Consider the following 111,839-nt stretch of genomic DNA (forward strand, 5'->3'; position numbering starts at 1 on the left):
GGCCTTCACCAGCATCGCCTGCACCCTCATCTGCTACCGCAGACTCTCCAAATGAGATGGCCTCTAAGCTCGGGGGCATGCGCTACGACCTGGTTATCTTCGACAACGACGGCGTCCTCGTCGACAGTGAGCCCATCTCCAACCGGCTCCTGGCCGCCTACCTCACCGAGCTGGGGCACCCGACCACCTATGAGGACTCCATACGGGACTACATGGGATCCGCGATGCACAGGGTCCATGAGCTCGTCGAGGAGCGCACCGGGCAGCGGCTGCCCGACGACTTCGACGACGTCTTCCACGCCCGCGTGTTCGCCGCCTTCGAGCGCGAGTTGAAGCCCGTTGCCGGGGCGGCGGAAGTGCTGGAGCAGCTGGCGGCGGACGGGGTGCCGTACTGCGTGGCGTCCTCCGGGAGCCATGAGCGGATCCGGGTCGGGCATCGGACGACCGGGCTGGACCGGTGGTTCGACGAGTCGCGGGTCTTCAGTTCGCAGGACGTCGGGAGGGGGAAGCCGGCGCCGGATCTCTTCCTCTACGCGGCCGACCGGATGGGGGTCGCGCCGGGGCGGTGCGCGGTCGTGGAGGACAGCCCGCTCGGGGTGCGGGCGGCGATCGCGGCCGGGATGGACGTGTACGGGTTCACGGCCATGACGCCGGCCGAGCGGCTGCGGGGTGCCACTCAACTCTTCACCAGCCTGGGGCAGTTGACCGACCTGCTGGAATGACCGGAGGCAGGCGGCGGGGCTGACAGTTGTCATGCCGAGCTCCGGACGTTCGTTTCTACTGGGGGACCCCGCCCGGACGCGAAGCTGAGGGCATGACGAAGACGACGAACACCGGGTCCCAGAGCAAGCACCAGCCCGGCGTGCTGGAGAACCTCCGGCCGCTGATCGTGGACGTGGCCCTGCCTCTCGGGTCGTACTACTTCTTCAAGGGGGCCTTCGGGATGAGCACCTTCGCGGCGCTCGCCTGGAGCAGCGTGGTGCCGGCCGTGCGGACGGTCTGGAGCGTGGCGAGGGAACGCCGGGTCAACGGGCTGGCGGCGCTCATCCTGGTCGTGAACGTGGTCGGGCTGGCGCTCAGCTTCGTCTCCGGTGATCCGCGGCTCATGCTCGCCAAGGACGGCGCGGTCAGCAGCACCGTCGGGGTCGGGATCCTGGTCTCGGTGGCGCTGGGCCGGCCGATGATGACGGCCGGGCTGAAGCCCTTCCTGGTGAAGGGGGACGCGGGCCGGGAGGCCGCCTGGGAGCGGCTGGTGTCCGGGACCGCGGTCCGGTCGGCGGAGTTCCTGCGCAAGGAGCGGCTCTTCTCCGTGATCTGGGGGCTGGTGCTCCTCACGGAGTGCGTCGCCCGGGTCGTCGGCGCGTACACCATCCCCGTGGCCACCATGGTCTGGCTGAGCTCGCTCCTGCTGGTCGTCGCGATCAGCCTCGGGATGGTCGTCTGCGGTGGCGCGGCCGCCGAGCCGATGGCGTGCCTGATCACCGACGAGGTGAAGCGCCAGGAGGCCGCACGGGAGCGGCGGGAGCAGGAGCTTGCGGTCGCCGTCTGAGCGGCCGGAAAGTAAAGCTGAAGGAAATTCATCTTTGGCTGGATCTACCCACGAGTACGCCGGGGCCCTACGCTCGCCGCCATGACAGATGTGCTGCGGCGCGGTAGGGCCTCGCTGGCGTTCAGCTTCTTCACCCAGGGTGCCACCTTCGCGCTGCTGGTGACGCGTATCCCCGCGATCCAGGACCGGTACGGCGTCTCCGACGCACTGCTGCCGGTCTTTCTCGCCGCCGTGCCGATCCTGGCCGGCGTCGGCAGCGTCACCACCGAGCAGTTGGTGAAGCGCATACGGCCGAGCCTGCTGCTGCGCTGGTCCCAGCCCGTGGTGATGCTGGCGCTGCTCGGGGTCGGGGCCGGCGGGAACATGGCGGAACTGGCGGTGTCGCTGGCCGCGTTCGGGCTGGCGGTGGGGGCGCTGGACGCCTCGATGAACATGCTCGGGGTGAGTCTCCAGCGGACGTACGGGCGCAGCATCATGCTGAGCTTCCATGCCGTGTACAGCCTGGGCGGGATCCTCGGGGCCTCGCTGGCGTGGGTGGGGGCGCACTGGCATCTCGCGTTGTGGGTGTCGTATCTGCCGGTCGTCGCGGTGCTGCTGCCGGCCGCGCTGGTGGGCAGCCGGTGGTATGTGGACGGTGATCCCGCGCCGGTGGAGGACGGGGCGCAGGGGAGCGCGGGCGGTGTCGTCTTCAAGGTGCTGCTGCCGCTGTGTCTGGTGATGACCTTCGCCTACATCGGGGACTCGACCGTCTCCAACTGGAGTGCGAAGTACCTGAAGGACGTGCTGGGCAGCAGTGAGCAGCTCGCCACCGTGCCGTACAACGTGTACATGGTGACCACGCTGGTCGGGCGGGCCATCGGGGACTTCGGGGTACGGCGGTTCGGTGCCGTGCCCGTCGTACGGCTGGGGGCGCTGGTGGCGGCCGCCGGGTTCGCGGTGGTGGCGGCGGCGCCGGGGGCCTGGGTCGGCATGGCCGGGTTCACCCTGCTGGGGCTGGGGCTGTGTGTGCTGGTGCCGCAGACCTTCGCGGCGGCGGGGAGGCTGTTTCCGGGGGCTTCGGACGGAGCCATCGCTCGGCTGAACATCTTCAACTACGTCGGTTTTCTGATCGGTTCGCCGCTGGTGGGGGCGCTGGGCGACGCGTGGAGCTATCGCGGGGCGATGCTGGTGCCGATGGTTCTGGTGCTGGTGACGCTGGTGTACGCCCGTTCGTTCGCGACCAGGTCGGACCGATACGGTGGCGGGCATGAGCGGCCGCGCACAGCTGATGTGGGACGAGGCAGTAACGGGCTATGACTTCGGTCCGGGCCATCCGATGGATCCGGTCCGGCTGGCGTTGACCCGGAGTCTGGTCGGGGCCTTCGGGCTCGACCGGGCGGTGGACGTGGTCGCGGCGAAGCCGGCCGGGGAGTCGACGCTGCGGCTGGTGCACCGGGAGGACTACATCGAGGCCGTCAAGGCGGCCTCGGCGGATCCGGCGGCGGCCGACCCGTCGTACGGGCTGGGGACGGAGGACGATCCCGCCTTCGCCGGGATGCACGAGGTGTCCGCGCTGATCGCCGGGCAGTCGGTGGCGGCGGCTGAGGCGGTGTGGCGCGGGGACGTCGAGCACGCCGTGAACTTCGCGGGCGGGTTGCACCACGCGATGCCGGGGGCCGCGTCGGGGTTCTGTATCTACAACGACGCCTCGCTGGCGATCGCGCGATTGTTGGAGCTGGGTGCTGAGCGGGTCGCCTATGTGGATGTGGACGTGCACCACGGGGACGGGGTGCAGGCCGCGTTCTGGGAGGATCCGCGGGTTCTGACGATCTCGCTGCATGAGCATCCCCGTACGTTGTTCCCGCAGACCGGGTGGCCGGAGGAGGTCGGCGCCGGGGCGGGGGAGGGGGCCGCGGTGAACGTGGCGTTGCCGGCGGGGACCGGGGACGCGGGGTGGGTGCGGGCGTTTCACGCCGTCGTGCCGGAGCTGGTCGCCGACTTTCGGCCGCAGGTGCTGGTGACGCAGCACGGCGCCGACACGCATTTCGAGGATCCGCTGGCTCATCTGGCCGTGTCGCTGGACGCGCAGCGGGCGGTGCAGGTGGCGTGCCATGAGCTGGCGCACGGGTACGCCGGGGGGAAGTGGGTCGCGTTGGGGGGCGGGGGGTACGAGGTGGTGGATGTCGTGCCGCGGTCGTGGACGCATCTGGTGGGGGTGGCGGCGGGGCGGGAGGTTGCGCCTGAGGCGTTGGTGCCGGAGGGGTGGCGGCAGGAGGTGTTCGCTCGGACTCGGCAGTTGGGGCCTGGGCGGATGACGGATGGGCGGTGGCCGGTGGGGTGGGCGGGGTGGGAGGCCGGGTACGACCCAGCTGATCGCCTGGACCAGGCGGTGCTGGCTACGCGGCGAGCGGTGTTTCCGCTGCGCGGGTTGCTGGCGTAGGCCTCTCCCTCGCCCCCGCCGCCCCTACCCGTCCCGTCCTTCCAGGGGGTGGGCCCCCTTCGACCGCCCGCTCCGGGGGCTGCCGCCCCCGCACCCCCGCATCGGCCTTCGGCCTCGTCCTCAAACGCCGGACGGGCTGGAGGGGGGCGGGGTGCGGACCGGCTCTCGGCCGTCTGGGCCGGACGGGCTGGTGGGGGTTGGGGTTAGGCCGATTGTGCGGTGTTTGGGTGGTGTGGGGGTGGGGTGGGGGTGGAGGGCGTCAGGATTGTTGGGGTGTTGAGTGGTGGTGGGCTTCGGGGATATCTGGTGGCTGTCGGGCTGGCGGGGGTGGTGGGGACCTCGCGGGAGCGGAGTCTTCGTAGTTATCGGCTGTTCGCTGCTCGGGATCCTCGGGTGTTGATCGGGATCGATCCGCAAGGGGGGTGGGGGGAGGCGGAGTTGGTTCGGTTGATGGCTGCCAAGTGTGGGGTTTCGGACGATCCCCGGTGTGTTTCAGGGCATGATGTGATCGATCCCGGATTGACGGTCGCCGCGCTGGATGCCTTTGCCGAGCGGGTGGCGGCCGTAGCCCGGCGGCGGGCACCCGTGTTGTTCGGGACCGGGCATCCGCACCGGCTGATCGGGTTCTACGCCGGTCTCGCGGACGCCCTGTCGGCGGTGGGATGTGAGGTCCTCACCCCTGCGCAGGGTCGCTGTGTCGACATAACGACCCGGTTCGGCCTACGCACGTGCTCCCTCGAATACGTACGAGGAGTCGGGTTCGTGAGAGAAGTGGGCCGTGAGCGCCCCGGTTGTGCGCCGGGTGCGCATACGCATTCGCCGCTGCCGGTTCGGGTGGCGCTGGATGCGGCCGCGGCGGGCGGCGGGCCCTTGCCGGAGCTGGTGGTCGGAGACCATGGGTGGGTCTGCGGTGCAGGTCAGCTCGGGTTTGAGGCCATTGGTCTGGCGGATACGGATGACCCTGCGCTCTTCGTGGGGGAGGCCGAGGGGACGGTGTCCGTCGCCGTTCCGGTTGATGACGGCGTGCGGTCTGATTACTACACGCCGCTTACCCGCTACGTACTCAATCGAGCGTGTCTGTCACAGTAGGCCGCCGATGGGTGCACCTCTTCCCCACTCGCATCACCCGCCCCTACATTGGGGAGTGAGCACGCAACGACGAAGAGTCACCGGAAGGGGAAGCCGGTGGCCCGTCGAGTGCGGAAGGTTCAGGTGTGTCATGGCAGCTGGCGAGAGGCCTCTGAACGAGGTCGTGTTCCTGACCGTGGCGGAGGTCGCCGCGGTGATGCGAGTGTCGAAGATGACCGTGTACCGGCTGGTGCACAGCGGTCATCTGCCCGCGATCCGGGTGGGGCGGTCCTTCCGCGTCCCCGAGCAAGCGGTGCACGAGTACCTTCGCGAGAGCTATGTGGGGGTGGAGACCGCCTGACGACGGTTTCGGGATAGCCGGAGCACCTCGATTACGAGCTCAGCGCTCGGGCGGGTAGGCTAGCCCCTCGTAGGTCGTATGGGCCCATGATGCCCAGCACCGAGTGATGAGAAGTGAGCGAGGGTAGTCGTGGGCTCTGTTATCAAGAAGCGGCGCAAGCGGATGGCCAAGAAGAAGCACCGCAAGCTGCTCAAGCGCACGCGTGTTCAGCGCCGTAACAAGAAGTAATTACGGCGCCGAGCCGCGAGAGCTCGTGTGTGGCCCCCCACCAGTACGGTGGGGGGCCACTGCGTTTTCCGGCCGTTGCGGCTTGTCGTGGCCCGCCGGGGGTCATGCCTGCGCAACATCGACCCGCTAAGTTGGCCCGCATACGGGAACACGGAAGAAAGGCGCTGATCTTGGGGAAGGTCGTGCTCGTGACCGGGGTGGCCCGTCAACTCGGGGGCCGGTTCGTACGGCGGATCCAGCATGATCCCGAGGTGGACCGGGTGATCGCCGTGGACGCGGTCCTGCCGGAGCATCATCTGGGCGGGGCCGATTTCATCCAGACCGACATCCGGCAGCCGACGATCGCCCGCGTGCTGGCCGAGAGCGGCGCCGACACCGTCGTCCACATGGACGTGACCGGGACACCGCTCGGCAGCGGAAGCCGGGCCACCGTCAAAGAGACCAATGTCATCGGGACGATGCAACTGCTCGGTGCCTGCCAGAAGTCGCCGAACGTGAAGCGGCTGGTGATCAAGTCCAGTACGAACGTGTACGGCTCCGCACCGAAGGATCCTGCCGTCTTCACCGAGACCACCCCGCCGAAATCGCTGCCCAGTGGCGGGTTCGCGAAGGACACGGTGGAGGTGGAGGGATATGTGCGGGGGTTCGCCAGGAGGCGGCCCGACGTGGCGGTGTGCGTGCTGCGGTTCGCCAATATTCTCGGGCCCACCGCCGATACTCCGCTCGCCTCCTATTTCTCGCTGCCGGTGCTGCCCACCGTTCTCGGGTACGACCCGCGACTGCAGTTCGTGCACGAGGACGATGTGATCGAGGTGCTGCGGATCGCCTCGCACGAGCCGGCGCGGGGGACTCTCAACAGCGGCACGTTCAACGTCGCGGGCGACGGGGTGTTGTTGCTCTCGCAGTGCTCGCGGCGGCTGGGGCGGCCCACCGTGCCGTTGCTGCTGCCGGCGGTCACCTGGGCCGGGTCCCTGGTGCGGACGCTCGGCATGACCGACTTCTCGCCCGAGCAGATCCGGCTGCTGACGCACGGCCGGGTGGTGGACACGGTCCAGATGCGCGACACGCTGGGATTCCGGCCGCAGTACACGACCGCGGAGACCTTCGCGGACTTCGTGCGCGCCCAGGACCCGGGGCTGCTGCCGCCCCGGGCGGTGGCCGCGGCGGTCGACCGGATCGCCGCGCTGCCCGCCCTGAGCGGCGGGAGGACCCCGACGAAGACCCCGACCCAGAGCGCCAACTGAGGAGCGCAGCAACGATGGCGGACGCCAAGGTCATTCCGTTCGACGACGACCGGTCCCGCGGGGCTGCCGTGCAGCGGCCGGCCCGGCGCCGGGCCGCGGGGAGCCGGCGCAAGGGCGGTGGCGAGCAGGCGGCGGCGGTCCGGGAGCCCGCGGCGGCGCGGGAGCCCGCGGCGGGACGCGAGTCCGGCGTGGTCCGTGAGGTCCAGCCTCTCGCCGGGCGGATCCCCGCGCAGGAAGATGTGCATGTGACCCGGGAGAACCCTGAGACGGGCGTGACGCAGCCGCCGCACGACGAGGCCGGCCTGGAGCAGCGCGTCGCGCGCGGACTGGCGTTTCTGCGACGGCGGCTGACCGGGGACTACGAGGTCGACGACTTCGGGTACGACGAGGAGCTGACCGACCAGGTCCTGATGTCCCTGCTGCGGCCGGTGTACGAGAAATACTTCCGCGTCGACGTGAAGGGCATCGAGAACATCCCGGCCGAGGGCGGTGCGCTGATCGTCGCCAACCACTCCGGGACGCTGCCGCTGGACGGGCTGATGATGCAGGTCGCCGTGCACGACCGGCATCCGGCGAATCGTCACCTCAGGCTGCTCGCGGCGGATCTGGTCTTCGTGCTGCCGGTGGTGAACGAGCTGGCGCGGAAGCTGGGCCACACGCTCGCGTGCGCGGAGGACGCCGAACGGCTGCTGGGGCAGGGCGAGCTGGTGGGGGTGATGCCGGAGGGGTTCAAGGGCATCGGGAAGCCCTTCGGCGAGCGCTACAAGCTCCAGCGGTTCGGGCGGGGCGGGTTCGTGTCCACCGCGCTGCGGAAGGGGGTGCCGATCATTCCCTGCTCGATCGTGGGGGCGGAGGAGATCTATCCGATGATCGGCAACGCGAAGACGCTGGCTCGGGTGCTGGGGATCCCGTACTTCCCGCTGACGCCGACGTTTCCCTGGCTGGGGCCGCTGGGGGCGGTGCCGTTGCCGACGAAGTGGACGATCCAGTTCGGGGAGCCGATCCCTACGGACGGCTATCCGCCGGAGGCGGCCGAGGATCCGATGCTGATGTTCAACCTGACGGATCAGGTGCGGGAGCAGATCCAGCACACGCTGTACAAGTTGCTGGTGCAGCGGAGGTCGGTTTTTTTCTGAGTGGTGCGGTGGTGTCTTCGCTGCCGGCCGGTGGGGGCTGGTCGCGCAGTTCCCCGCGCCCCCAAGGCGGCGGCTTCGCCGCCTTGGGGGCGCGGGGGCGCTTCAGCTACTTGTGTCCTCGCTGTCGATGCCCAGCCCAGGCAGTAGACCCGGCAGGAGCGGGGGCAGGGTGACGTCCGGGGCGGTGGAGGCGCTCTTCGACGGGGACGGGGTGCTCGAACCGCTCTTCGGAGGGTCGAGGAGGCCGCCCGTGCTGCCGCCGATGAGGCCCTCGCCGGTGTTGCCGGAGGCCGAGCCGCTCGGGCTGCTGGTGCCGGAGTCATGGCCCGAGGCGGAGCTGCCGGAGGTGGACGGGGCCGTCGACCGGTGGCTGCCGGAGGAGCCGGTGGACGCCGTGCCGGAGCCCTGCCTGCCGGTGCCGCCGGTTTTCTGGGGCGGCTGCGGAAGCAGGGAGCGGAGCGGGGCGACCTCTTGGTCTATGGCCTCGAAGACCGACGACACCTGCTGACTGACGTCCCCGAGCTGGACCGGGAGCTTCTCGCGCAGGGCGCCCCAGGCCTCGCGGTGGGACTGGGCGAACGTGGACAGGGCCTGGATGGGGCCCAGTGAGTTCGGGTCGCGCTCGTACGCCTCGTGGAGCAGGCGGTGGCCCTCGGTGACGTCGTGCTGCATGCCGGACAGGGTGCGGCGGATCTCACCGATCGACTCGTGGTCGAGGTGGCCGCCCCGGTCCCGGTCCATCAGCCGGCGGGCCTCCATCAGCCGGGTCGAGGCCTGGTCGAGGTAGGTCTGACCGCGCTGGTCGTCGCCGTTGGACAGGTAGTTGAGCTTGAAGTCCTCGATGCCGCGTTTGAGGCCGTACAGCGAGTCGCCGGGCAGGGCGCCGGAGCTGGCGGCGGCTACCCCGCCGAAGGCTCCGGCGGCCACCCCGACGCTCAGCCCGCCCGCGGCGAGCCCCTTGGTGAGCCGGGAACGTGGTCGCAGCTTGCCCAGCGGGCCGGCCCGATGTGCGCCCTTGGAACGGGACGCACGCTGCTCGGGTACCGAAGCGTCCGCCGCCCTGCCCAGGGTGCCCTCCGCCAGCATGGCCTCCATCGCGGCCACCAGCTGGGCCCGCTGGACGACCTTGACCTCCGGGTCGAGCTCCGGCTTGGGCAGGGCGGCGAGCCCGGTCGCCAGGGCCAGCAGGTCGCCCTGGTCGGTCCGTTCGAGCCGGTCCGGGGCGGCCGGCGGATGGCCCGCCGGTTCCTCGGGCGGCTCGGTCGCCGGGTCCCGGTCGGGCTGTTCCTCCAGGGCCTGGGCGAAGGCGTTCGCCCGCCGGTGGGCCGATACGTTCGCGATCACTGGCGGCACCTCCTCTCGTCATGACGGTCGACTCCCCAGGGGGTCCTGAGGGTTGCACGCCCCCGACCAATCCACACGATCGTGTGATCGTGGGCTGGTCGGACGTGACCACAGGGAGCCTGTATCCCGCACAACGAGTGGCTCGGCACTTGGGTTACGGACGGCCGGGGATCGGCTGAGAATGGCAACACGCCTTCACGCAACGTGAGTTGAATGTCGCCCAGGGTGTCCGGCTCAGCGTGCGTCGTCCGGGAGGAGCCGGGCGAGGGTGCGCACGGCCCGGTACTGCAGGGTCTTGATGGCACCCTCGTTCTTGCCCATCACGCGGGCGGTCTCGGCGACCGAGAGGCCCTGGAGGAAGCGGAGCGTCACGCACTCCTGCTGCTGGGGGTTGAGGCGTCGTACGGCGTCCAGCAGGGCCGCGTTGGAGAGGGACTCCAGGACGGAGTCCTCCGGGGAGCGCTCGACCTCGTTGGCGTCGAGCATCTCGCCGGTGGTGACCTCCAGCCGGAAGCGGCTCGACTTGAAGTGGTCGGCGACCAGGTTGCGGGCGATGGTCACCAGCCAGGCGCCGAAGTCACGGCCCTGCCAGGTGAAGGTGCCGATCCTCCGCAGGGCGCGCAGGAACGTCTCACTGGTGAGGTCCTCGGCGGTCGCCCTGCCGCCGACGCGGTAGTAGATGTAGCGGTACACGGTGTCGCTGTACTGGTCGTAGAGGCGTCCGAAGGCGTCGGCCTCGCCGGCCTGGGCGCGCTCCACGAGGTCCATCATGCGGGCGCTGTCGCTGTCCGCGGCAGGGCGGCGGGCGGTGGTGGCGGCACCGGCGGTGCGGCCACGTCTGCCCACGCCGCGTCCGTCGCCGGACCGGCGGCCCTCGGCGACGGCGCTGCGCGCAGGCACCTGTTCCATGCCGTCGGCCAGTGCGTAGCACGGGCCGACGGGGGCGGTGGTGGCGAAGGCGGGGACGGCGTACGCGGTGGGGACTAGGCCGCGCAGCGTCTCTTTGACCGTCGCGACTGTTGCGCGCAGCGTAGCCAGGCCCGAGGCGTCAACCCCGACGTGTGGGTACACGGGACTCCCAGAGGCAGAGCTTCCATCACGTGCAGTACGGAACCTGTCACCCGTCGTAGCGACGGAGGGGAACCGGTTTGCGTCTGAGGAGAATAACGCTTCGTGCAGGCACTGCTACACCGAGTTGCTCAAATCGTCGATTGCGTCGCTTCTGTAACCGTTTGGCGGCGCCTCAAGGGCCCCAGAGTGATCGGTTGTTGAACGGAAACGTGCGAGTTTCGGCGATGTGCGGGGCGTGTTGGGATGACCGCGCGATAATTCCGGGCGCGTGGAGGCGGGGCCGGGGGTGAGGACGCTCACCGGCGCTTGCCGGGTGGGCGCAGCTGTGACGTGCCCCGTCAGGGGCGCGGGGAACTGCGCGATCAGCCCCCACCGGCCTGCGGCCGGTGGTCGGCCCGCGTCACTGCGGCGAAGCCCGGCCGGCGCCGGACTATCGACGCCGTCGGCTCAACGCGATCGCGGCCGCCGTGCCACCGGCCACCGCACCGACCCCGGCCGCCGCCGGGATGCCGACCTTCGCGGCCTTGCGCCCCGTGCGGTAGTCGCGCAGCCGCCAGTCCAGTTCGCGGGCGTGCTTGCGCAGCTTGGCGTCCGGGTTGATGGCATACGGGTGGCCGACCAGGGAGAGCATCGGGATGTCGTTGTGGGAGTCGCTGTAGGCCGCGCAGCGGGACAGGTCGAGGCCCTCGGCCGCCGCGAGGGCGCGTACCGCCTCGGCCTTCGCCGGGCCGTGCAGGGGCTCGCCGACCAGTTTGCCCGTGTAGACGCCGTCCACCGACTCGGCGACCGTGCCCAGCGCGCCGGTCAGCCCCAGCCGGCGGGCGATCACGCCGGCGATCTCCACCGGGGCCGCTGTGACGAGCCACACCTTCTGGCCCGCGTCCAGGTGGGCCTGGGCGAGGGCGCGGGTGCCGGGCCAGATGCGCTCGGCCATGTACTCGTCGTAGATCTCCTCGCCGATGGTCTGGAGCTCCGCGACCCGGTGGCCCTTGACGATGGACAGGGCGGAGTCCCGCGCCTCCTGCATGTGCTCGGGGTCCTCGACGCCGGCCAGCCGGAACCACGCCTGCTGCCAGGCGAACCTGGCGAGGTCGCGGGTCTCGAAGAACTTCCGTTTGTACAGGCCACGGCCGAAGTGGAAGATGGCGGCGCCCTGCATGACGGTGTTGTCCAGGTCGAAGAACGCGGCGGCCTTGTCGTCGCCGAGCACCGGGAACTCCGGCTCGGCGGCCTCGTCGAGGGGCGCCGACGCCTCCTGGTTCTTGCGCGCGGCCTCCGCCGAGGCCTCGCCTGCCAACACGCTCCGCGCCGTGGCGGAGCGCCTACGGGGAGTGAGCCATCCGAGAGCGGCCATGTCGTGAGCATAGCCAGTTTGTTCGGAGGTTCCGGAGTCACGGGAGTTGGATGGGTGTGAACTCTCCGCGACCAGGTTGTTAAGCAAAGCGAAGAAGCCGTGCAGAAGGCGGCGGACATGCCCTGCCAGGGGCGGGACAATGGACGTCATGAGTCCCCTCTTCGGCCGGAAGGCGCCCGCGCCGGGTGCGCGATCGGTCACCCTCATCCGTAAGCCCGGCTGTCATCTGTGTGATGACGCACAGGTCGTGGTCGAGAAGGTGTGCGGTGATCTCGGAGTCCCCTGGGAGCAGAAGGACATCACCCAGGATGCGCAACTGCACGATCTGTACTGGGAACAGATCCCGGTGGTTCTCGTCGACGGTGAACAGCACACCTTCTGGCGCGTGAACGAGGAACGGCTCCGCAAGGCACTGACCGACTAGTCCAAACCGGCTGCGAAGTCGCTTAGGATCGACGGCGGCTTGGTCTCGGGGGCGGGATTCGTAAGGAGTGTGTGCGATTTTGCCCCCATCGGAGAGGGAGCGCGGGCGCTTGCGCACCGGTTCCGGACGGCTGCGCCGGGGGCGCGTGACCCCGGTCACGTTGGCCGGGCAAATCGGACACCATCTTTGTGCACGCGTTCACAAAGACATAGCCTGCTGTCGACGGGGCGGTCTGGGTACGTGTGACCGTCCGCAGCCCCGCTCAACCCGTTGGAGCACCGTGGCAACTGGCCGAACTCACCGACCGGCGACCCGCAGCCGAGGTATCCCCGAGGCCACCGTCGCCCGGCTTCCGCTGTACCTCCGCGCTCTGACCGCACTGTCGGAGCGCTCGGTCCCCACGGTCTCCTCCGAGGAGCTGGCCGCGGCCGCGGGGGTCAACTCCGCGAAGCTGCGCAAGGACTTCTCGTACCTGGGTTCGTACGGAACGCGCGGTGTCGGCTACGACGTCGAGTACCTCGTCTACCAGATCTCCCGTGAACTGGGCCTGACCCAGGACTGGCCGGTCGTGATCGTCGGTATCGGAAACCTGGGCGCCGCGCTCGCCAACTACGGCGGGTTCGCCTCCCGGGGCTTCCGGGTCGCGGCGCTCATCGACGCCGATCCGGCGATGACCGGGCGCCAGGTCGCCGGGATCGCCGTGCAGCACAGCGACGACCTGGAGAAGATCATCTCCGACAACGGCGTCTCCATCGGCGTGATCACCACCCCGCCGGGCGTCGCCCAGCAGGTCTGCGACCGGCTGGTGGCCGCCGGGGTCACCTCCATCCTGAACTTCGCGCCGACCGTGCTGTCCGTCCCGGACGGCGTCGACGTGCGCAAGGTCGACCTCTCCATCGAGCTCCAGATCCTCGCCTTCCACGAGCAGCGCAAGGCCGGCGAGGAGCACGAGGGCACGGCCCCGCCCGTCGCCGCGCACCAGGACTCCAGCGAGCAGGGGCCCGACGGGGACGTACCCGCCGTGATGCCGGCATGAGTCTCCTCGTCGTCGGGCTGAGCCACCGCAGCGCCCCGGTCAGCGTCCTGGAAAGGGCCGCACTCAGCACGGACGCCCAGGTCAAGCTGGTCCAGGACACGGTCGCCGCCGAGCCGGCCACCGAGGCCGCGGTACTCGCCACCTGCAACCGCATCGAGCTCTACGCCGACGTGGACAAGTTCCACGCCGGGGTCGCCGAGCTGTCCACGCTGCTCGCCCAGCACAGCGGGGTGGGGCTGGACGAGCTCACCCCCTATCTCTACGTGCACTACGAGGACCGGGCCGTCCACCACCTGTTCTCGGTGGCCTGCGGGCTCGACTCGATGGTCGTCGGCGAGGGGCAGATCCTCGCGCAGCTCAAGGACGCCCTCGCCCGCGCGCAGGAGCTGCACAGCGCCGGCCGGCTGATGAACGACCTGTTCCAGCAGGGCCTGCGGGTCGGCAAGCGCGCCCACTCCGAGACCGGGATCGACCGGGCCGGACAGTCCCTGGTCACCTTCGGGCTGGAACAGCTGACCGCCGGTGGCGATGTCCAGGCCTGGGCCGAGGGGAAGAAGGCGCTGGTCATTGGCGCCGGATCGATGTCCTCGCTGGCCGCCGCGACGCTGGCGCGGGCGGGGGTCGCGGAGATCGTCGTCGCCAACCGCACGTACGACCGTGCGGAGCGGCTCGCCCAGATCATCACCGAGAACGACGACACGGACGTGGCGGCCCGCGCGGTACCGATGGATGCGGTGCCGGGCGAGCTGACACGTGCCGACGTCGTGGTGTCCTGCACCGGGGCGACCGGGCTGGTCCTCGGTGCCGACGCGGTCGCGGCCGCGGTCGAGGGGCGCGTCGGCGAACCCGTCGCCGGGATCGAGGACGACCGTCCCGCGCAGCTCGTGCCGAGGCCGGCCACCGGTCCCGGCACCGACGAGAACTGCCCGCTCGACCTCACCGCCGAGCAGAGCGGCTTCTCCGTGATGGGGGAGGCCGCCGTCGCCGGGATGGCCGCCGCCGAGCTGGAACAGCACGCGGCCTGGGTGGACAACGGGACCGTCGACATCCGGGAGACCGGCCGTCGTACCCCCGAGGCGGCGGCCGAGGCCGAGGCCGAGCTGATCGGGGCGCTGGCCGCGGCCGCCGCCCGGGGCGGCCGGATCCCGGAGCGGCGCAGACCGGAGCCGGTCGCCGGATTCGCCCGGCCCGCCCCCGCGCTCTTCCTCCTCGACCTCGCCATGCCCCGTGACATCGACGCGGCCGCGCACCGGCTGGCCGGGGTGCGGCTGGTGGACATCGAGTCGCTGGCGGAGGCGTCCGCGGACGCCCCGATGGCGGCCGACGTGGACCAGGTGCGCCGGATCGTCTCGGACGAGGTGGCCGCCTTCGGCGCGGCCCAGCGGGCGGCGCACATCACGCCCACCGTGGTGGCCCTGCGCACGATGGCCGCCGATGTCGTCGCGGGTGAGATCGCCCGGCTCGACGGACGCCTGCCCGGCCTGGACGAACGCCAGCGCGGGGAGATCCGGCAGGCCGTCCACCGGGTCGTCGACAAGCTGCTGCACGCGCCGACCGTACGGGTCAAGCAGTTGGCGGCCGAGCCCGGCGGCGCCGGGTACGCGGACGCGCTGCGGACCCTGTTCGACCTCGACCCGGAGACGGTTGCCGCCGTCTCCCGGGCCGTGGACAGCACAGACAAGAAGGACCGACCGGCATGAGTGACAATCCACTGAGACTGGGGACCAGGCGATCCAGACTCGCCCTGGCCCAGTCCGGGCAGGTGGCGGAAGCCGTGAGCCGGGTGACCGGGCGGCCCGTCGAGCTGGTGGAGATCACCACCTACGGCGACACCTCCCGCGAGCACCTCGCACAGATAGGCGGCACGGGTGTCTTCGTGACCGCCCTGCGGGACGCGCTGCTGCGCGGCGAGGTCGACTTCGCGGTTCACTCGCTGAAGGACCTCCCGACCACCCAGCCCGCCGACCTGGTGCTGGCCGCCGTACCGGTGCGCGAGGACCCGCGGGACGTGGTCGTCGCCCGGGACGCGCTGAAGTTCACCGACCTGCCGCGCGGGGCGCGCATCGGCACCGGTTCGCCGCGCCGGACCGCGCAGCTGAACGCGTACGCACGCGCGCACGGCCTGGACATCGAGACCGTGCCGATCCGGGGGAACGTCGACACCCGGATCGGATACGTGCACGACGGCGAGCTCGATGCCGTGGTGCTGGCCGCGGCCGGCCTGAGCCGCATCGGCCGCATCGACGAGGTGACCGACTTCCTGTCGGTCGACACGGTTCTGCCCGCCCCCGGCCAGGGGGCACTGGCGATCGAGTGCGCCGCACACCACGCGGAGCTCGTCGCCCTGCTCGGGGAACTCGACGACCCGTTCACGCGGGTCGCCGTGACCGCCGAGCGTTCACTGCTCGCCGCCCTGGAAGCCGGCTGCTCCGCCCCTGTGGGCGCGCTGGCCGACTTGCTGGCCGACGGGCAGATTGTCAAGGAAATGCGCCTGCGGGGAGTTGTCGGCACGACCGACGGCACCCGGATGGTGCAGATGTCCACCACCGGTCCCGTGCCCGAGACATACGACCAGGCGACGGCGCTCGGTCGCGAACTCGCCGCCGAGATGCTTGCCCAGGGCGCGGCCGGTCTGATGGGGGAGCGAGCACAGTGAGCCCCACCAACCTTCCCGCCGGCCTCGATCACGGGCACGTCACCTTCCTGGGTGCCGGACCCGGGGATCCGGGACTGCTGACCTTGCGTGCCGTGGAGGCACTGTCCAGCGCGGACGTCCTGGTCGCCGAGCACGAGGTGCTCGACGTGATCAGGGCCCACGCCAGGCAGGGCGTCTCCGTCGTGCCCACGTATCCGGATCCGTCGTCGGACCCGTATCAGGGCACAGGCACGCCTCAACTCACGGTTGTTGACGGCGCGTCAACGACCGCTTCCCTCCCGCCCGTGCGGGATGCGGCTCATCTTGTCATGGAGGCCGCGCGGGGTGGCAGGCGGGTCGTCCGTGCGGTGTCCGGGGACCCGGGACTTGATACGTACGCGACCGAGGAAATGCTCGCCTGCGTCGCCGCGGGTGTGCCCTTCGAGGTCGTGCCGGGTGTCGCGGCCGCGGTCGGGGTGCCGGCGTACGCCGGTGTCCCGCTGCGGGACGCGCAGGGTACGGACGTCCGCTTCGTGGACGCCCGTACCGCCTCGGACCGCTGCTGGACCGAGGTCGGCGCCTCCGACGGCACGGTCGTCGTGTCGACGACGCTCGACTCGGTGGCCGGGGCCGCCGGTGAGCTGGTCGCCGCCGGCCGCAAGCCGGACACCCCGCTGACGGTCACCGTCGCCGGTACGACGACCCGGCAGCGGACCTGGACCGCCACCCTCGGCACCATCGCGCAGACGCTGAAGCACGCGAAGGTGCTGCCCTCGCCGGACGGCGGCCGACCGGTGATAGCCGTGGTCGGTGAGCGGTCCGCCGCCGCCCAGCGCGACCAGTTGTCGTGGTTCGAGTCCAAGCCGCTGTTCGGCTGGAAGGTGCTCGTGCCGCGTACGAAGGAGCAGGCGGCGACCCTCTCCGACCAGCTGCGGTCGTACGGGGCCGTGCCGCACGAGGTGCCGACGATCGCCGTCGAGCCGCCGCGCACGCCCCAGCAGATGGAGCGGGCCGTGAAGGGGCTCGTCACCGGCCGGTACGAGTGGATCGCCTTCACCTCGGTCAACGCCGTCAAGGCGGTCCGGGAGAAGTTCGAGGAGTACGGCCTCGACGCGCGCGCCTTCGCGGGCATCAAGGTCGCGGCGGTCGGCGAGCAGACCGCGAAGGCGCTGGTCGCCTTCGGCGTCAAGCCGGACCTGGTGCCGAGCGGCGAGCAGTCGGCCGCGGGTCTGCTGGAGGACTGGCCGCCCTACGACCCGGTCTTCGACCCGATCGACCGCGTCTTCCTGCCGCGTGCCGACATCGCCACGGAGACCCTGGTCGCCGGGCTGATCGAGCTGGGCTGGGAGGTGGACGACGTCACGGCCTACCGGACCGTGCGCGCGTCGCCGCCGCCGGCCGAGACCCGGGAGGCGATCAAGGGCGGCGGATTCGACGCCGTTCTCTTCACCTCGTCGTCCACCGTGCGGAACCTGGTGGGTATCGCCGGGAAGCCGCACAACGTGACGGTGATCGCCTGTATCGGCCCCGCCACGGCCAAGACGGCCGAGGAGCACGGGCTGCGGGTGGACGTGATGGCTCCGGAGCCGTCCGCGGGCAAACTGGCGGAGGCGCTGGCCGAGTTCGGCCTGCGCAGGCGCGCGAGCGCGCTGGAGGCCGGGGACCCGGTGACCCGGCCGAGCGAGCGGCGCCCGGGGGCGCGGCGGCGGCGTACGACCTGAGTGAGGTGCGGCGGGGTGTCCTGGACCGGGACACCCCGCCGCCCTGTTTCCCGGCGCACCCGCCCGCGTCGGCCGGATGTGGTTCGCTGCTGGGGTGACTGTGGACCTGGAGATCGTTGCGTTCGAATCCACCGAGGCGTTCGAGGCATGGCTCGGCGAGAACCACGCCGTCTCGCCCGGCATCTGGCTCAGGCTTCGGAAGAAGGGCCCCGGAATCGTCGCGCTGGACTACGCCCAGGCGCTCGACGTGGCGCTCTGCTACGGCTGGATCGACAGCCAGAAGGCCAGGCTCGACGACCAGTGGTGGCTCCAGCGGTTCACCCCGCGCAAGCCGAGCAGCAGGTGGTCCAAGGTCAACCGGGCCAAGGTGGCCGCATTGACGGAGCAGGGCCGGATGCGTCCACAAGGACAGGCCGAGGTCGACCGCGCCAAGGCGGACGGCCGCTGGGAGGCGGCCTACGACGGCACGAGGACAGCCACGGCACCTGACGATCTCGTGGCGGCCCTGGCAGCCCTCCCGGCCGCGGCGGAGTTCTTCGAGACGTTGGACAGGCAGAACCGCTACGCGATCCTGTACCGGATCCAGGACGCGAAGAGGGCCGAGACCCGGGCGCGCCGGATAGAGAAGTACGTGGCGATGCTGGCGAAGGGCGAGAAGCTGCATCCGTAGTCACGGAGCGGCCTCGTTCACGGTCGGCGGATCTGTGTCACGGGGCCTCGGCCCGGCCCTGGGCGTACCGGTGCCCCGGGCTCCCGCCGAGGCGCCTACGCGGTGTCCTGGGCCAGGATCTTCTTCAGGTCGTCGACGACCGTGGGGATCTCGCGGTCGAAGGCCAGGCCGTCCACACCCTCGTCGGTGACCACGGCCAGCAGGGCGCGGTTGCCCACCGCCGTCACTATGACGTGGCCCGCGCTGCACTGGGCGGTCAGCTGGCGGAGCGTGCCGGTGGTGGCCTGGTCGGCCAGGCGGTGGCCGAGGGAGATGGCGGCGGCGGCCAGGGCGGCCATGGACTCGGGGTGGGTCTTGTCGGCGTCGGCGGCCACCACCAGGCCGTCGACGGTGGCCAGGACGGTCTCGGAGACGCCCATCACCCGGTCGCGCAATGAGACGAGGATGTCCTGCACGGGATCGTTCATGGTGGCCTCTTCCTGTGCTGTCGTGCTCGGCGGTGCGGAGGCGATCGGCCTCCCCGGGGCTAGGGCTTGCGGCGGGGGAGTGGGGTCGCTGAGGGCTGCGGTGTTGCCGTGGAGGCAGAGAGCGGGGTGCGCGGGGCCGTGCTGGGGCGGCCGGCGAGGGTGACGGACGGGGACTGGAGGAGGCCCAGGGCCAGCAGGTCGCGTAGGTCCAGCATCACGGCGAACAGGCCGCGGCCCAGGGTGAACGCGATGTCCCGGGGCGTCCTGCGGCCGTCGGCGGCGGTCAGGAGGGTCCGGTGGCGGGGCGAGAGCCGGGCGGTCCGCTGCGGGTCGCGGGCGGCCGGGGCCGGATCCGGGCGGTCGCGGGCGAAGCGGGCGGTGGCGCCGCGCTCGTTCGACAACAGGCGGATACGGCGGGTGTTCTCGGTGACCAGACGGTCGGGCGGTATGGCGGCGCCGGTGTCCAGCAGCGGGCGGGGAGCGGTCATCTCCCAGCCGTCCGGGCTGGTCAGGGCCAGCGCGAAGGCCGCGTCGAAGAGTGCGGCCTGGCCGATGACCTCGAGTTCCCTGGCGCCCAGCAGACCCTGGGCGACCAGTTCCAGGCCCAGCCGGGCCGGGTCGGTGCCGGTGGCGCGGGCGGCCGTCCAGTCGTCCTCGGTGATCCGGTGCGACTTGAGGAGGAGGACCTCGACGCCGGGGGCGCCGGGGGTCTCCATGCCGACGACCATGCCGTCGCGGACATGGATGACACCGCCCGGGGTGCCGGAGACCAGTACGGCGCCGGAGCGCTTCTCGGCGTGCAGGGCGGCCAGCAGGGCCGGGATGTTGCGGGCGGCCGGTGTCTCCTGGCTCATGAGAGCAGTCGGTCCGTGTGCTCGGCCAGGTCGCGCAGCGCCCACGTGATGTTCGTGCGGTCCCGGTCCACCAGGGCGAACAGCAGGAGCGGATCGCCCTGCCGGTCGACACGTGTCGTCACGTGGTGGTGGGCGGCGGTGGTGACGACGATGCTCTCCAACTCTCCCGTGAACCCGGCCCGGTTGAGGTGCATGACCGCCAGGTGGGCGATCTCCTGGGCGTCCTGTGCCGGTTCCGGTGCGCCGTACTCGGCATAGGAGAGGCCCGTCACGCCGTCCAGCAGAGCGGCGGCGGTGACGCCGGACGTTTTTCCGACAGTGCTCAGCACGGTGTCGAGCAAAGCCATGAGTTCCCCCTCCTGACCCCTCGGTCGCACAGTACTTTATTGCCAAGTGTTGCAACACTGGCCAAAGATGAGACTTATTAGGACTCGGAGGGGGTCAGGAAGCAACCTCCGTCGGACTGCTTGCGTCCAAGTGCACCCACGTAAGGAAATCGAGGGCACCAGCGTGAACATCGAGACAGCGCTCAAGGAAGCCATGAGCATCGACGGGGCCCTCGGCGCCGCCCTGGTCGACTACGAAAGCGGCATGTCGCTCGGCGTGCTGGGCGGCGGACCGCACCTGGACCTGGAGCTGGCGGCGGCCGGGAACACCGAGGTGGTCCGTGCCAAGCAGCGCACGCTGAAGTCCATCGGCCTCGACGACGAGATCGAGGACATCCTGATCACGCTCGGCGGCCAGTACCACCTGATACGGCCCCTGACCAGCGCGGGCGGCTCGCTCTTCCTCTACCTCGCCCTGGACCGCAGCCGCAGCAACCTCGCGCTGGCCCGGCACAGCCTCCGGAAGGTCGAGAGCGAGCTGGAGGTCTGACCCGCGGACGCCCTGACGCCCCGGCCGTGCGCGGGCCGGGGCGCCGACGCCCAGTCGGTAAGCGCGCTGCGGTGACGGGCGTAGCGTAGAGGGCATGACGACGTACGGCTCCTTCCCCGGCACGCGGCCGCGGCGGCTGCGCACCACCCCCGTCATGCGGCGCATGGTCGCCGAGACCCGGCTGCACCCCGCGGACTTCATCCTCCCGGCGTTCGTCCGCGAAGGCGTGACCGAGCCCGTGCCGATCGCCGCCATGCCCGGTGTCGTCCAGCACACCCGGGACAGCCTGAAGAAGGCGGCCGCGGAGGCCGTCGAGGCGGGCATCTCCGGGATCATGCTGTTCGGGGTGCCGGAGGAGAGCAAGAAGGACGCCCTCGGCACGCCCGGCACGGACCCCGACGGGATCCTCCAGGTCGCGCTGCGCGACGTGCGGGCCGAGGTCGGCGACGAACTGCTGGTGATGTCCGACCTGTGTCTCGACGAGACGACCGACCACGGGCACTGCGGGGTGCTCGACGCCGAGGGGCGCGTGGACAACGACGCCACCCTGGAGCGGTACGCCGAGATGGCCCAGGTGCAGGCCGACGCCGGCGCCCATGTCGTCGGGCCCAGCGGGATGATGGACGGGCAGATCGGCGTCGTCCGCGACGCGCTCGACCAGATCGGGCGTGAGGACGTCGCGATCCTCGCCTACACCGCGAAGTACGCCTCCGCCTTCTACGGCCCTTTCCGGGAGGCCGTCGGGTCCTCGCTCAAGGGCGATCGCAGGACCTACCAGCAGGACTCCGCCAACGCGCGGGAGTCGCTGCGCGAACTGGCCCTCGACCTGGAGGAGGGCGCCGACATGGTGATGGTCAAGCCGGCCGGGCCCTACCTCGACATCCTCGCGCGGGTCGCCGACGCCGTGGACGTGCCGGTCGCCGCCTACCAGATCTCCGGCGAGTACTCGATGGTCGAGGCCGCCGCCGAGAAGGGCTGGATCGACCGCGACCGGGCCGTTCTGGAGACGCTGACCGGCATCAAGCGGGCCGGCGCGCAGAACATCCTCACCTACTGGGCGGTCGAGGCCGCCCGGATGCTGGACTGAGCGACGGGAAGTCCATGCCCCCTGCCGGTGGGATCCGGCCGGGGGCACTTTCAATTCGCGGGCGGCGTTGGGTTGTTGACGGAATCCGTCCTTCGCCGACCATCCGGGAGACGTTCATGTCCGATGACACCCTCAGCCAGGACCCCGCCGAGCTGAGAAGAAGGATCGACACCTCCAGGGCACACCCGGCCCGGGTCTACGACGTCTTCCTCGGCGGCAAGGACAACTACCCCGTCGACCGGGCCGCCGCGGCCGCCGCGCTCGCCGCCAACCCGCGCGGCTACCTCGACGTACGGCACAACCGCGACTTCCTGCGCCGCGCCGTGCGCACGCTGGCCGAGGAGGACGGCATCCGCCAGTTCCTCGACATCGGCACCGGCCTGCCCACCGCGGAGAACGTCCACCAGATCGCCCAGCGGATCTCCCCCGACTCCCGGGTCGTCTACGTCGACAACGACCCGGTCGTCCTCGCCCACGCCCGCGCCCTGCTCACCAGCGGACCCGAGGGCCGGACCGACTACATCGACGCCGACTTCAAGAACCCGGCACAGATCCTCGAACAGGCCTCGAAGACCCTGGACTTCGACCAGCCGATCGCCCTGTGCCTGGTCGCCCTCCTGCACTTCATGGAGGACGAGGAGGCCTACCCGATCGTGCGCGAGCTCGTCGAGGTGCTGCCCTCCGGCAGCCGTCTGGTGCTCAGCCACCTCACCGAGGACCTCAACCCGGAGAACATCCGGGCGGTCCAGCGGACCTACACCGAGCGCGGCTTCACCTTCGTGCTGCGCACCCGCGCCGAGGTCGAGCGGTTCTTCACGGAGGCCTCCCTGGACCTGGCCGAGCCGGGTGTGGTCCCCGTCCACCACTGGCGCTACGACCACGCGGCCCCCGTCCCCGAGCTGCCCGACGCCGCCCTGCTGGAGACCCTCGACGACATCGAGAAGGTCCGCTACGCCGATATCAACGACGTCACCGACGCCGACATCAACGTCTACGCGGGCGTCGGCACCAAGGCCTGAGCCGGGCCGGCGGCGGGCCGGAGGCCGGCGGCCGAGGGGCCCTCGTCGCGTACGCCCTCGCCGTCCCGGCAGCCGCCGAGCGCGGTCGCGGCGACCAGGGCCAGGGCGGCCGCCGCCAGGAGACGACGGCGGCGGCCGGCGGCCGGGGTGCGGTGCGTGACGGACATACGAGGGCTCCCTTGACGATCTCGGCGCGATGGAGGGGCGGGGGCGGTGTTCCTGAGGTGCCCTCAGCCTGTGGGCCGGGCCGTCCGGACCACCAGACCTGACCGGGGATTCGGGACGCCCGGTCCCGGTCCACCCCTGTGGCCTGCGCGGATCCCGTCCCATGGGACGGCGGTACGGGACGGCTGGGACCCGGGCCCCGGCGCCGTCCGGATCGTGGAATTACGGGTGTAGGCGGCACGTACCTCTCTACGCTCCGGCCAGGACGAGGATCAGCCCAAGGAGCCGTCGATGACCGTCACCCCCGCCCCCGCCTCTGCCCCCGCCCCGTTGCCGCCGCTCGCGGCCCGCGCCCGCGCCGTCGGCGGGTCACCCGTGCGGGAGATCCTCGCGGTGACCGCCCGCCCCGAGGTGATCAACTTCGCGGGCGGGCTGCCGGCCCCCGAACTGTTCGACCGGGAGGGCATCGCCGCCGCCTTCCGGGCGGTCCTGGAGGAGGCGCCGGAGCGGGCGTTGCAGTACTCGACGACCGAGGGCGAGCCGGCGCTGCGGCGGCGGCTGGCGGCCCGCCTCGCCGCGCGGGGCCTGCCCACCGCGGCGGACGACCTCCTCGTCACCACCGGCTCCCAGCAGGCGCTCTCCCTCATCGCGAGCGCCCTGATCGACCCCGGGGACACGATCCTCGTCGAAAGCCCCTGCTATCTGGCGGCACTTCAGGTGTTCGGGCTGGCCGGGGCGCGGGTGCTGGCCGTGCCCGGCGACGAGGACGGGGTGGACCCGGCCGCCCTGGAGGCACTCGTCCGCGCCGAGCGGCCCAAACTCCTCTACCTCGTCCCGACCTTCCAGAACCCCACCGGCCGCACCATGCCCGCCGCCCGCCGCGCCGCCCTCGCCACGGCCGCCGCCCGGCACGGCCTGTGGATCGTCGAGGACGACCCCTACGGCGACCTGCGCTACGACGGCGACCAGGTCCCCTGGATCGCGTCCTTCCCCGGAGCCGAGGACCGGGTGGTCCTGCTCGGCTCCCTCTCCAAGGTCATGGCCCCCGGCCTGCGGCTCGGCTGGCTCCGCGCCCCCGACGGGCTGCGCCGCGCCTGCACGGTCGCCAAACAGGCGGCCGACCTGCACACCCCGACCCTCAACCAGCTCGCCGCCGCCCGCTACCTGGACGTGCTCGACGTCCATGTCGCCAAGGTCCGCGCGGTGTACGGCGAACGCCGGGACGCCATGCTCGCGGGGCTCGCCGACGCCCTTCCGGCCGGCTCCACCTGGAACCGGCCCGAGGGCGGCATGTTCCTCTGGGCCCGGCTCCCGTCGTCGTACGACACCACCGCGCTGCTCCGCCGCGTGGTGGACCACCACGTCGCCTACGTCCCCGGCGAGCCCTTCTACGCCGCCGACCCCGACCGCTCGACCCTGCGGCTGTGCTTCGTGACGCAGACGCCGGAGGAGATCGGGGAGGGGCTGGCGAGGCTGTCCGAGGGGCTGGGCGGCTGAGCGCTCCGCCGGAGAAGCCGTGGCAGGTCGGATGCCGACCGCGGCGCCGCCGTGGCTGGTCGCGCAGTTCCTCCCCCAGCCTTCGGCCGGGGGTACCCCCAGCACCCCTTCGGGGCGCTGCCGAACCCAGCCCGGTCGGTCAGCTCAGTCCCACCAGAAGTGCCACAGCCGCTCGCCGACCAGCTGCCCGGCGTACGACGCGAGGGTGTCGTCGGTGCCGGGCAGCACGGCGTACGGGCAGAACGCGAGGTGTTCAGCGGCGACCGCCTCCGCCTCGTCGAGGTCGGCGGGCGGGGCGGCGACCGAGACGGCGAGGTGGTCGAAGCCGAGCGCCACCAGACGGGCGCCGAAGCGGTCCTCCCAGGAGCGCAGCACCGCGCACAGCCGGGCCACGTCCTCCTCGTAGTTCACCGGGCCGCTCCAGCCGATGGCCGCGGGTATGTCCGCGCTGCGCCGGGCCGACACCAGCGCCAGGTGCGGCTCCTTCAGCCAGGGCCGGCCCTGGCTGAGCGCGTCGGCGACATCGGCGGCCCGCGTGTCGGGGTCGGCGACCAGCACCGGGGCGGCGGCCAGCCCCGGCCACTCCTCGCCCTCCGACAGCTCCTCCTCCCAGTACTCCTCCAGCACCTCGTCGGCGTCGTGGTCCCCCGGGTAGGACGTCTCACCGGGGGCGAGCTCCCAGTCGTCGACCTCGGACACGTCGATGAGCACCGGCAGCAGCCCCGCTCGGGCGGCCGGCGTGCCGAGCGCGGTCCAGGTCCCGGGCCCGGCGGGCTGTCCGGCGTACCACAGCAACGGCTCGTGCCACGGGCCGTCGAGCGTGTCGTCGAGCAGTGCCCCGGGCGGGAGTTGAAGCCCCAGGGACCGGCCGCTCGGGTCGGTCGCCAGCTTGGGCAGCGGGTTGGGAAGAGTCGCCATGCCAGTGACTGTAAGGGCGCCCACTGACAACGACGGACGCGCCCGCCTGAAGCGGGAGGCGAACACGGCGCGAGCGGCCGGGCGACCTGGAGAGCGAGGGCGGGGCGGGACGGGGAGCGGGCGGTGCCGGGGCACCGGCGGCGGTGCTCAGCCCGCCGGTTCCGTCAGCATCCGCCAGCCCGGGGCGTAGTTTCCGTGCAGGATCAGGGACGCCGCGCCCACCGCGCCCACGGTGGCGCCGATGACGCTCTGTTCGACGCTGATCGGGCGCAGCGCGCGGGCCACCGCCGTGCGGTTGACGGCGGCCTCGATCTCCGCGAGGAGGACGGGTTCGATACCGCGCAGCGCCTCGCCGCCGAGGACGATGCGGTCGACGTCGAGGAGGCTGGCGGCGCCCCGGGCGGCCTGGCCGATGCGGCGGGCGGCCCGGCGTACGACGTCCACCGCGTCGGGGTCGTCGGCGCGGACGGCGCCGCGCAGGGCCTTCCAGTCGTCGTGGAGGGTCTCGGGTGTGCCGGTGAGGCCGATGCGGGCGGCCGCTTCGGGGCCGTACCGGCGCAGCAGGTCGTCGATGATCGCGGCGGGGGAGCAGTAGGGGCCCAGGCAGTCCGTGCCGCCGCACGGGCAGCGGCGGTCGCCGGGCTCGACCGGCATGTGGGCGAATTCCCCGGCGTTGCCCGAATCACCGTGCAGGACGGTGTTGTTGAGGACGACCCCGGCGCCGATGCCGGTGCCGAGGTAGACGAAGAGGAAGCTGCCCGCGCGGGCCTCGCCGCCGATCCAGCGCTCGCCTATCGCGGCGGCGGTGGCGTCGTTGTCCAGGGCGACGGGGAGGTTCGTGGCCGTCTCGAACATCCGCACCAGGGGGACCCTGCCCCAGCCGGGGAGGTTCGGCGGTGAGACCACGGCCCCCTGGGCGCCGTCGAGCGGTCCCGGGGCGGCGATACCGAGGCCGAGCAGCCGGGCCGGGTCCACCCCGGAGCGGGCGAACAGGCGCAGGGCCGCGCGGGAGACGCGGTCGACGACCTGTTCCGGGTCCTCGGGGGCGACCAGGCGCTGGCGGCGGCCGGTGATCACCTCGCCGGCCAGGTTCACCACGACGATCACCGCCGAGTCGGGGTCCAGGTGGACGCCGATCGCGTAGGCGCCGTCGGGGCGCGGGGAGAGCAGGGTGCGCCGCTTGCCGCCGCTGGAGGGGGCCTGGCCGGTCTCGGTGACCAGGCCGGCGTCGAGCAGTTTGCGCACGACGTTGGAGACGGTCTGGTTGGTCAGGCCGGTGAGCGCGGCCAGCTCGACGCGGCTGACCGGGCCGCGGGTGCGGATGGCGTCCAGGACGACGGCCTGGTTGTAGCCGCCGACCCGGGGGAGATTGGTCCCGCCGAGCATCGTCACCGTGCCGCCTCCGCTGCCGTCAGGGCGCCGGTCGGGCGCCGCACCATGCTGCCTGCCGCGGGCCGGAACCCGCGCCGGGTTTTCGTCTCCGCCATGACCGTCATGTGACGGGTACCACGTTTGAGATGCGTGGAAGTGGCTGGAAAAAATGTCGATCAGGGATGGAAGTCGCCGCCACCAGCTCGAATCTCACTGGTTCAGATCGCCTTCCGATACTCATGTACCGCTGTCTGGCAGGGACTTTACACGTCGGAAGCATTGACTTCATCCATCCATTGGATTTAGCTACCGCCCACAGAACCTGGCCGAAAGACGGTCGGGTCGCGCGGGGTGGCGCAAGGGGACGCCCTCCCGGCAGGAGTCGTCGCGACCCGTATGCCTGGCGGCTTCCCTAGGTTTCGCGTTTCCGGAGGGACCACGTGCGTTCGAAACTCATCACCGCCGCGGCCGTCACTGCCGCCACCGCTCTCGCCGCAAGCGGCTGCAGCTCGGGCTCCTCGGGGAGTTCGAGCAAGTCGATCAAGGTCGTGTACTGGCAGAACCTGGACAGCACCAGCAAGCTCCAGGCGAACTTCCTGGCCTCGATGGTGAAGGAGTTCACCAAGGCCAACCCGGGCACCAAGGTCAACCTCGTCCCGGTCACCGCCTCCGAGAACGACTACTACACGAAGATCCAGCTCATGATGCGGTCCCCTGCGACCGCCCCCGACCTGGTCTACGAGGACACCGCCCTCATCAACTCCGACATAGCCGGCGGCTACCTCAAGCCGCTGGACGCCTACACGGCCAAGTGGTCCGACTGGTCCCAGTACGCGGCCGCCGCCAAGACCGCCGTCACCGGCGCCTCCGACAACAAGGTCTACGGCGTCCCGGACAACACCGACACCCGCGGCATCTGGTACAACAAGCAGCTCTTCACCAAGGCCGGTATCTCCGTGCCCTGGCAGCCCAAGACCTGGGCCGACGTGCTGACCGCCGCCCGGAAGATCAAGTCCGAGCTGTCCGGTGTCACCCCGCTCAACCTCTACACCGGCACCGCCGGCGGCGAGGCGTCCTCCATGCAGGGCTTCGAGATGCTGCTCTACGGCACCCCGGCCGGCGACAAGTCCCTGTACGACGCGAGCCAGAAGAAGTGGGTCGTCGGCAGCAAGGGCTTCAAGGACGCCCTGGACTTCGTCCACACCGTCTACAGCGAGAAGCTCGGCCCGTCCGTCTCCGACGCCCTCGGCGCCAACTTCGGCACCACCGTCGGCACCGAACTGATCCCCGCCGGCAAGCTCGCCATGGACATCGACGGCTCCTGGATGCCCAACAACTGGAGCTCCTCCAGCGCCAAGCCGTGGAAGGACTGGGAGTCCGTGATGGGTGAGGCGGCCATGCCGACCCAGAACGGCCAGGCGCCCGGCTCGACCAGCATGTCCGGCGGCTGGGCCTGGTCCATACCGGCCAAGGCCGGCAACCCCGACCTCGCCTGGAAGTTCCTGGAGTCCGTCCAGACCAAGACCAACTCCGCCCAGTGGAACGCCCTCAACGCGACCATCGCCACCCGCACCGACGTCGCGAGCGACCCGACCTACCTCAACGCGGTCCCCACCAACAAGTTCTTCACCGGGCTGGTCGCCGACACCCACTACCGTCCCGGCCTGCCCGCCTACAACCAGGTCTCCACCGCCATCCAGAAGGCCATGGAATCGGTGACCACCGGACAGGCCTCCGTCGACAAGGCGGCAGCCACGTTCGACAACGATGTCAAGTCCGCTGTCGGCGACGACAAGACGGTCAAGGGCACCTCGTGAGCACGCTGACCACCGCACCCCCCGGGACCGACGGCGACCGCCGGTCCCGGGGGGTGCCCCCCGCCGCCCAGAGCCTGCTGCGCGGGCTGCCGCTGCTGCCGTCGGTGCTGCTGCTGGCCGTGTTCCTGGCCGGGCCGATCGGGTACTGCGTGTACTACGCGTTCACCGACATGCAGCTCACCGGCGCCTCCGGCACCCACTTCACCGGCTTCGCCAACTTCACCCGCGCCTTCCACGACGCCGACTTCCTCAACGCCGTATGGCTCACCCTGGTGTTCGTCGTCGGATCGGCCGTCGTCGGACAGAACACGCTGGGCCTCGCGCTCGCCGTCCTCATGGAGAAGGCGGCCAAACCGGTCCGCTCGATCGTCAACGGGGTCGTCATCGCCGCCTGGGTGCTGCCCGAAGTCGTCGCCGGCTACCTGATGTACGCCTTCTTCTACAGCCAGGGCTCACTGAACTCGATCCTGTCGGCCCTGCACCTGCCGCAGCAGAACTGGCTCTACACCCTGCCGATCCTCGCGGTCTGCCTCGCCAACGTCTGGCGCGGTACCGCCTTCTCCATGATGGTGTTCTCCGCCGCCCTCAACGACGTGCCCCAGGAACTCACGGAGGCCGCCGAGATGGACGGCGCCGGCCCCTGGCAGCGGTTCTTCCGGGTCACCCTGCCCGTCATCCGCCGCTCGATCCTCACCAACCTGATGCTGATCACGCTCCAGACCCTGTCGGTCTTCGGCCTGGTCTACACCATGACCCGGGGCGGCCCCGGCAACAAGAGCCAGACCCTGCCCGTCTTCATGTACCAGCAGGCCTTCCAGAACAGCCTCATCGGCTACGGCACGGCGATCGCGCTGGTGCTGCTGCTGGTCGGCGCCCTGTTCTCCGCCGTGTACATCCGGCTGCTCAAACTGGAGGACGACTGATGGCCGTCGCCGCCACCACCACGCCGAAGACCGGTACCACCCCGGTCACGGCCGCACCCCGGACCCTCCGGCGCCGCCGCCCCCGGCCCGGCAGAGCGGTCGTCAACGTCCTGCTGCTCGCCGTCTCGCTGGTCTACGTCCTGCCGCTGCTGTGGATGCTGGTCGCCTCCGTCAGCAACCTCAACAGCTTCCGGCTCGCCCTGCCCGACGCGCTGACGCTGGACAACTTCGACGCGGTCCTCAACGTCGACACCACCTACCGGCCGATGCTCAACAGCCTGCTGCTGTGCGGCTTCGCCACGCTCGTCACCGTGGTCGTGTCCATCCTGGCCGCGTATCCGCTCTCGCGGTACCGGTCCCGGCTGCGGCGGCCGTTCCTGTACACCATCCTGTTCTCCACCGGGCTGCCCATCACCGCCGTGATGATCCCCGTCTACAGCATGTTCGTGCAGGTCAACCTGATCGACTCGATGCCCGGTACGACCCTGTTCCTGGCCGCGTCCGCGCTGCCGTTCGGGATCTGGCTGATGAAGAGCTTCATGGACGGGGTACCGCTCGTCCTGGAGGAGGCCGCCCGCATCGACGGCGCCGGGGCGATGACGGTGCTGTGGCGGGTGGTGCTGCCGCTGATGCGCCCGGGTGTCGTGGTCGTCACCATCTTCACCTTCATCGGCATGTGGGGGAACTTCTTCGTCCCCTTCATCCTGCTGCTGTCGCCGGAGAAACTCCCCGCGTCCGTCAGCGTGTTCACGTTCCTCAGCGCGCACGACCAGACGCAGTACGGGCAGTTGTCGGCGTTCTCGATCATCTACTCGCTGCCAGTCGTGATGCTCTACCTCATCCTGTCGCGCAAGCTCGGCGGCGGCTTCGCACTCGGCGGCGCGCTCAAGGGCTGAAGCCCCGAAAGCCCCCTGGAACCCCCCACCCCCACGGAGAAAGAAACCCATGCACAACGACCGTGAAGTCACCGAGCAGCGACTGGACCGGGTGCTGGAGCAGCGCATCCGGCCCGCCGTGCACGCCCGGTCGGTCCCCCTCCAGGTCGAGGTCTGGGACGTGTCCGGCGAACCCGTCCCCGTGTCCGAGGGGCTCGACGCCCCGTACCGGCCGGCGCGGACCGGCGACCGCTGGGGCCCCGCCTGGACGACCAGCTGGTTCAGGGTCAGCGGTACCGTGCCCGCCGAGTGGGCCGGGCTGCCCGTCGAGGCCGTGCTCGACCTCGGGTTCGCCACCCACTCCGCCGGGTTCTCCGCCGAGGGGCTCGTCTACCGTGCCGACGGCACCGCCATCAAGGCCCTCAACCCGCGCAACACCTGGCTCCCGGTGACCGAATCGGCCGTGGGCGGCGAGGAGTTCACCGTCCACATCGAGGCCGCCGCCAACCCCGTCGTGATGCACACCGCGCCCGGCGAACTCAGCTTCGGCCCCACCTCCGTCGGCGGCCGTGCCCCCTGGCTCGGCGACCCGGCAGCCGACCCCGGCGAACCCCTGTACCGGCTGCGCCGCCTCGACCTGGCCGTCGTCGACCGGCCGGTGTACGAACTCGTCCAGGACCTCGAAGTCCTCGGCCAGCTGATGCGCGAACTCTCCCCCGACAGCCCGCGCCGCTGGCAGATCCTGCGCGCGGTCGACCGGGCCCTGGACGCCGTCGACCTCCAGGACGTCTCCGGTACGGCCGCCGCCGCCCGCGCGGCACTGGCCCCCGCGCTCGCCGCGCCCGCCAACGCCAGCGCCCACCGCATCTCCGCCGTCGGCCACGCCCACATCGACACCGCCTGGCTGTGGCCGCTGCGCGAGACCGTCCGCAAGGTGGCCCGCACCGTCTCCAACGTCACGCAACTCATGGACGACCACCCGGAGTTCAAGTTCGTGATGTCCCAGGCGCAGCAGCTCGCCTGGCTCAAGGAGCACCGGCCCGAGGTGTACGCACGCGCCCAGGAGAAGGCCAAGGCCGGGCAGTTCCTGCCCACCGGCAGCCTCTGGGTCGAACCCGACACCAACATCTCCGGCGGCGAGGCCCTGGTCCGGCAGTTCGTCCACGGCAAGCGGTTCTACCTGGAGGAGTTCGGCGTCGAGACCGAGGAGATGTGGCTGCCGGACACCTTCGGCTACAACGCGGCGCTCCCGCAGCTGATGAAGCTCGCAGGGGTCCGCTGGTTCCTCACCCAGAAGATCTCCTGGAACACCACCAACAAGTTCCCGCACCACACCTTCTGGTGGGAGGGTATCGACGGCACCCGGATCTTCAGCCACTTCCCGCCCGTCGACTCCTACAACGGCGAACTGTCCGGCGCCGAAGTCGCCCACAGCGTACGGAACTTCCAGGACAAGGGCGCCGTCAACAGCTCCCTCGTCCCGTTCGGCTACGGCGACGGCGGCGGCGGCCCCACCCGCGAGATGCTGGCCCGCGCCGCCCGGCTCGCCGACCTGGAGGGCTCGGCCCGCGTCGAGATCGAGGGCCCGGCCGACTTCTTCGCCCGCGCGGAACAGGAGTACGCGGAGGCCGGCGGCGCCCCCGTCTGGTCCGGGGAGCTGTACCTGGAGTTCCACCGCGGCACCCTGACCAGCCAGCTCGCCACCAAACAGGGCAACCGGCGCAGCGAACACCTGCTGCACGAGGCCGAGTTGTGGGCGGCGACGGCGGCCGTCCGGGACGGCCACCCGTACCCGTACGAGGCGCTCGACCGGCTGTGGAAGACCGTCCTGCTGCACCAGTTCCACGACATCCTGCCCGGCACCTCCATCGCCTGGGTGCACCGGGAGGCGGAGGAGACGTACGCCGCCGTGGCGAGGGAACTGGAGGACATCGTCGGCGCGGCCCAGCGGGCCCTGGCCGGTGCCGGCTCGGACACCCCGCTCGTCTTCAACGCGGCCCCGCACGCCCGCGCCGGGGCCCCGGCCATGGGAGCCGCCCCGCGTACGACGGCGACCGAGGACACCCCCGCCCTTCCGCACCCCGACGGCCTCGTCCTCGACAACGGCGTGGTCCGGATCGTCGTCGACACCGACGGACTGGTCGCCTCCGCCTACGACATCGCCGCCGGCCGCGAGGCCCTCGCCCCCGGCACCCGGGGCAACCTGCTCCAGCTGCACCAGGACTTCCCCAACCAGTGGGACGCCTGGGACATCGACGCCTTCTATCGCAACAACGTCCGCGACCTGACGGCGGCGGAGTCGGTGACGGCCCTCCCGGGCGGTGGCGTACGGGTGGTCCGCACGTTCGGCGACTCCCGTGTCGAACAGACGCTGACCCTGCCGCCGGGCACCCGACGGCTGCTCGTGGACACGGTCGTCGACTGGCACGAACGGGAGAAGCTGCTCAAGGCCGCCTTCCCGCTGGACCTGCGGGCCGCGCACTCCAGCGCCGAGATCCCCTTCGGCCACGTCGACCGCCCCACCCACACCAACACCAGCTGGGACGCCGCCAAGTTCGAGGTCTGCGCCCACCGCTTCCTGCACGTCGGCGAACCCGACTGGGGCGCCGCCCTGGTCAACGACTCCACCTACGGCCACGACATCACCCGGGACGTCCGGCCCGACGGCGGCACGACCACCACGGTCCGCCTCTCCCTGCTGCGCGCGGCCCGCTTCCCCGACCCCGACCAGGACCAGGGCACCCACCGGCTGCGCTACGCCCTCGTCGTCGGCGCCGACCTCCACGACGCCGTCCGCGAGGGCTACCACCTCAACCTGCCCGAGCGCGTCCTGCCCGGCAGCGGCCCGGTCGAGCCCCTGATCGCGGTCGACAACGAGGGTGTCGTCATCGAGACGGTCAAACTCGCCGACGACCGCAGCGGCGACATCGTCGTCCGCCTCTACGAGGCGCACGGGGTGCGCGCCAGGGCCACCCTGACCCCGGGCTTCGCCCTGGACTCGGTGACGGTGACCGACCTCCTGGAACGCCCGCTGGAGGACCCGGCGAGCTGCGCGGTGACGGAGGCGGGAGAGATACGGCTGAGCCTGCGGCCGTACCAGATCCTGACGGTGCGGCTGCGGCGCGCCGAGGAGGCGTAGCCACCGCGCCCGGATACCTGGCGACGCGGTGCGGCCGTCCCGCCGCTTCGTCCCGTGGGACGGTGTCGGCGCAGGTCAGAGCGGGTGACGTCCCAGGAGGCCGTCACTTCTCCGACAGCCGTGGCGGAGCCGGCCGGGCGGGCCGCACCGTGGTGGCGGCACCGGTTCGCCGAACGGACCGGGCGCCGACCCACGACCTGAAAGAGGAACGCATGCGATCGAACGTTCTGGCCCGGACCCTCGTCGGAATCACCGCCGTCGCCGGCCTCGCCGCCGGATCCCTGGCGACCGCGGGCACCAGCTTCGCCGCGCCGGTCTCGCAGCCGGCGGTGAGCGTGCAGGCCGCCACCCTGGCCTCGTACGAGAACTTCGGCCTGACCACCGCCGAGGCCAAGAACGTGCAGGACTTCCTGGCGGACTACTGGGGCTACACCGACAGCATCGACGGCCAGCTCGGCACCAACAGCTGGAAGGCGTTCCAGCGCTGCCTCAAGACGTACTGGGGCTACACCGGTGACATCGACGGCGACCCCGGCACCAACACGATCAAGGCACTCCAGCGCCTGCTGAAGGCCGACTACGGCTACACCGGTGACATCGACGGCATCGCCGGCTCGGGCACCCGCGCCGCCTTCAAGCGCTTCGCCGCCTGACAGCCGTAACACCCGCACCATCCGTACGACGGCGGGTGTCCGCTTCTCCCGGGGGAAGGAGCGGACACCCGCCGTCGTCGCGGTGCGGACGCTCAGAGCCGCTCGGGCGTCCTGATGCCCAGCAGGGACATGCCCTGGTGGAGGGTGCGGGCCGTCATGTCGCACAGGAGGAGGCGGTTCTCCGCCACGTCCTGCGGCGGCTGCGGCTTGATCACGGGGCACTTGTCGTAGAACGACGTGAACAGGGACGCCAGTTGGTACAGGTACGCGGCCAGCTTGTGCGGGGCGTACTCCGCCGCCGCCTCGAAGACCGTGCCGCCGAACGCGTCCAGGTGCAGGCCCAGCGCCCGCTCCGCCGCGTGCAGGTCCAGCTCCGGGTGGGCGGCCGGCCGGACCTCGCCCGCCTTGCGGAGGATCGACTGGATACGGGCGTACGCGTACTGGAGGTAGACGCTCGTGTCGCCGTTCAGCGAGACCATCTGGTCCAGGTCGAACTTGTAGTCCCGGTTCGGCGACGTCGACAGGTCCGCGTACTTCACGGCGCCGATGCCGACCTGCTGGGCCCGCTCCTGGATCTCCGCCTCGGTCAGGTCCTGGGCCTTCTCCCGGACCACCTCGGCGGCCCGCTGCACGGCCTCGTCCAGCAGGTCCTCCAGCCGTACGGTCTCGCCCTCACGCGTCTTGAACGGCTTGCCGTCCGCGCCCAGCACCGTGCCGTAGCCCATGTTGTGCGCGGTGACGTCGTCGGTGAGCCAGCCGGCCCGCCGCGCCGTCTCGAAGACCATCTTGAAGTGCAGCGACTGGCGGACGTCCACGACGTAGATCAGGGACGTGGCGTGCAGGCCGGCCACCCGGTTGCGGATCGCGGTCAGGTCGGAGGCCGCGTAGCCGAAGCCGCCGTCCGCCTTCTGCACGATCAGCGGGACCGGCTGGTCGTCCTTGCCCCGGATGTCGTCGAAGAAGACCACGAGCGCGCCCTCGGAACGGACCGCGACACCCGACTCCTCCAGGAGGCGGGCGGTCTCCGGCATGCCGTCGTTGTACGCCGACTCGCCGACGATCTCGTCGTCCCGGATCTCCATGTCCAGCTTCTCGAAGACCGAGTAGAAGTAGACCTTCGACTCGTCCACGAACCGCTGCCACAGGTCCAGGGTCTCCTTGTCGCCGGACTGGAGGGCGACCACCCGCTTCCGCGCCCGCTCCTTGAAGTCCTCGTCCGTGTCGAAGACCGCCCGGGACGCCTTGTAGACCCGGTTCAGGTTCGACATGGCCTGCTCGCCGTCCGTGTCGGTCTCCGCGGACAGCTCGGCCGGGTTCTCGATCAGGTACTGGATGAGCATGCCGAACTGGGTGCCCCAGTCGCCGATGTGGTGCCGGCCGATGGTCTGCTCGCCGGTGAAGTCGAGCATGCCGCGCAGGGCGTCGCCGATCACCGCGGAGCGCAGGTGGCCGACGTGCATCTCCTTGGCGACGTTCGGCTGGGCGTAGTCGATGACCGTGATGCCCGGGTCGGCCTTGGCCGCCACGCCGAGCCGGTCGCCGTCCGCGTACCGCGCGGCCAGGTTCTCGGTGATCGCCCGGTCGGAGAGGGTGATGTTGAGGAAGCCGGGGCCGGAGACCTCGACGTCCTGGATCAGGTCCGCGCCGGTGGTGATGTGCGAGACGACCTGCGTCGCCAGCTCCCGCGGGTTCGCCTTGGCCTTCTTGGCGGCGGCGAGGATGCCGTTCGCCTGGTAGTCGGCCCGGTCGCTGCGTCGCAGCAGCGGGTCGACGGAGGCCTGCGGCAAGGCTGCCGAGAGGGCGTCGGTGAGCTGCTGGTTGACGGAGTCGCTGAGGGGCGTGACCGGGGCCATGGGGTGGGAGCCGTTCTCCTCGGGGGGCTTGGTGTACGGGTCCAGTATTTCACGGGGGGTAAAGGGGTTTTCGCGGCGACGAGCTCGGGTGGTGGGCGGTGGGCGGTGGGCGGCCGGGCGCGGCGCCGTGGGGGCTGGTCGCGCCCACGCGGCGGAGCCGCACATCGATACGGCCCCGCGCCCCCGGACGGCGGCTTCGCCGCCCTTCAGGGGCGTCTCGGTAACCCGTTTTCGTGGATTCGGGGTCGGCTGGGAGAATGGAGCGGTCAGCCGTGCGACCGTATCGGCTGTCCCGTGCCAGAAAGAAGGACGTGCCGATCGTGGCTCAGAGCACCGAGACCACCGACTGGGTCTCCCGTTTCGCGGATGAGGTCATCGAGGAGTCGGAGCGTCGGGCCCCGGGCAAACCGGTCGTCGTCGCGTCCGGGCTGTCCCCGTCCGGGCCCATCCACCTCGGCAACCTCCGCGAGGTCATGACCCCGCACCTGGTCGCGGACGAGGTCCGGCGGCGCGGGCTCCAGGTCCGGCACCTGATCTCCTGGGACGACTACGACCGGTACCGCAAGGTCCCGGCGGGCGTCGCCGGCGTCGACGGCAGCTGGGCCGAGCACATCGGCAAGCCCCTCACCTCGGTGCCCGCCCCGGAGGGCTCCGCGTACCCGAACTGGGCCGAGCACTTCAAGGCCGCGATGGTCGAGTCGCTGGCCGAGCTGGGCGTGGAGTTCGACGGGATCAGCCAGACCGCGCAGTACACCTCCGGCGTGTACCGCGAGCAGGTCCTGCACGCCATGAGGCACCGCGGGGACATCGACGCGATCCTCGACCAGTACCGGACCAAGAAGGCCCCGGCCAAGAAGCAGCAGCAGAAGGCCGTCGACGAGGCCGAGCTGGAGGCCGAGGAGGGCTCGGGCGCGGCGAGCGAGGACGACGGCTCGTCCGGCTCCGCCGGGTACTTCCCGTACAAGCCGTACTGCGGCGGCTGCGGCAAGGACCTGACCACCGTCACGGCGTACGACGACGACACCACCGAGCTGACGTACACCTGCGACGAGTGCGGCCACTCCGAGACCGTCCGGCTGAGCGAGTTCAACCGCGGCAAGCTGGTCTGGAAGGTCGACTGGCCGATGCGGTGGGCCTACGAGGGTGTCGTCTTCGAGCCGAGCGGCGTCGACCACTCGTCGCCCGGGTCCAGCTTCCAGGTGGGCGGGCAGATCGTCGGGATCTTCGGCGGGAAGCAGCCCATCGGGCCCATGTACGCCTTCGTGGGCATCAGCGGGATGGCGAAGATGTCGTCCTCGCGGGGCGGGGTACCCACCCCCGCGGACGCCCTGAAGATCATGGAGCCGCAGATCCTGCGCTGGCTGTACGCCCGGCGTCGCCCCAACCAGTCCTTCAAGATCGCCTTCGACCAGGAGATCCAGCGGCTCTACGACGAGTGGGACAAGCTGGACGCGAAGGTGGCGGAGGGATCCGCGCTCCCCGGTGACCTCGCCGCGCACGCGCGCGCCGTCGGCACCGCCGGCGGTCAGCTGCCGCGTACGCCCAAGCCGCTGCCGTACCGCACGCTCGCCTCCGTCGCCGACATCACCGCTGGACACGAGGACCAGGCACTGCGCATCCTCAGCGAGCTGGACCCGGCGAACCCGCTGGGCTCGGTGGACGAGGCACGGCCGCGGTACGACAAGGCCGAGGCCTGGATCAACACCCAGGTGCCGGCCGACCAGCGGACCGTCGTGCGCGCCGAGCCGGACGCCGAGCTGCTGAAGTCCCTCGACGAGGCGTCCCAGCAGTCCGTACGGCTGCTGCTCGACGGGCTCGCCGAGCACTGGTCGCTGGACGGGCTCACCCACCTCGTCTACGGCGTGCCCAAGGTCCAGGCCGGGTTCTCCGCCGACGCGACGCCCAAGGAACTGCCGGCCGAGATCAAGACGGCCCAGCGGACGTTCTTCGCGCTCCTCTACCACCTGCTGGTGGGCCGGGACACCGGGCCCCGGCTGCCCACCCTGCTGCTCGCCGTGGGGCAGGAGCGGGTGCGGGTCCTGCTCGGCGAGTAGACGGACGAGCAGACGGACGTACAGAAGGGGCCCTCCGGCTTTCGGAGGGCTCCTTCGCCGTGCCTGCCGCCCGTGCTCCGGGCCCGTTCAGGGGGTCCGTCAGGCGATGTGCTCCTCCGCCAGCTCCGCGTTGAGCCGGTTCGAGAAGCGGGTCACCATGCGCTTGGACTCGGCCTCGTCGAGCGCGACCCCGTAGGTCGCCTCGACATCGGCGATGAACCCGCGCGGAGTGGGTGCTCCGTTGCCGCTCTTTATCGACTCGCGGAAGACCAGGTAGTAGTCCTCCTCCGACGGCGCCGGGGGCTCCGGGGGGCCGCCGCCCTCGCCCAGCTCACGGGTGCGGCCCGGACCGGAGGGGATGGGGAAACTGCCGGTGGTCTCCGACGGGGACTCGTCGGGGAGGGGCTGCTGTTCCTGCGGGAACCGGTCCGGCGGGAACTGCTCCTGCGCGAACGGGTCCTCGGGAAGCTGCCCCTGCGGGAACTGCTGCTGGTACTGCTCGTACTGCTGCTGCTCCTGCTGGTACCGCTGCTGCGCCAGCCAGGCCGCGTACCGGGGGTCGTACGTCGGGTCGTAGCCGCCCTGGTACTCGGTCTGCTGGGGGTCCCTGGCGTGCAGCCAGGGGTTCAGCTCCGGGTCGGGGGCGGGCGCCGGCTGCTGCGCGATCTCCGGCTGCGCCGTCCGGGGGCCGGGGGCCAGCTCGGGGCGCTGCTCGCCGGCCGGTGCCGCCGGCAGCAGGACCGGGATCTCGATCCCCGCCGCCGCCAGGCCCTCCGGGGCCGTCTCCGCCAGCGGGACGCCGTACCGGGCCAGCCGCAGCGGCATCAGCGACTCCACGGGAGCCTTCCTGCGCCAGGCCCGCCCGAAGCGGGACCGCAGCCGCGCCTGGTAGACGAGACGTTCCTGCTCCAGCTTGATGACCTGGTCGTAGGAGCGGAGCTCCCAGAGCTTCATCCGGCGCCAGAGGAGGAAGGTCGGGACCGGCGACAGCAGCCAGCGGGTGAGCCGGACCCCCTCCATGTGCTTGTCCGCCGTGATGTCGGCGATCCGCCCGATCGCGTGCCGGGCCGCCTCCACCGACACCACGAACAGGATCGGGATCACCGCGTGCATGCCCACGCCCAGCGGGTCCGGCCAGGCCGCCGCGCCGTTGAAGGCGATCGTCGCGACGGTCAGCAGCCAGGCCGTCTGCCGCAGCAGCGGGAAGGGGATGCGGATCCAGGTCAGCAACAGGTCCAGGGCGAGCAGGACGCAGATGCCCGCGTCGATGCCGATCGGGAACACGTAGGAGAAGTTCCCGAAGCCCTTCTTGATGGCCAGCTCACGGACGGCCGCGTACGAGCCGGCGAAGCCGATGCCGGCGATGATCATCGCGCCGGTCACGACCACACCGATGAGAACGCGGTGCATCCGAGTCAGCTGTATTCGCTCGGCCACCCGTACTCCCCTCCCCTTGCGTGTTGTTGCGCGCAACAGGGTGGCACATCAGTGCGGCGCACGTATGGCCGGTCAGCTCTTCTTGGACGACGACTTGGAAGCAGAGGCACTTGCCGAGGGCGACCCGGACGCCGACTTCGAGGGTGTCGCCGCAGGTGAACTCGGCGTCGTAGCAGACCCGTTGGCCATCGTCACCGACGCCACGGCCTCCTTGGCCGCCTTCTCCGCCGCCGTCACCAGAGCGTTCGCGTCCGGAGTCTTCTCGCCCGCCAGACCCGCACCGTTGTAGTCCAGGGTGACGACGACGTTCGAGACGCGGGCCACGACCGTCTGCTGCTTGAAGGCGCCCTCCTTCTTCTTCAGGTCGTAGCGCACCAGCGTCGCCTGGTCGCCGGCCCCGGCCACCGGCACCGACTTGGTGTTCTTCGCGCCGGTCACGGCCTGGGCGCCCTGCACCTGGCTCGTGTAGTACGCCGTCGCCTGCTGCTCACCGGAACCACGGCTGGTGTCCGAGTCGAAGCGGAGGAAGGAGATGTTGAGCCAGCGGAACTGGGAGCCCTTCACGCCGTTGTTGTCCAGGCTGCTCCAGGAGCAGCTGCCCCGCGTCGCCACGTCGTCCGACTTGCCCTCCTTGCCGGACTTCACGCCCTTCGGTACGAGTGCGGTGAGCGTCTGCTTCGACAGCACCGCGCACGGCTCCGGCAGTTTCTGGTACTTGGCCGCCTGGACGGTGGGCGAGGCCTCCGTGGAGCCGCCCGGAGCGGTCCCGGCGTTCGACGAGCCGCCGCCCGTCTCCTGCGCGGCACTGCCCGAGTCCGAGGAGCAGGCCGCCGCGGACAACGCCACGGCGGGGACGGCGGCCGCGCAGACGAGAGCACGGCGCAGGCGCCCCGCCCGGCGCTGTGCACTCCGCTCGCTCCGGGCACGCTGGTCGTCTCGCTGGACTGCTACTCGCTGCATGGTTCCTTCACTCATACGTTCGGGGTTCCTGCGGTCTGATCGGGTCCGAGGGGCCACGGTACGCGGTGAGGGAGCTGTGCGGTTTTGGTTCGCGCGCTTTGCGCGTGGGGTGCGCGGGGTGTGCCGGGAGCCTCAGCCGTTGAGGGCCTCGGCCAGCTGAGCGGCCAGATTCTGCGCCCTGTCCTGCATTTCCTTGCTGTCCGGGACGGTCCCGGTGGCCATCGGCTGCTCCTCGTACACGATGGTCACGACGACGTTGGACGTGCGGAACACCACAGTCACCGTCCGCTGTTCGGCCGTCGAACCGGAGCCGCTGAGCTCGTCGTCGAGGTACGCCTCGTCGCCGAGATCGGAGAGCGTGCGGGGCTGGAGACCGGTCGGGGTGGTGGAGGAGGACGCGTCGGCGGACGTGGATGTGGACGCGGACGGGGTGGCGGAGGCGGACGCCGGGTCCGACGCGGGGGCCGACGCCGAGTCCGATGCCGACTCGGATGCGGAATCCGACGGCGATGCCGACTCGGCGGAGCTCGGAGGCGCGGACTCGGGGATGTCGGCCGCCGTCTCCAGCTGCGTGTAGATCGTCTGCGCCTCGCTGTCGTCGCTGACCGCGTTGTCGTACGACACCACGCGCTCGAAGTCGACGGACAGCCGGTCCGTGGCGTCGGTGGACTCGATCTTCCAGTGGCAGCCGACCTTGCGATCGGTGTCATAGGTGAGCGTCGCGTCGCCCGCGTACGCCTTCGCGCGCTGATCCTCGTCGGCGATCTGGGCGATGCCGGGGAGCAGGGAGTCGAGGGTGTCGTGGCTGACCGCGCCGCAGGCCTCGGGGAGGGTGCGGTACTTGCCGGGCTGGGCGGCGACGGTGGAGGTGCTGGTGTCCGCGTTCTTGTCGCTGGTGTCCTCGCCACCGCTGGAACCGCTCGTGCAGCCGGCCAGCAGGGCCGCGAGAAGGGCGGCGATGCCGGTTACGTACGCCTTCCGCTGCACGGTCAGGCTCCTTCCGTTCACTGGTCCGCTCGGTCCTGCTCCAGTGTCCCCGCTGGTTAATCGCTTGCCGCAGCGGGGCGCCCCCTGGAGACAATGTGTATCGCACGCACTGCTGTGAACGCCGGTCCGCTGTCTGGTTTCTGGTCCCCTGGCGCCGCATTTGCGTTTTGCTTGATTAAAGATTTTTGTCCTTTTTGTGTGCTGCCCACGGGGGAATGAGGAAGACATGTCGTACGTGGAGATACCGGGCGCGAAGGTGCCGATCCGGATGTGGACCGACCCGGCGACCGTCGAGGACGTGGCGCTCCAGCAGCTGCGCAATGTCGCGACCCTGCCGTGGATCAAGGGCCTGGCGGTGATGCCGGACGTCCACTACGGGAAGGGGGCGACGGTCGGGTCCGTCATCGCCATGCGGGGTGCGGTGTGCCCGGCGGCGGTCGGGGTCGACATCGGCTGCGGCATGTCCGCGGTGAAGACGTCCCTGACGGCGAACGACCTGCCGGGCGACCTGTCCCGACTGCGCTCGAAGATCGAGCAGGCGATTCCGGTGGGGCGGGGGATGCATACGGACCCGGTGGAGCCGGGGGACTTCCACGGCCTGGCCACGACCGGCTGGGAGGGGTTCTGGGGGCGGTTCGACGGGGTGGCGGAGGCGGTCAAGTTCCGTCAGGAGCGGGCGCATCAGCAGATGGGGACGCTCGGGTCCGGCAACCACTTCATTGAGATTTGTGTAGATATGTCCGATTCGGTGTGGCTCATGCTGCACTCCGGATCCCGGAACATCGGCAAGGAGCTGGCCGAGCACCACATCGGCGTGGCCCAGAAGCTCCCGCACAACCAGGGGTTGGTCGACCGCGACCTCGCCGTCTTCGTGGCGGACACCCCGCAGATGGCGGCGTACGAGCACGACCTCTACTGGGCCCAGGAGTACGCGAAGTACAACCGGTCGCTCATGATGGCCCTCCTCAAGGACGTGATCCGCAAGGAGTTCAAGAAAGCCAGGGTCACCTTCGAATCCGAGGTGAGCTGCCACCACAACTACGTGAGCCGCGAGCGCTACGAAGATGTGGACCTGCTCGTGACCCGCAAGGGTGCGATCAGTGCCCGAACCGGGGAATACGGCATCATCCCCGGCTCCATGGGCACCGGTTCGTACATCGTGAAGGGTCTCGGAAACGAGAAAGCCTTCAACTCGGCATCTCACGGAGCGGGCCGGCGCATGAGCCGTAACGCGGCCAAGCGTCGTTTCTCGACGAAGGACCTGGAAGATCAGACGCGGGGCGTGGAGTGCCGTAAGGACTCCGGCGTCGTGGACGAGATCCCGGGCGCCTACAAGTCGATCGACCAGGTCATCGACCAGCAGCGGGATCTGGTGGAAGTCGTGGCGAAGCTGAAGCAGGTCGTCTGCGTGAAGGGCTGACCTCCGGCTGAACGAGGGCTCGGCCGAACGGGGCCGAGCCCTCGAAGTCGGATGACCTGGGAGGCGGCCTATACAGACGTCGCCGGTGAATTCATCGTTCGCCACACGGGAATGACCAAGGTGGGGTCGAAGCGATGGGATCCCTTGACGCCGAGAAGGATGATCACCGAATCAAGCAGGCTGCGGAGAACCGTGTGCCGTGCGGCCGTGGCCAGGCGAGCCCAATCGGCTCGCACCTCCGTGTTCTCGCGCAGACCTGGGCGGTTCCTGACGGGCCAGTTCCGTTGGTCGTTCGCGAGCCGTTTGATTTCGACTTCTTCCTCTGCGAGAAGGCGGAAGTACACGGAATCGCTGATTTCCCCCTCGTGCCACTGTTCCTGGAGTGCCGTCTTGCGTCGCGTGGTGAGAGCCAACTCCCGGGCGCCCGGCCACGGAGCGATGGTGGGGGCGCTTGCGTATCGCCGCTCCAACTCGCTGAGGGCGTACTCGGTGATGAGGTCGTCAACGGCCCTTCCCTGACGGCTCAGGCGTCCACACCCTCCGTCCAGCGCGGACCGGCAGCGGTATTCGTGTGACGTACGGGTCGGGTGTCCGTGCATGGATGCCCCACACGGTTGCCCGTCGGGCGGTAGCGGCCTTCCGCACCGCACCAGTCCGGTGAGCAGGTAGGGCGCACCCTTTGACTGGTCGGGGCCCTGCCTGTGCCAACCTCCGGCATGCCGCTGACCGCCCAGCAGTCTCGTCACCCTGCGCCACTCCTCGTGCGACACGATGGGCTCCCATCGACCGATGACAGGCTCGCCGTCACCGTCGCAGACCAGAACTCCGCCGAGTTCGCGGTACCCGCAGAGTCGAGGGTTGCGGAGGAGTTGCTTCACCGTCTGGCGCTGCCACGGGTTGCCCAGGGAAGTCGGATAGCCGGATGTCGCGAAGCCCTGGGCGACTGCCGTCAGCGTTTCGCCCGCCAACAGGCCGTGCACTCCGCGCCGTACGACCTCTGATTCGCCTGGGTGCAACGTCAACCGGTCAGCGTTCCAGCCGAATGGCCGACGGGTTGAGACCGGCTCGCCCCGCTCGGCGCGGGCACGATGGCTCAGCCTTGCTCGATGCTGCTGCTTGGCGCTTTCCGCGCGTGCGGCGGCGGCTCCCAACAGGCTGCGCCGTGCGGAGTCCTCGTTGTAGAGGTCGTACGAGCCGAAGTCGTCGGCGTATGCCCGCGAGGGGTGCGCGATGAAGCACTGAAGGAAGCGCTGACAAGTACCGACGTCCCGGTACAACCGGTCGTCGGAGACGCACACCACGCCGTCGACCGGGTAGCCGATCGCGCTGGCCCCGTTTCGCAGCGCGATGAGCATGGCGTCGAAATCGGGCCGCTGGACGCCCACTTTGGACGCCGACCTGTCGTTGTCCACGTAGCGATGAACAATGATCATTCGATGGCGTGCCGCAATCCGCGCACAGTGTTGTGCCTGGTCCGAGACGCCGTGACCGTCCTTGCGGTGCCGATCGTTGGAGATGCGGCAGTAGGCGACGACAAGACGCCAACCGGCGTCACGGAGAGCCAGTGCCTCCGGGAGGGCGGGGGTTTCGTCGGGGACACCGCGAAGATTGTCGACCAGAAGGTCCAGTTCGGAGGTCTGGCCCCTCCGCTTGGTTCGTGGGCCCGTCGGCGATTTCGAAAGGCCGCTAGGCTCGCAGTCAGCCATAAGGAAGCTGTTCCTTCCTTGTTGGTCAGGCTCTCGGCTGGGGTGCAACCCGGTCGAGAGCCGTCGATTTCATGTTGTGCTGTGAGCCTAGATCGCCAGTTCAGCGCCCGTTCGGGTGATCGATGACGTTCACTCCTGTGAGTTACCGGAGCCGCTTCTGCAGCAGTGTCACCGCGTATGGGCTGCCCGAGCCGCCCTCTTTTGCGGGCTGTTCGCCTACGACCTGATAGCCGGCCGACTCGTAGTACGCGCGCAGGCGGGGGTTGGAGGCGAGGCAGTCGAGGCGGGCGTAGGGGCGGCCTGTTGCTGTGATGCGGGATTCGGCGTGGGCCAGGAGGTGGCGGCCGGTGCCCGGCGGGGCCGTGTGCGGGGTGGTCATCAGGCGGTGGAGGTAGCCCGCGTCGGCGGGGCGGGGGCCCCAGGCCGCCGGGTCGTCCCACCAGAGTTCACAGGCGCCGGCCAGGTGGCTGCCCGCGTGGGCCAGCCAGACCTCGCCCTTCCGCATGCGGGTGCGGAAGTGGGTCTCGTCCTTCTCGCCCGGCTTCCACTGGTCGATTCCGCGGGCCAGTTGCCACAGGGCCGCGGAGTCGCGGAGCCGGACCAGGGTGCGGGCGTCGGACGGGGTGGCCCGGCGGTAGGTCAGCGGTGGCCAGGTGGTGGGGCGGGGTTCGAGGAGGCTTGTGCGGAGGGATTCGCGGAGGGCGTTCGGGTCCAGGCCCAGGGCCTGCGTCACGTACTCCTCGGTCGAGCCGTAGCGGGCCGCCAGCGACGCCAGGAACAGACGCATCACCGAGGCCGGGGCGCGGCCGAAGCCCGGCCAGGCCGGGGCGCGGCCGTCGTTCCGCTCCCGCCAGCCGGCCAGCAGGGCGGGCGTGGCCAGCTCCGTGAGGGTGAAGTCCTCGACGACCGTCGGTTCGGGTACCCCGGCCAAGGTCAGGATCAGCGCCGCCAGTTGGCCCGTGCGGTCCTTGCCGGACGCGCAGTGGAAGACCAGGGGGGTGGCCGATCCAGCCGACCGGGTCACCAGTTCCAGGGCTCGGCGGATCTCCGTCACGCCGTCCTCCGCCACCTCCATGTAGCGCTCCGCCAGGTAGGGGCCGGGGTCGGTGTCGGGGGGCAGGGCCGCCTGGTCGTAGGGGCGGTGCTCGATGCTGAGGTTGTGGTAGGTGAAGGAGGGGTGGGACGGGACACGGCCCCGGGCCTCGGCCTCCCAGGGGTGGCGGAGGTCGATGACCGTGCGGATGCCCAGGGACAGGAAGCGGTCCCAGTCCGGCGTGGCCGCGCGCAGCTTTCCCAGCGAGTCCGCGCGGTACAGCAGGCCGGGGCGGATGCGGCGCCCGTCCGCGGTCCGGTAACCGCCCAGGTCGCGGAAGTTGTGCAGCCCGTCGAAGGAGATGTGTCTGTCCACGGGCCGCGAGCCTACTTCGCGTGCCGTACCGCGTAGATCATCACGAAGGCGATGATGTGGATGCCGAAGAGGAAGTAGGCCAGGAAGTACCAGACCTGGCGTTCGTTCCTCGTCTCCTGTTCCAGGCGGTGTTCTTCCAGGTCGCCTTCCAGGGCGGCCGCGGGGTCGTCGGCCGGGGGCACGGGGTCGGTGGGCACGGGGTCGGTGGGCACGGGGTCCGGCATCACGGTTCCCGGTGGACCTTGGTGTTGGAGGCCTGGGCGCGGGGGCGCAGGACCAGGAGGTCGACGTTGACGTGGCTGGGGCGGGTCACCGTCCAGGTGATGGTGTCGGCCACGTCGTCGGCGGTCAGGGGCTCGGCGACGCCCTCGTAGACCTTCGCGGCCTTCTCCTCGTCGCCGCCGAAGCGGGTCAGCGCGAACTCGTCCGTCCTGACCATGCCGGGGGCGATCTCGATCACGCGCACCGGCTTGCCGACGATCTCCAGGCGGAGGGTCTCGGCGAGGACGTGGGCGCCGTGCTTGGCGGCGACATAGCCGCCGCCGCCCTCGTAGGTGCCGTGGCCGGCGGTGGAGGAGACCACGACCACCGTGCCGTCGCCGCTCGCCTCCAGCTTGGGGAGCAGGGCCTGGGTGAGGTTCAGGGTGCCGATGACGTTCGTCTCGTACATCGTGCGCCAGTCGGCGGGGTCGCCGGTGGCCACCGGGTCGGCGCCGAGGGCTCCGCCGGCGTTGTTCACGAGGACGGCGACCGTCTGGAAGGCCGTCGCGAACTCGTCCACCGCGACGCGGTCCGTCACGTCGAGGGGGTAGGCGGTCGCCTGGTGGCCCGCCTCGTTGATCTCCTTGGCCAGGGCCTCGATGCGGTCCTCCCGGCGGGCGGTGAGGACGACGCGGTAACCGGCCTGGGCGAGCCTGCGGGCGGTGGCGGCGCCGATGCCGCTGCTCGCGCCGGTGACTACCGCGATGCGGGACGGGGCCATGGGGGTGCTCCTCAGCGGGGGTGAGTCAGGTGTGCGGGTGGCTTTGGAGAGTCTAGGCGCCGTGGTCGGTGCGGAATCGGGCGGCTGCGGGCCGGGGCCCGGGGGCGCGCAGTTCTCCGCGCCCCCGGGCCGGGACGCTGGGCGTCAGTTTCTGGGCGCCCACATGATCACGGCCATGCCCGCCAGGCAGATCGCCGCCCCCGTGAGGTCCCAGCGGTCCGGGCGGTAGCCGTCCGCCACCACGCCCCACAGGATCGAGCCGGCGACGAAGATGCCGCCGTACGCCGCCAGGATGCGGCCGAAGTGGGCGTCGGGCTGGAAGGTGGCGACGAAGCCGTAGGCGCCCAGGGAGAGGATGCCGCCGGCGACCCAGAGCCAGCCGCGGTGCTCACGCACGCCCTGCCAGACCAGCCAGGCGCCGCCGATCTCGAAGAACGCGGCCACGACGAACAGGGCGGCGGAGCGGAGGATGAGCATGTGTGCAGCGTGCCATGTGCGGCGGGTGTCACCTGATGGGGGGCGCCTGCGGCGGGGCCCGGGTGGCATACATCCGTACGGATGCCGGAGATGGACGTACGAACGGGACGGGTGGTGTCGCGATGCGGCGTGGCGGACTGGCGGTGGTCGTTGTGGTGGCGGCGGGTGTGCTGGCCGTGGGCGTGGGCGGTACCGCATGGGCCGGGAACGCCGATCTGGAGATGCACGGGTCCGCCGTGCTGGGCGGGGATCTGGTGGAGGTCCGGGTGACCCCGCACAATCACGGGCCGGACGCGGTGCCGGCCGCCGGCGTGCGGCTGACCTCGTCGGCGGCGCTGGCGGACACGCAGCAGCTGCCGGGCGGGTGCGCGCGCACCGGTGACCGGGAGGTGGTGTGCGACACCGGACCGCTGGCGGTCGAGGTGCCCGGCGAGCAGCTGGTGGTTCCGCTGCGGCTGCGGGAGCAGTCGTCGGAGGTGACGCTGGAGGTGGCCGTGGTGTGGGGCGGGGGCGCGGTGGACCAGGACACCGCCAACGACAGGCAGCGGGTGCTGGTGCTGGCGACGGGGGATCCGTACGTGTTCTGAGGACCGGCGGGTGCGGGCGGGGCTGTGTGCCGTTCGTGGCCCTGCTCGCTGCTGCCGGAGGTCCCCCGGCAGTAGCAGCCCGTGGCACTGACCGGGTCGGTGGCCGTGGTGTGGGAGATGGTGACGTACAGGGGCAGGCTGGCGCCGTCGACCATGCTGACGTCGTAGAAGTCCATGCCCGCGCAGGCGTCGAAGGCGGACTCGCCGAGGCGGTGGTCGGGTTGCCGCCGCCGCACACGCTGGTGCGGTCGCCGGAGGCGCAGGACGTGACCACCCCGTCCTCGGCCTCCCTCGTGCCGATGATCTGGGGGCGTTTCAGCGGCCGGTCGCGTACGACGTCGGCGGGACACCCACCGTCGCTTTGAAGTCCCGGATCAGGTGGGCCTGGTCGGCGTAGCCCAGTTCGGCGGCCAGGGTCGCCCAGTCCACGTCGGCCTCCTTGCCCGCCCGTTCCAGGGCCTCGTGGATGCGGCAGCGGAGGATGGCCCACTTCGGGGTGATGCCGACGTACTCGGCGAAGAGGCGTTGCAGGCCGCGTACGGAGACGCCCTGGGCCTGGGCGAAGTCGCCGACGCGGCGGACGGTGCGGTCGGTCCTGATGCGTTCGGCGAGGTCCATGGCGTGGTCGGCACGCGGGTCGGGGGCGGGGGCGAGCGCGAGGAGGAAGGCGTCGAGGGCGGCCACGCGGCCGGCGTCGTCGTGGGGGCCCAGCACCGCGCGGGCCGCGTCGGGGGTGGCTCGCGGGAGCACCTCGTCGGCTCGCAGGACGCGGCCCGTCCAGTGCGAGACCGGGTGGCCGGGGGCGTACGGGCGGAAGCCGCCGGGGCGGAACTTGGCTCCGCAGACCCGGCCGCGGCCGGTCAGCCTGCGGGTGTAGAGGCCGAGGGCGACGCCGGTGAGCTCGGCGTAGGGCGGTGCGTCGGCCCCGTCCTCCTGGAAGGTGAGGTGGACGGACGGGTGCGGGACCACGTGGGAGACATACGGCTCGGGCAGGTCCCAGTCGATGAACCAGTACGTCTCGATGTGCCGGCGCAGCGGTTCGGCGGGCGGGTGGCGACGGAACCGCACCCGGGACAGGAGCCCGGCCGGGTCGACGATCCCGCGGGTGTCACGGACCGGCCCGGGGCCGGGGCCGGGTGCGTCTGCCGGGCTGGGTGCGGCGGGCATGGCCGGATCGTACGTCCCGGTGCGCTGCCGCGTCTGTCGGGGAAGGGACGGTCCAGGCGGGTCGGCCCCGATCGGGGTCGACCCGGACCGATCGGGGTCGGCCGGGGTCGGCCGGGGTCGGCCGGGGTCGGCCGGAGGTGGGGAATAGGTGGCGGCGGGGTCTCGTTCTGTGGGTATAGTTGAATCGTAAACAACTTGGAGGGTGAGCGAGCATGCAGTTCGGGATCTTCACGGTCGGCGACGTCACGCCGGACCCCACCACGGGCCGGACGCCGAGCGAGCGGGAGCGCATCAAGGCGATGGTCGCGATCGCGCTGAAGGCCGAGGAGGTCGGTCTGGACGTGTTCGCGACGGGTGAGCACCACAACCCGCCGTTCGTGCCGTCGTCGCCGACCACCATGCTCGGTTACGTCGCCGCGCGGACGGAGAAGCTGATCCTCTCCACCTCCACCACCCTCATCACCACCAACGACCCGGTGAAGATCGCCGAGGACTTCGCGATGCTGCAGCACCTGGCCGACGGCCGGGTGGACCTGATGATGGGCCGCGGCAACACCGGGCCGGTCTACCCCTGGTTCGGGCAGGACATCCGCGAGGGCATCAACCTCGCCATCGAGAACTACGCCCTGCTGCGCCGGCTGTGGCGCGAGGACGTCGTCGACTGGGAGGGCAAGTTCCGCACGCCGTTGCAGGGCTTCACCTCCACCCCGCGGCCGATGGACGACGTACCGCCGTTCGTCTGGCACGGCTCGATCCGCTCGCCCGAGATAGCGGAGCAGGCCGCCTACTACGGTGACGGCTTCTTCCACAACAACATCTTCTGGCCCGCCGACCACACCAAGCGGATGGTCGAGTTCTACCGGAAGCGGTTCGCGCACTACGGGCACGGCACGCCCGAGCAGGCGATCGTCGGCCTCGGCGGGCAGGTGTTCATGCGGAAGAACTCGCAGGACGCGGTGCGCGAGTTCCGGCCGTACTTCGACAACGCGCCGGTCTACGGGCACGGGCCGTCCCTGGAGGACTTCACCGAGCAGACCCCGCTGACGGTGGGCTCGCCGCAGCAGGTGATCGAGAAGACGCTGGGCTTCCGCGAGTACGCGGGCGACTACCAGCGCCAGCTGTTCCTGATGGACCACGCGGGGCTGCCGCTGAAGACGGTGCTTGAGCAGCTCGACATGCTGGGCGAGGAGGTCGTGCCGGTGCTGCGCAAGGAGTTCGCGAAGGGCCGTCCGGCGGACGTGCCCGAGGCGCCGACGCACGCGTCGCTGCTCGTCGCCGCCGCGGAGGAGAAGGCTGCGGAGAAGGCCTCGGAGAAGGCCTCGGACAAGAAGGAGGTCGGGGCATGAAGCTCGTCGTCGTCTCGGCGGGACTGAGCGTGCCGTCGTCCACCCGGCTGCTGGCCGACCGGCTGGCGGCGGCCGTGGGCCGGCAGGCCCCGGTCGAGGTCGAGGTGGTGGAGCTGCGTGACCTCGCGGTCGAGATCGCGCACAACTTCACGAACGGGTTTCCCGGGCGCAGGCTGGCGGCGGCGCTGGAGGCGGTGACCGGGGCGGACGGCGTGATCGCGGTCACGCCGGTGTTCACGGCCTCCTACAGCGGGCTGTTCAAGTCGTTCTTCGACGTGCTCGACAAGGACGCGCTGGCCGGGAAGCCGGTGCTGATCGCGGCGACCGGGGGTACGGCACGGCACTCGCTGGTGCTGGAGCACGCGCTGCGGCCGATGTTCGCGTACCTGCGCGCGGTGGTCGTACCCACGGGCGTCTACGCGGCCTCGGAGGACTGGGGCGCGGAGGGGCTGGAGGGCCGCGTCGAGCAGGCGGCGGGGGAACTGGCCGGGCTGATGCAGGGGCTGAGCGGGACCGGCCGACGGGAGCCGGAGGCGCTGCCGGTGGTCCCCTTCGCGGAACAACTGGCGAGGCTGGCCGCGAGCTGAGCCGGGGGCGGCGCCGGGGGTGGGGACGCTCCCCGGCGCTTGCGGGGTGCCCCCGCGCCCACCCGTGCCGCCCTGCGGCACGCCTGCCCGCGGCTGAGAGAAAGCGACGACCGAAGCACCCCGTCAGAAGGCGCGGGGAACTCCGCGACCGGCTCGCGTCGGCCCGCGACCGGCACGCGTCGGCCCGCGTCTGGCCCTCTTGGCCTTCGCTGAGAGAAAGCGACGACCGAAGCGCCCCGTCAGGGGCACGGGGAACTCCGCGACCGGCTCGCGCTGGCCCGCGTCGGCCCGCGTCTGGCCCTCTTGGCCTTCGCTGAGAGGAAGCGACGACCGAAGCACCTCGTCAAGGGCACGGGGAACTCCGCGACCGGCTCGCGCTGGCCCGCGTCGGCCCGCGTCTGGCCCTCTTGGCCTTCGCCGCCTGCGGCGCGCCTGCCCGCGGCTGAGAGGAAGCGGCGACCGAAGCGCCCCGTCAGGGGCGCGGGGAACTGCGCGGCGCGCCCCCGCCTCACCCGCGGCCGGACGACCGCGGCCCTCACCCGCCCGTGGCGCCCGGTTGCCTCTGTGACGGTGAGAGGCAGGTAAAAAGGGTGATCGTAGGCCCGCTCACCACGGCAGAACCGCCGGAGGCCTTGGCAGACTGGGGAGGTGCCCCAGACTGTGCTGCTCGCCGAAGACGACCGCGCCATCCGCCACGCCCTGGAGCGGGCCCTCACCCTGGAGGGTTATGAGGTGACGGCGGTCGCGGACGGCGTGGAGGCCTTGGCGCACGCCCACCGCACCAGCCCCGACGTCCTCGTCCTGGACGTGATGATGCCCGGCATCGATGGCCTCCAGGTCTGCCGCGTCCTGCGGGCGGAAGGGGACCGTACCCCGATCCTCATGCTGACCGCGCTGGTCGAGACCGCCGACCGGATCGCGGGACTGGACGCCGGCGCCGACGACTACGTGGTCAAGCCCTTCGACGTCGAAGAGGTCTTCGCCCGGCTGCGGGCACTGCTGCGCCGTACGCTGCCCGTGACCACCGGCGGCGGCAGCGGCGGCGGCGTCGGTGGCGGTGTCGCCACCGAGGCCGGCCGGGAGCCGCAGGTCTCCGACCGGCAGGTCGAGGCGGCCGGTCTGCGGATGGACCTCCAGGCCCGCCGGGCCTGGCGCGGCAGGCGCGAGCTGGAGCTGACCCGCACCGAGTTCGAACTGCTGGAGTTGCTGGCCAGGAACGCGGGGATCGTTCTCGACCACTCCACCATCTACGACCGCATCTGGGGCTACGACTTCGGCCCCGGCTCCAAGAACCTCGCGGTCTACGTCGGCTACCTGCGCCGCAAGCTCGACGAGCCGGGCGCCCCGCAGCTGATCCACACCGTCCGGGGCGTGGGTTACGTGCTGCGGGAGGACTGAGTGGGCCGCGGCCTCAAGCAGCCGGCACAGTCAGGACGGCCCGAGCGGCCCGCGCGGCTCGGACGGCTCCGGCGGATGCTGGCCCGGCGTCGGCCCAAGCTCGTCTCCCTGCGGACCACCTTCGTCGTCTCCTTCGCGGCGGTCACGGCCGCCGTCACCATCGTCGTCGGCATCCTGTCGTACAACGCCGCCGCCCGGCTGGTCCGCGTCGACCAGCAGTCGGTGTTCACGCAGGTCGTCTCCGACGTCCAGGACGAGGTCAAGCAGCACAGGATGGAGCCGGAGGACTTCTCCTCCTCCCGGTCGGACCACGATCTGGTCCGGCCCGCGCGCACCGACGTCCAGGTCCTCGGCACCCAGGGCGAGATCATCGACCACGGCAGCCCGGTGCTGCCCGTCACCGCCGCGGACCGGGCGGCCGCCACCGCCGCGGAGGCCGGCAAGACGGTCCAGCACAAGGACGTACGGGACGGTGAGGACCTGTTCCGGATCGCCACGGTCGCGCTCGGCGGCGGGCGGGGCGCGGTGCAGGTGGCGCAGGAGTTCAGCGACACCGAGGACCTGCTGCAGGCGCTCCAGCAGCGGACGCTGCTGCTGATGGCGGCCGTGGTGGTGGCCGCCGGGCTGTTCGGCTGGTGGCTGGCCCGGCGGATCACCCGACGGCTGGTGATCCTCACCGCGGCGGCGGAGAACGTGGCCCGTACCCGGCAGCTCGGTATCCAGGTCCCGGTGACGGGGCTGGACGAGGTGGGTCGGCTGGGCCGTGCCTTCGACCGCATGCTCGGCCGCCTGGCCCAGTCGGAGGAGGACCAGCGGCGCCTGGTCCAGGACGCTGGCCACGAGCTCCGTACCCCGCTGACCTCGCTGCGGACGAACATCTCGCTGCTCCGCCGGATCGACGAGCTCCCGCCCGCCACCCGTGACGAACTCGTCGCCGACCTCGGCCAGGAGGCCCGCGAGCTGACCGACCTGGTCAACGAGCTGGTCGACCTCGCGGCCGGGCAGTCCGACACCGAGCCGCCGCAGCACCTGGACCTGGCCGACATCGCGGAGGACGTGGCGGGGCTGGCCCGACGCCGTACCGGCCGGGAGATCGTGCTGCGCTTCGCCGGCGACACGAGCACCGACGGCCGGCCGGGGATGCTCCAGCGGGCCCTCTCCAACCTGGTCGAGAACGCGGCCAAGTTCGACCGGGACGGCAGGGCGCCCATCGAGATCAGCGTCACCGGACCGGCCCGGCCGGGCACGGTCCGCGTCGAGGTCCTCGACCGCGGCCCCGGTATCGCCGAGGGCGACCTGATCCGCATCTTCGACCGCTTCTACCGCGCCGCCGACGCCCGCTCGCTGCCCGGCTCCGGCCTGGGCCTCTCCATCGTCCGCGAGGTCGCCATGGCCCACGGCGGCGCCCCCTTCGCCTTCCGCAGGGAGGGCGGCGGCGCGGTGATCGGCTTCACGGTCGGCGGCGGGCTGGTGGGCGGGGTACGGCGCGTCTGAAGCGCCGGGCGGGCCCGTCGGTATCCCCGCCGACCGCATCCTCCGGTACCGCATGGCGGCGGGACGCCCCTGACGGATGCGGACGCCCCCCCCGGCCCGGAGATCCTGTGCGGAAGCCGAGGGGGATCTGGTGCCGGTCTGTTCGGCCGCTGTTCATGCATGCCGACGGCGCCCTACCGCATCGACGTCGAGAATCCGAACCCTGACCAAGGCCCGGACAGATGCACTTCCAGGACCAGAGCAACCTGGGTGTGAAGTACCGGTGGGACTTCGAGAGCGGCGGATTCACCGGCATGCCGTCCCGGTCGGGAGAGGATCCATGATCAGGATGAACACCCCGATGCGGGAGCTGGCGGGCGACCGGCCGCTGGACATGGCGTCCTGGGAGGCGGTTCCTCCGTCGCTTCGTACGCTGATCGACCCGGGATGGGTGATCGAGGCGGACGGTGCGTGCCTCCTGGTCGCACTCCGGGACGGCTACCACGGCTCCCGAGCCGTGTTCGCCGACGCCACGGGATTCGAAGCGTCCGTGAACGGCCTGGGCATCCCCGACCGGGACCTCGGGGCGGAGGCCGGTGAACGCACGCGAGACCTCTTCGTCCGCGCGGTCTCCTATGCCGCGTTCGCCCTGACGCGGGCGGAGAGCACGACCGCCACCGGCGGCCTCACGGCTGTCGTGTCGCTCTCGAACTCCCTGGAGGAGGAACCGGGAGTCACTGCCCGGGTGACGTTCTTTCTCGAGCGCGACGATGAACCGTCCCTGGTCGAGGACGTGGACGCGTACCGGGAAGAGGCACTGCTGGTTTTCCGGAGGTCGGACCTGTGAGCTTCGGCGTCATGACCCCCACGGAACCGTGAGGAAGCCCTCCGCGCGGGCGCTTGCCAGGCCGATCCTCGGGAGGTCGCTGGTCTTCGTGAAGAGGATGTAGCGGGGCTCCCACACCGGGCGGTACTTGGCGTTCGCGCGGTAGAGGGACTCGATCTGCCACCAGCGGGAGAAGAAGGTGAGGGTGGTGTGCCACAGGCGCAGGACCGGGCCGGCGCCGAGGCGGGAGCCGCGTTCGAAGACCGAGCGGAACATCGCGAAGTTGAGGGAGACCCGGTCCACCTTCAACTCGGCGGCGCCGAGGAGGAGTTCGACGACCATGAACTCCATCAGGCCGTTCTCGGAGTCGCGGTCGCGGCGCATCAGGTCCAGGGAGAGGCCCTGCTCGCCCCAGGGGACGAAGCTGAGCAGGGCGCGGGGGGTGTCGTTCGCGTCCCGGCATTCGAGCATGACGCAGCGGCCGTCCGCCGCATCGCCGAGGCGGCCCAGGGCCATCGAGAAGCCGCGCTCGGTGGCGCCGTCGCGCCAGCTGTCGGCCCGCTCGATCAGGGTCGCCATCTCGTCGGCCGGGATGTCCTCGTGGCGGCGGATGCGGACCGTGTAGCCGGCCCGGCGGACCCGGTTGTGGGCCTGCCGGACGACGCGCATCGCGCGGCCCTCCAGGGTGAAGTCGGCGATGTCCACGATCGCCTCGTCGCCCAGTTCCAGGGCGTCCAGGCCGTGCCGGGCGTAGACGGTGCCCGCCTCCTCGCTGGCGCCCATGACCGCGGGGGTCCAGGCGTGCTGCCGCGCCTCCGTCAGCCAGGCGTCGATGGCGCCGGGCCAGGCCTCCGGGTCGCCGATCGGGTCGCCGGAGGCGAGGCTGACGCCGCCCACGACCCGGTAGGTGACCGCGGCCTTGCCGGTGGGGGAGAAGATCGCCATCTTGTCGCGGCGCAGCGCGAAGTAGCCGAGGGAGTCGCGGGCGCCCTGCCTGTCCAGCAGGCCGCGCAGCCTCGACTCGTCCTCGGGGCTGAGCAGCCGGCGGCCGCGCGGTGAGCGGAAGCCCGCGTACAGCACCAGGCAGAAGGCGGCCGCGAGCAGGACGTTGATGACGATGTCGGCCCAGCGGGGGGCGTGCACCGCGGTGACGTGGTCGGCGAGCGGGCCGACGCTGACGCCCCGCAGCAGGCTGTAGGCGATCTCGTCGGGGAGGGTGGCGCCCGGGAGCCTGTTCGTGGCGTGCACGAGGAGCGTGCCCAGGCCGCCGGTCACCAGGATGCCGCCGGCCCCCACCGCCAGCGCGGTCTTCGGGTTGGACGGGTCGCCCACCGCGTTGAACTCCCGGCGGCTGACCAGCAGCGCGGCCACGAAGAGGCCGGTGACGCCGGCGGAGACCCAGTTGAAGGCGTGCGCGCGGTACTCGTGCTGGGTGAGGGCGAGGACGTAGAGCGCGAAGAGCGGGGCGGACAGGAGCAGGTTGACCACCCAGGCCGCGCGCTTGCGGCGGCGCATCACCAGGACGAAGAAGATGGCGAGGGCGGCCGAGACCAGGCCCGCCGTGGCCAGGTAAGGGGTGAAGAACTGGCCGGAGTGGTGCGCGTGCTGCCGGTGCAGGTGGAGCGTGAGGCGGCCGTTGTTGTGCTCGTCGACCTCCTGGCGGAAGGGGAGCGACACCACCGCCAGTATGTTCAGTACGGCGATCACGCGCAGGTACCAGACGGTGAAGTCGGCGGCCCGCCTGCGCAGCGCGCCGCCCGATGCGCCGGCGGGGGCGCGGAGGGCGGCGGAGACGCGGGTCGGGATCAGGGTCGACAGCTGTGCGGGCATGGGGACCGGTCACCTTGGGGACGGGGAGCGGGTTGACGAAGGGCTGACCCTACAGTCTGTAAGGTAACTGTGGGGTACGAGGGAGGGATCCCCCTCGGTACGGAAAACGGTGTGAAAGGGTGTCCGTGCTCTTACGGACGCACCCGAGCCTGCGCCCGTTCCCGTTCCGCCCGTTCCGCCCGCCGCCGGGCCGCCAGCATCCACGCCAGGTTGCCGATCGCCGCCCCGGCCGCCACCGCCGCCACGATCACCCCGCCGGTCGCCAGCCCGTCGCTGAACAGGTGCGGGCGCCGGTCGAGGCTGTGCAGGCCGAAGCCGGACAGCTCGTACACGCCCACCGCGGCGACCAGCAGGCTCGCCACCAGCACCGCCACCGTGGGGGCGAGGCCGCGCCGCGCCTCCTGTGTGTCCGTGCCCTGCATGAGTACCCCCGTGAGCTGACGAGCCGCCGTGGCCGATGGGGAACCTACAATACGTAGGGTCCGGATAGCCTCAGGACGTGCGTATTTACATGAGCGTGGACATGGAAGGCATCACCGGGCTCGTCGACCGGGACGATGTGCAGCCGGGCGGCCGGGACTACGAGCGCGGCCGGTCGATGATGGCGGAGGACGTGAACGCGGCGATACGCGGGGCGATGGCCGCCGGCGCGACCGAGGTGCTCGTCAACGACGCCCACGGGCCGATGCGGAACCTGCTTCCCGAACACCTGCATCCAGCCGCCCGCCTGGTCCGCGGCAAGCCGAAGAACATGCTCATGCTGGAGGGGCTCACGGCCGAGTACGACGCGGCGGTCTGTGTCGGCTATCACTCCCGGGCCGGGGCCCTCGGTGTCCTCAGTCACAGCTTCATGGGCCACGAGATCGAGGACATCTGGCTGGACGGGCGCCCCGCCGGGGAGATCGGGCTGGCGCACGCCACCGCCGCGGCCCTCGGCGTCCCGGTCGTGGCCCTCACGGGTGACGACGCGGCGTGCGCCGAGATGACGGCATGGGACGAATCGGTCGTCACCGTGCCCGTGAAGTACGCCCGGGACCGGTTCGCAGCCGAGCTGCGGCCGGCCGAGGAGGCCCGCCGGGCGATCGAGGAGGCGGTGACGGCGGCCCTGACGCCCGTGCCGAAGCGGCCCGCCGAGCCCGAGGAGGAGTCGACCCTCGCGGTGCGCTGGCAGTCCGCCTCCGTCGTCGCCGTCCTCCTCGGCATCCCGGGAGTGACGGCCACGGACAGCCGTACCGTCCGGGCCCGGGGTCCGCTGCCCGCCCTCTACCGCCAGCTCGGCGTCTGGATGCGGGTCGCGGCCTCGCTCACCAACCAGCCGCCGTACTGCTGAGCCCATACCCCGCGCTCAGCCGAACCGGCCCGCCACGTAGTCCGCGGTGCGCTGGTCCTGCGGGGAGTTGAAGACGGCCTCGGTGGCGCCGTGTTCGACGATGCCGCCCGGGGTGCCCTGCTCGGCCAGGAAGAACGCGCACTGCTGCGAGACACGCGCCGCCTGCTGCATGTTGTGCGTGACGATCACGATGGTCACCTGGCCGGCCAGGTCCTGGATGGTCTCCTCGACCCGGCGGGTGGAGGTGGGGTCCAGGGCCGAGCACGGCTCGTCCATGAGCAGCACCCGGGGGCGGACCGCCAGGGCCCGCGCGATGCACAGGCGCTGCTGCTGGCCGCCGGACAGGGCGCCGCCGGGCTGGCGGAGCCGGTCGCGGACCTCCTTCCACAGGCCGGCGCGGGTCAGGGACTCCTCGACCAGGACGTCCTTCTCCCGGCGGTTCACCTTCGTGCCGGTCAGCTTCAGGCCCGCCACCACGTTGTCGTAGATCGACATCGCCGGGAACGGGTTCGGCTTCTGGAAGACCATGCCGATCCTGCGGCGGGCGTCGGTCAGCCGCCAGGACGGGTCGTAGATGTCCTCGCCCTCGAAGAGCACCTCGCCGCCGAACTGCGCCGAGGGGATCAGCTCGTGCATCCGGTTGAGGGTGCGCAGGAACGTCGACTTGCCGCAGCCGGACGGGCCGATCAGCGCGGTGACCTCGCCCGCGGGCATGGTCAGCGACACCTGGCTGAGCACCTGGTGGGAGCCGAACCAGGCGGAGACGGCACGGGCTTCGAGGGTGGCGGGCGCGGGCCCGTCCACCACGGCGGCGGGCAGTACGGCGGTGTCGGTCATCTCGACTGTCCCGGCTCTCCCGGTCGTCTCGTTCGCTTCACTTACCTGGGTCATTTCAGTCACTTCACTCACCTCGGTCACAGCAGGTTCGGCAGCAGTTCGGTGGTCCGCGTCGCGACCTGGAGGCCGAGCACCGCGACGACCGGGGCGAAGACGATCCACGTCTGGTGGCGGCCCCAGCGGTGCCAGGTCCAGACGGCGGCCACGGCGGTCAGGAGCAGCGCCTGCAGCCACATCACCAGCGGCCACGGCACCCCGGAGGGGCGGGCCAGCGGCTCCTCGGAGCCGGGCAGGGTGCCGGCCCGGATCACGGCCGACGGGGTCTGGAACGGCGCCGAGACCAGGTCGGCGTCGACGCGCAGCACCCCGGAGGGCATGTACCGGGAACCGGTGGCGGTGATGAGGACCAGCCGGCTCTTGCCCGCGGCCAGCGCGGTCGGCGCCGGGTCGCCGGCCCGCCGTACGTCGATGACCTGGAACTTCGCCTTGCCCTGGCCGGTGGTCACGGTGAACGTGTCACCGGTGGCGAGCTCGGAGAGCCTGCCGAACGGGCCGCCGTACGCAGCCGCCCGGCCCATCAGCACGCTGGTGCCGGCCTGGCCGGGCATCGGGGTGTCCCGGCGGTGCCCGGGGCCGTCGGTCATGACGGAGGAGTCGGTGCCCTCCAGGACGACCTGGCTCAGGCCGAGCTTCGGCACCTGGACGATCGCCACCGGCGTACCGGGCGCCAGCAGCTTGCCGTCCTGCCCGGTCTGGGCCACCGGGGCGGTACCCAGGGCCAGTTGCTCGCGCAGCTGGTCGAAGTCGGCGTGCTGGGCGGAGTGTTCCTGGGCGCCGCTGAACACCAGCAGCTGGGCGGTGATGCCGAGCAGCAGGGCGGCGAGGCTGAGCAGTCCGCCGCGCGAGAGGTGGCGGACGAAGGTGAGGCTGCGGACGGGCCTGCGGGGCACGGCCGGAGCCAGGGTTCTCGGTGTCGGTACGGCGACGGTCATGGCGGCCCGCCTCCTTCGGGGAATGAGTGAGGGGTCGCCGGGAGCCGTACGAGGCTCCCGGCGGGCCCGTCAGGCGGTCACTTGGAGGTGATGGTGAAGTTGGCGCCGGTCTTCGAGTTCACGGTCGAGGAACCGACGTAGAAGGCGTGCAGGGTGTGCTTGCCCTTGGCCAGCTTCGGCAGGGTGACGACGACCTTGCCGCCGCTCAGGGTGCCGGTCGCGATGACCTTGGTGCCCTGGTAGATGCGGACGGTGCCGGTCGGCGTGGTGCCGGTCGCGGTGACCTTGACGGTGACCTTGGCCTTGGCGGTGTGGCTCACCGAGGTGGGGGCGGAGGTGGAGACCGACGCCGACGCCTTGGTGATCTTCAGGGAGACGGTCGTGGAGGACGCGTTCAGGCTGGAGGTGCCCGGGTACGAGACCGACAGGGAGTGGGTGGCGACCTTGAGGTGGTTCGACAGGCCGATGGTGACCTTGCCGGACGCGTCCAGGGTGCCGGTGCCGAGGACGGTGCTGCCGTCCTTGACGGTGACCTTGCCGGTCGGCTTCACGCCGTGCGAGCCGGTGACCGTGACGGCGACCTTCGGGGTCTTGCCGTAGGCGGTGGTGGCGGTGGTGGCCGCGGTCTTGCTCGTGTACTTGACCGCGCCGGTCCAGGTGGCCGCGGCACCGGTGCCGTTGAGGTTGTTCGCGGTGACCGTGGCGGTGTAGGTGCCGTTGGTCAGACCCGTGAAGGAGTACGACGTGGTGGTGGCCGCGACGTCCTTGATGGCGACGACGCCGCCGTCCGCGTCGGTCAGCGTGATCCGGTAGTCGGTGACCGGCAGCGCGGTGGCGGCCGGGGCGGTCCAGGACAGCTTCAGGCTCGCGTCGCCGACGGTGGTCTTCACCGTGGGGGCGCCCGGCACCGAGGCGTCGACGCCGGACTCCTCCAGGCCGCCGACCTTGGCGTGCTTGGCCTGGGAGATCGAGCCGTTGTAGGACTCGTTGACGAAGCCGAACTTGGCGATGACCGCCTCGGCGGCGTCCGACGCCAGCTCGGCGGTGTGGCTGCCGCTGGTGACGAAGACGTCGTACAGGTCCTTGTCGAAGAAGATGCTGTTGGTGTCGATCGCGCGGCTCGGTACGACGTTGTAGACGTCACGGCCGAAGGTGGAGTTGTCGTAGTAGGCGGTGACCGGGGCCAGCTTGCCGTTGACGGTCGTGACCGGGCTGGTGGCGCCGCCGGTGTCGCCGGGCAGCTGGACGGAGGCCAGGTGGCCGCCGGCCGCGGCCGCCGTCTTGCTGTAGTCGGGGGAGACGCCGTTGATCTGGGCGATCCAGGAACCGACGGAGAACGGGACGAGTGCGCCGTCCTCGGTCAGGGCCGCGTTGGCCTGGTTCTCCTGGACGGTGGTGACGTTCGGGGAGAGCGTCGCGTCGGTCAGGCCGATCGCCGCGAGGAAGAACTTGCGCGTGCCGGAGCCGGCCTGCGGGATCTTCGGGTGCACGGTCTGGCCGTTCACCGTGGTGAGCGTGCCCGAGTAGATGTCGTGCAGCTGGTCCGCGGTCAGCGTGTCCAGGGCCGAGCCCTTGACCGCGACGCCGACCGCGTCCCGCGCCATCGGGATGTAGGTCAGCGCGGTGCCGGAGACGGACGGGCCGCCGGAGGAACGGGCGAAGTCGACCTGGCCGCTGATCGAGACACCGGCGCTGGTCGGGTACTTGTCGCCGGTCAGCGCCTCGCTCAGGGCGAGGCGGCCGTTGCCGGAACCGTTCGGGCGCAGGAAGGACGGGCCGCCGCTGCGGGTGGTGATGCTCGACGTGGTGGAGCCGGTGCCGGGCTCGATCGCGTCGTACGACGCGATGCCCGCGCCGTTCGCCGACTTCACCGCGGTGGTGGAGTAGCTGGTGCCGTTGACGGTGTCACCGGCAAGGGCGTTCAGCACGTCCTGGGTGGTGTCCGAGCCCACGCCGACCAGCTGGCGGAAGGCACCGGCGTCCGGGTCGGCGACCGCCGGGCTGGCGAGGGCGATGCCACCGGCCACCACGGCCGCGGCAATGAACGCCGCCTGAGAGCGCAGTCTGCGCATCGAGAGTCTCCTGACAAGAGCTTGCTAGCTGGGGTGTTGCCAGAGGATCTGGCAGGGTGGTGCGAACCGTCCGCCCCGACTGCCTTTCGGGGCGGACGGCCGTTTGTGGGATAGCGCCCCTTCAGGGGCGCGGGGAACTGCGCGACCAGCCACGACGAACCCGCAGCCGACGCACTGCCGTGCGTGCGGTTTCGACCGACAGCCGTTTGCCGCCGGCGAAGGGCGCGCCCACTCCGGCGACCGCCCCGAGCACGGCCCCCGCCGGAACGGCGTACCGCAGCGGGTTCGCCGGGTCGGCCGGTGTGTTGCCCGCCGCGGTGGTCTGCAGCGCCGTACCGCCGCCGAACGACGCCTTCGCGCTCGGCGTGGCACTGGCACCGCCGGCCGGCGTGCCCGTGCCGGCGCCGCCGGTCGCGCCGCCGTTCGCCGCGTCGGTACCGCTGGGGGCGCCGCCCCCGCCGGTGTCGGTCCCGCCGCCGTCGGCCGAGCCGCCGCCCGCGGAGGCCGGCCCGGTGTAGTCGAGCAGTGCGTTAGCCGCCTTGACGGTCTGGGCGCGCAGCTTCGAGGAGAGGGGGGCGTAGCCCTCGGGCAGCTTGCCCGGGTCGGCGCCCGGGGTCTGGCCGGTGTTGGAGGCGTAGCGCAGCAGGGCCGCGTAGTCCTGGCGGGCCGCCTTGCTCTCCTTGCCGGGCCGGACTGCCGCGTACACCAGCTCGGCGAGCGGGTAGGCGCCCTTCGCCGTGGCGTTCGCCGGGGTGATCTCGGCGACGCCGCTGCCGGTGACGGTCGCGGCGGCCGCGGTCAGGCTGGCGGTGCTCGGGGCGACGTACTTGCCGGCGGTGTTCTTCAGCTCGGCGGTCTGCAGGCCGTACCGGGCCGCCGAGGCCGCGTCCGTGATCGTGATGATGAAGCGCGAACCGACCGTCTGCGGGCCCGGGCTCTTGTACGCCTGCGGGCTGGACAGCGCGTCCCAGCTGGACTTCCACAGGGTGTCCGCGCGCCGGGTGTGCAGGGCGCCGGAGTGCATGTCGTCCACGTAGGGGTGGAAGTCGGTCATGCACTGGGTGGCCGTGGACGGGGCGTCCGAGCCGGGCGGCACCGTGCACCACGGGTCGCTCTTCGGGTAGTCGTCGGTGCTCGACGGGTCGAAGGCTATGCCGGTCGGGTTCAGGTCCGCGTTGGTGCTGTAGTACGGGTTGACCCGCATGCCGTCGTCGTCCGGGACACCCGCGAGGAACTGCCGGGCGTCCTTGTCGGCGAGGATCCACTGCCAGATCGCGCGGGCCGTGTCGGAGTGGCCCAGCGAGGTGATCAGGTCGGTGTCGGTGGCCGGTGTCTCGGCGACCGACAGGTACTGGAACTCCGGGTTCAGGGCGATGAACTCGGGGTCGGAGGCGATACCGGCCGGGTTGTTCTTCGCCCAGCCGTACCCCTTGGCCGCCGTGCCGTTGATGACCGAACCCCAGGGGGAGTTGCGGTACGACTCGGTGAGCAGCTTGGCGACCAGGCGCTGGTCGAGCCTGATGGACTCGACCTTGGTGCCGGCGAGTTTCCTGATGTCGTCCGGCGCCCCGGATTTGGGTCTGCGCTCGATCGTGAACCCGATGACGGCTCCCGAGAGCGCGACCGGTGCGTAGGTCGTCGTTCCCGACGGCGCGGTGGTGCCCGCGTCCGCGCCCAGTTTCCGGGTGGTGAAGGCCAGGCCCGTGGAAGAGGCGTCAGAGATCAGCCGGGACCGGGTGTCGGGCTCACCGAGCTCGGTGTAGCCGTAGACCTTGCCGACCGAGCAGAGCTGGGCCTGCCAGCTGGTCATCGCGTCCGCCGCCAGCTCGCTGCCGGTGGTCGGGCGTTCGTCGGCGCCGAGGGCGCAGTTGCTGCCGACGCTGTTGAAGTCCAACTTGACCGCGATCCGGTTCTGCCAGTTGGTGGAGGAGACCGGGGAGCCCGCGTTGACCTGGCTCTGGTCCGCGTACGGCTTGCCGTCCAGGTCCAGATGGCCCTGCGGGACGATCACCAGCCAGCAGGAGCGGGGCTTGGTGACGCCGTCGGTGGTGACGGGAATGCCGCAGCCGAGGTGGGGCGCCTCGTTGGCGGTCTGGACCTCGAAGAACTCCTTGCCGGTGCCGTTGGTGCCGGTGCGGCCGAAGTCGATCTCGTTGGTGGTGTTGTAGTTGAACAGCGCGTTGTTCTGGGTGTTGGTGGTGATCGTGGTGCCGTCCACCGACTTGAAGGGGACCTCGCCGGGGGCGTTCGGGTTGGCGGCGCCGTACCGGTTGTCCTGGCCGTAGTTGGTGGGGTCGGCGCTGTAGAAGATCTGCCGGGTGTCGTCCTGCCCGTTGCCCGGCCAGCTGGTGCGGTTGGTGGTCGGGGAGGCGCCGTACTGGCACTGGGTGCGCGACGGGCCCGGGTTGGCCGGGACCGTGCCGTCGTCGTCGCCCCAGCACTGCATGATCTGCACGAAGTCGGTGTTGAACTGGGTGCCCGCGAAGGTGGTCGGGGTGCCGCCGGTCCAGCTCACCGTGACGGCCTGGCTGGTGAGGTCCTTGGTCTGGGAGACCGTGAACTTCATGTCCTTGAACTCGCCGCGCCCGGAGACGGTCACCGCGGAGTCGGTGGCCGCGGCGGCCGTGGGGGCGGTCTGGGCGACCGCGAGTCCGGCGAGGGCGCCGACGGTGGCGCCGGCCAGCAGACGTATCAGCGCGTTGCGTATCCGGGTGCCTCTCATCGCGAACTCCCGTCTCCGGAAGGGCCGTTGCCGTTGGCGCTGCTGCCGGTGTCCGCGCCGGACCTGCTGCCGACGAGGCGGGAGACCAGCGATGGCAGCAGGAGGAGACCGAAGACCAGGACCGCGGCCAGCAGCATCAGGGTCTGGGTGCCGGTCCAGCCGTGCGCGGTGGCCACGGCGACCGGCTGGGCGAGGGCCACCGTGCCGTCGGCGCCCGTGCCGGTGCCGCCGGAGGCGGAACCCGTGGCGCCGCCGGGGGAGATGGTCTGGCCGGTGTCGGGGTCGACGGAGGGCTGGGCGCTGCCGCCGCCGGCCGAACCGGAGCCGTTGCCGCCGGTGGCGGCGCCGCCGCTGGTGCCGGTACCCGTGGAGCCGGTCGAGCCGCCGGCGGAACCGCCGCTGCCGCTGCCGGAGCCGGTGGTGGCGCCGCCGCTGCCGCTGGTGCAGGGCGCGGCGCCCTTCTTGTCACAGGCGGCCGGGTAGGGCGCGGTCTGCGCGAGCCGGTTCTCGCCGCCCGCCGTGAAGGTCGGGTTGTTGCAGTTCTTGATGTTGATGTTCTGCGCCTGGACGCCCGGGATCCGGCGGATCTGGTCGAAGCCGGCCTGGACGAGGTTGATCGGGAGCGGCGAGTAGCCGAGGTTCGGCGCCTGCTGCTGGCCCTGGCACATGAAGTAGTACGAGAAGGCGCCGAGCGTCTTGCCCTTGGCCTCGGTGAAGGTGCCCTGCACCTTCAGCGGCAGGATCATGTACGAGTAGCTGGACAGCGGGTAGTTGCGCTTGTCGGTGTCGTTGTAGACGCCGTCGAGCTGCTGGGTGAGGTAGTCCGCCGAGTTCTTGTCGGTGTTGATCCTCGCTTTGAGGAGCGAGACCGCCACGTTCTGCGGGGTGGGCTCGGTGTAGTAGCCCGCGTGGTTCAGGACCTTGGCGACCGGGTAGTGCGCGTTGAGCGCGTACGAGTAGTTGACGTACCCGATGGCGCCCTCGCCGTAGTTCTGGGCGACGTAGCCGGCCACGCCGAGGTCACCGGACTGGGCGATCATGCCGGAGACGGTGGGGTAGTACGACGTCTGCCCGCACGATCCCGAGCGGCCGACCTTGGCGCAGTAGGCGTTCCACAGTGCCTTGTGCTGGTTCGCCATCCACATCGTGAACTGGGCGGTGGAGCCGGAGCCGTCGGAGCGGACGACGGGGACGATGGCGCGGTGGGGGAGTTGCAGCCCCGGGTTGTCCGCCTTGATCGTCGGGTCGTCCCAGCTCTTGATGACCCCGGTGAAGATCTTGGTGACCACGTCGCCGGAGAGGCGGAGGTTGGTGACCTTCTTGCCGTTGACGGTGAGGTGGTACATGAACACCGTGCCGCCGGCGACGATCGGCATGTAGGCGTACGAGCCCTTCGCGGGGCGTTCGGCCGCGCTGCCGTCGGTGGGGTTCGTCTGGAACGGGATGTCGGAGACGGCGAAGTCCACGGTGCCGGACAGGAACTGGCGGCGGCCGTCCGACGAACCGGTGCCGGCGTAGCTGATGCGCATGCCGTTCTTGTTGACGTCGCGACGCCATTGGTCGACGGCGTTCTCGGCCCAGGTGGAGCCGGCGCCGGCGATGGGGGTGTAGCTGTCGGCGGACGCGCTCTGCGTGAGGCCGAGGACGGTGAGGGGGCTGAGGATGCTGAGAAGCACGGCCAGGATGCCCAGCCGTCTGAGGGCGTTGATGACAGGGCTGGACATCAGTGCACGTCTCCCGGGGAGGACGGGGGCTGTTCGCCGTTGGTGGGTGCGGGTGCGTCGTGGCTGGTCGCGCGGTTCCCCGCGCCCCTCTCGGGGCGCTCGGGTTCACCGTCGCTTTCAGGGGAACCGGTCTCGAACAGCTCCAGTCCCGGCGTGTGCAGGGTGCTGAACCTCTCCGCGTCCCTGCGTGAAGCGCGTGCCGCCCTCTTCGCCTGGCGCTTGTTCTGGTGGCCGGGGCCGCGGCCGCCGATGACGCGGGCGATCACGAAGAGAACCAGGACCAGCGCCATCAGGACCGCCGCCGCGCCGAAGCCGCGCGCGATCATCGTGGGCTCGGGGGACTTGACGAAGTTGAAGACGGCCAGCGGGAGGGAGACCATCGGGCCGTTCGTCGGGTTGCCGTTGAGCGCCGCCGTGAAGCCCGCCGTGAGCAGTACCGGGGAGGTCTCGCCGATACCGCGGGCGGTGCCGAGGATGACGGCCGTGGCCAGGCCCGAGCGGGCGGTCGGCAGGACCACGTGCCACACCGTCCGCCAGCGCGGGGCGCCGAGCGCCTCGGACGCCTCCGTGAGGGTGCCGGGGACCAGGCGCAGCACGACGTCCGCCGCACGGATCACGATCGGCAGCATCATCACGCTGATCGCGAAGCCCGCCGCCAGGCCCGACTTCTGCATCCCGAGGTTGAGGATCCAGACGGCGTAGACCATCAGGCCGGCCACGATGGACGGCAGCGCGGTCATCGCCTCGACGATCGTGCGGACGAAGCGGGAGAAGCGGCCGGGGATCTGGTTCAGGTACACCGCGCAGGCCAGGCCCAGCGGGACCGTGATCGCCAGCGCGATGGCGATCATGATGAGGGTGCCGAGCATGGCGTGCGCGATGCCGCCGTGGGTCAGCGGGTCCAGCGGGCCGGCCGCCTGCATGTCCTGGGTGAAGAAGTTGGCGTGCGGCAGGGCCTCCCGGCCGCGCCACGCGGTGAAGCCGACGACCATCGTGAGCGCGGCGAACATCAGCCCGCCCGCCGTCCACAGGACGACGGTCATCACCCGGTCCCGTACCGCCTGGCCGTCCTCCTCAAGCCCTGTCAACACCGCGTAGATACCTAGGAAAGAGAGGTACGCGGTGACGAAGAACCCCAATGCACCGGAGAACGGCGCGAGTTCGCCGAAGAGCAGGACGGTCACGCACAGCCCGGAGGCGGCGGCGCCGAACACCGACAGCACCCCGGAGCGGGTGACCCCGCCGATCCGGCGCGGCACGTCGGGGAGCGCGGCGACAGCGGCGGCGGTGTCCGCGGCGGCACTCGCCGGGGTGTCCTGCGGGTCGTCCAGCCGGATGTCCCGGGGAGCACCCTTCCCAAGGTCTACGACGGTCATCGTCATGCCTCGCTCTGTGCGCCGGACCGTGACCGCGCCACGATCGAGGAGGCGGTGAAGTTGACCGCCAGGGTGAGCAGGAACAGCGCCAGGCCCGCGGCCATCAGCGCCGACATGCCGAAGGTGGAGGCATCGCCGTAGTGCAGGGCGATCAGGGAGGAGACGGAGTTCGAGCCGGTCTGCAGGATGTGCGGCTGGATGGTGAAGACCGGGGAGATGATCAGGTAGACCGCGATGGTCTCGCCGAGCGCCCGGCCCAGGCCCAGCATGGTGCCGCCGATGATCCCGCCCATGCCGTACGGCAGCACGACCGCGCGGATCATGCCCCAGCGGGTGGCGCCGAGCGCGTAGGCGCCCTCCCGCTCACCGGCCGGCGCCTGCGCGAACACCTCGCGCATCACCGAGCACTGGATCGGCGCGACCATCAGCGCCACGACGATGCCGGCGACGAAGGTGGAGGCGGTGTAGACGCTCTGGGAGGCGAGCGGTTCGCCCGGCTGGGTGCCGTCGACGTGCAGGAAGGGGATCCACCCGAACCAGTCCGACAGCCACCGGGACAGTCCGATGACGTGCTGCTGGAGGAAGAAGAGCCCCCACAGGCCGTAGACCACGGACGGCACGGCGGCCATCAGGTCGACCATGGAGACGAGCGTGCGGCGCAGCGTGCGGGGCGCGATGTCCGAGATGAACAGTGCGGTCCCGAGGGCCAGCGGCACGCTGATCGTGACGGCCACGGCGGCGATGAGCAGGGTGCCGGTGAGCACCGCCGCGATGCCGAAGCTGTGCACGTCCGGCTGCCACTGGGCGGTGGTGAGGAAGTCCCAGACCCCTCTGGTCCGCAGCGCCTGTCCGGCCCGGAGCAGCAGGAACAGTCCTACGGCGGCCATGATGGCGAGGACGATGACCCCGGAGGCCGTCAACTGGACCCGGAAGATCCGGTCCCCGAGCCCGCGAGCGGGCGACGGCCGCCTGGGCACGGGTCTTTCGGATTCCGCCCCGGCGGAACCCTTGAGCGCGGACACCACTGTGCCCCCCTATACGAAGCGATTCTCCCCACGCGGCTCCGAATCGGGGTGCCGCGCCCGAGAGTCAATGACCGGTTCCTTGCGCACCAGCGCGTCGAACATGGAGCGCAGGTGAACTGTTCATGCCGTTTCGGTGGGGGAGATGTGGGTGCCTGTGTACTGGAGGGTCGGGCGGGACGGGCTCCGCGCGGCGCCCGCGTCGGCCAGGAGGCCTGCGGCCAGGGCGAGTTCGGCCACCGTCCGCGCCGGGCCGGCCCGGCGCGGACGGTGCCGCGGCTGTGGACGGGGCGCTCAGCAGCCCTCGGAGATGGGGTCGAACTCCAGCCGGGCGCGGTCGTCCGCGGTACGGGCGTCGCCGTAGACCGAACGGCTCACCTGGTACCAGGCGTCGTCCCGCCGCTTGTCGCCGTTCACGTCGTCCAGCTCCACGCACCACTTCTCGGTGCGGACGGTCTTCCGGTAGGTCTCGGTCCCGCTGCGGACCTTGGTGCAGGAGCGGGACCGCTCGGTGGTGTACCAGGTGCGGGTCTTGCGCTTGCTGCCGGTCCCGCTGCTGGAGGTGTGCCGGACCCGGTGCGTCGCGGTGGAGCACTTCCGGACCAGGCGGGGCCTGGTGGCCCGGGTGGTCTTCGCGGTGACGTGCCGGACGGAGTCCTTCAGGCCGTGGACGGTGTCGTCCTGCGCGGACGCGGTACCGCCGGAGCCGGAGCCGGAGCCGGAGCCCGATCCCGTGCTCGTCGTGGTGCTCGTCGTGTCGTCCTGGCCGTAGGTGGTGGTGCCGCCCGCGTTCCCGCCTCCGGAGCACGCGCCGAGCGTGCCGATCAGAATCGCGATGGCTCCGCTCACTATGAGCCGCTTTCCGAACATGAAATCCCCCATCTTCGAGCACGTGCCGACCGTCGGTCGGTGAACGGGCCGATTCTGCACGAGCCCCGGTGCGGCGGCGGGGCGCGTCGGGTATAGCGTCGCGCAGTGGACCTGACCTGACCCGTTTCGTCCCCGATCTCGTCCCCGATCGAAGGAGGGTGGCCGGATGGCCGAGCTGACCGTGGGCCGGCTGCTGACGTCGTGGCAGCCGGACGTGCCCGCGCTGCTGCTGGTCGTGGCGCTGGGCGGGCTGTACGGCTGGGGCGTGCTGCGGGTGCGCGGCGCCGGCGGGTCCTGGTCACCGGCCCGGACGGCCGCCTTCTCGGTGCTGGGCCTGGGCGCACTGGTCGTCGCGACGATGTCGGGCCTGGCCGTCTACGACCACGTGCTGTTCTGGCCCGCGGCCGTGCAGAACATCCTGCTCGACCTGGTGGCGCCGCTCGGCCTGGCCCTGGGCGACCCGCTGCGGCTGGCGACGGAGGCGCTGCCGGCCGGCGCGGCGGCGCGGGTCCGCCGTGCGATGACCGGCCGCGTGGTCCGCCTCCTGACCTTTCCCCTGGTCAGCACGGCCCTCGTGCTCGCCACCGAGCTGACGGTGTACTTCACCCCGTACTTCGCCACCGCGCTGCGGGTGGGCTGGCTGCACGAGCTGATGTACCTGCACCTGCTGGTGGCGGGCTCCCTCTTCGTCGTACCGGTCCTGACCCGCGAGGAGACCCTGCCGGCCTGGTGCACCCATCCGGTGCGGGCGGCGCTGGTCTTCCTGGACGGCGTGATCGACGCGGTCCCCGGAATCGTGGTGATGACGCACGGCACGCTGATCGCCGGGGCGTGGTACCTGCACCACCACCCGTCCTGGGCCCCCGACGTCCAGCAGGACCAGCAGATCGGCGGCGGCGCGATGCTGAGCATCGCCGAGCTGGTCGCCCTGCCGTTCCTGCTGGCGATCCTGTTCCAGTGGGCGCGGGCGGAACGCGTCCAGGCGGCGGCCCTCGACCGCCGACTGGACGAGCAGCTCGCCATGGTGCCCGCGACCGCCCCGGCGACGGCTGCTACCGCTGCTGCCTCGGGGGCCTCCGCGTCCCCGGCTGCTACGGCTCCCGCCCCCGCCCCCGCCTCCGAGCAGGTTCGTCCCTGGTGGGAGACGGAGGAGAACGAGGTGGCCGCGCGGATCCGCCGGCAGCACGGCGAGAAGTGACCAGGGCCGGCCGCGACGGGGTGTGCGGTCAGGCGGTCGCGAGGGCCACCTCGGTCGCCTTGATCAGCGCCACGACCGGCGCACCGGCCGTCAGGCCGAGGTCGCCGACCGCGTCCCTGGTGATCGCCGCGGTGAGGTCCTGACCCCCGGCCACGGCGACCTTGACCGTGGCCATCGCCCCGCCGGTGGCCACGTCGCTGACCGTGCCGGGCAGCTGGTTGCGGATGGACACACCCGACACGCGGCCGGTGGCGAGCGCGACCTCGGTGGACTTCACCATCGCGCGTACCGCCGAACCCTCGGCGAGCCCCAGCTCCCGGACCGCCTCCAGGGTGATCGCGGCGGTGAGCTCCTGGCCGCCCTCGATACGGACCTTCACGGTCGCCATCACCTCGCCGGGAGTGACGGCGGTGACGGTGCCGGGGATCTGGTTGCGGATGCTCAGGCTCATGGCGGACCGCCTCACGTGGAAGGAAAAGGGCTGGATTGTCAGAGTTTGCGTGACTCCCGATCTCCAAGTTAACGGGTCCGGCGGTCATGTCGGCGGGGACGCCCCCGCCTGACCGGGTTCGGCCCATGGCGGATGACGAACCCGAGCGCGCGGCGCGCCTGCTGGAAGCCCAGGACAAGGCCGTACGGCTGTTCACGGAGATCGAGAGGCGCGGGCTCGTGGCGGCCGGCGAGGGGGAGCGGGCGGTCAGCGACCGGATCCGGGACCTGGCGAACGAGATGTTCGGCCCGGAGCGCACGACCCGGTACCGGCACAAGCGGATCGTGCGCTCCGGGCCGAACACCGTGCTGCCCTGCCATCGGCGGCTTCCACGCGGAACCGCTCACCCTCTCACCGCCCCGCCACCGGGATCCCCCGAGTACGGTCAGCGCCGAACCGGCGGTGGGCCCGGTCGGCTCACGCCTGGAACTCGGTGAGATCGATGCCGTGAACGCGCAGCGGAAAGCCGTGCACCGGATGCGCCGTCTCGCGCTCCGGCACCATGCCGAGCTTGCGGATGACGTTCTCGGAGGCCTGGTCCCCCACCCGGCTGATGCTGATGACGCGGTCGAGGCCGCGGTCCTGGAGCGCGAACTCCAGCGTGGCATGGGCGGCCTCGGACGCGTATCCCTGCCCCCAGAACTGCGAGCCGAGCCGCCAGCTGATCGCCACGTCGGGCAGTACCTCCGGCAGGAACTCGGGCACGGACAGACCCGTGAAGCCCGCGAGCTCGCCCGAAGCCAGCAGCTCGACGGCGAAGAGCCCGAAGCCCTCCTCGTCCCACTCCTCCTCCCACCGCTCGATGGCTTCCGCCGTGTGGTCCAGGTCGCGCACCGAGCCGTCGTCGACCCAGCGCATGACCCGGGGGTCCGCGTTGATGTCCGCCATGGGCGCGAGGTCGTCGTCGTGCCAGCGGCGGAGGAGAAGGCGGGGCGTACGGATCTCGGTCATGACGCTCATCCTGCCGAAGGCGACGACCTCACCGGTAATCGGCACTCACCCGCGCCGCCGCGTTCAGCGATGCCCGTGCGACGGCTGTCCCCGCGCGGAGCGCCGCCACCGGGTCGGGCGCCTCGTCGAGTTCGATGAGGACCGTCCCGGCGCCCGGGGTGCGGGACATGGCCCGCGCCCAGCCCTGCCAGTCCACGGTGCCCTTGCCCAGCTCGGCCATGTACGGCTGCTGCCGGGAGTACACGGTCTCGTCGATGGTGAGGTGCACGTCGATCGGTGCGACCGCGTCCTTCCAGTGCGCCAGGGCGATGCGCGGTGCGTGGCGGCGGGCCACGGCGACCGGGTCGCCGCCGCCCAGCGCGATATGGCAGGAGTCGGGGCACAGCCAGACGTACTGCGGGTCGGTGAGGGCCATGAACAGGTCGATGTCCCGCTCGTACCAGAGGGTGCTGTTGGACTCGGTGTGCAGGGCGAGTCTCACACCGTGCCGGGCGACGGCCTCGCCGACGGCGTGGGCGACGGCGGCCATCTTGTTCATGTAGGCGGCGTCGACGAAGAACGGCGGGCGGGTCCCGAACGTCCTGCGCATGGGGAGCCCCGCGACGAGGAGGTCGGCCCCGGCCTCGGCGAGGAAGGCCGCGCGGCGCTCCGCGTCGGCGACGATCGCCGGGAGGCCGGCCTCGTCCCGCCAGTCCGGGGCGTCGCCGTCGGCGACGAAGGCGCTCACCAGGGACAGCCCCCGGGAAGCCAGTTCGCGCCCGAACGCCGCCGCGCTGCCGAACGCGCGCAGGGCCGAGCCGATGTCGGCGGGCGCGAAGGTCAGCTCGACACCGGTGACGCCGGACTCGGCCAGCGCCTCCATCACCCGCTCCCAGAAGGCCACGGGGTGGGCGAGGGCCCGGTCGCGGACCGCGTCCGCGGAGTCGAGGCCCCAGAAGTCGGGGTGGTAGAAGGTGATGGCGTCGGTGGCGAAGCGCGGTGTCACTCGGCACCCCCTCGGGCGTTGTAGACGTCGACCCCGTCCGCGTCGACGGCCTCCCGGTAGGCACGGAACACCGCCAGCGCCTCGTCGCGGAGCACGTCCCCCACCACCTCGATACCGCGGGCCTCGAACTGCTCGGCCCAGTCCGCGCCGAGCGGGCCCTCGTCGAAGGTGGTGATGTCCTCCAGCTCCGGTCCCTCCCCGGCGACCACGAGCCGGCGCACCCCGGACCACAGAGTGGCGCCGTAACACTGCACGCAGGGACGCCAGTTGACGACCAGTTCATGTGCGGGGACACCCTGGCCGCCGAGGTCCCAGCCGCCGGTCGCCCGTTGGGCGAGCCCGAGGGCGAGGACTTCGGCGTGGGCGCTGGAGACGCCGGAGGCGAGAACGACGTTCACGCCCACCGAGACGACGCGGCCGGTGTCCCGCTCGGCGACGAGCGCCGCGAACGGACCGCCGTTGCCCTCCCGCCAGTTGCGGTCGGCGAGCCGGTGCACGAGCCGCATCCGGTCCGCCCGGCCGGGGACGACGGCGGGCACGTCGGCCAGTTCGTCGTCGATCCACGGGGGCAGCGAGACCTGGAACTCTCTCACGATGTCGATCACGCGAAGTCCTTCTGTCGGGGGGAGTCGAGTGCGGCCTCTGACCGGCGCGCGGCCTGAGGGGTCCTGGTGGTCCTGGTGGTCCTGGTGGTCCGAGCGGTGACGGCTCGGGCGGCCCGTACGGCGGTGATCGCGCCGGTCAGGGTGACGTTCGCGGCCATCGCGGTGGGGATCACGCCGTTGCCGGCGAGGTACAGGTTGTCGTGGCCCCACACCCTGCCGTCCGGGTCGCACACGCTGGTGCCGTCGTCGACGGAACCGCAGCGGACGGTGCCGGTCAGATGCAGGGAGGAGCCCGCCGGCAGCAGTGCGCTCTCGGTCTCCGGATCGAAGGGGCCGAACTCCTCGGCCAGCGACCGGACTTCGTCCAGCGCCCGGTCGACCAGCAGGCGATCGGCGGTGGCGGCGGTGAACTCGACGCCGATCCGGGGCAGGCCGGCCAGGTCCGTGTCCGACTCGGAGAACACCAGCCGGTTCTCCGGACGTGACTCGAACGGGACGTACAGCGAGATGCCGACCGAGTGGGCCAGCGGACGGCCGGCCTCGTCGATGTACGTCCGGTTCATGATCTGGCCGTGGAACGGCTGCGCGGTGCCGTTGTGCGGCAGCCACAGGGAGTCGGTGCTGAACTCGCCGGGGCGCGGCAGCGGGAGCGCGTCGAGGCCGGTGCCGAACCGGTCGAGGTCGAGCAGCACCTGGGCGGTGACGAAGGCGTGCTCGTTGAGCCGGCGGCCCAGGGCCTCCGGGCGGACGCCCGAGGCGAACAGCAGCTGCGGGGTGCGCAGCGCGTCGGCGCACACCACGACGGCGTCGGCGTGCACGTCGCGCTCGCTGCCGTCGCCGACCCGGCGCAGCCGGGCACCCGTGACCCGAGCGCCCGCGACCGGGCCGTTCGTGATGAGGAGTCGGGTGACGAGTGTGCCGGTGACAAGGGTGAAGGCGGGGTCGTCGGCCCCGGCGATCGCCGGGAAGATCGTCCCGGGTGCCGTGCGCGGCATGGGCCCGGCGGCCGTCGGCGTGACCGCCATGGGCATCGGCTGCGGGCGCCGGTCGGCGGGCCCGATGCCGTCGTAGCGGCGGCGCAGCACGTCGAGGACCAGGTGCCCGATCGCGGTCGGGCCGATCGCGGCCGGTGTCACCGCCAGCAGCCGCCGAGCGGTGGCGAGGTCCTCGGCCCAGCCGGCCGGGTCGCCGAAGTCGAACACCTCGTGCCCGGCCGGCCAGGGCGTCGCGGCCGTCCAGTGCACGCCCATGCCCCCCGCGTTCCAGGCGAGCGCCGCCTGCGGCATGGCCTCGGCGTCCTCCCCGAAGGCGAGCGCGTGGTACATGCCGGGCGGCAGGGCGGCGAGGCTGCCGGGGGCCTCGCGCACCACCTCGGCTCCCGTGTACATGCCCTGGATGCCGGTGGCGACCCGTTCGTTGTAGCGGGCCCACAGGGCGGGGTCGTCGAGGTCGTGCAGGTGCCGGCCGGGGGCGTCGCCGATCGGGGTGCCGGCGTCCACCATGGTGATCCGCAGCGCCGGATCGGACTCGCGCAGCAGCCGGGCCACGACGGCGCCCATGATGCCGCTGCCCACGATCAGGACATGGCTGTGGGGGGTGTCGGTCACAGAGACTCCGTAGGTCGGTGGCGTGGGGGAGGGGATCACAGGCTCGGTACGAGCGGCCCGAACAGCTCGGTGTCCATGCGGTCGAGGGCCAGCTTGACGGCGCCGACGAGGGCGGCGTCGCGGCCCAGGCCGGTGGCCCGCAGCTCGACCGCGGGGGTGCGGGCGGCGCGCAGCGCCTCGCGGACCCGGGGCAGCAGCACGTCGGCCGCGTCCTCCAGACCACCGCCCAGCACGATCAGGGAGGGGGCGACGGTCCAGGACAGGGTGGTGAGGATCGAGGCGATGTTCGCCACGAGTTCGTCGACCTCCGCGAGTGCGCCCGCCTCGCCCGCCCGCGCGGCGGCGACACGGTCCAGCGCGATGCTCCGGCGGGCCGGTTCCGGCGAGGTCAGCCAGGAGACCGGCCGGTGCGCGACCGAGTCCGTCGGCATGGACGCGGCCTCGACGATCTCACCGGCCGCGCCGTCGAGTCCCCGGTGCACCGCGCCCCGGATGAGGATGCCGAGGCCGGTCCGGTTGCCGAGCACCGCCCAGACGACGTTCTCGTGATCGACCGCCACGCCGCGCCAACGCTCTGCCAGCGCACCGAGGTTGGAGTCGTTGTCCGCGAACCAGGGCATCCGGAGGCGGCCGGTGAGCTCGGTGGGCAGGTCCACGCCCTCCCACCGGGTGGTGTGCACGAGCCGCCGCACCACTCCGTCGTCGTCGATCGCGCCGCCGGCGGCGAGCGCGCCGGCCCGCAGCCGCTCCGGTGACCCGCCCGCGTCCGCCAGCGCCTCCCGCACCAGCGTCGCCACGTCGTCGAGCGAGGCCTGCGGGTCCAGGTAGCGGCGCAGTGGCCGGTGGGCGCGGCCGAGTATCCGGCCGCGTACGTCGGCGACGACCGCGGACGCGTCCTCCGTGGTGATCCGCGCGGCCGCCAGCAGGGCGTGCTCGGCCCGCAGTTCGTACCGCCGGGCCGGGCGGCCGGCACAGCCCCGGGTGGGCACCCGGTCCAGCTCCGTCACCCACCCGGCCGCCAGGAGGGAGTCCAGGATCAGCTCGATGGTGCGCCGGGACAGCGTCGTGCGCCCGGCGAGGGCGGTCAGCGTCGTCGGCTCGGCCGACACCGCCAACGCCCGCAGGATCACCGAGGTGTTGACCCGGCGTACGGCGCTCTGGTTCATCCCGGCCATCAGCAGGCCTCCGCGCTCGACCGGACCACGGGGTCGTACCCGCCTGTGGTGTCGGCGGCGGGCACGGCGCCGGGGCGGCCGTACTCGCGCACCGGATCGCCGGGACCGCCGGTCGCCGGCGCCCAGGACGGCGGCCGTCCGTGCACGAAGCCGACGAGGTCGGCGTGCATCAGCGCGGCCAACTCCGCGGGCGGACACGGGCCGAGGGCCTCCCGGACGCCCGGTGCGTCGAGGAGGTCGTAGAAGAACGGGAGGTCGACGCAGTGCGTGGCGCCGCCGGTGACGGGCGAGGGCCATTCGAAGGAGTACAGCCAGGTGCCCGCGCCGGCCTTCCGCCGGGAATGCGCCACGCGCGGGCAGGCGGACCGGAAGAGGACGTCGGTGACCCGGGTGCCGGCGGCACGGGCCGACCTCGCCGCCGTGTCCGCGCCGCGCGTGAACTCTGCTGCCGGTCGGCCCTCGTTGCCGTTGTCGCCGCCGAACTCGTCACCGTCGTAACGGCCGTGGAACCCACCGACGCCACCGCCCTCGCGACCGCAGAGCCCGTCGCCGTCGGCGCTGCCGTCCCGGCCGTCGAACTCCCCGTCTCCATCCCCGTCCCCGTCCCCGTCCCCGCCGCCGTCGAACTCGTCGCCGGTCGACCCCAGCAGCACCGGTGTTCCGAGGCCGTGCCCGGTCAGCCCTTCGGCGATGCTCACCGGCAGGATGTCGTCACCCGTGACCGGTCCGAGCACCAGCGTTTCCCCGCCTCGCAAATCCCTTACCGCCTCTTGTAGTCGGTCCATGGCGACGCCGCCGAACCCCTCCCGCGTCGGCGGCACGGCCAGCCGTCTCCCCAGCCGTCCGAGGAAGCCGCGGGCGGTGTCCCGCCGCACCTCGAAGAGGCCGCCGGAGATGCTCACCGCCTGCTGGAAGCGGCCCTCGGCGGCCGGCGACGACAGCAGCGCCAGCACCGCCGCGCCCCCGGCCGACTGCCCGGCGAGGGTGACCCGTCCAGGATCACCGCCGAACGCGGCGATGTTCTCCCGTACCCAGTCGAGCGCCAGCAGCACGTCGCGCAGCCCGAGATTGGCCGGTACTCCGTCCAGCGGCGCGAACCCGTCCACGCCCAGCCGGTAGCCGACCGTCACGGTGACGACCCCGTCGCGGGCGAAGGAGCGCCCGTCGTACCAGGGGCTCGCCGGGCTCCCGGCCAGGAAGCCGCCGCCGTGGATCCACACCAGGACCGGGCAGCGGTCGGCGTCGGCCGGGGCGACGACGCTCAGGTTCAGCACGTCCTCGCCGGGCACGGACGGCTCCGGGATCGTGGTCGTCGTGAACAGCGGCACCTGCTGCGCGGTGGCGCCGTGCCGGGACGCGTCGTACGGCTCGGTGAACCGGCCGCGGGGGACCGGCGCCGCGAACCGCCGTACCCCGAAGGGGGCTTCGGCGTACGGGATGCCGAGGAAGCGCCGTACCCGGCCCGTTCGGCGGCCGACGACCGTGCCCGCGGGCGTCCGCACCACATCTCCGGCGGTCACCGCATCCCCGTCCCGGCGACACCCTGCACGAAGTACCGCTGCAGGCACAGGAAGAGGACCAGCACGGGCAGCATCACCACGATCGATCCGGCGAGCATCAGGCCGTAGTCGGTGACATGCGCGGCCGCCTGGCTGGTGGCGGCCAGGCCCACCGGGAGCGTGTACGTCGACATGCTCTGGGCGACGACGAGCGGCCAGATGAAGTTGTTCCACGAGTACAGGAACGACATGATCGTGATCGTCGCGACCGCGGGTCCGGCCAGTGGCAGGAAGATCCGGAAGAAGATCCGGAACTCGCCCGCCCCGTCGATCCGGGCGGCCTCCAGCAGTTCGTCGGGGACGGACACCGCGTACTGGCGCATGATGAACACCGACAGCGGCAGCGCCAGGGACGGCAGCGCGATCCCGGTCAGGGTGTCGGCGAGACCCAGGTCGACGGTGATCACGAACTGGGTGATGAACACCGAGGTGACCGGCACCATCAGCGCGGCCATGACCGCGCCGAACGCGAGTCTCCTGCCCGCGAACTCCAGTTTGGCCAGGGCGTATCCGGCGGCCGACGCGGCGATCACGTTGCCCGCGACCGTCATGACCGCGACGGCCACGCTGTTGGCCAGGAACCGGCCGAAGCCCTGCGTCCGGAACAGCCGGGTGAAGTTGTCCAGGGTGACATGGTGCGGCAGCCACGCACCGGGGTCGGAGCGGATCTCGTCGAGGCTGCGCAGCGAGCCGCCGGCCACCCACACGAACGGCAGCAGGGTGAGCAGGGCGCACAGCACCAGCGCGCCGTACAGCAGCGGTTGGGAGAGGGACCGGCGGCGTACGGAGATCCGGTCGTCGTCGGCGGCGGGTTCGGCGTTCTGGTACGCGGCTACGGCGGTCATGAGCGGGGCCTCAGCAGTCGGAACTGGACGGCACTCACCAGGGCCACCAGGACCAGCATCACGAAGGACGCGGCGGACGACACGCCCAGCTCGCCCGAGCCGAACTGGTGGTAGGTGTACAGCGCCACGGACTCGGTGGAGCCGAGCGGGCCGCCGTCGGTGAGCAGATACGGCTCGTCGAACACCTGGAGGTAGAAGACGGTCAGCAGGACCGACACCATCAGGGTGGTGGGCATCAGCATCGGCAGCGTGATGTGCCGGAGCTGTCGCCGTCGGCCCGCCCCGTCGAGGGCGGCCGCCTCGTACACGTCCCGCGGGATCGCCTGGAGACCGGCGAGGAACAGCACCATCGCGGTGCCGAAGTTGCGCCAGACGCCGAGCGCGATGACGACGGGCATCGCCAGATGCGTGTCGTCCAGCCAGTTCGGCCCGGCCAGGCCGACCGCGGAGAGTACGCGGTTGACGGTGCCGTCCCGGTCGAAGGCGTACCGCCAGATCAGCGCGACCGCCACCACGTTGGTGACGACCGGCGCGAAGAACACCGTACGGAACACGCCGCGCAGCCGCCGGATGCCGGAGTCGAGCGCGAGGGCCAGCGCGAACCCGGCCGCCATGGTCAGCGGAACGCCGACGGCCACGAACAGCGCGGTGTTGAGGATGTCCCGCACGAAACTGTCGTCCTGGAACAGCCGGACGTAGTTCTCCAGGCCGGTGAAGTCCACCGCGAACGGATGCCGCAGGTCCGAGCCGCGCAGGTCGGTGAGGCTGAAGCCCAGCGCGGCGACGGCGGGGACGGCCGTGAAGAGCAGGAAGACCAGGGTGAACGGTGCGAGGAACAGCCAGCCGACGGCCGTCCGGCGGGCCCTCACTTCGTTCCCGTGCCGAGACTCTCGGCGTACGCCTGCACGTTCGCGGCCGCCTTCGCCGCGCTCTCGGTGCCCTTGGCCACGGCCTCCATCTCCTTGCCGAGCCGGGTGGCGACCTGCTGCCAGGTGCTCACCCGCGGGAGCGCCCGGGTGTTCTTCAGCTGGGTCAGGAAGGCGTCGAGCAGCGGCTGCCCCTTGATCGCCGTGTCGTCCCAGGCGGAGACGACGGCCGGCAGCGAGCTGTACGCCTTGTACTGCGCGACCTGGGTGGCCGGCTTCGCGAGGTACCGCACGAACTTCCACGCCGCGTCCGCGTTGCCGCCGTCCGCGAGCACGCCCCAGGTGCCGCCCGCGGAGAAGGAGACACTGCCCGACGAGCCGGCCGGCAGCGGCGCGGTGGCGACATGGGCCGCCGTCCAGCCCTCCTTCTTCGCCGCGGTGTCGAGCTGGCCGACGACCCACGGCCCGGTGATCATCATGGCCGTCCTGCCGGACACGAAGTACGGCTGCGCGTCCAGGAAGGTGGGTCCGCTGGTGTCGGCGACCTTGGAGGTGAAGAACGACGCGTTGTACCTGAGCGCGTCCACCGTCTCCGGCGTGTCCAGCGTCCACTTCCCGCCGGACAGCAGCGACCCGCCCGCCTGCCATGCGTACATGGCGACGTCCTGGCCGTTGAAGACGTCCCAGCCGATGTCGGCGCCGAGACCGTGCCCGGCCCCGGCGCCCTGCAGCGCCTTGAGGAACGGCACCGTCTGTGCCCAGGTCGTCGGCGCCTTGACGCCCGCCTTCGCGGCGAGGTCGGAGCGGTAGACGAGCGCGTAGGTGTACGCGTACCAGGGGACCGTGTAGGCGACGTCGCCGACCACACCGGCGTCCCAGAGGCTGCCGAAGAAGGACCTGGGGTCGACCAGGCCGTCCGGCACGGCCCGCAGGATCGACGGATCGAGGAACTGCGCCTGCGACTCCGGGAAGAACTGGGCGACGTCCGGCCCCTTGCCCGCGGCGATCGCCGACTGGAGCTTCGTGTAGTACTCGGCGTTCGGGATCAGCGTGAACTCGACCTTGAGCTTCGGGTTCGCGGCCTTGAACGGCTTGATGACCTTGTCCAGGACGTCCGCGTCGCCCTGGGCGGCCCAGACGTTCAGGGTGCCGGTGGCCGGGGAGGCGTCGACGGGTGCGGCGGAGGACTTCGCGGCGGTGGTCGCGGTGTCACGGCCACAGCCGGTGAGGGCACCGGCGCCGAGCAGCGCCAGGCCGGCGGAGAGCTTCAGGGCACCGCGTCTGGAGGGGAGGGACATTCGGGGGCTCCTGGATTTCGCGGGAAAGCAGCGTTATCGCTGACTGCGAAGCTACGAACGCCGTGTTGCACCGGAATGGCCGAGCCGTCACGAATAATTTCGGAACTTGTAGCGAAATCATGCCCGCAGCACGAACCCGATGCGAGGTCCCCGGACCCGAACCGACCCTCAGCAGATATACACTCGGAGTATATCCCCGGTGTATGGTCCTCGTATGAGTGTTCCTCTCACCCTGTTGGGGCTGTTGGAGCGGGAGCCGAGCCACGGCTACGACCTCAAGCGCGACTACGACGCCTTCTTCAACCGCGGCAAGCCGCTGCCGTACGGGCAGGTCTACACAACGCTCGGCCGGTTGGCGCGGGACGGGAAGGTCGTCGCCGGCGAGGCGGAGCCCGGAGTGGGCCCCGAGCGCAAGCGCTACGTGATCACCGAGGCGGGGGCGACGGAGTTCGAGACCTGGCTCACCGAGCCGGTGACCCCCGAGCCCAACCTGCAGACCGTGCTGTTCACCAAAGTCGTGCTGGCCCTCATGCTCGGCCGCGACGCCCAGCAGTACCTCGACACCCAGCGGGCCGCCCACCTGCAGCGGATGCACGAGCTGACCCAGCTGCGCCGCACCGGCCCGATCATCGACGTCCTGCTCGCCGACCATGGCCTGTTCCACCTGGAGGCCGACCTGCGGTGGATCGAGCAGACCACGGCCCGGATGGACACGCTGGCAGCGGCGGTACGCACATGACCGCCCTGATCGAGGCCCGCGATCTCACCCTGTCCTTCGGGGAGACCCCTGCCCTGCGCGGCGCCGGCCTGGCCGTCGAAGCCGGCGAGGTGTTCGCCGTGATGGGCCCGAGCGGCTCGGGCAAGTCCACCCTGCTGCACTGCCTCGCCGGCATCCTCACCCCCGACTCGGGCGAGGTGCACTTCGACGGACGCCGCATCGACACCCTGAACGAGGCCGAGCGCAGCGCCTTACGCCGCGACACCTTCGGCTTCGTCTTCCAGTTCGGCCAGCTCGTCCCCGAGCTGACCGCGGAGGAGAACGTCGCCCTGCCGCTGCTGTTCTCCGGCAGGCGCCGGGCAGCCGCGCTCGCCGAGGCCCGGCCCTGGTTCGCCCGGCTGGGCCTGGACGGCCTGGAGGGGCGCCGCTCCGGGGAGTTGTCGGGCGGGCAGGCGCAGCGGGTGGCACTGGCCCGCGGCCTGGTGGCCCGGCCCAAGGTGCTGTTCGCCGACGAGCCGACCGGGGCGCTGGACTCGCTGACCGGCGAGCAGGTGATGGAGCTGATGGTGGACGCGGCCCACGAGGAGGGCACCACCGTCGTCCTGGTCACCCACGAGCCCCGGGTCGCCGCGTACGCCGACCAGAAGGCCATCGTCCGGGACGGCAGGGCCAGCCTGCTCACGATCGGACGGACAGCCTCGTGATCGCCTTCGCCCTCCGCCTCGCGGTCAGCGGCGGCCGGGAGGCCCTCGCCCGACTGGTCATGATCGCCGCCGCGGTGGCCATCGGCGTCGGGCTGCTGCTGTCGACCTTCGCCAGCATGAACGCCGTCGAGCGGACCAACCAGCGGCAGGTCTGGCTCGACACCGGCGCCGCCGGCCGTACCGAGCGGGCCTCGGCGGACCCGCTGTGGTGGTGGCCGCACGGCGACTACTACGACGGCAGGTCCCTCACCGAGGTCGACGTCGCCGCGACCGGTCCGACCTCGCCCGTCCCGCCCGGCCTGGCGCACCTGCCGACGCCCGGCGAGTACTACGCCTCTCCCGCGCTGGCCAAGCTGATCCACGACACCCCGGCCGACCAGCTGGGCGACCGTTTCCCCGGTCGGCTCAGCGGCACGATCGGCGACGCCGCCCTGGCCTCCCCGGACTCGCTGATCGCCGTCACCGGCCGTACCCCCGCCCAGATCAAGGGCGCACCAGGGGCGAGAACGGTCACCACCATCGCCGACACCCGGCCACCCGCCTGCGACAGCGGGTGCTGGGACGACGCGGTGCGCGGCGACGCGCTGACGCTCATCTCCTCCGTGGTCGCCGGGGCACTGATCTTCCCGGTGCTGGTCTTCATCGCCACCGCGACCCGGCTGTCCGCCGCCACGCGTGAACAGCGGTACGCGGCGATGCGGCTGGTCGGCGCCACTCCCCGGCAGGTGGCACTGCTGTCGGCGGTGGAGTCCGCGCTGGCGGCGGCCGCCGGGACGGTGGCCGGTTTCGGGCTCTACGCCGCGCTGCGCCCGCTGGTCGCCACCATTCCGCTCACCGGGCAGCAGCGGTTCTTCCGCTCGGATCTGACGCTCAGCGCCCCGCAGGTTCTCGGCGTCATGGTCGGCGTGCCCGTGGCGGCGGCGATCGCGGCGCGCCTCGCACTGCGCCGGGTCACCATCTCCCCGCTCGGCGTGACCCGCCGGGTGACCCCGAGCCCCCCGCGCGCCTGGCGGCTGATCCCGCTGCTGGCGGGCCTGGCCGAACTGGCGTACTTCGTCTTCGCCGGCCGCCGCCCGGCGACCGGGAACGGCCAGACGGCGGCCTACCTCCCCGGCTTCCTGGTGGTGATGCTGGGCCTGGTGATCGCCGGGCCATGGCTGACCATGATCGTCGCCAGGGCGGTCGCCCGGCGCACCCGCCGCCCGGCCGCCCTGATCGCGGTGCGCCGGCTCGCCGACGACCCGAAGGCCGGCTTCCGCGCGGTCAGCGGCCTCGTCCTGGCCCTGTTCGTGACCACCGCGACCGTCAGCATCATCGGCACCATCAACGACCACCGCGGCACGCTGGGTGGTGACCGGCAGACCCGGACGGTGGTGGAGGTCGGCAGCGACGGCCAGGCGCCGCTGGCCGGGGCCGTCCCGGACCGGCTGCTGACCGAGGTGCGCGCGATCCCGGGCGTGCGGGGCGCGGCCGTTGTCCACGCCAACCCCGACGGCGTCGGCAAGCTGGTGCGTCGGAGCGTCCACCCGGGCGATCCACCCCCGGCCGCGCCGGCCCTGGTGACCTGCTCCGACCTGGCGCAGACTCCCATGGTGGGCCGCTGCCCGGCCGGCGCGGGCGTCACGGCCGTCGACTTCTACGCGTTCGTCAGCCTGCAGTCGCACCCGAACCTGCCGTGGCCCGCCGCCGCGATCAGCACCGCAGCCGTCGCCAAGCTGCCCGTACAACTGCTCTACGTGGCCACCGACGGGTCGACAGCCGCCATGGAACGCGTACGGACCCTGCTCACCACCGCCTACCCGCACCAACAGGCCCAAACCGTGGGCGACTGGGGCACCGACTTGCAGCAGGAGCTGGCCGGTTGGCGGCAACTGGCCGACGTGGTGCTGCTGACCACCCTGCCGATCGCAGGCTGCAGCCTGGCGGTGAGCGTGGTCGCGGGCCTCTCGGATCGCCGACGCCCGTTCGCGCTGCTACGGCTCACCGGTGCGCCGCTGCGGCTGCTGCAGCGGGTCATCGGCCTGGAGAGCACACTGCCGCTGCTGGCAGTGTCCGTGATCTCGATCGGTACGGCCTTCGCCGCCTCGGCCCTGTTCCTGAAATCGCAGATGCACTACGACCTGGTGGCGCCGGGCGTGGCGTACTACGCGCTCGTCGCTGTCGGCCTCGTCGCCTCGCTGGGCATCATCGCGTCGACTCTCCCCCTGCTCAGACGCATCACCGGCCCAGCGGCCGCCCGCAACGGCTGACACGCCAACTCCCCGCCAGGGACCCGGACGTCCTTCCCATCGGCGGTCGGGGCTGACGGAGATCTTCGCAACGACGTCGAGGACCGGGCGCGAGGCCATGACGACGCCGCCCCGCACCGGCGCCACGGGCCGCGGACCCGGTTCCGACCAAGAAACCCGAACCAGGGAGGATTCATGACCGTCACGGCGTCCAACAGCCAAGAACCAATGACGCGCCGTCGCATGCTCGGGGCAGCGCTGACCGCCGGAATCGGGGCTGCCGTGCCGCTCGGCGCCGCATCCCACGCGTGGGCGGCTCCGACCGCCTCCGGTCCGGCGCGACTCACCCTGCCTCCGCCCACCGGACCGCACCCGGTGGGCACGGTGCCGCTTCACCTCGTCGACACCTCACGCCCGGATCCCGTGGCCGGCCCGGGGCACTACCGCGAGTTGATGGCCGGCGTCTGGTACCCCGCCCGCAGGGCGGAGGACCTGCCGCGCGCCCCCTGGATGGCCGAGGGCGCGTTACGGGCGTTCCTGACAGACTCCGACTTCCCCATCGACCCCGCCCTCGGCCCGCTCACCGCCGGACACACGGGCGCCCCCGTGCACCGTACGGGCCACCGTCTGCCCGTCATCGTGTACTCGCACGGCTCGGGCAGCCACCGCGGCGACCACACCATCATGGTCCAGGAACTCGCCAGCCACGGGTATGTGGTGGTCACCGTCGACCACACCTACGACACGTTCACCGAGTTCCCCGACGGCCGGGTGGTCACCCCGGGCGCCCACCCGATGTTCCCGAAGGACTTCGCCGCGGACCTCCGGTTCCTGCTCGACTGCGTGGAGATGCTCGCCGCCGGCCGCAGTCCCGACGTCGACGGCAAGCCACTGCCCCAAGGCCTGCTCGGCGCCCTGGACCCCTGCCGCATCGGCGCGTTCGGCTGGTCGAAGGGCGGCACCGCCACCGCGCTCACCATGCTCGCCGACCAGCGCGTCAGGGCCGGGCTCGGCCTCGACGGCCCGATGCAGCCGACCATCACCGCCGACCTGGACCGGCCGTTCATGATGATGACCGCCGTGTTCACCCGGGCCGCCATGCCGGACGTCGCCGAGTTCTGGACGCACCTGCGCGGCTGGCGGCTCGACATCCAGGCCGACGGGGCCATCCACCAGTCGTACGGCGACAACGCGACGCTGATCGCGCAGGCAGGCAGGATCCTCGGCATGACCGACCAGCAGATCCAGGACTGGATCGGCACCCTCGACCCGGCCCGGTCGGTACGGATCCAACAGGCCTACCCGCTCGCCTTCTTCGACCTGCACCTGCGGCACCGCCGAGGGCATCTGCTCGACGGCCCGAGCGCGGCCTTCCCCGAGGTGAAGTTCCTTCCTTGAAGCCCGTGAACCGCGGCGCCCACGTCCCGCGCCGCGGTCCACACGCCCCGACCGCGGGAACTCGTCCCGGACCCGTCCGCCCGGGGGAGGGGCAGGGCGTCAGGTGTCAGCTGATGAGCCTGATCCGGATGGCCAAGACGCCGATAGCTTCCGTCGAGCAGGACGTACCGGGGGATGTGCATGACGCTTACGAGCGCCTCCTGCGCGCCGGCTTCGACAGCCGCCTCATCAGCACCTGAGCCACCTCGCGTCGAACCGTTGGGTGGGGTGTGCGCGATCCGCCGACCGAACTGCTCCCGACCCCCAGGCCCGGGTCGGCGCGCTCAGGGGCGTCGTCCAGGCCCTGCCCGCTCTGGTGGCGGGAACGGTGGTCGAGCAAGGGGGCGAAGCACTCGTCCACGCGCAGTGCGTGAACACCCAGCTCTGCGGTTCGGCGAAGTCGGTGCCGGGCGGCGAGGTCTCGCCACAGACCGCGCACTGCATCGCGTACGTGGTGGGCTCTGCGTCGGGTTCCCGGTCGGGCTGGAGGGTCCACTCCTGGTGGCGCATGATCGTGCGGCTGGTCATCGAACCGCCTCCAGAGCTGTGGCGACGTAGGGGTGCTGGAGAGCAGCGCGGAGGGCCTCAGTGTCGGTGAGGGTGTCGTCGTCAGGCAGCTCGCACCACCCGCCGAACCGGTCGTCGAGCAGTTCCACGCCGGGTGCGACGAGCCAGGAGTTGGTGGAGAGGTGCCGTACCGGAAGATCGTCCCAGCTGGTTGCGGTGCCGGTCGGGACGGCGTAATAGAGACGCCCGTTGGGCCTGTCGTAGAGCACGGGACCGACGGAAGTACCGATGCAGCGCAGATAGGCCAGGGCCAGGAGGCCGATCTCGGCGGAGGTGCGCACGACGTCCCAGCCGTCGCCGACCTTCCGCAGCCGCAGTCCCGGCACGTCGTTCACCATGGGAGCTCTTCGCAACGCATCGCGCACGGACATCACGCATCCCCCTCCGGCCAGAAGCTGTGGCTCGCGCCGAGCGAAGAAGTGGATTCTGCGGTCGGCGTGAAGTGGCGGACCACGATCAGACGAGCGCCTGCATTTGTCATCTGCCGCTTGCGCTCGGTGCCGAGGCCCTTCGGGCCGAGGTGGCTGAGAGCCGGGACCACGGCACCGTAGGCATCGGGGAGTTCGAGCGCGTCGAGCAGACCGACGAAGGCCGGGGACCGGATGATCACAGTGGAGTCGCGTTCGGTGAAGACACCGCACAGGGCCAGTTCGTGCCGTTCGCAGTACTCGGTGAGGCAGTCGACGAGCGCCGCGTGGCGGGGCAGCCCGCCGGCGACGTGGCGTAGGTAGCCGAAGACCTGGGGGAAGGCGACGGGGCGGCGTTCGGTGATGAGGTCGTCGTCCATGCCCATAGCGTCGGCCGTCGTGAACGGCCTCGAAATGACCTGCTGTTGTACTTCCGTTGCACTTCCCCCCCCACGTCGTCACCGACAGTGCTTCCATACGTGACGGAGGGAGGTCATCCGTGGTCAGCGTGCAGCAATGGACAGGTCGGGAGGCGAGCGCCCTGCGCGCCGCGTTGCGTATGAGCACGCGCGCTTTCGCCGAGCACCTCGGTGTCGCGCTGCGCACGGTTGCGAAGTGGGAGAGCCTCGGCGCGGAGACACAGCCCCGACCGGACACCCAGGCCATCCTCGACACCGCACTCGTACGGGCGGATTCCGCCGCCCAAGCCCGCTTCGAGGCAACGCTGTTCCCTGAGCGGAGGAGCGCGCGGCCGGCGGACTACGAGACTTGGACCGAGGACATCGAGCGTGCTGTTGTCTGCATCGGCCGTCAGGACTTCCCGTTCGCCTCAACCCTGTTGAACCGCTGGCTGGGCAGCCGTGCACCCCAGCAGATGGACGACAAGGGTCTCTATTTGTACGGCCGTTCCCTCGTGCTTCTGGGCGACCTCCAGCGCGATCAGGGCGCGATCCTCGGCCCGCTCTCCGCCCGCCACTCCTACCTGACCGCCCGCGGCATGTTCACCGAGCTCGACATCCCACGCCGGGTGGCTCAGATCGAGCTGTCCCTGGCCGTCGTTCAGGAGATGTCGGGCGAGTTGGAATCCTCCGCTCGCCACTACGAACTCCTCGCCGGGGACCAGCGTCTGAGCCCGCGTGACCGTGCCAGGGCGCGGCTGTGGGTGGGTACGGCGCTGAGCAAGGAGGGCGACAACGAGTACGCCACCAACGCGATGACGGCCGCCACTCGTGCCTTCGAGGACCTGGGCGAGCCGGAGGACTGGTCGGTCGCCCACCAGAAGCTGGCGCTGGCCCATCGCGGTGCCGGCGACCTGAAGCAGGCACTGCACTACATCGACATCGCGCGCACCACCGGCACGGTCGACTCCCCGATGCAGCGGGTGAGGCTGGACACCGCGTACGGGCACATCCTTCTGTCGGATGCGGCGACCCGGAATGATGGGCTGTTCGTCCTCGATCAGGCGGCACAGGTGGCCCGCCAGTACGGGCTGAGCCACCAGCTGCGCAGTATTGAGGGCATCCGAAAGGGCCAGCAAGGATGAGCCAGGGAGTGACAGTGCCGGAGCAGCAGCGCCAGATCACCGACGAGCAGTTCCACGACGCGACGCTGATCTGGAATTACCACCAGATGGGCCACCAGCTGCGGCCCTGCTCGGCGGCGATCGGCCTGGGCAGCCACGACCTCGGGGTCGCGACTACTGCGGCCGACCTTTATCGCGCCGGCCTTATCCCGGTCGTGGTCTTCAGTGGCGGCAACAGCCCCACCACCCGCGCTCGCTTCCCGCGCGGCGAGGCCGTCCACTACCGCGAGCACGCGCTGAGCCTGGGGGTGCCGGACGAGGCGATCATCGTGGAGTCGAAGGCCGCAAACACCGGCCAGAACATCACCTTCTCCCGCGAGCTGCTGGCCGAGGCCAGGGTGGAAGTGCAGTCGCTGCTGCTGATCTCCAAGCCGTACATGGAGCGCCGCTCGTATGCGACCTGCCGCAAGCTGTGGCCCGAGGCTGAGGTCGTGTGCGCCTCCGAGCCGCTGGAGTTGGACGACTACATCAAGTCCATCGGCGACGAGAAGCTCGTCGTCGACATGCTCGTCGGTGACCTGCAGCGGGTGATCGAGTACCCGAAGCTCGGCTTTGCCGTCGAGCAGGACGTACCGGGGGATGTGTATGACGCTTACGAGCGCCTCCTGGGCGCCGGCTTCGACAGCCGCCTCATCAGCACCTGAGCCGCCCAGTACCGATGCATCGGACGGGCTGTGCGCGATCCACCAACCGAACCTGTTTCCCCGGCTGTCCACGCTGGCGAAGCTGTTCTCGGCCGACCTGTGGATCGTCCTGGACGACGTGCAGTTCGCCCGGCGCGACTACCAGCACCGCGCCCGTCTCGCCGCCCTGGACGATCCACCGCGACAGCAGTGGCTCACGCTCCCGACGCACCTTCCCCACGGGCGCCCGACGCTGATCAGCCAGGCACGGCTCGTTGATACGCGTCGCTCGCGCCGGACGGTCCAGCTTCTCGTCCGCCAGTACTACGGCCGCAGCCCCCACTGGGGCGCTGTGTCCGAGGTACTGGACGCGCTCGACGAGTCGGACCGTGTGGCCGACCTGGCGAGGACATCGACGATCGCCCTGCTCAGAGTTCTCGGCTGGTCGGGGAAGGTGCGGGACAGCAGCGAGATCCCGACCCGGCAAGGCCGCTCCGAGCGCCTCGCCGACCTCGTGGCAGCCGCTGGCAGCACCCATTATCTGTGCGGCACCGGTGGTCTGCGTTACCTCGACGCCGGTCCTTTCGACGTTCACGGCATTCCCGTGCTGCCCTTCCATACCCCTGTGGGTAACCCGCTCTGGCGCTGGGCACGTCGATCCAGCAGCCTGTGGGCTCTGAGCAAGATCGGGACCGATGCGCTGGCCGATCAACTGGCCGCCCAACGAGAAGCCCACCATCCTGGGACCCGCGCGTGACCGAGCTCACCACCAAGCCACCGGCCAAGAAGCCCTTCCTGTACGTCGTCGCCTGCGCGTGCGGCATCGCCGGTGACGTCGGCAAACTGATCACCGCCGCGCAGGAACGGAACCGGGCCGTCGGAGACGGCATGCGCGCCCTCCGGCGCGCCTCTACGTCTCCGTGTTCCTGGACGCAGGTCGACGACGCCTTCACCGAGGAAACAGATGCGGAACCCGAGCCGGAAGACGACGACGCCCCCCGCCCAGGGCACATCAGCCCCCCCCCACGCGAAACCAATGTGCCCTGGCCGCCTGACGGCCCCTCTCCGGCACCAAAAAGGGCGAGGCCCGAAGACCCCGCCCGAAACCAGTGAAACTCCAGGTCAGGGCCACACCAGGCAGTACGGCTGATGCCCCGCCTCATGCAGCCGATGGCTGAAGTCCTGCCACTCGTGCAGCAGCTGGTACACGTTGAACGCGTCCCTCGGGCCGCCGCGGTCCGGGACCGTCGACCAGATGAAGGCCGCCGCGCCCACCGCTTCCTCGCCGATGCCGCGCAGCGGATCGACCACCGTCATGGGGAGCTTCACGACCGCGTAGTCGGGGTGCAGCACCACCAGCTCCAGCGGCGGCACCTTGTGCAGCGGCACGCCTTCGATGCCCGTCAGTACCATCGCGGCCATCGTCTCCGGCTTGATCTTCGTGAACATGCCGTTCATGCCGAGCTCGTCGCCGCCGAGTTCCTCGGGGCGCATCGAGATCGGGACACGAGCCGCGGTCGCGCCGTCCGGTGCGCCGAAGTATTTGTACGTCACCCCCACCCGACCACCATTCCTGCTCCCGGTCTGCAGACGGTCGATCCGTCGCTCGCTCAGCTGGTCCCGATCCCTCTGATCGCGGTCCCGCTGATCGATACGTCGATCGCGCCGCTCCGACTCACCCGGTACGCCCTGTTCCTGACGTGCTGCTTCGGCCGATTCCTCCGCGTCGCGCCGGTGCCTTCCCCGCTCGGCACGTCGAGGACCCAGGTCATCGGTCCCCTCGCCCAGTCCGCCACCGCGATGCATATCTCCACCCGACTGCTTTTCTAGGACGCGTGGCCCCCGCCGCGCAACCCGATCATCGTGTCAGTGACCTCCCCCACGGCCGCCCGCCGAAACGTGCGTCGAAACATCAGTCCGCAGGATCTTTACAGCCTCCGGCCGCCTGCGTGCCGGATGAGCTGGGTGTATCGGGTCACAGTCTCGCAGATGCCCCGGCCGCCGCGCGGGGACCGCCGCCCACCGCTGCGAGGAGAGCACCGTCCTCCGCCTACCCTGAGGAGGTCACCCAGCATCCGGAGTCCGAGAAGTCGGAGAAGTCGCACGTCATGAGTGCCCAGAGCGAAACGCCCTATCCCTACGACGCGCCCGTCTCACAGGCGCTCTTCGACCGCGCCTCCGCCGTCACGCCCGGCGGCGTGAACTCCCCGGTGCGCGCCTTCCGCGCCGTCGGCGGCACCCCCCGTTTCATGGTCTCCGGCAAGGGGCCCTACCTGACGGACGCCGACGGGCGCGAGTACGTCGACCTCGTGTGCTCCTGGGGGCCGATGATCCTCGGCCACTCCCACCCCGAGGTCATCGCCGCCGTCCAGGACGCCGTCTCCCGCGGTACCTCCTTCGGTACGCCCGGTGAGGGCGAGGTCGCCCTCGCGGAGGAGATGGTCGCCCGGATCGAGCCCCTGGAGCAGGTGCGGCTGGTCAGCAGCGGGACGGAGGCGACCATGTCCGCCATCCGGCTCGCCCGCGGGTTCACCCGGCGCACCAAGGTGATCAAGTTCGCCGGGTGTTATCACGGGCATGTCGACAGCCTGCTGGCCGCCGCCGGCTCCGGCGTCGCCACCTTCGCGCTGCCGGACACCCCCGGTGTCACCGGTGCGCAGGCCGGCGACACCATCGTGCTGCCGTACAACGACCTCGAAGCCGTGCAGGAGGCCTTCCACCGGCACCCGGGGGAGATCGCCTGCGTGATCACCGAGGCCTCGCCGGGCAACATGGGTGTCGTGCCGCCCGCGCCCGGGTTCAACCAGGGACTCAAGAACGCCTGCCGCGAGAACGGCGCCCTCTACATCTCCGACGAGGTCATGACCGGGTTCCGGACGAGCCGGGCCGGGTGGTTCGGGATCGACGGGGTGGTGCCCGACCTGATGACCTTCGGGAAGGTGATGGGGGGTGGGTTCCCGGCCGCGGCCTTCGGCGGGCGGGCGGACGTCATGGCGCACCTCGCCCCGGCCGGGCCCGTCTACCAGGCCGGCACCCTCTCCGGTAACCCCGTCGCCACCGCCGCCGGACTCGCCCAGCTGCGGCTGCTCGACGACGCGGCGTACGACAGGGTCGACGCCGTGTCGGAGCAGATCCAGGGGCTCGTCGGCGAGGCGTTGAACAAGGAGGGCGTCGCGCACCAGGTGCAGACCGCCTCCAACATGTTCTCCGTCTTCTTCACCAACCGTCCGGTGCGCAACTACGAGGACGCGCGCGGCCAGGAGTCGTTCCGGTTCACCGCCTTCTTCCACTCCCTCCTCTCCGACGGTGTCTACCTGCCGCCGTCGTCCTTCGAGTCCTGGTTCGTCTCCACGGCCCACGACGAGCGGGCCGTCCAGAAGATCGCCGACGCCCTTCCGGCGGCGGCCCGAGCAGCCGCGGAGGCCACGGCAGCATGAGCGAGCAGCGCGAGCAGGACATCACCGTGGTGCATGTGATGCGGCACGGGGAGGTCGCCAACCCGGAGGGTGTGCTGTACGGCAGGCTGCCCGGCTACCACCTCTCCGAGCTCGGGCGGCAGATGGCCGACCGGGTCGCCGAGCACCTCGCCGCCCGGGACGTCAGCCACGTCGTCGCCTCCCCGCTGGAGCGCGCCCAGGAGACGGCCACCCCGATCGCCAAGGCGCACGGGATCGACCTCGCCACCGACGAGCGGCTCATCGAGGCCGAGAACATCTTCCAGGGCAAGACCTTCGGGGTCGGCGACGGGGCGCTGAAGAACCCGGCCAACTGGAAGTACCTCGTCAACCCGTTCCGGCCGTCCTGGGGTGAGCCGTACGTCGACCAGGTCGTGCGGATGAGGGGCGCGCTCGACGCGGCCAGGGACCGGGCGCGCGGGCACGAGGCGGTGCTGGTCAGCCACCAGCTGCCGATCTGGATCCTGCGGTCGTACGTCGAGAAGCGCCGGCTGTGGCACGATCCGCGCAGGCGGCAGTGCACCCTCGCCTCCCTGACGACGTTCACGTACGAGGGCGACAGGATCGTTTCCGTCGGGTACTCCGAGCCGGCCATCGACCTCGTCCCGGCGCACCTGCGTGCCGGCGCCAAGCCGGTGAAGGGGAAGGACAAGGCCTTCGGCGCGTAGCCGGTCCGAGGGCCGTGGAACCCGGCTTCATTAAATTAGTCTGAAAATATGTGGTTCCTTGCGGAACCTCCGCGTTCGTCCCGGCCTCTGAGTGGGTGACCACCAGAGGCCGTGACGAATCGGGGAACCATGCGGACCTTCACCCGAAGGGGACTACTCGGCGTCGGCGCGGGCGCCGCGGCCGGACTCGGCCTCGCCGGCTGCGGCACGCACACATCGTCGGACGGTTCGGACCATGCCGGCGGTTCCACCGGGCGTCCCTCGAAGACGCCCGCCGCGAAGCCGACCGCGACCGCCCGTCCCCTCGGCGACGGCTCCACCTCCCGCACCGGCAGGCAGCCGCACCAGCCCGCCGCCCCGGAGCCGCTGGAGCCGGGACAGACCCCGCCGCAGTTCGTGATCTTCTCCTGGGACGGCGCCGGCGAGGTCGGCAACGGCCTCTTCCCGCGCTTCCTCGACCTGGCCAAGGAACACGGCGCGTCGATGACCTTCTTCCTCTCGGGGCTGTACCTCCTCCCCGAGTCGAAGAAGCGGCTCTACAACCCCCCGAACAACCCCCGCGGTGCCTCCGACATCGGCTACCTCACCGACGAGCACGTCAGGGCGACCCTCACCAACGTCCGCCGCGCCTGGCTCGAAGGCCACGAGATAGGCACCCACTTCAACGGCCACTTCTGCGGCGGCTACGGCACCGTCGGCAACTGGACGCCCAAGCAGTGGCGCAGCGAGATAGACCAGGCCAAGGCGTTCGTGAAGGAGTGGCGGACCAACACCGGCTGGACCGACCTGCCCGCGCTCCCCTTCGACTACGACAAGGAGCTGGTCGGCGGCCGTACCCCCTGCCTGCTCGGCCAGAACAACCTGCTGCCCACCGCCCGCGAGCTCGGCTGGCGCTACGACGCCTCCTCGCCCGGCGGCCGCCAGGTCTGGCCGGACAAGAAGCTGGGCGTGTGGGACCTGCCGTTGCAGCAGATACCTTTCCCCGGCCGCTCCTTCGAGGTCCTCTCCATGGACTACAACATGCTCGCCAACCAGTCGGTCAACTCGACCAAGGCCCCCGCCTACAACTACCCGGGCTGGCGGACCCAGTCGGCCCAGGCGTACACAGCCGGATTCGAGCGGGCGTACACGACGAACCGGGCGCCCTTCTTCATAGGCAACCACTTCGAGCAGTGGAACGGCGGCATCTACATGGACGCCGTCGAGCAGGCCTTCAGGCACATCGCCCGGGAGAAGGAGAAGGGCGCCGACGTCCGGATGGTCTCCTTCCGGCAGTTCGCGGACTGGATGGACGTACAGCGTCCCGAGGTGCTGGCCAAGCTGCGCACCCTGGACGTGGGACAGCGGCCCGCCGCCGGCTGGAAGACCTTCCTGAAGCAGGGCGCGGCCGCCTGAGGCGTCCGTCAGGGGGGTGCGCAAGATCCCCAGAACGGGCATGCGAAACTTTTCACATGAGTACCCGTAGCCGCGCCCTCCTGCTCGGCGCCATGGCCGCCACGGCGGCCCTGACCCTGTCCGCGTGCGGCAACGGCGGCACCTCCGGCGGAGGCGGCAACACCAACTTCGTCACCGGCAAGGACGGCATCGACACGGTCGCTCAGGGCCACCGCGCGGCGGCCCCCGACCTGTCCGGGAAGACCATCGACGGCAGCACCCTCGACGTCGCCGACTACAAGGGCAAGGTCGTCGTCATCAACGTCTGGGGCTCCTGGTGCAGCCCCTGCCGGGCCGAGGCGCCCTACTTCGCCTCCGTCTCCAAGGAGTACGCGGGCAAGGGCGTCCAGTTCGTCGGCATCAACACCCGCGACACCAGCACCGGTTCCGCGGTCGCCTTCGAGAAGCAGAACGGCATCGACTACCCGAGCCTGTACGACCCGACGGGCAAGCTGATGCTCCGCTTCAAGAAGGGCACGCTCAACCCGCAGGCCATCCCCTCCACCCTGGTGCTCGACCGGCAGGGGAAGATCGCGGCGCGCTCGCTGGCGGCGCTCAGCGAGGAGAACCTGCTGAAGATGCTCAAGCCCGTGGTCGCGGAGAAGTGACGTGAGCGCACTCCTCACGGTCGCGGCCGACGGCCACAACGAGACCGTCCTCAACGGCGCCCTGGTGCTCGCCCTGCCGATCGCGCTGCTCGGCGGACTCGTCTCCTTCTTCTCGCCGTGCGTGCTGCCCCTCGTCCCCGGCTACCTCTCGTACGTCACCGGGGTCGCCGGCACCGATCTCGCGGACGCCCGGCGCGGCCGGATGGCCACGGGCGCCGCCCTCTTCGTGCTCGGTTTCACCGCCGTGTTCGTCTCGGGCGGTGCGCTCTTCGGCTACTTCGGCTCGACGCTCCTGGAGCACTCCAGCGGACTCAGCAAGGTGCTCGGCGTGCTGATGATCGCCATGGGCGTCTTCTTCATGGGCCTGATGCCCTGGTTCACCCAGCGCGAGTTCCGCTTCCACCGGCGGCCGGTGGCCGGTCTGATAGGGGCACCCGTGCTGGGCGCGCTGTTCGGGATCGGCTGGACCCCGTGCATCGGCCCGACGCTCTCCTCCGTGATCGTGCTGTCCTCCCAGCAGGGCAGCGCCGGCCGCGGTGCCATACTGACCGTCGCCTACTGCCTGGGCCTCGGTGTGCCCTTCGTGGTCACCGCGGTCGCCTTCCGCAAGGCGCTCGGCGCCTTCGGCTGGGTCAAGCGCCACTATGTCTGGGTGATGCGCATCGGCGGCACGATGATGATCGTGACCGGTGTGCTGTTGCTGACCGGGGCCTGGGACGGTCTCGTGCAGGACATGCAGTCCTGGTCCGCCGGCTTCACTGTGGGGATCTGATCGATGAGCGACACCACGACCGACACCACGACCGACAACGGCGAGCAGGACCAGCAGGACCTCGGGGCCGCCGGCTCCCAGCTCTCCACCGCTCCCGCCGAGCCGCCGGCCGCACCCGGCCTCGGGGTGATCGGCTGGGCCCGCTGGTTCTGGCGGCAGCTCACCTCGATGCGGGTCGCGCTGCTGCTGCTCCTGCTGCTGTCGCTGGGCGCGATCCCCGGCTCGCTGATCCCGCAGAGCGGCGCCGACATCAACAAGGTCGCCGACTTCCAGAAGACCCACAAGACGCTGTCGCCGATCTACGACAGGCTCGGCCTGTTCCACGTCTACAGCTCGGTGTGGTTCTCGGCGATCTACATCCTGCTCTTCGTCTCCCTCGTCGGCTGCATCATCCCGCGCGCCTGGCAGTTCGTGGGCCAGCTGCGCGGCCGCCCGCCGGGCGCCCCGAAGCGGCTGGACCGGCTCCCGGCGTACACGACGTGGCGGACGGCGGCCGCGCCGGAGGAGGTCCGCGAGGCGGCCCTCGGACTCCTGAAGAAGCGGCGCTTCCGCGCGCACCTCGCCGGGGACGCGGTCGCCGCCGAGAAGGGCTACGTCCGGGAGTTCGGCAACCTGGTCTTCCACATCGCGCTGATCGTGCTGCTGATCGCGTTCGCCTCCGGCCAGATGTACAAGTCGGACGGCACCAAGCTGGTCGTCGAGGGCGACGGGTTCGCCAACTCGATCCTCCAGTACGACGACTTCAAGTCCGGCTCCATGTTCAGCACCGACGACCTGGTGCCGTTCAGCTTCGACCTGAAGAACTTCCACGCGACCTACCAGACCAGCGGCCCCAGCAAGGGCACCCCGGTCACCTTCGCCGCCGACATCGACTACAGCGAGGGGGCCTACGGCAGGTCGAAGCGGACCACCATCAAGGTGAACGAGCCGCTGCACATCGGCGACGCCAAGGTCTACCTCGTCAGCCACGGCTACGCCCCCGTCATCACCGTCCGCGACAGCAAGGGCAAGGTCGTCTACCACGACGCCGTCCCGATGCTCCCGCTCGACGCCAACATCAGCTCCCAGGGCGTGGTGAAGGTGATGGACGGCTACCGGAGCGCCCAGGGCGTCAGCGAGCAGCTCGGCATCCAGCTGTTCTTCGTGCCGACCTACGGCGGCGGCTCCTCCGTCCTCTCCACCTTCCCGGCGCTGGAGAACCCGGTGCTGAACCTGGCGCCGTACCACGGCGACCTCGGCGTCAACTCGGGCATCCCGCAGAGCGTGTACCAGCTCGACAAGACGCACCTGAAGGAGTTCAAGGACTCCGCGGGCAAGCAGTTCCGGGACAACCTGAAGCCCGGCCAGACCATGCAGCTGCCGAACGGCGCCGGTTCCGTGACGTTCGAGAAGGGCGTCAGGGAATGGGCCGGCTTCGAGATCGTCCAGGAGCCCGGCAGCAGCTGGGCGCTGGGCGGTGCGCTCGCCGCGATCTTCGGCCTCGCCGCCTCGCTGTTCATCCAGCGCCGCCGGGTGTGGGTGCGCGCGGTGCCGGGCCCCGACGGCGTCACGGTGGTCGAGATGGCGGGGCTCGGCCGCAGCGAGTCCGCGAAGGTGCCCGAGGAACTGGGCGACCTCGCGGGAATCCTCTACGACCAGGCGCCGGGGGCTCCCGACCCCGACGACTCCTCACCCTCACCCTCCCCCGACCCCGAAGTCGTACCTGCCGAAGGGGCTGAGAAGCGATGACTTCCGCCGCCGCACACGCGCTCGACGTGACCACGCTCGCCGCGACCAACGAGCATCTGGCGAGCATGAGCAACACGCTCGTCTACTCCTCGATGGCCGTCTACACGCTGGCCTTCTTCGCCTACATCTTCGAGTGGCTGCTGGGCAGCCGCAGCCGGGTGGCGCGCACCGCCAACGCGCTCACCACCAAGACGGACACGAAGACGGCGCCCGCCGTCACGGTCAAGAAGGCCGGCGGCACCGCCGTACTGGAGCGCCCGCAGGTCGTGGTCCGCTCCGCGGCGGGCTCCCGGGACGTGCCGGACGGGCCCGGCGCGCACGGCGGCGACGAGCAGGGCGACCTCTACGGCCGGATCGCGATCTCCCTCACGGTCCTCGCCTTCCTCGTGGAGCTGGCGGGCGTGGCCACCCGCGCGGCCTCGGTGCAGCGGGCGCCGTGGGGCAACATGTACGAGTTCAACATCACGTTCTCCACGGTCGCGGTCGCCGTCTACCTGACGCTGCTGGCCCTGCGGAAGAACGTCCGCTGGCTCGGCCTCTTCCTGATCACCACGGTCCTGCTGGACCTCGGCCTCGCGGTCACCGTCCTCTACACGGCGAGCGAGCCGCTGGTCCCGGCCCTGCACTCGTACTGGCTCTACATCCACGTCTCGACCGCGATCTTCTGCGGCGCGGTCTTCTACGTCGGCGCGGTCGCCACGATCCTGTACCTCTTCAAGGACGCGTACGAGAGCAAGCTGGAGAACGGCGGCAAGCCCGGCAGCTTCGCCACCTCCGTCCTGGAGCGGCTGCCCGCCTCGGCGTCCCTGGACAAGTTCGCCTACCGCGTGAACGCGGCCGTCTTCCCCCTCTGGACCTTCACGATCATCGCGGGCGCGATCTGGGCGGGCAGCGCCTGGGGCCGCTACTGGAACTGGGACCCCAAGGAGACCTGGTCCTTCATCACCTGGGTCGCCTACGCCTGCTACCTGCACGCCCGCGCCACCGCCGGCTGGAAGGGCCGCAAGGCCGCCTACCTGGCGATGATCGCCTTCGGCTGCTGGCTCTTCAACTACTACGGCGTCAACATCTTCGTGACCGGCAAGCACTCGTACGCGGGCGTCTGAGCCGCCCAGGGGCGACACTGGTGCCATGACCGGTTCCGTCGAACAGGGCACCAGTCAGACCCACGGGAGAACGCACATCCTCCACTTCCTGGTCCGGCTCCCCGGGGCGCCGCACCAGGTCTGGCCCAGGCTGACGACCCCGGACGGCCTGGCCGCCTGGTTCACCGCCGCCGACGTCCTGCAACCCCGCCTCGGAGGCACGGTCACCCTCCGCGACCTGGGCACGGGCCGGGTCACGGCGTGGGACGTGGACCGGGTCGCCGAGTACACCGTGGAGAACGGCGGACGGATCCGCTTCCACCTGGAGCGCGACGGGGAGTCGGCCAGCGCCCTGCGCTTCACGCACGAGTTCAAGGGCGAGGCGGACTCGGAACAGGGCTGGCGGACCAGATTCGAACGCCTGATTGATATCAGCGCTCCGTAGGAGCCGGGAGCGCTTCACCCGCGCAGCCCGGGATACCGGTGCGAGAGTTCCGTGCGGTTGTGGACGCCCAGCTTGCGGTAGACGTTGCCGAGGTGGAACTCCACCGTCCTCGGGCTGAGGAACAGCGCCGAGGCGGCCTGCTTGTTGGTGGCTCCTGCGACGACCGCCCGGACGACCTGGAACTCCTGCGGAGTCAGCTCCCCGGGTACCGGCCGGACGGTCTCCCCGGTCGCCGTCAGCTCCCGGTGGCAGCGCTCCGCCCAGACCCGGGCGTCCAGCCGCTCGAAGCCGTCCAGCGCGCTCCGCAACTGCTCGCGTGCCCTCGTCCGCTGTCCCGCACGGCGCAACTGCTCCCCGTAGACGAGCCGGGTCCGGGCGGTCTCCAGCGGGCAGGGCACGTCGGCATGGAGTGCCAGTGCCTGCTCGAAGCAGTCCTCCGCCCCCTTTCCGGCGGCCAGGCCACGCAGTCTGAGGGCGATCGCGGCATGCAGCGGAAGGTGCACCTGCCCGGCGTGCCGGGCCAGGGACACCCGGGCCCCCTCCGGCAGCGGCAGTCCGCTGCGTATCCGTGCCTCGATGGCGTCGAAGTCGCTGTCGAGCAGACTGTCGGGATCGTCCGCGGACGTGGACATCGCTCCCTCGCGGAACCGGCGCAGCGCCTCCGGATAGTCGCCGATGCTCAGTTCCAGCAGGCCCAGGGCCTCACTCGCGTCCCGCGGGTAGTCGGTGTCGGCGCGTTTCAGCGCCAGCGCCCGCCGCCCGTGCTCCCGGCAGAGCTCCGCCTTGCCGCGTACCGCCTCGACGTGCGCCAGGGCGGACAGGGACAGGTACTGCCAGAACTCGTTGCCGGTGAGCGCGGCCAGTTCGACGGCCTCGGTGGCTGCCGCCCGTGCCGCCTCGGTACGGCCGGTGAACACGTCCGCGTACGAGGAGACGCACAGCGCGAAGGGCAGCATGCCGAGCGCTCCGGCCGCCCGCAGCCGCTCCAGCAACGTTTTGACGGTCCGCCGGCCCGGCAGCTGCCCGCCGGTCCGGTTCAGGGCCGCCGCCGGGCAGTTCCCCGACCGGTCCCGGCCCGTGGAGCCCTCCCCCAGGCGCAGCAGGGTGATGCCGCGGATCAGGGCGGCGGCGGGGTCACCGGACAGCAGCGACGCGAGGGCGGCGTCCGCGAACAGCTCGGAGCTGCACCGCGGGTGTGCGTCGCAGAGTTCCTCGGCGGCCTGGAACACGGACCGGCGGGCCAGGGCGGGATGTCCGGTGAACAGCTCGGCGCGGCCGGGCCCGGCGGCCGCCTCCGCACCCGGTCCGGCCCCGTCGGCCAGGAGGCCGGCCCCCACGAGGAGGTTGCGGGCGTGCGGGTCCCGTCCGCAGCAGAGGGTGTCCGAAGCCGTCGCGGTGAGCCGCAGGAACCGGCCGGGCTCCCCGACGCCGAGCGCCACCGGCCGCTCCCGTGCGGCCGCCGCCGGCAGCGGGTGACGCCCGCTCAGCTGCGGGCCGGTGAGCCCGTCCACCAGTTCGAGCAGCGCCCTCGGCCTGCCGGCGCCGTCCAGCGCGAGCCGGTGCACCACGTCCTTGTGCGGTCGCACCCCGGTCCGGTCGGCGACCAGCTCACCGACGGCCGTCTCCACCAGCGCGGCCACCTCCAGCACGGGGAGCGCGACGATCAGCCGGTCGACCGCCGGATCCGGCCGGGTCGTGACCAGCATGCCGATGTCCTCGGCCAGCAGCCGGCGGGCCGCGAAGGCCAGGGCCTCGGCGGACCAGGGGTCCAGGTCGTGCAGGTCGTCCACGGCGACCAACAGCGGGCGTTCCCCGGCGAGTTCGGCGAGCAGGCTCAGGGTCGCGGCGCACACCCCGAGGCGGTCGGCGGCGGGCCGGGCGGGCCCCAGGGCGACAGCTCCGCGCAGTGCCTCGGCCTGCGCCGCCGGGAGCCGGTCGATGAGGTGGGCGTCGGAGCGGACGAGCTGGCAGAGGCCGGCGAACGCGAGGTGCTTCTCCGGACCCCAGCCGCGCAGCCAGAGCACCCGCATGCCCTGCGCGCGGGCCGCGTCGGCACCGTGGCGCAGCAGCGCGGTCCTGCCGATGCCGGCGTCGCCCCGCAGCACCAGGACCCGGCTTCTGCCCCGGCGGGCGTCCAGCACCAGTCGGCCGATCCGCTCCGTCTCCGTGCGCCGTCCGAAGAGCATGGCCCAGGGTAGGACGGGCCGCACCCCGGGGGCGGGGCGGCTGAGGGGCAGTGAGGTGTCTCGGGCGGTACGGGCTGCGGAGGTCGGCAACCTCCCTCATCCGGACCCGGGCGGCGTACGCGGTGTGTCGTAGCGGATCCGTACCGGCAACCCCGGGGATTTCCCCGGGGCGGTCCGGGGAGCCGTCGACCTACGGTGAGGGCACTCGACTTCAACGGGGAAGGAGAAGTGGGATGCCCGAGGAATACAACGCGCGGATCAAGGCACTCTCGGTGGTGAGGAAGGGTACGTCCTTCACGGTGGACGTCCTCGGTGTCAACGACGACTTCGACGTGGTCGCGGACATCGAGGTGGGGGCGTCGTTCAACGCCGTCAGCAGCCGCATCCAGGTCTGGGCGTCGGTCGGCAACCAGACCCAGCTCGTCCAGGTCCAGGTCCAGGGGTACGACCAGCCGGCGATTCCCGTGAACGGGACCCGCGCCGAACCGATCCGCATCCCCTTCAACGCTCTCGACGCCACCAAGGTGACCGAGGGCGACCTCCTTCAGGCGGTCGCCACCCTCAAGGTCATCGCGGGGGCGCTGTCCGACGTCTCCCATGCCAGGAGCGAGCCGTTCGTCTACGCCTCGTGAGCCACACGTGACGCGCGCCGCGGCGGCACCCGACCGCCGCGGCGCCCGGACGTCCGGGCGGGGCGGGTCACGAAACCGGCCCGGTCGCGGGCCGGTTCTGAACGGGTGCGGCCGGTGTCCACCGTCTGCGGGCGTCGAGGAACTTCCGCCGGGCGACCACCCGTGCCGTGCGGGACGGCACCGGCACCCTCGGGTACAGGCAGGCGTACAGCCGCGCCTCGTGCAGCGCCCTGGCCAGCCCCTCGGAGGTGAGCACGAAGCCGCCGGTGCCGCCGTCGGGGGTGCGTTCGCGGGTGATCAGGCCCTGTGCGGCCAGCCCCTGCCAGGCCTCCGGTTCACCGAAGTCGAGCAGGCGCCCTTCCGGTACCGCCTCGGCGTTCAGCAGCCGTACCAGCAGGCGCCACTGCCGGCTGGTCATCGCCTCGGCGAGGAACCGGGTCCAGGAGGCGGCCGCCTGGACCGCGGCCCGGTCTATCCGCTCGGTCAGCAGCTCTATCCGGCTCCGCGCCCGGCGGATGTCGTCCTCGTCCTGGCCGTAGGCGGCGGTCGCCTCCTCCCCGGCGCGCTCCCGGAGATCACCGCGCAGCCGCCCCAGCTCATGGTCGACCAGCCGGCAGGTCGTCCCGGCCGAACGCCTCAGCAGCCGGGCCAGGGCGCGCAGTTCGGGCTCGTCGGTGCCGACGCCGGCCGGCCGGCCGGTCTCGTGGGCGCGGCGGAACAGGGCGGCCAGCAGCCGGGTGATCTCCTGGCGCCGCTCGGCCGCCTGCGGATGCGAGTCGAGCGAGCGGTGGACGGTGCGCGGGCTGACCGCGAAGACCTCGGCGAGCCGCTGCGGCAGGGTGGCGTACCGGCGGGCCGGGAGTTTGGCGTGCAGTTCCAGGTCCCGGTAGGTGTTCCGGCTGATGCCGAGCCGGTCGGCCGCCTCGGCGCTGGTGAGGCCCGCCGCGACCCGCAGCCGGCGGATGCCGTCCGCCGCGTCGGGCACCGCCGGGCACAGTCGGCGCGGCGGGATGCCGAAGACCCCGGCGAGCTGCTCGATGCGCCGCGGCTCGGGCACCGAGGTGCCCTTCTCGTAGGCGAGGATCCGGGACTTGGAGGTGCCGACGCGACGGGCCAGTTCGGCCGCGCTCAGCAGCCGGCCCTCGACGGGCCGCCGTCGTCGTACCTCGCGCAGTGCCGCGTTGCTGAAGGGTGCCGTGCCACGGGCCATGAGAACGCCTTCCCACGCGCGTCACGCCGGACGCGCGCGCGGGAGCGGTACCGTTTCGGCCCGGTCGCCGGTGGCCGCACACCCGGTGGGGGTGTCCGGCGTGCCGGGCGCGCCGCAGGCAGAGTGGTCTCCTGGTACCGTCTAGGGTTCGAGAGGGTTCTCCAAGTGGTGCCCCGCACGGCAGTATCGAGGAGTGCGGAGCACGTGACGCGGGGATCCCGTCGAACTCCCGCGGGTGTTCCGTGCGTGAGTGCGTATGTACGGGTCTGGAGAGTTCGCGGGCCCGCGCCCTGGCGATGTTTTGCCCACCGGTCCAGGACGCGGACCCAGTTGGCCGACCCGGCAGTGTGCGGTGGGTGAGGCGCCTACCTCATCCGCCGCACCCGCGCCAGAGCCCGATGAGCCCGATCGCGACGCCGACCGCGTCGATGACCAGCTGCACGTGCTCCCAGCGCAGGTTCGTACCGTCAGGGTGATCCGGCTCCTCGGCACCGGACGGCTGATCGGGAGGTTCTCCCGGCTCCTCCGACTCGGTCTCCTCGGCGTTGGCCATGGATCCTTTCTCCTTTCTCTCGGTGGCACGACAGCAGGCTGGATCGTTCTGCCTGCTGGCCTGCCCCCGGGAGGGGAGTGCGACCACACTACCGAGTTCCTCGTGGCTTGCTGTGACCCTTCTCGAACACACAGTGCTCAAAAACCAGCTCGAACGGTCCGGCGCAATCGGAATCCCAACTCCACTTCCGTTCCGCCCCCTTGAAGGAACGTCAAACCACCTGCTGGGAGCCGGTTACCGGGAGGGCGTCCCGCGGCGGAGAGTGCAAACGGCCGCAGATCGATCCGGTCATCCACGCAAACCGAATCGATCTGTGATGTGCGACACACGGAGGCCGGGTGCCCGGCCTCAGCCGACCGTGATGGAATCCAGCTTCTCCCGCAGGTAGACGTGCGAGTCGACCGGCGGGTACGCCACCCGGCCGACCGGCGCCGGGACCGACTCGACGGTGGTGCCCGGGGTGCACTCACCGAAGTAGACGAGGGACATCAGCTCCTCGGCGGGTGCGTCGGTGGGCGGCGGCAGCACCCGGTGCCGCCCCGACCGCCACCGATCGCCGGTCCAACGGGCCATCAGGTCACCGATGTTGATGGTGAACGCGGCGGGATCGAAGGGCGCGTCCTCCCATCCGCCCTCGTCCGTGTACACCTGCAACCCGCCCTTGCCGGCCTGCCGGTCCAGGATGGTCACCGTCCCGAAGTCGGTGTGCGGGCCGATCCGGAACTGGCCGGGCTCCGCCTCGCCGATGACGTCCGTCCCCGGATACCAGTTGATGTTGAAGCCGTACGTCGGATGGTCCATGTGCCGGGAGAAGAAGTCGGGTTCGAGCCCGAGCGCGTACCCCAGCAGGGACAGCAGCTCCTTCTCCAGCGCGGCCATCCGCTCCAGGTACTCCTCACCGCGCGTCCGGAGTTCGGGGATCTCCGCCGGCCACACGTTGGGGGCGTACCACTCGGCGTTGACGGCCGGGTCCTCGAAGGGTTCGTCGGTCGCGAAGGTCAGCGACTCCTTGAGGTCCGGCGGGGTCTCGGTGCCCTCCGAGTAGCCGTTGGCCTCGGCCTTCGGGCCCAGCCACCCCCGTCCGCCGACCTTCACCTCGTACGCCGCCTTCACCTCGGCCGGCAGCGCGAAGAACGCGCGGGCGGCCTCCCGTACGGCGTCGCGCAGCTCGTCCTCGACCCCGTGCCCGGTGACGAGCAGGAAGCCGGCGGTCCGCAGGGCCGCGTCGACGGTCCGGGCGGTCTCCCGCCGGCCGTCCTCGTCGCCGTCGAGCCAGGGGCGCAGGTCGATGGTGGGGATACGGGGGCTGGGGCTGTTGGTGTCACTCACCGATGTCCTCGTTCCACAGGGCCGGGTTGCCGTTGATGAAGTCGTGCATCATGGCGACGCACTCGGGGTCGTCCAGCAGGACGATCTCCACGCCGTGCTCGGCGAGCCAGTCGTGGCCGCCGTGGAAGGTGGCCGCCTCGCCGATCACGACCCGGGAGATGCCGAACTGGCGGACCAGGCCGGAGCAGTACCAGCACGGTGACAGGGTGGTCACCATGGTGGTGCCCCGGTACGTACGCTGCCGTCCCGCCGCCCGGAAGGCGGCCGTCTCCGCGTGCATGGAGGGGTCGTCGTCCTGCACGCGCCGGTTGTGCCCGCGGCCGAGCAGCGCGCCGTCGGCGCCGTAGAGCGCGGCGCCGATCGGGATGCCCCCCTCGGCGAGCCCGCTGCGGGCCTCGGCGACGGCGGTGGCGAGCCAGGTGTGGGCTTGCGACTGATCCATGTCTTCACTCTCCTGTGGCCGAAACACGAGGGCAACGTGCGGAAAGTACCCTCCGGGCAACCCCCGGCCGGACGAAATGTCAGCGGCCGGGCCCGTCCCCTGGAGGTCGCCGTGCCCGCACTCACCCTCCGCGAAGTCCTCGCCCTCGACCCCGTGCGGGCGGCCCGCCCCGAACTGCTCGCCGGGGAGGGCGCCCTGGACCGCCCCGTGCGCTGGGTGCACTCCAGCGAGGTCTACGAGGGCGCCAACTTCCTCGACGGCGGCGAACTGCTCCTCACCAACGGCTTCGGCCTGACCGACGCCGCCGACGAGGTCCGCCGCCGGTACGTACGGGAGCTGGCGGCGCGCGGTGCGGCCGGGCTCGCGGTGGAGGTCGGGCGGGCCCTGCCCAGCATGCCGCCGGAGGTGACCGACGAGGCCCGCCGCCTCGGCCTGCCGCTGCTCGCCCTGCACCGGGTGGTGCCCTTCGTGCGGATCGCCGAGGCCGCCAACCGGGCGATCGTGGCCCGGGGTCTGTCCGGCCGCCGTACGCTCGTCCGGCCCTGGGGCGACGACCACGCGGCGGCGCTGCTCGCCGACCTGGCCGACGGGCAGGCCCTCAACCAGCCCGAGGTGGAGGCGCGGGCCGCGCTCGCCGGGTTCCACCCCGGTCCCGGCGCCCGGCTCCTCGGCGTCTCGCTGCACGGCAGCCGGGGCGTGGGCGCGGTGGACCGGGCGGTACGGGTGCTGGGCGGGGCCGGGGTGCTGCGGTCCGCGTTCCCGGGGGACGTCCTGGCGCTGCTGGCGGTGCCGGCCGCCGTCCCCGGCGATCCCGTACGCGCCGTGCAGGAGGCGTTCCGGGGCGCCGCGGAGCCGGGGGCCACGGTCGCCGTCGGCCATGCGGTCGGCCCCGGCGGCTGGCTGCACTGGAGCGAGACGCTGCGGGCGGCCCGGACCACCCTCGAACTCGCGCTGACCGTGCCGCCCGCCGAACCGGCGCTGCCCGAGGGCCCGTCGGTGACCTCGGCCCGCGCCCTCGCCCTGGAGCGGGAGCTGACCCGGGGCGGGGTGGCCGCCAACCGGGAACGCCTCGCCGCGCTCGTCCAGCACACCCTCGGCCCGCTGCTGGCCTGGGAGGCCGCCCACCCCAGCGACCTGGTCCGCACCCTGGAGGTGCACCTGCGGCACGGCTGCTCCCCGACCCGTACGGCCGCCCTGCTGCACATCGGCCGCCAGTCCCTCTACCAGCGCCTGGAACGCATCGAGTCCCTTCTCGGTCTGGAGATCGGCGACCCGGACCTGCTGGGCGAACTCCTGACGGCGGCCTGCGCGCACCGGGTGGTACGGCAGCGCCCTGAAGGGGCGCGGGGCCCCGTCCGGTCTGCGGCTGCCGCCGCGTGCGCGCGACCAGCCACGACGGCGCGGCAGCCGGCGGACGACATGTCGGGGCACTTCCCGCGGAGCGCCTAGGCGCCCCCACCGCCTCGCCCCCACCGCCTCGCCCGGACGGCCCGCACCTGGTCGGCGGCAGCGCGTGCGCGTACCGCGGGCCGCACGCAGGCTGGGAGGGTGGGCGACGGGAGCAGCGGCGAGGGCGATCGATGATCGTGACGGTGGTGTCGGTGCCGGACGGGGGCATGACGACGGTCTCCGTGCCGGAGGCACGTCGACGGCTCGGCACCGACCCCTTTCTCTTCCTCCGCGTCGAACTGCCGGAGCAGGAGAGGGAGCGGGAGCGGGAGGGGGAGGAGCCCGAGGAGGAGTCGGTGGTGCGGCTGCTCGGGCTGGCGGACGAGGAGCTGGAGTGGTTCGGCAGGCGCGGGGAGTCCGCGCGGGCCGAGTTCCTGGGGGAGGTCGCCGGGTTCGTCGTCCCGGTGGTCCATGACCGTGCCGTCGCCCATGTGCACGTCCTGGCCGGCGAGCGTTTCCTGGTGGTCGTCCACTGGGGCCCGGCCACCCTGGCGGCGGACATCACCGAGCAGCTGCGGCGGGAGCGGCCGCGCGACGCCGTGGCCACGCTGTTCCTGCTGCTCCAGGAGTCGCTGGCGACGTTCCGCCGGGCCTCGGTGCGGGCGCTGCTCGCGGTGGAGGAGCTGGAGGACGACATGTTCGAGGGGCGGCGGCCCGAGCAGATCTATCTGCTGTCCCAGCAGCGCCGTTGGTCCGCCCTTCTGCACCACGCGCTGCTGCCCTACCTCCAGGCGGTCGAGGAGGTGGTCACCCGCAGGATGATGAGCCCCGACTTCCCGGCGGAGCGGCAGCGGCTCGCCCAGGAGTTCCAGCGGACGGCGCGGCTGGTCCTCGCGGACATCGAGTCCCTCCAGGACGCCGCCCGCCGGGCCTTCGCCAGCTACGGCTCACTGGTCGCGGGCGAGCAGAACGGGGTGATCAACCGGTTGGCGATCGTGTCAGTGATCTTCCTGCCGCTGTCGTTCCTGACCGGTTTCTTCGGTATGAACTTCACCTTCCTGACCAACCGGCTGGAGACCCGGGACGAGTTCTGGCTGCTCGCCGTGGGTCTCCAACTGGTCGCCGTGATCGCCTCGCTGTTCCTCCTGCACCGCAGCCGCATCTGGCGGCGGCTGCGGGACGACGACTAGGCCGGGCGGGACCGGCAGGAGCGGGTCACGGTGTGGGCCGGAGCGTGCTTCGGGTCCGCAGGGCCGCGTAGAGCAGGGCGCTCACCGCGAAGCCGACCAGCGGGGTGATGTCGCCGAAGGCGGGGTGGTGCTTCGGCACCCAGCCCACGTAGTCCTCCTGGTTGGAGAAGAGCGGTACGGAGACCGCGACGCCGATCAGCAGGGCGGCGAGACCGGGCCAGTTGGTGAAGGAGCGGTCGGCCAGGCGGGCGGAGAGTTCCTCGTCCGTCGCCGTACGGCGCTGGAGCCGGCGCTCCACCAGGACGACTCCCAGCCAGGGCGCCACCCAGTAGGCGATGACCAGCAGGAACGCCTCGTAGGCCGCGCCCGCGTCGTCCAGCGAGGCCCAGGCCGCGGCCGTACCGACGATGCCCGACACCACGACCAGGGCGCTGCGGCTCAGCCAGGTGGGGAGCTTCAGGCCGAAGGAGGCGATGGAGATGGCGCCGGAGTACACGTTGAGGGCGTTCGCCGAGACCCCGCCGAGCATGATGGCGAGCAGCACGAGGTCGCCGAGCCAGCCGGGGAGATGGCCGGTGAAGGCGGCCGTCGGGGTGGCGTCCTTCGGGGCGATGATGGTGGCCGAGGCCGCGCCGATGACCGCGACGATCGAGACCGACACGAACAGGCCGACGGCCGGCCACAGCACGGTCTTCACCTTGTTCGCGGTGCGCGGCAGGTAGCGGGAGTAGTCGGTGGCGTACGGGTTCCAGCCGGCCGCGTAGCCCCAGGCCGCGCTGAACGCGAGCAGGAAGCCGCCGACGCCGCCGCCCGAGCCGCCCCCGCCGAGGTCCGCGTCCTTGAAGGTCCACACGCCGGCCAGCAGGAAGACCACCGCGAGCGCCGGGAACGCGTACTTCTCGAAGGTGTGCACGAAGTTGTGGCCGATGAAGCCGATCAGGATCTCGGCGACCACGACGAGGAGGAGAGAGGGCAGCGGGCGCAGGCCGGTCAGCGTGTTCAGGGCGAAGGCCGCGCTGACGCTGTTCACCGCGAACCAGCCGACGCCCGCGAGCAGGCCGTTGGCGGCGGAGGGCAGGATGTTGCCCAGGAAGCCGAAGGAGAAGCGGCCGATCACCATCTGCGGGACGCCGAACCGCGGCCCGTCCAGCGAGAGCACGCCCTGGGTGACCGCGCCGATCGCGGTGCCCAGCAGGATCGCGGCGGTCGCCGTCCAGAAGTCCAGGCCGAAGAAGAGGACCGCGATCACGCCGATGTAGACGGTCGCGAACTCGATGTTGGGGGACGCCCAGGTCCACAGCAACTGGAGCGGGCTGCCGTGGCGTTCGGCCTCGGGGATCGGTTCCGAGCCCGCCGCCTCCACGGCGATGACCCGGTCGCCGTACTCGGGCGCGATACTGGTGGTGGAACCGGCGGGAGCAGTCGTCATACGAGGTAAGTGTCGGGATCGCTCCCGGCGCGGCCCAGAGGCGCACTGTCCGCTTCGGGCGGCTCACCGGCGTACAACCTGCACGCATGCGAGGACTTCCGGGGGCGCGGTGCCCCCGGAAGTTCCTCGGAACCCGCCTGTCGAGCGGCCCGGGTCAGCCGTTGGTGCAGGAGTTGGCGCCCGTCGGGTTCAGCAGGCCGATGATGTTGACCGTGTTGCCGCACACGTTGATCGGGATGTTGATCGGGATCTGGACGACGTTACCGGACAGCAGCCCCGGGCTGCCGACCGCGAAGCCGTTGGCCTCGGCGCCGTTGTCGGCGTGGGCGGCGGTGGTGCCGGCGAGGGCGAGGGTGGCGGCGAGTGCGCCGGTGACGGCGAGGGAGCGGATGCGCATGACGGCCTCCAAGGTGTCGGGATGTCAGAACGCGTCCATCACAACCGCCCGCCACCGGACCCGCATGCGCTGCTGGGCCGATCGGCGCAACCGGCCCCGGACCGCGGGACCGTACGCCGGTGTGCGCGTCAGGCCGCGAGGCGGTCGGCCAGCTCCTTCGCCTTGACGGCCGCGTCCTGGAGGGCGCGGTCCCGGGAGGCCTCGTAGAGCGGCACGAGCTCGGCCATCGCCGGGTTCTGCGGGGCCATGGTCAGCTCCGGCACGATGAAGTCGACGGTCAGGCCGAGGCCGTCGGCGAGGAGCGCGGTCAGGTAGTTCTGGACGTACTCGAACGGCTCCCGCGGGGTGCCCGGCGCGTACGAGCCGCCGCGGCTGGCGACGACGGTGACCGGGGTGCCCTTGGCGGACGGCGTCTCGCCCATGGTGCGGCCGAACAGGACCACGTTGTCCAGCCACGCCTTGAGCGTCGAGGGGATCGTGAAGTTGTACATCGGGGCGCCTATCAGCACCGCGTCCGCCTGCTCCAGTTCCTCGATCAGCCGCACGCGGGCCGCGAAGGCCTCCGCCTGCTCGGGGCTGTGGGTGGCGGGGTCGGCGAAACCGGCGGTGTGGGCGGCCAGGTTCAGGTGCGGCACCGGATCCGCCGCCAGGTCTCGGTAGATCACCGTGCCGTCGGGGTGCTGTGCCAGCCAGGCCGCGCGGAAGGCCTCGGTGACGGCGCGGGAGGAGGAGGCCTCGCCGGGGAGAAGGGACGAGTCGATGTGGAGCAGGGTGGCCATGGGATGTCTCCGGATGCACGGGCCCTGGGGGAGGGCGGCAGGGGCTAAGAATTCGTACTCAGCTATAGATAGCACAGGTGCTTACTTTTTTTCAGCCCCTCTCGGGGCGGGGCCTGTACCCTGATGCCATGGCGGTGGAGCAAGCCCGTGACCCGGAGGCGTGCAAAGGTGTCGACGTCGGCATCACGCGCGTCTTCCAAGTGCTCGGCAAGCGCTGGAACGGCCCGATCCTGTCCGTCCTGATGGACCGCCCCACCCACTTCGCCGACCTGCGCCGCGCCATCCCGGGCATCAGCGAACGCATGCTGTCCGACCGCCTTGTCGAACTGGGCGCCGCGGGGCTCGTGGTGCGCGAGGTCGACGAGGGGCCGCCGCTGCGGGTCTCCTACCGGCTGACGGCGGCGGGGGCCGCGCTGGAGCCGTCGCTGAAGACGCTCGGGGAGTGGGCGCGGGAACACCTGCCGGAGTCGGCCTGCTGACCGCCGCGCCCGGCGGAGCCGCACCTCGACACCGCCCCGCGCCCCTGCCGGCCCGGTGAAGCGGGCCGGTCAGTCGGGGAGCCGGTCCAGGATCCAGCCGCCGAGTTCCTCGGTCATCAGGGCGTGCGCCTCGTTGTCCGACGAGAGCAGGAAGTCGTCGACGTCGGACTGCTCCGGCGGCAGGTCGTAGACGTCGGCGTACAGGTCGTCCTGCTGGTTCAGGTCGCGGATGGAGACCGCGCTGACGGACGGCACGAAGCACACGCTGCGGTGCGCGGCGTCGGTGTCCTCGCCGGCCGCCGCGAGCGCGTCGGCGAGCAGGCCGAAGGACTCCAGCGTGCCGCCCGGCGCGCCGTCGAGTTCGGGGTAGCCGCTCGTGGTGATCGAGTGCGGTCCGCCGAGTACGCCGTTCACCACGGC

General features: G+C 71.3%; 106 protein-coding genes and 2 pseudogenes (1 of these 108 running past the window's edge). 56 read left to right on the plus strand and 52 right to left on the minus strand.

The features are described 5' to 3' along the window. Positions 1-77 precede the first annotated feature (77 nt). From IEZ11_RS31460 to IEZ11_RS31500, 9 genes are all read left to right on the plus strand, one after another. On the plus strand, positions 78-722 hold the full coding sequence (locus tag IEZ11_RS31460) for an HAD family hydrolase (RefSeq protein WP_189266338.1): 645 nt from the start codon (positions 78-80) through the stop codon (positions 720-722). A gap of 92 nt (positions 723-814) precedes the next feature. Further along, positions 815-1,549, plus strand: a complete 735-nt coding sequence (locus IEZ11_RS31465) for a VC0807 family protein (protein ID WP_189266339.1) — start codon at positions 815-817, stop codon at positions 1,547-1,549. An 81-nt stretch (positions 1,550-1,630) separates the two neighbouring features. Beyond that, positions 1,631-2,845, plus strand: coding sequence for an MFS transporter (locus IEZ11_RS31470; RefSeq protein WP_189266340.1), 1,215 nt, complete (start codon positions 1,631-1,633; stop codon positions 2,843-2,845). Further along, complete coding sequence (locus IEZ11_RS31475; protein WP_189266341.1) at positions 2,796-3,968, plus strand: acetoin utilization protein AcuC; 1,173 nt, start codon at positions 2,796-2,798, stop codon at positions 3,966-3,968. Before IEZ11_RS31470 ends, IEZ11_RS31475 begins: the two co-directional genes overlap by 50 nt. Before the next feature lie 273 nt (positions 3,969-4,241). After that, the gene (locus IEZ11_RS31480) at positions 4,242-5,057 is read left to right on the plus strand and encodes a phosphatase (protein ID WP_189266517.1); all 816 of its coding nucleotides are present in this window, start codon (positions 4,242-4,244) and stop codon (positions 5,055-5,057) included. Between the two features lie 130 nt (positions 5,058-5,187). Continuing rightward, complete coding sequence (locus IEZ11_RS31485) at positions 5,188-5,397, plus strand: helix-turn-helix domain-containing protein (RefSeq protein WP_067299677.1); 210 nt, start codon at positions 5,188-5,190, stop codon at positions 5,395-5,397. A 129-nt stretch (positions 5,398-5,526) separates the two neighbouring features. Next, complete coding sequence (locus IEZ11_RS31490) at positions 5,527-5,625, plus strand: 30S ribosomal protein bS22 (RefSeq protein WP_003948845.1); 99 nt, start codon at positions 5,527-5,529, stop codon at positions 5,623-5,625. 170 nt (positions 5,626-5,795) lie between these two features. Next, entirely contained in the window at positions 5,796-6,869 is a 1,074-nt protein-coding gene (locus tag IEZ11_RS31495) for an NAD-dependent epimerase/dehydratase family protein (protein ID WP_189266342.1), read from the plus strand. A gap of 14 nt (positions 6,870-6,883) precedes the next feature. Then, positions 6,884-8,005 carry a lysophospholipid acyltransferase family protein gene (locus IEZ11_RS31500; protein WP_189266343.1) on the plus strand — a complete coding sequence of 374 codons (1,122 nt, stop codon included), beginning with the start codon at positions 6,884-6,886 and terminating at the stop codon, positions 8,003-8,005. A 102-nt stretch (positions 8,006-8,107) separates the two neighbouring features. Here the strand turns inward: IEZ11_RS31500 and IEZ11_RS31505 are convergent, their stop codons facing one another. The 3 genes from IEZ11_RS31505 to IEZ11_RS31515 form a co-directional block, all read right to left on the minus strand. Then, entirely contained in the window at positions 8,108-9,349 is a 1,242-nt protein-coding gene (locus IEZ11_RS31505) for a DUF5667 domain-containing protein (protein WP_189266344.1), read from the minus strand. Positions 9,350-9,583: 234 nt separating this feature from the next. Further along, complete coding sequence (locus IEZ11_RS31510; RefSeq protein ID WP_189266345.1) at positions 9,584-10,420, minus strand: ECF subfamily RNA polymerase sigma factor, BldN family; 837 nt, start codon at positions 10,418-10,420, stop codon at positions 9,584-9,586. Positions 10,421-10,850: 430 nt separating this feature from the next. Then, entirely contained in the window at positions 10,851-11,774 is a 924-nt protein-coding gene (locus IEZ11_RS31515; protein ID WP_189266346.1) for an HAD family hydrolase, read from the minus strand. A gap of 148 nt (positions 11,775-11,922) precedes the next feature. Here IEZ11_RS31515 and IEZ11_RS31520 point away from each other — a divergent pair, with 148 nt between their 5' ends. The 6 genes from IEZ11_RS31520 (at position 11,923) to IEZ11_RS31545 (ending at position 18,260) form a co-directional block, all read left to right on the plus strand. After that, on the plus strand, positions 11,923-12,198 hold the full coding sequence (locus IEZ11_RS31520; RefSeq protein WP_189266347.1) for a glutaredoxin family protein: 276 nt from the start codon (positions 11,923-11,925) through the stop codon (positions 12,196-12,198). 280 nt (positions 12,199-12,478) lie between these two features. Next, a complete protein-coding gene (locus IEZ11_RS31525; protein WP_189266348.1) occupies positions 12,479-13,234 on the plus strand; it encodes a redox-sensing transcriptional repressor Rex in 756 nt (251 codons plus the stop codon). Then, the gene (locus IEZ11_RS31530; protein WP_189266349.1) at positions 13,231-14,934 is read left to right on the plus strand and encodes a glutamyl-tRNA reductase; all 1,704 of its coding nucleotides are present in this window, start codon (positions 13,231-13,233) and stop codon (positions 14,932-14,934) included. Before IEZ11_RS31525 ends, IEZ11_RS31530 begins: the two co-directional genes overlap by 4 nt. Then, a complete protein-coding gene (gene hemC, locus IEZ11_RS31535) occupies positions 14,931-15,890 on the plus strand; it encodes a hydroxymethylbilane synthase (protein ID WP_189266350.1) in 960 nt (319 codons plus the stop codon). The genes IEZ11_RS31530 and hemC overlap by 4 nt, the downstream gene beginning before the upstream one ends. Further along, positions 15,887-17,590 carry a bifunctional uroporphyrinogen-III C-methyltransferase/uroporphyrinogen-III synthase gene (locus IEZ11_RS31540; protein WP_189266351.1) on the plus strand — a complete coding sequence of 568 codons (1,704 nt, stop codon included), beginning with the start codon at positions 15,887-15,889 and terminating at the stop codon, positions 17,588-17,590. Before hemC ends, IEZ11_RS31540 begins: the two co-directional genes overlap by 4 nt. Positions 17,591-17,666: 76 nt before the next feature. Further along, positions 17,667-18,260 (plus strand): YdeI/OmpD-associated family protein, encoded by a 594-nt coding sequence (locus IEZ11_RS31545; protein ID WP_189266352.1) that lies wholly within the window; start codon positions 17,667-17,669, stop codon positions 18,258-18,260. Between the two features lie 95 nt (positions 18,261-18,355). Here IEZ11_RS31545 and IEZ11_RS31550 read toward each other — a convergent pair whose 3' ends face one another. Genes IEZ11_RS31550 through IEZ11_RS31560 form a run of 3 tightly spaced genes read right to left on the minus strand, consistent with a single transcriptional unit; the run spans position 18,356 to position 19,928 of the window. Beyond that, on the minus strand, positions 18,356-18,727 hold the full coding sequence (locus IEZ11_RS31550) for a roadblock/LC7 domain-containing protein (protein WP_189266353.1): 372 nt from the start codon (positions 18,725-18,727) through the stop codon (positions 18,356-18,358). A gap of 59 nt (positions 18,728-18,786) precedes the next feature. After that, positions 18,787-19,581 carry a DUF4388 domain-containing protein gene (locus IEZ11_RS31555; protein ID WP_189266354.1) on the minus strand — a complete coding sequence of 265 codons (795 nt, stop codon included), beginning with the start codon at positions 19,579-19,581 and terminating at the stop codon, positions 18,787-18,789. Beyond that, positions 19,578-19,928, minus strand: coding sequence for a hypothetical protein (locus IEZ11_RS31560; protein WP_189266355.1), 351 nt, complete (start codon positions 19,926-19,928; stop codon positions 19,578-19,580). Before IEZ11_RS31560 ends, IEZ11_RS31555 begins: the two co-directional genes overlap by 4 nt. Before the next feature lie 163 nt (positions 19,929-20,091). Between IEZ11_RS31560 and IEZ11_RS31565 the strand changes: the two genes are divergently transcribed. From IEZ11_RS31565 to IEZ11_RS31575, 3 genes are all read left to right on the plus strand, one after another. Continuing rightward, positions 20,092-20,457, plus strand: coding sequence for a hypothetical protein (locus IEZ11_RS31565; RefSeq protein WP_189266356.1), 366 nt, complete (start codon positions 20,092-20,094; stop codon positions 20,455-20,457). A gap of 94 nt (positions 20,458-20,551) precedes the next feature. Then, positions 20,552-21,544, plus strand: a complete 993-nt coding sequence (gene hemB / locus IEZ11_RS31570; protein WP_189266357.1) for a porphobilinogen synthase — start codon at positions 20,552-20,554, stop codon at positions 21,542-21,544. Positions 21,545-21,660: 116 nt separating this feature from the next. Then, positions 21,661-22,563, plus strand: coding sequence for an SAM-dependent methyltransferase (locus IEZ11_RS31575; protein ID WP_189266358.1), 903 nt, complete (start codon positions 21,661-21,663; stop codon positions 22,561-22,563). Here the strand turns inward: IEZ11_RS31575 and IEZ11_RS31580 are convergent. Further along, positions 22,536-22,730 (minus strand): hypothetical protein, encoded by a 195-nt coding sequence (locus tag IEZ11_RS31580; protein ID WP_189266359.1) that lies wholly within the window; start codon positions 22,728-22,730, stop codon positions 22,536-22,538. The genes IEZ11_RS31575 and IEZ11_RS31580 overlap by 28 nt on opposite strands. A 289-nt stretch (positions 22,731-23,019) precedes the next feature. Here IEZ11_RS31580 and IEZ11_RS31585 point away from each other — a divergent pair, with 289 nt between their 5' ends. Then, positions 23,020-24,225, plus strand: coding sequence for an aminotransferase-like domain-containing protein (locus IEZ11_RS31585; RefSeq protein ID WP_189266360.1), 1,206 nt, complete (start codon positions 23,020-23,022; stop codon positions 24,223-24,225). 144 nt (positions 24,226-24,369) lie between these two features. Here IEZ11_RS31585 and IEZ11_RS31590 read toward each other — a convergent pair whose 3' ends face one another. Together IEZ11_RS31590 and IEZ11_RS31595 are read right to left on the minus strand one after the other, a co-directional pair. Next, positions 24,370-25,143 carry a DUF4253 domain-containing protein gene (locus tag IEZ11_RS31590; RefSeq protein WP_189266361.1) on the minus strand — a complete coding sequence of 258 codons (774 nt, stop codon included), beginning with the start codon at positions 25,141-25,143 and terminating at the stop codon, positions 24,370-24,372. A 147-nt stretch (positions 25,144-25,290) separates the two neighbouring features. Then, positions 25,291-26,529, minus strand: coding sequence for an ROK family transcriptional regulator (locus IEZ11_RS31595; protein ID WP_189266518.1), 1,239 nt, complete (start codon positions 26,527-26,529; stop codon positions 25,291-25,293). Positions 26,530-26,954: 425 nt separating this feature from the next. Here IEZ11_RS31595 and IEZ11_RS31600 point away from each other — a divergent pair, with 425 nt between their 5' ends. The 5 genes from IEZ11_RS31600 to IEZ11_RS31620 all read left to right on the plus strand — a co-directional run bounded on the left by IEZ11_RS31600 (position 26,955) and on the right by IEZ11_RS31620 (position 33,921). Further along, positions 26,955-28,331, plus strand: a complete 1,377-nt coding sequence (locus IEZ11_RS31600; RefSeq protein WP_189266362.1) for an extracellular solute-binding protein — start codon at positions 26,955-26,957, stop codon at positions 28,329-28,331. A gap of 5 nt (positions 28,332-28,336) precedes the next feature. Next, complete coding sequence (locus tag IEZ11_RS31605; RefSeq protein WP_189266519.1) at positions 28,337-29,254, plus strand: carbohydrate ABC transporter permease; 918 nt, start codon at positions 28,337-28,339, stop codon at positions 29,252-29,254. After that, positions 29,254-30,150 (plus strand): carbohydrate ABC transporter permease, encoded by an 897-nt coding sequence (locus IEZ11_RS31610; RefSeq protein ID WP_189266363.1) that lies wholly within the window; start codon positions 29,254-29,256, stop codon positions 30,148-30,150. Before IEZ11_RS31605 ends, IEZ11_RS31610 begins: the two co-directional genes overlap by 1 nt. Before the next feature lie 49 nt (positions 30,151-30,199). Then, positions 30,200-33,268, plus strand: a complete 3,069-nt coding sequence (locus IEZ11_RS31615; RefSeq protein WP_189266364.1) for an alpha-mannosidase — start codon at positions 30,200-30,202, stop codon at positions 33,266-33,268. A gap of 212 nt (positions 33,269-33,480) precedes the next feature. Continuing rightward, positions 33,481-33,921 (plus strand): peptidoglycan-binding domain-containing protein, encoded by a 441-nt coding sequence (locus IEZ11_RS31620; protein WP_189266365.1) that lies wholly within the window; start codon positions 33,481-33,483, stop codon positions 33,919-33,921. A gap of 92 nt (positions 33,922-34,013) precedes the next feature. Here IEZ11_RS31620 and argS read toward each other — a convergent pair whose 3' ends face one another. After that, entirely contained in the window at positions 34,014-35,774 is a 1,761-nt protein-coding gene (argS, locus tag IEZ11_RS31625) for an arginine--tRNA ligase (RefSeq protein WP_189266366.1), read from the minus strand. A gap of 311 nt (positions 35,775-36,085) precedes the next feature. On the opposite strand from argS, the gene lysS reads away from it, so the two are divergent. Further along, positions 36,086-37,828 carry a lysine--tRNA ligase gene (lysS, locus tag IEZ11_RS31630; RefSeq protein WP_189266367.1) on the plus strand — a complete coding sequence of 581 codons (1,743 nt, stop codon included), beginning with the start codon at positions 36,086-36,088 and terminating at the stop codon, positions 37,826-37,828. A 99-nt stretch (positions 37,829-37,927) separates the two neighbouring features. On the opposite strand, the gene IEZ11_RS31635 is transcribed toward lysS, so the two are convergent. From IEZ11_RS31635 to IEZ11_RS31645, 3 genes are all read right to left on the minus strand, one after another. Continuing rightward, positions 37,928-39,238, minus strand: a complete 1,311-nt coding sequence (locus tag IEZ11_RS31635; RefSeq protein ID WP_229713475.1) for a DUF2637 domain-containing protein — start codon at positions 39,236-39,238, stop codon at positions 37,928-37,930. 99 nt (positions 39,239-39,337) lie between these two features. Then, positions 39,338-40,240 carry a DUF3558 family protein gene (locus tag IEZ11_RS31640; protein ID WP_189266369.1) on the minus strand — a complete coding sequence of 301 codons (903 nt, stop codon included), beginning with the start codon at positions 40,238-40,240 and terminating at the stop codon, positions 39,338-39,340. Positions 40,241-40,357: 117 nt separating this feature from the next. Further along, the gene (locus IEZ11_RS31645; RefSeq protein WP_189266370.1) at positions 40,358-41,212 is read right to left on the minus strand and encodes a DUF3558 domain-containing protein; all 855 of its coding nucleotides are present in this window, start codon (positions 41,210-41,212) and stop codon (positions 40,358-40,360) included. A gap of 226 nt (positions 41,213-41,438) precedes the next feature. Here IEZ11_RS31645 and IEZ11_RS31650 point away from each other — a divergent pair, with 226 nt between their 5' ends. Then, a complete protein-coding gene (locus IEZ11_RS31650) occupies positions 41,439-42,632 on the plus strand; it encodes an RtcB family protein (RefSeq protein WP_189266371.1) in 1,194 nt (397 codons plus the stop codon). A gap of 68 nt (positions 42,633-42,700) precedes the next feature. Here IEZ11_RS31650 and IEZ11_RS31655 read toward each other — a convergent pair whose 3' ends face one another. From IEZ11_RS31655 to IEZ11_RS31675, 5 genes are all read right to left on the minus strand, one after another. After that, positions 42,701-44,338 (minus strand): recombinase family protein, encoded by a 1,638-nt coding sequence (locus tag IEZ11_RS31655; protein ID WP_189266372.1) that lies wholly within the window; start codon positions 44,336-44,338, stop codon positions 42,701-42,703. A 142-nt stretch (positions 44,339-44,480) separates the two neighbouring features. Continuing rightward, on the minus strand, positions 44,481-45,746 hold the full coding sequence (locus IEZ11_RS31660) for a GNAT family N-acetyltransferase (RefSeq protein ID WP_189266373.1): 1,266 nt from the start codon (positions 45,744-45,746) through the stop codon (positions 44,481-44,483). A gap of 11 nt (positions 45,747-45,757) precedes the next feature. Further along, the gene (locus IEZ11_RS31665; RefSeq protein WP_189266534.1) at positions 45,758-45,970 is read right to left on the minus strand and encodes a hypothetical protein; all 213 of its coding nucleotides are present in this window, start codon (positions 45,968-45,970) and stop codon (positions 45,758-45,760) included. Then, positions 45,970-46,728 carry an SDR family NAD(P)-dependent oxidoreductase gene (locus IEZ11_RS31670; RefSeq protein WP_189266374.1) on the minus strand — a complete coding sequence of 253 codons (759 nt, stop codon included), beginning with the start codon at positions 46,726-46,728 and terminating at the stop codon, positions 45,970-45,972. Before IEZ11_RS31670 ends, IEZ11_RS31665 begins: the two co-directional genes overlap by 1 nt. 144 nt (positions 46,729-46,872) lie before the next feature. Further along, complete coding sequence (locus IEZ11_RS31675; protein ID WP_189266375.1) at positions 46,873-47,205, minus strand: YnfA family protein; 333 nt, start codon at positions 47,203-47,205, stop codon at positions 46,873-46,875. A 122-nt stretch (positions 47,206-47,327) separates the two neighbouring features. Between IEZ11_RS31675 and IEZ11_RS31680 the strand changes: the two genes are divergently transcribed. Beyond that, positions 47,328-47,792, plus strand: coding sequence for a hypothetical protein (locus IEZ11_RS31680; protein ID WP_189266376.1), 465 nt, complete (start codon positions 47,328-47,330; stop codon positions 47,790-47,792). Positions 47,793-48,107: 315 nt separating this feature from the next. Here IEZ11_RS31680 and IEZ11_RS31685 read toward each other — a convergent pair whose 3' ends face one another. After that, positions 48,108-48,959 (minus strand): helix-turn-helix domain-containing protein, encoded by an 852-nt coding sequence (locus IEZ11_RS31685; protein ID WP_189266377.1) that lies wholly within the window; start codon positions 48,957-48,959, stop codon positions 48,108-48,110. A 212-nt stretch (positions 48,960-49,171) separates the two neighbouring features. Here IEZ11_RS31685 and IEZ11_RS31690 point away from each other — a divergent pair, with 212 nt between their 5' ends. From IEZ11_RS31690 to IEZ11_RS31710, 5 genes are all read left to right on the plus strand, one after another. Continuing rightward, positions 49,172-50,305, plus strand: coding sequence for an LLM class flavin-dependent oxidoreductase (locus IEZ11_RS31690; protein WP_189266378.1), 1,134 nt, complete (start codon positions 49,172-49,174; stop codon positions 50,303-50,305). Next, entirely contained in the window at positions 50,302-50,892 is a 591-nt protein-coding gene (locus IEZ11_RS31695) for an FMN reductase (RefSeq protein ID WP_189266379.1), read from the plus strand. Before IEZ11_RS31690 ends, IEZ11_RS31695 begins: the two co-directional genes overlap by 4 nt. 648 nt (positions 50,893-51,540) lie before the next feature. Then, positions 51,541-52,290 carry a response regulator transcription factor gene (locus IEZ11_RS31700; protein WP_189266380.1) on the plus strand — a complete coding sequence of 250 codons (750 nt, stop codon included), beginning with the start codon at positions 51,541-51,543 and terminating at the stop codon, positions 52,288-52,290. A gap of 75 nt (positions 52,291-52,365) precedes the next feature. Then, positions 52,366-53,784: a sensor histidine kinase gene (locus IEZ11_RS31705; RefSeq protein WP_189266520.1), complete on the plus strand. Its 1,419-nt coding sequence runs from the start codon at positions 52,366-52,368 to the stop codon at positions 53,782-53,784. 319 nt (positions 53,785-54,103) lie between these two features. Next, on the plus strand, positions 54,104-54,610 hold the full coding sequence (locus IEZ11_RS31710) for a hypothetical protein (RefSeq protein ID WP_189266381.1): 507 nt from the start codon (positions 54,104-54,106) through the stop codon (positions 54,608-54,610). A 9-nt stretch (positions 54,611-54,619) separates the two neighbouring features. On the opposite strand, the gene IEZ11_RS31715 is transcribed toward IEZ11_RS31710, so the two are convergent. Both IEZ11_RS31715 and IEZ11_RS31720 read right to left on the minus strand, forming a co-directional pair. Beyond that, complete coding sequence (locus IEZ11_RS31715) at positions 54,620-56,419, minus strand: phosphatidylglycerol lysyltransferase domain-containing protein (protein WP_189266382.1); 1,800 nt, start codon at positions 56,417-56,419, stop codon at positions 54,620-54,622. A gap of 131 nt (positions 56,420-56,550) precedes the next feature. Beyond that, positions 56,551-56,841, minus strand: a complete 291-nt coding sequence (locus IEZ11_RS31720; protein ID WP_189266383.1) for a hypothetical protein — start codon at positions 56,839-56,841, stop codon at positions 56,551-56,553. A 77-nt stretch (positions 56,842-56,918) separates the two neighbouring features. Here IEZ11_RS31720 and IEZ11_RS31725 point away from each other — a divergent pair, with 77 nt between their 5' ends. Then, positions 56,919-57,749, plus strand: a complete 831-nt coding sequence (locus tag IEZ11_RS31725) for a M55 family metallopeptidase (protein WP_189266384.1) — start codon at positions 56,919-56,921, stop codon at positions 57,747-57,749. A gap of 15 nt (positions 57,750-57,764) precedes the next feature. Here IEZ11_RS31725 and pstB read toward each other — a convergent pair whose 3' ends face one another. From pstB to IEZ11_RS31765, 8 genes are all read right to left on the minus strand, one after another. After that, positions 57,765-58,586, minus strand: a complete 822-nt coding sequence (pstB, locus tag IEZ11_RS31730; protein ID WP_189266385.1) for a phosphate ABC transporter ATP-binding protein PstB — start codon at positions 58,584-58,586, stop codon at positions 57,765-57,767. 77 nt (positions 58,587-58,663) lie between these two features. Continuing rightward, positions 58,664-59,578, minus strand: a complete 915-nt coding sequence (locus IEZ11_RS31735) for a sortase (protein ID WP_189266386.1) — start codon at positions 59,576-59,578, stop codon at positions 58,664-58,666. Between the two features lie 77 nt (positions 59,579-59,655). After that, positions 59,656-61,650 carry an Ig-like domain repeat protein gene (locus tag IEZ11_RS31740; RefSeq protein ID WP_189266387.1) on the minus strand — a complete coding sequence of 665 codons (1,995 nt, stop codon included), beginning with the start codon at positions 61,648-61,650 and terminating at the stop codon, positions 59,656-59,658. 121 nt (positions 61,651-61,771) lie between these two features. After that, positions 61,772-64,372, minus strand: coding sequence for a hypothetical protein (locus IEZ11_RS31745; protein WP_189266388.1), 2,601 nt, complete (start codon positions 64,370-64,372; stop codon positions 61,772-61,774). Then, positions 64,369-66,096, minus strand: a complete 1,728-nt coding sequence (gene pstS / locus IEZ11_RS31750) for a phosphate ABC transporter substrate-binding protein PstS (protein ID WP_189266389.1) — start codon at positions 66,094-66,096, stop codon at positions 64,369-64,371. Before pstS ends, IEZ11_RS31745 begins: the two co-directional genes overlap by 4 nt. Further along, positions 66,096-67,478, minus strand: coding sequence for a phosphate ABC transporter permease PstA (gene pstA, locus IEZ11_RS31755; protein WP_229713477.1), 1,383 nt, complete (start codon positions 67,476-67,478; stop codon positions 66,096-66,098). The genes pstS and pstA overlap by 1 nt, the downstream gene beginning before the upstream one ends. Beyond that, positions 67,475-68,449 carry a phosphate ABC transporter permease subunit PstC gene (pstC, locus tag IEZ11_RS31760; protein WP_229713478.1) on the minus strand — a complete coding sequence of 325 codons (975 nt, stop codon included), beginning with the start codon at positions 68,447-68,449 and terminating at the stop codon, positions 67,475-67,477. The genes pstA and pstC overlap by 4 nt, the downstream gene beginning before the upstream one ends. 339 nt (positions 68,450-68,788) lie before the next feature. After that, entirely contained in the window at positions 68,789-69,364 is a 576-nt protein-coding gene (locus IEZ11_RS31765; RefSeq protein WP_189266391.1) for a hypothetical protein, read from the minus strand. Between the two features lie 166 nt (positions 69,365-69,530). On the opposite strand from IEZ11_RS31765, the gene IEZ11_RS31770 reads away from it, so the two are divergent. Next, the gene (locus IEZ11_RS31770) at positions 69,531-70,562 is read left to right on the plus strand and encodes a cytochrome c oxidase assembly protein (RefSeq protein WP_189266392.1); all 1,032 of its coding nucleotides are present in this window, start codon (positions 69,531-69,533) and stop codon (positions 70,560-70,562) included. A gap of 28 nt (positions 70,563-70,590) precedes the next feature. On the opposite strand, the gene IEZ11_RS31775 is transcribed toward IEZ11_RS31770, so the two are convergent. Continuing rightward, positions 70,591-71,013 (minus strand): TOBE domain-containing protein, encoded by a 423-nt coding sequence (locus IEZ11_RS31775; protein WP_189266393.1) that lies wholly within the window; start codon positions 71,011-71,013, stop codon positions 70,591-70,593. Between the two features lie 125 nt (positions 71,014-71,138). On the opposite strand from IEZ11_RS31775, the pseudogene IEZ11_RS31780 reads away from it, so the two are divergent. Further along, positions 71,139-71,384, plus strand: a pseudogene (locus IEZ11_RS31780) (M24 family metallopeptidase); the annotation flags it as partial. Positions 71,385-71,469: 85 nt separating this feature from the next. On the opposite strand, the gene IEZ11_RS31785 reads toward IEZ11_RS31780, so the two are convergent. The 9 genes from IEZ11_RS31785 to IEZ11_RS31825 are packed head-to-tail and all read right to left on the minus strand — an operon-like array spanning position 71,470 to position 80,943. Continuing rightward, positions 71,470-72,003 carry a GNAT family N-acetyltransferase gene (locus IEZ11_RS31785; RefSeq protein ID WP_189266394.1) on the minus strand — a complete coding sequence of 178 codons (534 nt, stop codon included), beginning with the start codon at positions 72,001-72,003 and terminating at the stop codon, positions 71,470-71,472. A gap of 28 nt (positions 72,004-72,031) precedes the next feature. Next, complete coding sequence (locus IEZ11_RS31790; protein ID WP_189266395.1) at positions 72,032-72,988, minus strand: sugar phosphate isomerase/epimerase family protein; 957 nt, start codon at positions 72,986-72,988, stop codon at positions 72,032-72,034. Further along, the gene (locus tag IEZ11_RS31795) at positions 72,985-73,593 is read right to left on the minus strand and encodes a tRNA-specific adenosine deaminase (protein ID WP_189266396.1); all 609 of its coding nucleotides are present in this window, start codon (positions 73,591-73,593) and stop codon (positions 72,985-72,987) included. Before IEZ11_RS31795 ends, IEZ11_RS31790 begins: the two co-directional genes overlap by 4 nt. After that, complete coding sequence (locus IEZ11_RS31800; protein ID WP_189266397.1) at positions 73,590-75,200, minus strand: GMC oxidoreductase; 1,611 nt, start codon at positions 75,198-75,200, stop codon at positions 73,590-73,592. Before IEZ11_RS31800 ends, IEZ11_RS31795 begins: the two co-directional genes overlap by 4 nt. A gap of 35 nt (positions 75,201-75,235) precedes the next feature. Next, entirely contained in the window at positions 75,236-76,366 is a 1,131-nt protein-coding gene (locus IEZ11_RS31805; protein ID WP_189266522.1) for an ROK family protein, read from the minus strand. An 8-nt stretch (positions 76,367-76,374) separates the two neighbouring features. After that, a complete protein-coding gene (locus IEZ11_RS31810) occupies positions 76,375-77,895 on the minus strand; it encodes a carboxylesterase family protein (RefSeq protein WP_189266398.1) in 1,521 nt (506 codons plus the stop codon). After that, on the minus strand, positions 77,892-78,779 hold the full coding sequence (locus IEZ11_RS31815) for a carbohydrate ABC transporter permease (RefSeq protein WP_189266399.1): 888 nt from the start codon (positions 78,777-78,779) through the stop codon (positions 77,892-77,894). Before IEZ11_RS31815 ends, IEZ11_RS31810 begins: the two co-directional genes overlap by 4 nt. Then, positions 78,776-79,648 (minus strand): carbohydrate ABC transporter permease, encoded by an 873-nt coding sequence (locus IEZ11_RS31820; protein ID WP_189266400.1) that lies wholly within the window; start codon positions 79,646-79,648, stop codon positions 78,776-78,778. The genes IEZ11_RS31815 and IEZ11_RS31820 overlap by 4 nt, the downstream gene beginning before the upstream one ends. After that, positions 79,645-80,943 (minus strand): extracellular solute-binding protein, encoded by a 1,299-nt coding sequence (locus IEZ11_RS31825; protein WP_189266401.1) that lies wholly within the window; start codon positions 80,941-80,943, stop codon positions 79,645-79,647. Before IEZ11_RS31825 ends, IEZ11_RS31820 begins: the two co-directional genes overlap by 4 nt. Before the next feature lie 214 nt (positions 80,944-81,157). On the opposite strand from IEZ11_RS31825, the gene IEZ11_RS31830 reads away from it, so the two are divergent. The 5 genes from IEZ11_RS31830 to IEZ11_RS52045 all read left to right on the plus strand — a co-directional run bounded on the left by IEZ11_RS31830 (position 81,158) and on the right by IEZ11_RS52045 (position 86,230). Next, the gene (locus tag IEZ11_RS31830; RefSeq protein ID WP_189266402.1) at positions 81,158-81,682 is read left to right on the plus strand and encodes a PadR family transcriptional regulator; all 525 of its coding nucleotides are present in this window, start codon (positions 81,158-81,160) and stop codon (positions 81,680-81,682) included. Continuing rightward, the gene (locus IEZ11_RS31835) at positions 81,679-82,365 is read left to right on the plus strand and encodes an ABC transporter ATP-binding protein (RefSeq protein ID WP_189266403.1); all 687 of its coding nucleotides are present in this window, start codon (positions 81,679-81,681) and stop codon (positions 82,363-82,365) included. The genes IEZ11_RS31830 and IEZ11_RS31835 overlap by 4 nt, the downstream gene beginning before the upstream one ends. After that, positions 82,362-84,614, plus strand: coding sequence for an ABC transporter permease (locus IEZ11_RS31840; RefSeq protein ID WP_189266404.1), 2,253 nt, complete (start codon positions 82,362-82,364; stop codon positions 84,612-84,614). The genes IEZ11_RS31835 and IEZ11_RS31840 overlap by 4 nt, the downstream gene beginning before the upstream one ends. Positions 84,615-84,821: 207 nt before the next feature. Continuing rightward, positions 84,822-85,991, plus strand: a complete 1,170-nt coding sequence (locus IEZ11_RS31845) for an alpha/beta hydrolase family protein (RefSeq protein WP_229713479.1) — start codon at positions 84,822-84,824, stop codon at positions 85,989-85,991. A gap of 113 nt (positions 85,992-86,104) precedes the next feature. After that, entirely contained in the window at positions 86,105-86,230 is a 126-nt protein-coding gene (locus IEZ11_RS52045) for a hypothetical protein (protein ID WP_268239937.1), read from the plus strand. Here the strand turns inward: IEZ11_RS52045 and IEZ11_RS52775 are convergent. The 3 genes from IEZ11_RS52775 to IEZ11_RS31855 are packed head-to-tail and all read right to left on the minus strand — an operon-like array spanning position 86,220 to position 87,384. Beyond that, on the minus strand, positions 86,220-86,558 hold the full coding sequence (locus tag IEZ11_RS52775) for a DUF7848 domain-containing protein (protein ID WP_444544941.1): 339 nt from the start codon (positions 86,556-86,558) through the stop codon (positions 86,220-86,222). The two genes, IEZ11_RS52045 and IEZ11_RS52775, sit on opposite strands and share 11 nt — an antisense overlap. Further along, positions 86,555-86,935 (minus strand): hypothetical protein, encoded by a 381-nt coding sequence (locus tag IEZ11_RS31850; RefSeq protein WP_229713480.1) that lies wholly within the window; start codon positions 86,933-86,935, stop codon positions 86,555-86,557. Before IEZ11_RS31850 ends, IEZ11_RS52775 begins: the two co-directional genes overlap by 4 nt. 32 nt (positions 86,936-86,967) lie before the next feature. Beyond that, on the minus strand, positions 86,968-87,384 hold the full coding sequence (locus IEZ11_RS31855; RefSeq protein WP_229713481.1) for a hypothetical protein: 417 nt from the start codon (positions 87,382-87,384) through the stop codon (positions 86,968-86,970). 119 nt (positions 87,385-87,503) lie between these two features. On the opposite strand from IEZ11_RS31855, the gene IEZ11_RS31860 reads away from it, so the two are divergent. From IEZ11_RS31860 to IEZ11_RS31875, 4 genes and pseudogenes are all read left to right on the plus strand, one after another. Continuing rightward, positions 87,504-88,547: a helix-turn-helix domain-containing protein gene (locus IEZ11_RS31860; RefSeq protein WP_189266408.1), complete on the plus strand. Its 1,044-nt coding sequence runs from the start codon at positions 87,504-87,506 to the stop codon at positions 88,545-88,547. Next, a complete protein-coding gene (locus IEZ11_RS31865) occupies positions 88,544-89,230 on the plus strand; it encodes a YdcF family protein (RefSeq protein ID WP_189266409.1) in 687 nt (228 codons plus the stop codon). The genes IEZ11_RS31860 and IEZ11_RS31865 overlap by 4 nt, the downstream gene beginning before the upstream one ends. Next, positions 89,172-89,966, plus strand: a complete 795-nt coding sequence (locus IEZ11_RS31870) for a WbqC family protein (protein WP_229713482.1) — start codon at positions 89,172-89,174, stop codon at positions 89,964-89,966. Before IEZ11_RS31865 ends, IEZ11_RS31870 begins: the two co-directional genes overlap by 59 nt. Further along, positions 89,963-90,091 (plus strand): annotated as a pseudogene (locus IEZ11_RS31875) (flavoprotein); the annotation flags it as partial. The gene IEZ11_RS31870 and the pseudogene IEZ11_RS31875, both read left to right, overlap by 4 nt. A gap of 240 nt (positions 90,092-90,331) precedes the next feature. Here the strand turns inward: IEZ11_RS31875 and IEZ11_RS31880 are convergent. Further along, the gene (locus IEZ11_RS31880) at positions 90,332-91,015 is read right to left on the minus strand and encodes a hypothetical protein (RefSeq protein ID WP_189266410.1); all 684 of its coding nucleotides are present in this window, start codon (positions 91,013-91,015) and stop codon (positions 90,332-90,334) included. A 302-nt stretch (positions 91,016-91,317) separates the two neighbouring features. Here IEZ11_RS31880 and hemL point away from each other — a divergent pair, with 302 nt between their 5' ends. The 8 genes from hemL (at position 91,318) to IEZ11_RS31920 (ending at position 99,404) form a co-directional block, all read left to right on the plus strand. Next, on the plus strand, positions 91,318-92,646 hold the full coding sequence (gene hemL, locus IEZ11_RS31885) for a glutamate-1-semialdehyde 2,1-aminomutase (protein ID WP_189266411.1): 1,329 nt from the start codon (positions 91,318-91,320) through the stop codon (positions 92,644-92,646). After that, complete coding sequence (locus tag IEZ11_RS31890; protein WP_189266412.1) at positions 92,643-93,332, plus strand: histidine phosphatase family protein; 690 nt, start codon at positions 92,643-92,645, stop codon at positions 93,330-93,332. The genes hemL and IEZ11_RS31890 overlap by 4 nt, the downstream gene beginning before the upstream one ends. Positions 93,333-93,461: 129 nt before the next feature. After that, complete coding sequence (locus IEZ11_RS31895) at positions 93,462-94,727, plus strand: polysaccharide deacetylase family protein (RefSeq protein WP_189266413.1); 1,266 nt, start codon at positions 93,462-93,464, stop codon at positions 94,725-94,727. 56 nt (positions 94,728-94,783) lie between these two features. Further along, entirely contained in the window at positions 94,784-95,374 is a 591-nt protein-coding gene (locus IEZ11_RS31900; RefSeq protein WP_189266414.1) for a TlpA family protein disulfide reductase, read from the plus strand. A gap of 1 nt (position 95,375) precedes the next feature. Beyond that, positions 95,376-96,146 carry a cytochrome c biogenesis CcdA family protein gene (locus tag IEZ11_RS31905; protein WP_189266415.1) on the plus strand — a complete coding sequence of 257 codons (771 nt, stop codon included), beginning with the start codon at positions 95,376-95,378 and terminating at the stop codon, positions 96,144-96,146. Between the two features lie 3 nt (positions 96,147-96,149). Further along, positions 96,150-97,874 (plus strand): cytochrome c biogenesis protein ResB, encoded by a 1,725-nt coding sequence (gene resB / locus IEZ11_RS31910; RefSeq protein WP_189266416.1) that lies wholly within the window; start codon positions 96,150-96,152, stop codon positions 97,872-97,874. Beyond that, positions 97,871-98,980, plus strand: coding sequence for a c-type cytochrome biogenesis protein CcsB (gene ccsB / locus IEZ11_RS31915; RefSeq protein WP_189266417.1), 1,110 nt, complete (start codon positions 97,871-97,873; stop codon positions 98,978-98,980). The genes resB and ccsB overlap by 4 nt, the downstream gene beginning before the upstream one ends. 25 nt (positions 98,981-99,005) lie before the next feature. After that, complete coding sequence (locus IEZ11_RS31920) at positions 99,006-99,404, plus strand: SRPBCC family protein (RefSeq protein ID WP_189266418.1); 399 nt, start codon at positions 99,006-99,008, stop codon at positions 99,402-99,404. A 14-nt stretch (positions 99,405-99,418) separates the two neighbouring features. On the opposite strand, the gene IEZ11_RS31925 is transcribed toward IEZ11_RS31920, so the two are convergent. Then, positions 99,419-101,590 carry a LuxR C-terminal-related transcriptional regulator gene (locus tag IEZ11_RS31925; RefSeq protein ID WP_229713483.1) on the minus strand — a complete coding sequence of 724 codons (2,172 nt, stop codon included), beginning with the start codon at positions 101,588-101,590 and terminating at the stop codon, positions 99,419-99,421. Between the two features lie 233 nt (positions 101,591-101,823). On the opposite strand from IEZ11_RS31925, the gene IEZ11_RS31930 reads away from it, so the two are divergent. After that, positions 101,824-102,222 carry a hypothetical protein gene (locus tag IEZ11_RS31930; protein ID WP_189266420.1) on the plus strand — a complete coding sequence of 133 codons (399 nt, stop codon included), beginning with the start codon at positions 101,824-101,826 and terminating at the stop codon, positions 102,220-102,222. 67 nt (positions 102,223-102,289) lie between these two features. Here the strand turns inward: IEZ11_RS31930 and IEZ11_RS31935 are convergent, their stop codons facing one another. The 4 genes from IEZ11_RS31935 to IEZ11_RS31950 all read right to left on the minus strand — a co-directional run bounded on the left by IEZ11_RS31935 (position 102,290) and on the right by IEZ11_RS31950 (position 105,756). Further along, a complete protein-coding gene (locus IEZ11_RS31935; RefSeq protein WP_189266421.1) occupies positions 102,290-103,432 on the minus strand; it encodes a helix-turn-helix transcriptional regulator in 1,143 nt (380 codons plus the stop codon). A gap of 370 nt (positions 103,433-103,802) precedes the next feature. Further along, the gene (locus IEZ11_RS31940; RefSeq protein WP_189266422.1) at positions 103,803-103,985 is read right to left on the minus strand and encodes a hypothetical protein; all 183 of its coding nucleotides are present in this window, start codon (positions 103,983-103,985) and stop codon (positions 103,803-103,805) included. A 348-nt stretch (positions 103,986-104,333) separates the two neighbouring features. Beyond that, positions 104,334-105,314, minus strand: a complete 981-nt coding sequence (locus tag IEZ11_RS31945; protein ID WP_189266423.1) for an isopenicillin N synthase family dioxygenase — start codon at positions 105,312-105,314, stop codon at positions 104,334-104,336. After that, positions 105,307-105,756 (minus strand): nucleoside deaminase, encoded by a 450-nt coding sequence (locus tag IEZ11_RS31950; protein WP_189266424.1) that lies wholly within the window; start codon positions 105,754-105,756, stop codon positions 105,307-105,309. Before IEZ11_RS31950 ends, IEZ11_RS31945 begins: the two co-directional genes overlap by 8 nt. A 111-nt stretch (positions 105,757-105,867) precedes the next feature. Here IEZ11_RS31950 and IEZ11_RS31955 point away from each other — a divergent pair, with 111 nt between their 5' ends. Together IEZ11_RS31955 and IEZ11_RS31960 are read left to right on the plus strand one after the other, a co-directional pair. Then, positions 105,868-107,205: a PucR family transcriptional regulator gene (locus IEZ11_RS31955; RefSeq protein WP_189266425.1), complete on the plus strand. Its 1,338-nt coding sequence runs from the start codon at positions 105,868-105,870 to the stop codon at positions 107,203-107,205. 131 nt (positions 107,206-107,336) lie between these two features. Then, a complete protein-coding gene (locus IEZ11_RS31960) occupies positions 107,337-108,335 on the plus strand; it encodes a CorA family divalent cation transporter (protein ID WP_229713484.1) in 999 nt (332 codons plus the stop codon). 25 nt (positions 108,336-108,360) lie between these two features. Here IEZ11_RS31960 and IEZ11_RS31965 read toward each other — a convergent pair whose 3' ends face one another. The 3 genes from IEZ11_RS31965 to IEZ11_RS31975 all read right to left on the minus strand — a co-directional run bounded on the left by IEZ11_RS31965 (position 108,361) and on the right by IEZ11_RS31975 (position 110,940). Beyond that, positions 108,361-109,764 (minus strand): purine-cytosine permease family protein, encoded by a 1,404-nt coding sequence (locus tag IEZ11_RS31965; RefSeq protein WP_189266426.1) that lies wholly within the window; start codon positions 109,762-109,764, stop codon positions 108,361-108,363. Between the two features lie 154 nt (positions 109,765-109,918). Next, a complete protein-coding gene (locus IEZ11_RS31970; RefSeq protein ID WP_189266427.1) occupies positions 109,919-110,161 on the minus strand; it encodes a chaplin in 243 nt (80 codons plus the stop codon). 128 nt (positions 110,162-110,289) lie between these two features. Beyond that, entirely contained in the window at positions 110,290-110,940 is a 651-nt protein-coding gene (locus IEZ11_RS31975; protein WP_189266428.1) for an FMN-dependent NADH-azoreductase, read from the minus strand. A 128-nt stretch (positions 110,941-111,068) separates the two neighbouring features. Here IEZ11_RS31975 and IEZ11_RS31980 point away from each other — a divergent pair, with 128 nt between their 5' ends. Then, entirely contained in the window at positions 111,069-111,419 is a 351-nt protein-coding gene (locus IEZ11_RS31980) for a winged helix-turn-helix transcriptional regulator (protein WP_189266429.1), read from the plus strand. Positions 111,420-111,488: 69 nt separating this feature from the next. Here the strand turns inward: IEZ11_RS31980 and IEZ11_RS31985 are convergent, their stop codons facing one another. Next, a protein-coding gene (locus IEZ11_RS31985; RefSeq protein WP_189266430.1) for an esterase/lipase family protein crosses the window boundary here: on the minus strand, positions 111,489-111,839 show its 3' end. 864 nt of this gene lie beyond the right edge of the window; the window shows 351 of its 1,215 coding nt (coding positions 865-1,215); its start codon lies beyond the right edge, outside the window; its stop codon occupies positions 111,489-111,491.

The sequence above is a fragment of the Streptomyces fuscichromogenes genome, assembly GCF_014645815.1.
Lineage (GTDB): Bacteria > Actinomycetota > Actinomycetes > Streptomycetales > Streptomycetaceae > Streptomyces > Streptomyces fuscichromogenes.

Excerpts from the sequence above, each read along its gene's own strand:
- IEZ11_RS31460 (WP_189266338.1), top strand. The coding sequence starts at position 78 with ATGCGCTACGACCTGGTTATCTTCGACAACGACGGCGTCCTCGTCGAC.
- IEZ11_RS31465 (WP_189266339.1), top strand. The coding sequence starts at position 815 with ATGACGAAGACGACGAACACCGGGTCCCAGAGCAAGCACCAGCCCGGC.
- IEZ11_RS31470 (WP_189266340.1), top strand. The coding sequence starts at position 1,631 with ATGACAGATGTGCTGCGGCGCGGTAGGGCCTCGCTGGCGTTCAGCTTC.
- IEZ11_RS31475 (WP_189266341.1), top strand. The coding sequence starts at position 2,796 with ATGAGCGGCCGCGCACAGCTGATGTGGGACGAGGCAGTAACGGGCTAT.
- IEZ11_RS31485 (WP_067299677.1), top strand. The coding sequence starts at position 5,188 with ATGGCAGCTGGCGAGAGGCCTCTGAACGAGGTCGTGTTCCTGACCGTG.
- IEZ11_RS31500 (WP_189266343.1), top strand. The coding sequence starts at position 6,884 with ATGGCGGACGCCAAGGTCATTCCGTTCGACGACGACCGGTCCCGCGGG.
- IEZ11_RS31515 (WP_189266346.1), bottom strand. The coding sequence starts at position 11,774 with ATGGCCGCTCTCGGATGGCTCACTCCCCGTAGGCGCTCCGCCACGGCG.
- IEZ11_RS31520 (WP_189266347.1), top strand. The coding sequence starts at position 11,923 with ATGAGTCCCCTCTTCGGCCGGAAGGCGCCCGCGCCGGGTGCGCGATCG.
- IEZ11_RS31530 (WP_189266349.1), top strand. The coding sequence starts at position 13,231 with ATGAGTCTCCTCGTCGTCGGGCTGAGCCACCGCAGCGCCCCGGTCAGC.
- hemC (WP_189266350.1), top strand. The coding sequence starts at position 14,931 with ATGAGTGACAATCCACTGAGACTGGGGACCAGGCGATCCAGACTCGCC.
- IEZ11_RS31545 (WP_189266352.1), top strand. The coding sequence starts at position 17,667 with ATGTGGTTCGCTGCTGGGGTGACTGTGGACCTGGAGATCGTTGCGTTC.
- IEZ11_RS31550 (WP_189266353.1), bottom strand. The coding sequence starts at position 18,727 with ATGAACGATCCCGTGCAGGACATCCTCGTCTCATTGCGCGACCGGGTG.
- IEZ11_RS31555 (WP_189266354.1), bottom strand. The coding sequence starts at position 19,581 with ATGAGCCAGGAGACACCGGCCGCCCGCAACATCCCGGCCCTGCTGGCC.
- IEZ11_RS31560 (WP_189266355.1), bottom strand. The coding sequence starts at position 19,928 with ATGGCTTTGCTCGACACCGTGCTGAGCACTGTCGGAAAAACGTCCGGC.
- hemB (WP_189266357.1), top strand. The coding sequence starts at position 20,552 with ATGACGACGTACGGCTCCTTCCCCGGCACGCGGCCGCGGCGGCTGCGC.
- IEZ11_RS31575 (WP_189266358.1), top strand. The coding sequence starts at position 21,661 with ATGTCCGATGACACCCTCAGCCAGGACCCCGCCGAGCTGAGAAGAAGG.
- IEZ11_RS31580 (WP_189266359.1), bottom strand. The coding sequence starts at position 22,730 with ATGTCCGTCACGCACCGCACCCCGGCCGCCGGCCGCCGCCGTCGTCTC.
- IEZ11_RS31585 (WP_189266360.1), top strand. The coding sequence starts at position 23,020 with ATGACCGTCACCCCCGCCCCCGCCTCTGCCCCCGCCCCGTTGCCGCCG.
- IEZ11_RS31590 (WP_189266361.1), bottom strand. The coding sequence starts at position 25,143 with ATGGCGACTCTTCCCAACCCGCTGCCCAAGCTGGCGACCGACCCGAGC.
- IEZ11_RS31595 (WP_189266518.1), bottom strand. The coding sequence starts at position 26,529 with ATGCTCGGCGGGACCAATCTCCCCCGGGTCGGCGGCTACAACCAGGCC.
- IEZ11_RS31610 (WP_189266363.1), top strand. The coding sequence starts at position 29,254 with ATGGCCGTCGCCGCCACCACCACGCCGAAGACCGGTACCACCCCGGTC.
- IEZ11_RS31615 (WP_189266364.1), top strand. The coding sequence starts at position 30,200 with ATGCACAACGACCGTGAAGTCACCGAGCAGCGACTGGACCGGGTGCTG.
- IEZ11_RS31620 (WP_189266365.1), top strand. The coding sequence starts at position 33,481 with ATGCGATCGAACGTTCTGGCCCGGACCCTCGTCGGAATCACCGCCGTC.
- argS (WP_189266366.1), bottom strand. The coding sequence starts at position 35,774 with ATGGCCCCGGTCACGCCCCTCAGCGACTCCGTCAACCAGCAGCTCACC.
- IEZ11_RS31635 (WP_229713475.1), bottom strand. The coding sequence starts at position 39,238 with ATGCACCGCGTTCTCATCGGTGTGGTCGTGACCGGCGCGATGATCATC.
- IEZ11_RS31640 (WP_189266369.1), bottom strand. The coding sequence starts at position 40,240 with ATGAGTGAAGGAACCATGCAGCGAGTAGCAGTCCAGCGAGACGACCAG.
- IEZ11_RS31650 (WP_189266371.1), top strand. The coding sequence starts at position 41,439 with ATGTCGTACGTGGAGATACCGGGCGCGAAGGTGCCGATCCGGATGTGG.
- IEZ11_RS31655 (WP_189266372.1), bottom strand. The coding sequence starts at position 44,338 with ATGGCTGACTGCGAGCCTAGCGGCCTTTCGAAATCGCCGACGGGCCCA.
- IEZ11_RS31665 (WP_189266534.1), bottom strand. The coding sequence starts at position 45,970 with ATGCCGGACCCCGTGCCCACCGACCCCGTGCCCACCGACCCCGTGCCC.
- IEZ11_RS31670 (WP_189266374.1), bottom strand. The coding sequence starts at position 46,728 with ATGGCCCCGTCCCGCATCGCGGTAGTCACCGGCGCGAGCAGCGGCATC.
- IEZ11_RS31675 (WP_189266375.1), bottom strand. The coding sequence starts at position 47,205 with ATGCTCATCCTCCGCTCCGCCGCCCTGTTCGTCGTGGCCGCGTTCTTC.
- IEZ11_RS31680 (WP_189266376.1), top strand. The coding sequence starts at position 47,328 with ATGCGGCGTGGCGGACTGGCGGTGGTCGTTGTGGTGGCGGCGGGTGTG.
- IEZ11_RS31685 (WP_189266377.1), bottom strand. The coding sequence starts at position 48,959 with ATGCCCGCCGCACCCAGCCCGGCAGACGCACCCGGCCCCGGCCCCGGG.
- IEZ11_RS31690 (WP_189266378.1), top strand. The coding sequence starts at position 49,172 with ATGCAGTTCGGGATCTTCACGGTCGGCGACGTCACGCCGGACCCCACC.
- IEZ11_RS31695 (WP_189266379.1), top strand. The coding sequence starts at position 50,302 with ATGAAGCTCGTCGTCGTCTCGGCGGGACTGAGCGTGCCGTCGTCCACC.
- IEZ11_RS31705 (WP_189266520.1), top strand. The coding sequence starts at position 52,366 with ATGCTGGCCCGGCGTCGGCCCAAGCTCGTCTCCCTGCGGACCACCTTC.
- IEZ11_RS31710 (WP_189266381.1), top strand. The coding sequence starts at position 54,104 with ATGATCAGGATGAACACCCCGATGCGGGAGCTGGCGGGCGACCGGCCG.
- IEZ11_RS31715 (WP_189266382.1), bottom strand. The coding sequence starts at position 56,419 with ATGCCCGCACAGCTGTCGACCCTGATCCCGACCCGCGTCTCCGCCGCC.
- IEZ11_RS31720 (WP_189266383.1), bottom strand. The coding sequence starts at position 56,841 with ATGCAGGGCACGGACACACAGGAGGCGCGGCGCGGCCTCGCCCCCACG.
- pstB (WP_189266385.1), bottom strand. The coding sequence starts at position 58,586 with ATGACCGACACCGCCGTACTGCCCGCCGCCGTGGTGGACGGGCCCGCG.
- IEZ11_RS31735 (WP_189266386.1), bottom strand. The coding sequence starts at position 59,578 with ATGACCGTCGCCGTACCGACACCGAGAACCCTGGCTCCGGCCGTGCCC.
- IEZ11_RS31740 (WP_189266387.1), bottom strand. The coding sequence starts at position 61,650 with ATGCGCAGACTGCGCTCTCAGGCGGCGTTCATTGCCGCGGCCGTGGTG.
- IEZ11_RS31745 (WP_189266388.1), bottom strand. The coding sequence starts at position 64,372 with ATGAGAGGCACCCGGATACGCAACGCGCTGATACGTCTGCTGGCCGGC.
- pstS (WP_189266389.1), bottom strand. The coding sequence starts at position 66,096 with ATGTCCAGCCCTGTCATCAACGCCCTCAGACGGCTGGGCATCCTGGCC.
- pstA (WP_229713477.1), bottom strand. The coding sequence starts at position 67,478 with ATGACGATGACCGTCGTAGACCTTGGGAAGGGTGCTCCCCGGGACATC.
- IEZ11_RS31765 (WP_189266391.1), bottom strand. The coding sequence starts at position 69,364 with ATGTTCGGAAAGCGGCTCATAGTGAGCGGAGCCATCGCGATTCTGATC.
- IEZ11_RS31770 (WP_189266392.1), top strand. The coding sequence starts at position 69,531 with ATGGCCGAGCTGACCGTGGGCCGGCTGCTGACGTCGTGGCAGCCGGAC.
- IEZ11_RS31775 (WP_189266393.1), bottom strand. The coding sequence starts at position 71,013 with ATGAGCCTGAGCATCCGCAACCAGATCCCCGGCACCGTCACCGCCGTC.
- IEZ11_RS31785 (WP_189266394.1), bottom strand. The coding sequence starts at position 72,003 with ATGACCGAGATCCGTACGCCCCGCCTTCTCCTCCGCCGCTGGCACGAC.
- IEZ11_RS31805 (WP_189266522.1), bottom strand. The coding sequence starts at position 76,366 with ATGAACCAGAGCGCCGTACGCCGGGTCAACACCTCGGTGATCCTGCGG.
- IEZ11_RS31815 (WP_189266399.1), bottom strand. The coding sequence starts at position 78,779 with ATGACCGCCGTAGCCGCGTACCAGAACGCCGAACCCGCCGCCGACGAC.
- IEZ11_RS31825 (WP_189266401.1), bottom strand. The coding sequence starts at position 80,943 with ATGTCCCTCCCCTCCAGACGCGGTGCCCTGAAGCTCTCCGCCGGCCTG.
- IEZ11_RS31830 (WP_189266402.1), top strand. The coding sequence starts at position 81,158 with ATGAGTGTTCCTCTCACCCTGTTGGGGCTGTTGGAGCGGGAGCCGAGC.
- IEZ11_RS31835 (WP_189266403.1), top strand. The coding sequence starts at position 81,679 with ATGACCGCCCTGATCGAGGCCCGCGATCTCACCCTGTCCTTCGGGGAG.
- IEZ11_RS31845 (WP_229713479.1), top strand. The coding sequence starts at position 84,822 with ATGACGCGCCGTCGCATGCTCGGGGCAGCGCTGACCGCCGGAATCGGG.
- IEZ11_RS52045 (WP_268239937.1), top strand. The coding sequence starts at position 86,105 with ATGAGCCTGATCCGGATGGCCAAGACGCCGATAGCTTCCGTCGAGCAG.
- IEZ11_RS52775 (WP_444544941.1), bottom strand. The coding sequence starts at position 86,558 with ATGACCAGCCGCACGATCATGCGCCACCAGGAGTGGACCCTCCAGCCC.
- IEZ11_RS31850 (WP_229713480.1), bottom strand. The coding sequence starts at position 86,935 with ATGGTGAACGACGTGCCGGGACTGCGGCTGCGGAAGGTCGGCGACGGC.
- IEZ11_RS31855 (WP_229713481.1), bottom strand. The coding sequence starts at position 87,384 with ATGGACGACGACCTCATCACCGAACGCCGCCCCGTCGCCTTCCCCCAG.
- IEZ11_RS31865 (WP_189266409.1), top strand. The coding sequence starts at position 88,544 with ATGAGCCAGGGAGTGACAGTGCCGGAGCAGCAGCGCCAGATCACCGAC.
- IEZ11_RS31870 (WP_229713482.1), top strand. The coding sequence starts at position 89,172 with ATGACGCTTACGAGCGCCTCCTGGGCGCCGGCTTCGACAGCCGCCTCA.
- IEZ11_RS31880 (WP_189266410.1), bottom strand. The coding sequence starts at position 91,015 with ATGCATCGCGGTGGCGGACTGGGCGAGGGGACCGATGACCTGGGTCCT.
- hemL (WP_189266411.1), top strand. The coding sequence starts at position 91,318 with ATGAGTGCCCAGAGCGAAACGCCCTATCCCTACGACGCGCCCGTCTCA.
- IEZ11_RS31890 (WP_189266412.1), top strand. The coding sequence starts at position 92,643 with ATGAGCGAGCAGCGCGAGCAGGACATCACCGTGGTGCATGTGATGCGG.
- IEZ11_RS31895 (WP_189266413.1), top strand. The coding sequence starts at position 93,462 with ATGCGGACCTTCACCCGAAGGGGACTACTCGGCGTCGGCGCGGGCGCC.
- IEZ11_RS31900 (WP_189266414.1), top strand. The coding sequence starts at position 94,784 with ATGAGTACCCGTAGCCGCGCCCTCCTGCTCGGCGCCATGGCCGCCACG.
- resB (WP_189266416.1), top strand. The coding sequence starts at position 96,150 with ATGAGCGACACCACGACCGACACCACGACCGACAACGGCGAGCAGGAC.
- ccsB (WP_189266417.1), top strand. The coding sequence starts at position 97,871 with ATGACTTCCGCCGCCGCACACGCGCTCGACGTGACCACGCTCGCCGCG.
- IEZ11_RS31920 (WP_189266418.1), top strand. The coding sequence starts at position 99,006 with ATGACCGGTTCCGTCGAACAGGGCACCAGTCAGACCCACGGGAGAACG.
- IEZ11_RS31925 (WP_229713483.1), bottom strand. The coding sequence starts at position 101,590 with ATGCTCTTCGGACGGCGCACGGAGACGGAGCGGATCGGCCGACTGGTG.
- IEZ11_RS31930 (WP_189266420.1), top strand. The coding sequence starts at position 101,824 with ATGCCCGAGGAATACAACGCGCGGATCAAGGCACTCTCGGTGGTGAGG.
- IEZ11_RS31935 (WP_189266421.1), bottom strand. The coding sequence starts at position 103,432 with ATGGCCCGTGGCACGGCACCCTTCAGCAACGCGGCACTGCGCGAGGTA.
- IEZ11_RS31940 (WP_189266422.1), bottom strand. The coding sequence starts at position 103,985 with ATGGCCAACGCCGAGGAGACCGAGTCGGAGGAGCCGGGAGAACCTCCC.
- IEZ11_RS31950 (WP_189266424.1), bottom strand. The coding sequence starts at position 105,756 with ATGGATCAGTCGCAAGCCCACACCTGGCTCGCCACCGCCGTCGCCGAG.
- IEZ11_RS31960 (WP_229713484.1), top strand. The coding sequence starts at position 107,337 with ATGATCGTGACGGTGGTGTCGGTGCCGGACGGGGGCATGACGACGGTC.
- IEZ11_RS31965 (WP_189266426.1), bottom strand. The coding sequence starts at position 109,764 with ATGACGACTGCTCCCGCCGGTTCCACCACCAGTATCGCGCCCGAGTAC.
- IEZ11_RS31970 (WP_189266427.1), bottom strand. The coding sequence starts at position 110,161 with ATGCGCATCCGCTCCCTCGCCGTCACCGGCGCACTCGCCGCCACCCTC.
- IEZ11_RS31975 (WP_189266428.1), bottom strand. The coding sequence starts at position 110,940 with ATGGCCACCCTGCTCCACATCGACTCGTCCCTTCTCCCCGGCGAGGCC.
- IEZ11_RS31980 (WP_189266429.1), top strand. The coding sequence starts at position 111,069 with ATGGCGGTGGAGCAAGCCCGTGACCCGGAGGCGTGCAAAGGTGTCGAC.